Below are 114,326 nucleotides of genomic sequence, written 5' to 3' on the forward strand. Positions count from 1 at the left end.
GACGCTCAGAACACGTTCACGCAGATCTTGAGAATAGGCAACTCCCATCGCAGGTCTCCATGCCGAATCAACATGAACACTGAATCACCAAACAGGCCCTAAGAAAATCCGCGATTCCGCTAAGCGTGAAAATGCTCTAGCTGATCCGCTTTGCCCAGACCGGCAAAACTCCGGTCACCGAGTTCCTCCGCGCTCGCGCCCTCAACGCCCTGAGGATCGTCGGCCGTCATTCCGCCGGCAAGCCATTCATCACCGGCAAGCGCATGACCATCGCCGACCTGTCGATGATGGGCTATCGCTTCCACGGCGATGTACTCTCCGTGCCGCTCAATGCCTTTGCCAATATCGGATCATGGATGGAGCGGGTTGAGGCCCTGCCCGGCTGGAAACACCCTTACGAGCTGATGCCCAGCGCGCCCAAAGCCGGGTAGAGCAACGGCCGTTCAGGTGAACTCAATCCGCCCACTTCTCTGCTTCAGCTGCCGCAGACAACGTGCACGATGTCATGCCAAGCTGGTGGACTGCAGCAAGTTAGCCGCGCGCCGGCTCCATGGCGTCGAGATATTCGTCGAGGTGCTCGAGGTTTTCGAAGCGCATCCAGCCTTCGGCCGTTTCCGCCTCCACCGTGCCATCGGACAGGATGCGTGCCGGATGGCGGCGGATGATCCGCTCTTCCACCACATAGAGCTGGCCCTCTTCCATCACCTCATCCTCGGCGGCGGCTTCCTCCTCGCTGGCGGTCTCTTCCTCGGCAGGGGCCTGCTCTTTCACAACCGATTCCCCAACAACAGCCAAAGCACTCGAGTCCGGCTCCTGCGGCATGCGAATGAAGTTGGCCGGCGAGGACCGGTCGTCGAAGGACTGCTCGATCCTCTGGCGCGCCTGTTCGAGGGCCTGGATTGTGTCCCTCGTTGGGCGCGAAACCTCGTCCTCGACACTGACGGCAGCGGCGGCGGCAGAGGCCTCAGGCGATGCCGCGGTCTTGCTGCCGCGGGGGTCGAATTCGGGGATCGGCGTCTTGGCGGGGCTCACCGTTTCGGAACTGGGCGGCCGGTTGAGAGCCGCGGCCTGGCCGTCGATTACGCTGCCGAGGCCGAGCGCCAGCACGCCGCCGACCAGCAGGATAGCGGCGGTCTGGATGTCGATGCCGCCAGGGCGCACCCCCGAAGCGAAGAGGACGATGCCAAGGGCGAGGCTCGACGCGCCCAGCAGGATGCCGCAGATCCACATCAGCTTTGCCATCATACCCTCCCCGGGCTCAATCGATTCGCCCGCCGCGTAACCTTCTGCATAAACAGCGCCAGCACAGTTAATTTTTTCTCAAGCCGGGTCGTGACGCAACTATTGGCCATCCACCACGATGCGCGGCGCCGGGCGGCCCAGCTGTCCACCCTCGAGGCTTGCCCAGACCTGACGCGCCACGTTGCGGTAAAGCGCCGTGTGCAGCGCTCCGGGCTGCGTCGCCACAATGGGCTCGCCTGAGTCGGAGCGCCGCCGCACATCGGTGTCGAGCGGGATCTCGCCGAGGAAGGGCGCGCCGATGCGGCTCGCCTCCTCCTTCGCGCCGCCATGGCCGAAGATCTCATGGCGCTCGCCGCACTTGGTGCAGTTGAAATAGCTCATGTTCTCGACGATGCCGATCACCGGCACATTCACCTTGGCGAACATGTTGAGGCCCTTGCGGGCGTCTATCAGGGCCAGGTCCTGCGGGGTCGACACGATCACCGCGCCGGAGAGCGGCGTCTGCTGCGCGAGGGTAAGCTGCACGTCGCCAGTGCCGGGCGGCATGTCGATCACCATCACGTCGGCCTCGCCCCACTCCGTTTCGCGCAGCAACTGCGTCAGCGCTGACATTACCATCGGCCCCCGCCAGATCATCGGGGTGTCCTCCGGCACCAGAAAGCCGATCGACATCACCTCCACACCATAGCGCGTCATCGGCTTCATCTTCTTGCCCGCGGCCTCCGACGGCTCCGGCTTGCCGGTGAGGCCGAAAAGCTTGGGGATCGAGGGGCCATAGACGTCGGCATCGAGCACCGCCACCTTGAGGTTGAGCGACGTCAGGGCGAGTGCAAGATTGACGGCCGTCGTGGACTTGCCCACGCCGCCCTTGCCGGAGGCCACCGCAATCAGATGCTTGATGCCGGGAATCCCACTGCCGCGCTGGCCCTGCGGCTGGGGCAGGCCACCCTGCTGCGGGCCGCGCTCCGCCGTCAGCGCCACCATCGCTTTGTCGACTCCCTTGATGCCCAGCACCGCCTTCTCCACGGCGCCCCGGAGGCTCTCCATGGTCTTCGCGTGTTGCGGGCTGGTGGTGAGCGCGAACATCACCGTGCCGCCCTGGATGGCGATGCCGGACACGAGGCCTGCGGAGACGACGTTGCCACGCCCATCGGGAGCGGCGATGCGCCTCAGAACCGAGAGGACGTCGTCCTGTGTGACAGTGGCCATGTGCTTCCGAATCCCATCTGCTTCAAGATCTTCTCTCCCGGCTCATCTAGGCCGGGGCGGAGGGGGCTTCAAGCCGGTGGGCCAAGAAGCCGCGCAACGCGGGTGCGCAGTTCGGGCACGAGTTCCGCCGCGAACCACGGGTTCCGCTTCAGCCAGCCGCTGTTCCGCCACGAGGGGTGCGGCAGCGCAATGACGGGTGGCGTGAGTTTCAGTCCCGCGCGCCAGGTCTTCACGGCCGCATCCACCGAGCCGGGCCAGGCATCCCGCATGTGCCAGCGCATTGCATAAGCGCCGAGGCAGACCACCAGTTCGATCTCCGGCATCTCCGCCATCAGCGGCGCCCGCCAGGCCGGGGAGCATTCGGGCCGTGGCGGCAGATCGGATCCCTTGGCATCAAGGCCGGGAAAACAGAAGCCCATCGGCAGGATCGCCACTTGGCGCGGGTCATAGAATGTCGCCTCGGCGACCCCCAGCCACGCGCGGAGCCTCACGCCGGACGGGTCGGTGAAGGGCTTGCCCGAGGCATGCACCCTGACACCCGGGGCCTGCCCCGCAATCAGAATGCGGGCTTGCCGTCCCGGCTGCAGCACCGGCCGCGGCGCATGCGGCAGGGGCTTCGCGGCATCCGCGCAGATGCGGCAGGCATGGACCCCGGCCAGAAGCTCATCAAGGTCCATGCCGCCCTCACTCCTCTTGCTTGTTGCTTACGCCGGCCGAGACGAAGGTGGCCATGCCGTTATGCAGGTTCGCAGCGGTCTTCAAGATTCCCGCCGCCATCGCGGCGCCCGAGCCCTCGCCCAGCCGCATGCCGAGTTCGAGGATCGGCTTCAGGCCAAGCTTGTCGAGCAGCCGGCGATGTGCGGGCTCCGCCGAGAGGTGCCCCGCCACGCAATGCTCCAGCGCATCGGGCCGCATGGCGAAGAGCACGGCCGCCGCGGCGGTTGCCACATAACCGTCGAGGACAACGGGAATGCGCTGCAGCCTGGCCGCCAGCACCGCGCCAGCCATGGCGGCCAGCTCCCGCCCGCCCAACCGGCGCAGCACCTCGAGCGGGTCCTTCAGGTGCGCCCTGTGCAGCGCCACCGCGCGGCGGATTGCATCCGCCTTGCGTTCCACACCTTTCGAGTCGACACCCGTGCCGGGCCCCACCCAGTCCCGCGGCTCAGCCCCGAACAGGCCATGGCAGATCGCCGCCGCGATCGTCGTGTTGCCGATTCCCATCTCGCCAATGCAAAGGATGTCGCAACCCTCGGTTGCTTCCATGCCATAGGCCATGGTGGCGGCGCATTCCGCCTCCTCTAGGGCGGCGTCCTCCGTGATGTCGCGGGTCGGCTTCTCGAGAGCAAGTTCGAACACCTTGAGCCCGAGGTCGAAGCTCTTGCAGATCTGGTTCACGGCGGCGCCGTTGTTCTGGAAATTGGCAACCATCTGGGTTGTCACTTCCTGCGGGTAGGCAGCAACATTTTGTGCAACAACACCATGGTTTCCTGCAAAGACAGCAACCACAACACGCTCAGCTTTCGGCGGATGCTGCGCCTGCCAGGCGCAGAGCCATTCTGTCAGGTTTTCGAGCCGCCCCAGAGCGCCGGGTGGCTTCGTCAGCTGGCCCTCGCGGGCGCGACAGGCCGCCACGGCGTCTTGGTCGGGGCCGGGCAACTCCGCCACCAGCTTGCGGATGTCATCAAACGGCAACCCCGAGGCGGCATTTGTCATTTATAGAGAAGTCTCCTATTTTTTAGCGCATATCACACCAAGGTTTAGGACTGCCATAGAACATGAGCGACGGGTTCGAGCCTCGCAGCGCACACCGGGGGCGGATCCGGCCCTTCGGCTCGTTCCTGATGGCGTTGCGCTTCCTCACCCGCATGCCGGTGCCGTTTGTGAAAACGGTTGATCCACCACCGCTCAGGGATGCGATGTGGGCATTCCCCCTCGTGGGCGCGGTGGTGGGATCGATTACAGGCGTCGCCCTGGTGCTGGCCCATCTCGCCCGGCTGCCCGACCTGTTCTGCGCGCTCCTCGCGCTGGCCATCGCGGCGATGATCACCGGCGCCTTCCATGAGGATGGCCTCGCCGACGTGGCGGATGGTTTCGGCGGCGGCAATACCCGCGAGCAACGCCTTGAAATCATGAAGGATAGCCGCATCGGCACGTTCGGCACGCTGACTCTGATCATTGCCGTCATCGGGCGCGCCGCGCTGCTTGCAGCACTACTCGTGCTGAGCCCGGCCGCTATCATTCTGCTCTTGGCCGGGGCCGCCGCCTTCTCGCGCGCCCTAATGGTGGACCTCATCTGGGCCACCAGGCCTGCCCGTCACGCCGGACTTTCCGCAACGGCGGGGCAGCCTTCGCGCAATCTCACGCTGCTGGCGCTAGCGATCGGCGGCCTGGCAGCGGGGCTGACCGGCAGCTATGTGTTCTCGCTGGAGGCTGGAGTGCTGGCGCTGGTGGCGGCCGGCGTGGCGCAGGAAATGCTGCGCTCGCTGGCCATCCGCAAGATCGGCGGCCATACCGGAGACGTCTGCGGGGCGGGACAGGTGATGTCGGAAACGGCCATGCTGGCGGTTTATGCCGCCGCCGTGGCATTTCGATAAACTGCCGTTTTTGAACAAGCTTTCTCAATGGGCAGCATTATATCTAAGATGATGAACGCACCCTACCAGCCCGCCATTGAGACGCCTTGCGTCAAGATCTGCGTTGTCGATCCGGAGACGGGCCTCTGCATCGGCTGCGGCCGGACGCGGATGGAGATCGGCCGCTGGCTGGGCATGACGGCGGACGAACGGCGCCTCGTGATGGCGGAACTTCCCGAGCGGGTTCAAAGGCTTACGAAACGCAAGACGCGCCGCGGGGGGCGGGCAGGCCGGTTGCAGGCCGGTTGATCCGATCCGCAACTTCTTTCGCAGCCTTTTCAAGGACTTCGATGCCGGCGCCAGGCTTCGGCGCCTGTTCCGACAAAACGCGCCGCCACAGCCGGCCGCCGGGCATGCCGTGGAACAGCCCCAGCATATGGCGGGTGATGTTCTGCAGCCAGACGCCTTTCGCCAACTCCCTGGAAATATAGTGTTTCATCCGCTCGACAACGTCCAGCGGATCGGCGATCTCACGCACCTCCCCGAAGATGCGGCTGTCGACCCCGGACAACAGCCACGGCGTGTTGTAGGCCGCACGCCCCAGCATGACGCCGTCGACGTGTTTCAGATGCTCCAGAGCATCGTCAATGGTGTTGATTCCGCCGTTGATGACGACGTTGATCTTGGCATGCTTTTGCTTGATGCCGTAGACACGCCGGTAGTTGAGCGGCGGCACTTCGCGGTTCTCCTTCGGCGATAGTCCCTTCAACCAGGCCTTGCGCGCATGGACGATGAAGGTCGTGACGCCGGACTGCATCACCGTCTCCACAAAGTTCGTGAAATCGTCTTCCTCGTCCTGGTCATCGATGCCGATGCGGCACTTGATGGTGACGGGAACCTTCACCGCCTGCCGCATGGCGCCCAGACAGTCGCGGACCAGCGCCGGTTCGGCCATCAGGCAGGCGCCGAAACGGCCGGTCTGGACCCGGCCGGAAGGGCAGCCGACATTCAGATTGATTTCACAATAGCCATAGTCCTCGCCCCACTTCGCGGCCTCGGCCAGAAGTGTCGGATCGCTACCCCCGATCTGCAGGGCGACGGGCTGTTCCAGCGAGTCGAAACCAAGCAGGCGCCCGCGGTCGCCGTGGCGGATCGCCTGAGCGGTAACCATTTCGGTGTAAAGCAGCGCGCGCTTCGTCATCTGACGGTGGAAGACGCGGCAGTGCCGGTCTGTCCAGTCCATCATCGGGGCCACGGAGAAGGTTCTTGCGGTGTCGTTCAAGGTGGTACAACTCTGGCCGCGGGGAAGACCGCGATCGCAGGCGGCTTCTAGCGAAAACTTCGGGCCGCACCTATTGGATTCTGCCCTGGAGCATCGTGCGGGCAAGTGGAATCGCTTGCGAAGCGAAAGATGCTCCAGAGTCAAAAGCTGGCGCAACTTTACGCCCTCAAGTGCGGATGCACTTGAGGGCCCGTTGCGCTGGGCTGCGCGGCGTTTCAGGACGGGCCGGGGGTGTGGCTGGAGGCGCGGACGAGGAGCTCGACGGGGGTGCGCAGTTCGGGAGGCGGCGCCTTGCCCTCTTGCATCCAGTCAAGCACGGTGGCGGCGATGCGCACGCCGAAGGCCGCGATATCGCAGCCGACCGAGGTAAGGGCGGGGTAGGACTGGGCCGATTCCTCGATGCCGTCGAACCCGACGATGCGAAAGGCGGCGCCGACGGCCTGGCCTGCTTCGGCAAATCCCGCGATCATGCCGAGCGCCACGAGATCGTTGAAGCAGATCGCGCCATCGACATCCGGGTGTTCGCGCAGCAGGAAGCGCGCCGTCTCGCGCCCGAAGGCGCGGGTGGCGCGGCCCGGCACCAGCAGCGGCGCGTGCCCCGCGCCGGCAAGTTCGGCAATGTAACCCGCCATGCGCTCCCTGGTGACGCCGCGCTCCGCTACGCCGCCGGCGAAGGCAATGCGGCGGCAGCCCTCAGCCAAGAGATGCCGGACGGCGAGCCGCCCGCCCGCCACATAATCCGGCGCGGCGAAGGGGAAGCGGCCGGTCCTGTCATCGACCTTGCGCAGCACCTGCATGGCGGGAACGCCAGCGCGCAACAGCGCCTCGAAACAAGCGCCATCGCCGCCATAGGCGGGCGAGATGATGAGCGCCGCGACGCCGTGCTCGATCATGGCGGCGATGACCTGGGCCTGCAGCTCCGGACTTTCCGCGGTGTTGGCGACGACGGTGGCAAAGCCGCGCGCAGAGAGCGCCATCTGCACCGAGGTTGCAAATTCGGTGAAGAAGGGATTGCGCAGGTCGTTGATGACGAGGCCGATAAGCCCGGCGCTGGACGAGCGCATCATCGCGGCGGAGCGGTTATAGACATAGCCGAGCCGCGCCATGGCGGCGCGCACCCCGGCGCGTGTTTCGGCGCGCACGCTGGGGCTGTTCTGCAGAACGAGGCTCACCGTCGATTTGGAGACCCCTGCCTCGCGCGCCACGTCGATGATGGTGGGCCTGCGGTCCATGGCGGTGGGGTCAGCCGATGCCGTGAAGCGCGAGCAGGAGTTTCATCCGCTCGACCGCGAGATCGGGCTTCGTCAGCAAGCCTGCGGCATCGGCGAGGCGGAACACCGCGGCATAATGCGTGATATCGCGGCTCGACTGGAATCCGGCGGGCATGATGAAGTGCCGCTGATACCCGTTGAGCCATGACAGGAAGGCGATGCCCGCCTTGTAGAAGCGGGTGGGCGCACGGAAGATCTCGCGCGACAGGGGCACGGTGGGCGCGAGCAGCGCATGGTAGGTGGCCATATCGTTGCGGGCCAGCGCCTCCAGTGCCTGCGCGGCGGCGGGCGCAATGGCAGCGAAGATGCCGAGCAGCGCGTGGGAGTGGTGGCGGCCGTCGCCGGCGATCAGCGCCGCATAGTTGAAGTCGTCCCCCGTATAGAGCCTGACGCCGGCCGGAAGCCGCGCGCGGAAGCCTTCCTCATGCGCCTGGTCGAGCAGCGAGATCTTGATGCCGTCGACCTTCGAAGGGTTCGCGGCGATGAGCTCCAGCACGAAGTCCGAAGCGGCTTCGACGCTGGCGGAACCCCAGTAGCCATTCAAAGCCGGATCGAACATGCCGCCCAGCCAGTGCAGGATGACGGGCTCGCGCGCGCCGTCGATGAGGCGGCGGTAGACAGAGGCATAGGTTTGAGGCGGCGCGGATATTGCGGGGAAGGCGCGGCTCGCCATGAGGATGAGCTGGCCACCCGCCTTCTCGATGGCGGCGGCCTGCGTCTCATAGGCGGCGGAGATGGCCGCGGCATCGCGCAGTTCCGGCAGCGGAAGGTGATCGGTTCCGGCGCCGCAGGCGACGCGCGGCTTCATCGGGTGCGTCTTCGCTGACGCCATGGTGCGCTCGATCAGTTCCTTGGCGGTCAACCAGTCAAGGCCCATGCCGCGCTGGGCAGTATCCATCGCCTCGGCGAGGCCCAGGCCCTGGTCCCACAATCCGATACGGAAGGCGAGTGTCGCATCCCAGTCCACCGCGGGGCGCGTGTCCCACGGGTTGCGCTCGCGCAGTGGGTCAGACACGACATGGGCGGCGGCGAAGGCCGTGCGGGTGAGCGGGATCGCCGGTGCGCGCGGCGCCAAAGGCTTGCCACGCAGGCGGTAGGCTTCAAGCCTGTGGTCTTCGGTGGGAAGCGTGAGCATGGGTCAGACCCCCTGGCTGGCGCGGATCATGTCCGCGGCCTTTTCCGCAATCATGATGGTGGCGGCATTGGTGTTGGAGGACACGACTGTGGGCATGATCGAGGCATCCGCCACGCGCAGCGCCGCGATGCCGTTGAAGCGCAGCGTGGGATCGACCACCGCGGCGGGGTCAACCCCCATGCGGCAGGTGCCGGCGGGGTGATGGTCGGTCTTGGCGTGGCGGCAGGCATAGTCGAAATAATCCTGCCCGGTCTTCACCTCCGGCCCCGGCAGGCGCTCCGCCTTGACGAAGGGCTTGAGCGCGTTCTGGCGCATGATCTCCTGCGCCAGCTTGAGGCCGCGGATCGACATCTCGCGGTCATGCGGGTCGGCCCAGTAGTTGGGATCGATCAGGGGTGCGGCCAGCGGGTCGGCGGAGGCGAGCCGCACGCTGCCGCGCGAGCGCGGGCGCAGATAGGCGGAGTTGAGTGTAACGCCGCCATCCGGCATGGCGGCTACACCAGCCTCGATGCCGGAGCCCAGCCCCAAGTGCAGCTGGATGTCGGGCGAGCGGGCGTTGGAATCGGCGTACCAGAAGCCGCCGGTTTCGAAGAGGCTCGAGGCCACCGGACCCTTGCGGGTGAGCAGATACCGCAGGCCCGCCAGCGCCGACCGCATGGGCTTCGCATAACGGTCATAGGTGTGGGGGCCGGTGCATTCGGCGATGACGAAGAGGTCGATGTGGTCCTGCAGATTGGCGCCAACCGCCGGCTGGTCGAACACCACTGGCAGGCCCAGCCCGCGCAGGTGATCGGCGGGGCCGATCCCTGACAGCATCAAGAGGCGCGGGCTGCCGATGGCGCCGGAGGAGAGGATCACCTCGCGCTCCGCCCGGATGAGGCCGTCCGCCGCCGTTTCGACTCCGGCGGCCCTGCCCTTTTCCACCACGATGCGCAGCACCTGCGCTCCGGTGCGGATGGTGAGGTTGGGCAGGCTGCGCGCCGGGTTGAGATAGGCAATCGCGGCGGAGGAGCGCCGCACATTGCGCTGGGTGAGCTGGTAATAGCCAACGCCGTCCTGGCGCTCACCCGTCATGTCCATGTTGCGGGGAATGCCGAGCTCGGCGGCAGCGGCGAAATAGGCCTCGCAGATGGGAAGGGGCGCCGCCGGGCGGCTGACCCCCAGGGGACCGCCCTTGCCGTGATAGCGGTTGTCCCAGCTGTCATTATCTTCCGCCTTGCGGAAATAGGGCAGCACGTCCTCGTAAGACCAGCCGGTGCAGCCGGCCTGGCGCCATTCGTCATAGTCCAGCGCATTGCCGCGCGTGTAGATCTGGGCATTGATGGTGGAGCCGCCGCCCAGCACGCGGGCCTGGGTGTAGCGGATGACCATGTTGTTCATGTGGCGCTGCGGCACGGTGTGCCAGCCCCAGCTGCCGATGCCCTTGGTCATTTTCGCGAAGCCCGCGGGGATGTGATAGAAGGGATGCCAGTCACGCGGGCCCGCCTCGAGCAGCAGCACGCGGATGCCCTGATCCTCCGACAGGCGCGCGGCGAGGACCGAGCCTGCCGAGCCGCCCCCCACGATTACGTAATCATAATTCCCGCTCATCGAAGCCCCGTCACAAGCGCGCAAGGGACAGGCCGCCATCCACCGGGACGGCGGCGCCGTTGGCAAAAGCCATCTGGCCGGTGGCCATGGGCACGACCACCGCGCCGATGTCGGCGGGCTCGCCCCAGCGCCCCGCCGGAACGAGGCCGCCGGTGATGCGCTGGGTATAGGCCTCGCGCACGCCCGCCGTCATGTCCGTGGCGATGATTCCGGGGCGGATCTCGAAGACGCCGATGCCCTCGCCCGCCAGGCGCAGCGCGAAGAGCTGCGTCATCATCGCTGCACCCGCCTTGGAGATGCAGTATTCGGCGCGCTCCACAGAGGCCATGGCGGCGCTGACGGAGGTGATGAAGATCAGCGCACGATAGGGCCCCGGCGGCGCCTGCAGCATGCGCCGCGCCACTTGCTGGGCGAGGAAGAAGCCGCCGCGCAGGTTGATGTTCATCACATGGTCGAAATTCTCCGGCGTCAGCGCCAGCATGTCGCCGCGCAGACGTGCCGGCACGCCGGCATTTGAGACGAGCGTGGTGACGGGGCCGAGCCGCGCCGTGACGCCATCAAGCAGGGCCGGCGCCGCATCGATGTTGCGAATGTCATGGGTGAAATAGGAAGCCTGGGACCCAAGCTCCGCCAAGGCCGCGGCCACTTCGGGCGCATCGGCCCCACGTTCGGCGGCGAGCGCCACGCGGAAGCCCGCGCCAACGAGCGCACGGGCAATGCCAAGCCCGATGCCCTGCTGGCCGCCGGTGATGAGGGCAACACCGCTCATGGGGCGAACTCCCGCTCCGCGATGTGGCGGCCGGCGCGCAGGGCCAGCGCCGCGACGGTGAGCGAAGGGTTGACGGCGGCTGAGGTGGGCAGCACCGACGCATCGGTGATGAACAGGTTCGGGTGATCATGGGTGCGGCAGAAGGGATCGGCCACGCTGTGGCGCGGATCGTGCCCCATGCGCGCCGTGCCGCATTGGTGGCTGGGGGTCCGCCGGTCGAAGGCGCGGGACAGCACGAGCGGATAGCCCGCCTTGCGCAGCACGTCTTTCAGCTTCGCCACCAGCAGCTCATGCGCCTGCCAGTTGGAGCGCTTCCAGTCGAGCACGATGCGGCCATTGCGCAGGCTGACCCGGCTTTCGGGATTGGGCAGGTCTTCCGACATCGCATAGAGATCGATGGAGCGCCGCGCCAGCCAGCCCGCCAACAGGCGCGGCACGGGCGCGCCCGAGGCGAGGATCGTTCCGCTGATCTTGCCGAGGAGCTGGATATTGCCCAGGGGCTCACCGCCGGGGCCACCGGTGAAATAGAAGTCATTCACCTGCAGCGTCTTCTGGTAGACGCAATCATTACGGCGGAGGGGGTGCAGCGCCAGCACGGCGGAGCAATTATGGTTCATGAAGTTGCGGCCGAGCTGGCCAGAGCCATTGGCGAGGCCTGCAGGGTGAGACGCATCGGCCGAGGCGAGAAGCAGCACGGCTGACTGCACGGCGCCTGCCGCCAGAACGATGAACGGTGCCTCAAGGCTTTCCGCTTGGCCGTTGCGCATGATCTCCACCGCGGTGATCCGGTTGTCCTTGCCGCAGACGAGGCGTGTGGCGCGGGTGTTGGTGAAAAGCGTGACATTGGGGTGTTTCAGCGCGGTGGCCAGGGCTGCCGTTTCGGCATCGAGCTTGCCGCCGCAAGTGTCGGGGAAAGCGTCCCATGTGGTGCGGCCATGCTCGAGCCAGCGCGGCAGATCGACTGCCAGCGGCAACGACGCGGGGTGAAGCCCCGCCGCCTTGAGGCGCCGGCGCAAGCCTGCAATCGGTGGTTCGTCCGGCACTGGCGGAAAGGGATAGGAGCCGGAATGCGGCGGCTCGGTGGGGTCCTCGCCCAACTGGCCGCGCACCTGGAACAGCTCCTCCGCGCGCTGGTAGAAGGGTTCGAGATCATCGTAGGAGAGAGGCCATCCCTCCGTCATGCCGCCCATGTGGCGGATGGGGCGGAAGTCCTCCGCCCGGTAGCGGATCAGCACCGCGCCATAGAACTTGGAATTGCCGCCCACGTTATAGTAATTGCCGGGGTTGAAGGGCCGGCCATCGCCATCGAGCCACTCGTCATCCGGCCGGAAGTGACCGCGGCCGAAGATCGCCTCGTCGTCGCGGTCAGCCGCAGTGGGGCGCAGGCGATCGCCGCGCTCGAGGATGAGGATGCGCCGGCCCGTGGGCGCCAGAGCAGCGGCGAGTGTCGCCCCGCCCATGCCGGAGCCGATGACGATGACGTCGGGCAATGTCATGCCGGGATCCGGGCTTCGGTCTCCGGGTCGAAGGCGACGGCCTTGTCCATGTTGACGGCGAAGTCGAAGACCTGGCCCGGCACGACATTGGCATCCGCGCGCATGCGGGCGATCACGTCCTTGCCCGAGAGCGTCATGGTGACGAAGGTGTCGGAGCCGGCGGGCTCCGTCACCGTCACCCGGTTGCGCAGATGCTGGATGTTGCCGGACTTCCGGTCCGCCCCTTCCGGGTCGGTGATAGCTTCAGGCCTGATGCCGAGCAGCACCTTGCGGCCCATCCATTGCGCCATGCCCTGCTGGCTGAAGCGCAGCCGCTGGGAAGCGCCCTCGGCATCGGTTATCGCGGCATGGGCCGCGCCATTCTCCATCACCACCGTGGCGGGCAGGACGTTCATGGCGGGCGACCCCATGAAGGTGGCGACGAAGAGGTTGGCGGGCTGATCGTAGATTTCTTTCGGCGTGCCGAGTTGCTGCACATAGCCCTTGTACATGACGGCAATGCGTGTGGAGAGCGTCATCGCCTCGATCTGGTCATGCGTGACGTAGACGATGGTGGTCTTGAGCTTGTGGTGCAACTTCTTGATTTCGGTGCGCATGTCGACGCGCAGCTTGGCGTCGAGGTTGGACAGCGGCTCGTCGAACAGGAAGACGTCCGGATTGCGCACCAGGGCGCGGCCCATGGCGACGCGCTGGCGCTGGCCGCCCGACAGCTGGCCGGGCTTTCGCGCCAGCAGATGGTCGATCTGCAAGAGCTTCGCCACCTCGGCCAGCGCCTTATCACGCTCCGGCTTCGGCACGCCATGCATCTCGAGGCCGAAGGTGATGTTCTGCGCCACCGTCATGTTGGGGTAGAGCGCGTAGCTCTGGAACACCATGGCGATGTTGCGCTTCGAGGGATGCACGCCATTCATCTGCCGGCCGCGGATGGCGATATCGCCCGAAGTGATGGACTCGAGCCCCGCAATCATGTTGAGCAGCGTGGACTTGCCGCAGCCCGAGGGGCCGACGAGCACCAGGAACTCGCCCTCCTCCACCTCAATATCGACCTCGTGCAGCACCTCCACATTGCCATAGGTCTTGGTGACGTTGCGGATATCGAGAAAGCCCATGACTTATCCCTTCACTGAACCCGCCATGAGACCGCGCACGAAGTAGCGGCCGGCGACGATGTAGACCAAAAGCGTGGGAAGCGCCGCCAGGATGGCGCCGGCGAAATGCACGTTGTATTCCTTAACGCCGGTGGAGGACTGGACGAGATTGTTGAGCGCCACCGTCATCGGCTGGCGCGTGCCGCCGAACGAGACGCCGAACAGAAAGTCGTTCCAGATATTGGTGAACTGCCAGATCACCGACACCACGGTGATGGGCCCCGAGACCGGCAGCAGGATGCGCCAGAAGATGCGGAAGAAGCCCGCCCCGTCGATCATCGCGGCGCGCACCAGCTCGGTGGGGAAGGCGGCGTAGTAGTTGCGGTAGTAGAGCGTGGTGAAGCCCAGCCCATAGACCACGTGGACGAGGACGAGGCCCGGCACCGAACCCGCGAGGCCGAGCTTGCCCAGCACCACCGCCATGGGGATGAGCACGATCTGGAACGGGATGAAGCAGGAGAACAGCAGGAGCCCGAAGACGATGCCATCATATTTGAAGCGCCACTTGGTCAGCACATAGCCGTTGAGCGCCCCCAGAATGGTGGAGATCGCCACCGCCGGCGCCACCATGAGGATCGAGTTGATGAAATAGGGCTTGAGACCCGTTGGCTCCACCCCGATCTGGGCGGTGGACCAGGCGGAGAGCCACGGTTCGATGGTGAATGTCCGCGGCAGGGACATCATGTTGCCGCCGGTGATTTCGGGCAACGGCTTCACCGAGTTCACGGCCATGACATAGAGCGGCAGCAAATAGTAAAGCGCGAAGAGCAGCAGCACGAGATAGATGAACGCGCGCGTGACGCGGCCGGCCGAAACAGCGGTCTCCTGCGAGGCGGCGGACATCACGCCTTCTCCTTCAGCTCGGAGTAGAGATAGGGGATCATGATGGCGGCAATCGCCATGAGCATCATCACCGCCGAGGCGGCGCCGATGCCCATCTGGTTGCGGGTGAAGGTGTAGGAATACATGAAGGTGGCGGGAAGCTCGGTGGCGCGGCCGGGTCCGCCGCCGGTCAGGGCAATAACCAGGTCATAGGACTTGATGGCGAGGTGGCTGAGGATGACGAAGGCCGAGAGAAAGGCGGGCCTCAAGAGCGGGATGACGATGCGGCGGTAGAGCTGGAAGGAGGTGGCGCCGTCGATCTGCGCGGCCTTCAGGATCTCGTTATCGATGCCGCGGAGGCCCGCGAGGAACATGGCCATCACGAAGCCGCTGGTTTGCCATACGGCGGCGATAACGATGGTGTAGATTGCCATGTTGCTGTCCTTGATCCAGGTGAAGGAGAAACTCTCCCAGCCCCAGAGGCGCATGGTTTTCTCCAGCCCGATGCCGGGGTCGAGGAACCATTTCCACGCCGTGCCGGTGACGATGAAGGACAGCGCCATGGGATAAAGGTAGATCGGGCGCAGCATGCCCTCACCCCTGATTTTCTGGTCGAGGAAGATGGCCAGCATCAGCCCCACCGCGGTGCAGATGACGATGTAGCAGGAGGCGAAGATAGCGATGTTGACGAGCGCCGTGTGCCAGTGCTCCAGAGCCCAGAGCTTTCGGTAGTTCTCGAGCCCAACGAAGGTGTAGAGCGGCAGCATCTTGGAGCCGGTGAAGGACAGGACCGCCGTGAAGACGATGAAGCCGTAGACGAAGAGCAGCGTTGCCGCGAAGGACGGCGCCAGCACGAGCTTCGGCAGCCAGTCCTGAAGGCGGGTGCGGAAATCGGCGTCGGTGGCTGGGCGCATGACTCTTGATCCTCGGGCGGGACGCGGGACGGAAAGAAGCGGCGGGGCGGCGCCGTTGCCGCCCCGCCGGCGTGCTTACTTGGCGGCGGCCACCGCGCTGGCCAGCGCCTGGGCGGCTTCCGTGCCGTCCTTGTACTTGCCGTTGAAGGCGCCGGTGACAACGTCATAGACGGCGTTCTTCACGGCGGCGGGAGCGGCATGGCCATGCGCCATGGAGCCGAACAGCGTGCCGTTGGTGTTGGCTTCCGCCAGGTCCTTGATGCCCTTCTTGCCGCAATCGTCGAAGTCGGTGTCCGGCACGTCGGTGCGGGCGGGAACCGAGCCCTTGACCACGTTGAAGGCCGACTGGAACTTCGGGCTCTCGATCGAGGAGGCCATCTGCGCCTGGGCCTTCTGCTTGTCGTCGCCCTGCACGTTGAACATGGCGAACTGGTCGGAGTTGAAGGTCACCGAGCCTTGCGTGCCGGGAAAGCGGATACAGACGAAGTCCACGCCCGGCTTCTTGCCGGCTTTGAGGAACTCGCCCTTGGCCCAGTCGCCCATGATCTGCATGCCGGCCTGGCCATTGATGACCATGGCTGAAGCGAGGTTCCAGTCGCGGCCGGAGAAGTTGTCGTCGACATAGGTGCGCAGCTTCATCAGGCGGTCGAAGGCATCCGCCATCTGCTTGCCGCCCAGGGCCTCCGGATCGAGGTCGATAAAGGCCTTCTTGTAGAAGTCATTGCCTTCCGACAGCACGACGCCGTCGAAGATGGTGGCTTCCTGCCAGGGCTGGCCGCCATGCGCCAAGGGCGTGATGCCGTTGGCCTTCATCTTGTCGAGCACCACGACGAGATCGTCCCAGTTCTGCGGCGCCTTGCCGCCGGCCTTGTCGAGCGCGTCCTTGCTGATCCAGATCCAGTTGGTGGAGTGGACGTTGACGGGCGCCGCGATCCAGTGCCCGTCATACTTGGAGAAGCGCTGCAACGCGGCGGGCACCACCTTGTCCCAGCCTTCGGCGGTGGCCACGGCGTCGAGATTGCCGAGCGCCCCCTGCTGGGCCCAGTCCTGGATGTCGAAGCCCAGCATCTGCACGGCCGTGGGCGGGTTGCCTGCCGTGACGCGGGCGCGCAGCGCTGTCATTGCGGCCTCGCCGCCGCCGCCAGCCACCGGCATGTCAACCCAGCCAATACCCTTGCTCTTGAGGTCTTCCTTCAGGACGTTGAGGGCCGCGGCCTCGCCGCCCGACGTCCACCAGTGCAGAACTTCCACGTCGGCAGCCTTGGCCATGCCCGCCGAAAGGGCGGTGATGGCCACGGCCGTAAGCGCCTTTGCAACAATACCACGCATTGGATCCTCCCATGTGTTTGCGCAGAAAGTGGTTCGCCGCCCCCACGTGCCCGGCGGGGCCGGCACGTCTTCACCCGTGGTTCCCGCCTCCGCCTTGTAAGGCCTCGAACCACGGGGAATTCCAAAAGCGGTCGCCTGAATGCTTGCACAAGTTTGGCATTCACGCTCCGGAAAAATTCGGCTTGCGCTTGGCGCGGAAGGCGGCAACACCCTCCTGCTTGTCGGCGCTGGCAGCGATCATGCCGCTGGCAAGGGCCTCCACCATGGCGGGCGCATCTTCGCCCGCGGCGGCATGGATCATGTACTTGGCGACCTCGGTGGCGCGCGGCGATGTGGCGAGCAGGCGCCCGGCAAGAGCCCGCGCGGCGCTGAGCGGATCATCCGCCACTTCGGCCACGAAACCCAGCGCCAGGGCGCGCCCCGCTGTGAGCCTGCGGCCGAAAAGCGCCATCTCCTTCACCACCGGCTCCGGCAGCAGGCGCATCAGGCGCTGCGTGCCGGACCAGCCGGGAACGATGCCCACTCCGGTTTCCGGCAGCGCCAGCGTGGCATTGGGCGCCATCACCCGGATGTCGCAGGCGGTGGCAAGCTCCAGGCCGCCGCCGAAGGCATGGCCATTGAGCACGGCGATGGTGGGCTTCGAGAGCCTGGCCAGCCGGTCAAGAATGCGGTGCCCGTCGCGCACCCAGCGGCGGGCGAAATTAGCCGGCGGCAGGCCGCCCCAGGCATTGATGTCCGCCCCCGTGCAGAAGGCGCGGTTACCCTCCGCTGTGAGCAGCACGCAACGCAGCGCATCGTCCTTGTCCAGCGCATTGCAATGGGCCTCGAGGCCTGAGAGCATCTCAGGCGTCAGCGAATTGAGCTTGGCCGGATTGTCCAGCCGGAGAATGGCCAAGGGGCCTTCATGATCGAGATGAACAGCGCTCATGCGCGGCTCCCCGGCGACCAGCCCATAGGCCCTTCGGCCAGCAGGGCGCGGGGCATTTCGCGCGCGTTGGCGGCGATTCCCACGCGGCCCAGGCTCGCCGCTGCAATGTCACGTGCGGGGTCGATACCGGGCATGATCTCGACAGCCACGAGCCCTTCGGGCCGGAGCGCTATAACGCAGCGCTCGGTGACATAGAGCACCTCCTGCGCCTGCGAGCGGGCACGCGCGCCGGAGAAGGTGACGTGCTCCACCTTATCCACCATCTTGGTGAACTTGCCGGGCTTCAGCACCTTCACGCCGCCGGCACCCAGTTCGATCTCGGCGCCGGCCTCGAACCAGCCGGAGAACACGATCTTGCGGGCATGCGCCGTGATGTCAACGAAGCCGCCACAGCCGGCGGTGAGATAGGGCTTCTTGCCGAGCTTCGAGACATTGACGTTGCCCTCCACGTCGACCTCTAGGAAAGACAGGAAGGACATGTCGAAGCCGCCCCCCTGAAAGTAAGTGAACTGGTTGGGTGACGGCACATAGGCATCGGCGTTGGACGAGCAGCCGAAGGCGAAGCCGGTGAGCGGCATGCCGCCGACAGCCCCCTGCTCGATGGCCCAGGTGACGGACTGGGCGTGGCCTTCCTCAAGCAGCACGTAAGGCACCATGGCGGAGATGCCGAAGCCCAAATTCGCTGTCATGCCGTCGCGCAGCTCCATGGCGGCGCGGCGCGCGATCACCTTCTCGATGCCGTGGGGAGCGGGCGCGAAGCTCGCCCAGGGGCGCATCACCTCGCCCGAAATGGCAGGGTCATAGGGCGTTTCGGTGGTCTGCTTCTGCCCGGGGTCGAGCACCACAAGATCGACGAGGTGACCGGGGACCCGCACATTGTGCGGACGGAGCGAGCCATGGGCCGTCATGCGCTTGACCTGGGCGATGACGAGGCCGCCATGGTTACGCGTGGCGATGGCCTGTTCGAGGCCGCCCAGATAGGCGCCTTCATGCTCATAGGTGAGGTTGCCGCGCTCATCCGCCGTGGTGGCGCGCAGAATGCAGACGTCGGGCACGATATTGGGGAAGTGCAGCCAGGTCTCGCCGCCGAACTCGGCGCGCCGCACGATGGGGGCGGCTGCGCCCTTGGCGTTCATGGCGCAGCCTTCACGCATAGGGTCGACGAAGGTTTCGAGCCCGACCTTGGTGAGCACGCCGGGGCGCCGCGCGGCGGCGTCGCGGTGCATATCGAAGAGGATGCCGGAGGGTACGTTATAGGCGGGGATCGCGTCCTCGACGATCATCTTCCAGATCGCCGGCATGGGCAGGTTGGACGGGCCCGAGGGATAGGACCCGGCGATGACGCGGGCGAGCAGGCCCTCCTGCGCGATGTGGTCCATGCCCTTGACGCCATACATATCACCCGCCGCGATGGGATGGATGGTGGTGATGTTGCGCGGATGCCCGGTGTCGCGGAAGCGCTCGCCGATCGCTTGCAGCACCCGGTCCGGGCAGCCCAACGCGGAGGAGGACGAGACGGTGACCACCGCGCCATCCTTGATGCGGGCCGCGGCCTCAGGCGGCGAGACGAGCTTGCCCATCAGAAGCCCCCGTAATCGATGCGCTGGCGGGCGCCGCTGCGGGCCGCCTCGCGCACCGCAAGGGCGATGGTCAGCGACTTGACGCCATCCGCGCCATCGGCCGCAGGGCGGCCCTTGCCGGCCACCGCCGCCTCAAAATCGGCAATGCCTTGCGTGTAGAGATCGTAAGCCGGATAGGACACGCGCTCACGGCCCTCTGCGGTGACGAGTTCCACCTCGCCAACGGGCTTCTGGGTCATGATGCCCCGGCCGAAGATCGAGCCTTCGGCGCCGTGGATCTCCAGCCCGCAGCCGGCATGGCGGTGGGTGAAGCTGTCATGCGCGAAGACCTGCACGCCTGACGGGGTCGACCAAACCGACATGCAGCTATCCTCCACCCCCTGGCCGAGGCCCGACTGCGTCATCTGTGCGACGACATCAACCGGATCTTCGCCCAGATGAAAGCGCACCGTATCTGCATCATGCACGGTGATGTCCGGGATGACGCCACCGCCCGCGGCGGGATCGTTCAGCCGCCAGCCCTGAAGATGGGGCGGCAGGTAAACCGCGTGGTGCACGCGCATCGACAGCACCTTGCCCACGCGCCCATCGGCGACAAGCGCGCGGATGGCGCGGTGGCTGCCAGCGCAGCGCAGGTGATGGTTGGTGGCGAAAACCACGCCGCGGGCTTCCGCCGCGCGCACCATCCCGGATGCCTCGGCCAGGCTCATGCCCAGCGGCTTCTCGCACAGCACGTGTTTGCCGGCGGCGATGGCGCCCATGGCCTGCGGATGATGCTTCTCGTTGGTCGAGGAGATATAGACCGCGTCGATCCCCGGCGCCGCCAGGGCCGCCTCAAGACTGGTGCCCCATGACGGGATCCGGTGGCGCGCCGCAAATTCCCCAGCCCGCTCCGCCGTTCCGCTCACCACATGCGCCACGGAGCCACCGGGCTGGGCCCGCATGGCCGGGATCATGTATTCCGCCGCAATCGTACTGGCACCGACGAGCAACCAATTCACCACGGCCTCCTCTGGCGAATGATGTATCGTTCCATTGGAACGTTCCGATCAATACTGGAACGTTCCGGAGGGAGTCAATGGGCTTGTGATCTGACAGGGCTTCGTCCGTTAATGTCCGATGGCAGGGCCGGTTGTGCTTGCGCAACGGACCCTCAAGCGCCTCTGCACGTGAGGGCGGAACGCCACGCCGGCCTTTGAACCCGTGACCCGGGCGCAACCTTCGCTTGGCAAGCGATTGGATATGTTCGCACAATGCGCACCGGCGACTGGCAATGGGCAAAGACCGTCAGGCCGTGGCAGCCGCCTTCGGGCGGAAACGGTTTGCGAGGACGACCAGCAGGATGCCCGGGATGAACACCACCGTGGCGATGGCCGGATAAAGGGGCGAGGAGCCGACCGCGATGCCGGAGAAGATGAAGGTGGGGATGGTCCGCGTCGAGCCCGCGAGGCTGTAGGTGATATAGAAATTGCCCCAGCTCAGCAGGAAGGCGAAGATCGCGGCGGAGAAGATGCCGGGCCAGAGCAGCGGGATGGTCACGTGGCGGTAGACCTCCCAGGTGGAGGCGCCGCAGTCGCGCGCGGCATCCTCCAGCACGGGATCGAAATTATAGACCTGCACCGCCACGATGACCATGGCGAAGGGTGCGATGTAGACGATGTGGCCGATGATGGCGGTGACCAGCCCCGTGTTGAAGCCGAACCAGCGGCCCAAGACCGAGAACCACAGCAGCAGCACGATGCCGAGGAGGAGCTGCGGGAAGGCCAGCGGCGCCCCCGCCAGCCCCTGGAAGGCGCGCTTGCCGGTGAAGCGGTAACGCACCGCGACGATGGCCGCCATGGCGCCGATGCTGGTGGCGATGACGGTGGCAAAGGCGGCGATGATGGTGGAATTCCACAGTGCCGTGAGCGCCGGGCCGGACTTGAACAGCGCGCCATACCATTTGAGCGACACGCCATCGAAGGGCAGCGTGAGGAAGCGCCCCTCCTGGAAGGAGAAGGCGATGAGCGTGAAGATGGGGATGTAGAAGAACACCAGCACCGCGGCCATCGCGCCATAGAGGATGACGTTGGCGAGTGCGCTTTCAAAGCGGTGGTTCATTGGCCGGCCTTCCGCATGCCGGCGACACGGCTGAACAGCAGAACGACGAAGATGGCAACGGCCATCAGCACCAGCGTGAGCGCAGCCCCCAAGGGCCAGTTGACGCGCGTCTCGAAGGTCTGGCGGATCAGCTCCGCCGACATGGGCGATTTGCCGCCGCCCAGCACCTTGGGCTCGAGGAAGACGCCGACACCCAACAGGAAGATCAGCACGCTGCCGGCCCAGATGCCGGGCCGCGACAGCGGCAGCGTCACCTCCCAGAAGGCGCGGAACTTGCCCGCGCCGGCATCATAAGCCGCGAGGATGAGCGAGCGGTCGATGTTGTCGATCGAGAGGTAGATGGTGAAGATGGCGAATGGCAGGAGGTTGTAGACCATCCCTAACAGCGTGGCCCAGTCGGTGAAAAGGAAGGCCACCGTTTCCGGCGGGAAGCCCATCTGCATCAGAAGGTAATTCGCCGCGCCCTTCTTGTCGAGGAACAGCACCCAGCCGAAGGTCTTCAGCGTGGCGTCCGTGATGAAGGCGAAGGTGATGAGCACCTTGATTTCGCTGTCGAGCCGCTTGAAGCGCGTGGCCAGCCCATAGGCGATGGGGAGGGCGATGACGATGCAGACGGCGACGCAGGCCACCGCCATGACCAGCGTATGGCCGAGGATGGTCCAGTAATGCGGCTTGGAGAACACGTCCGTCCAGGTGGCGAGGTTCCAGGTCCAGTTGAGCTGGAAGTTCTGAGTCTTCTGAAAGGTGAGGACGAAGGTCATCACCAGCGGCGCCAGGAAGCAGGTTGTCTGCAGGATGACGCTCGGCAGCGCCTTCACCCAGAGCTCCGGGTCACGCCAGCTGCGGGAGACCTCCATGTCCATGGCTCACGCCTCGCCCGGCTTCAGGACCCAGATCTCCTTCTTGGACCAGCCGAGCCACACGTCCTCGCCCAGCTGCATCGGCAGGTGAGAGGCGCCCTGGATTTCGATGGCGAGTTCATGGCCTTGGCGGCTGCGCGCGCGGTACTGCACCGTTCCGCCCTTGGTGAAGACCTCGGTGACGGTGGCGGGAAGCTTGCAGTCGACGTCCGCGTCCTTGTCGCAGCGGCGGATGAGCTCGGGGCGCACATTCATCAGCGCTGCCCCCTGCCCCACATCGGCGGCAACGAGCGATGCTGGCAGGCTTGCCTGCGCATCGGCGATCTCGCTGCTGGTGTAGGTGACGCGATCGGCGTTGCGGCCGGTGACGGTGATGGGCATCAGGTTGGTTTCGCCGATGAAGCCGGCGACGAAGGGATCCGCCGGGCGGTAATAGATGTCGGCGGGCTCGCCCAGCTGCAGGATCTTTCCGGCGCGCATCACGCAGATGCGGTCGGCCAGCATCATGGCCTCTTCCAGATCATGCGTCACGTGCACGAAGGTGACGCCCACCGAGCGGTGCAGCCGCTTCAGCTCCGCCTGCAGCACCTTCTTGAGCTTCACGTCGAGGGCCGAGAGCGGCTCGTCGAGGAGGAGCAGCTTGGGCGAGGAAATCATCGAGCGGGCCAGCGCCACGCGCTGCTGCTCGCCGCCCGAGAGTGCGCGCGGATAGCGCGTCAGATATTCGGGCTTCAGCTCCATGAGGCGGATCATCTCCTCCACCTGGGTGGCGATTGCCCTGGGTTCGACCTTGCGCAGCTTCAGAGGGAAGCCGATGTTCTGGGCCACCGTCATGTGCGGGAACAGCGCCAGCTTCTGAAACACCATGGAGGTGGGGCGCAGCGCTGCGGGAACGCCCGCCATGTCCTGCCCCTCGATGCGGATCGTGCCTGAGGTCGTGTCCTCGAAGCCGGCGATTTGCTTCAAGAGTGTGGTCTTGCCGCAGCCCGAAGGGCCGACGAGCGCGATGAACTCGCCGGGCCGCACATCGAGCGACACGCCCTTCAGCGCCGGATAGGCGCCGTAGGACTTGTGGACGCCGGTGATGGAAAGGATGGGGCCGTCGGTCATTGTCTTCCGGAAAAGAGAAGGGCCGGGCATGGGGCAGCATGTCCGGCCCGTTAAGACGTCACTGCGCGGCGGCGAGTTCTTCCTGCCAGATCGCCAGCATCTCGTCGATGTTGGGCGCGATGCGATGCATCTGCGAATTATCGTAGGCGTGCCACATATAGTCCATCTGCAGGATGTCCTTCTCCTCCGGCGTGAAGACGGATTCGACGGCCTTGTTGGTGACGACGTTGCAGGTGGAATCAAGCAGCGCCAGGATATGCGCGGCATCCTTGGAGACGACGTGCTTCAGCAGATTCTGGGAGAGCTCCGGCTGGTCCGTCTCCTTCAGCACGGCGGTGGCCTCGACCCAGATGATGCCCTGCTTCAGGCCGTTCTTCGGCTCCGGCACGATGGCCATGATATTCTTGTGGCCCTGCTTGCGAACGGCCGAGGTGAGGTAGGAACCGGCCCCGATGCAGCCCAGCAGCGACCCGTCGAGCAGGCCCTTCTGCGCCTGCGTCAGGTCGCCCACCAGCGTGCGGGTGTTCTTGAACATGGCGCGCAGCACCAGGCGCACTTCGTTGAGCTGCTTCTCGTCCAGCGGCTCGTAAGGATTGATGCCGGCATGCAGCGCCATGGGCAGGATGGGCCAGTCGCCCCAGTCCATGACGCAGATCTTGTCCTTGTTGGCGGGGTCGAAGACAGCGTCATAGGTCTTCCACACTTCGGGCTTGGTCACGTCGGTGTTGATACAGGGGCCGACCCAGCCCCAGCGCGTTGCCACGCCTATGGTCTTGCCGTCGTTCATCAGGGGCTCGAAGGGCGGTTTGAACTGGTCGTAGAAGTCGGCGTAGACGTCCTTGTAGTCGTCGGGGTTGAGCTCCATGGCGAGGCCCGCGGGGCCCATGCGGGTGATCCACGGCATGTCGCTCGACACGATGTCGACTTCGCGCGAGGCGCCGGCCTGCAGCTTGGCGAAGCCGCCGGGGCTGTCGACGATCAGGTCAAAGCTGATCTCGGTGTCATTAGCCTTGTTGAAGGGATCGATGATGCGCGGGTCGTTGTAGCCTTCCCAGCACATGTAGGTCATCTGCGTGGCGGCCTGCGCCTGGCGCGCGCTCATGCGGGCGAGCACGGCGACGCCCGCGGCACCGGCCATGCCCTTCAGCAGGCGGCGGCGGTTGAGCCCTGCCTCGTCAAGGCCCATGGCCCTGATCTGGCGCTGATAGTATTGCGGCAGGTCGCTGTACCAGGTCTTCGACATGAGTGTTCCTCCGGTTATCGTGATGTGCGCCGATGCTGTGGGATTTGCGCGGCTTCGGCCATATCCCTTGGGGAATAGGGCTCCGGCGACAGGCCCAGGAAGGCGGCGAAAAGCTCCGCCTGGGTGGAAACCTTCAGCTTGCGGTAGATGTTCTTGCGGTGGATCTTCACCGTGCCCGGGCTGATCGCCAGCTGCATGGCAATCGACTCGGTCGAATGCCCGCGCAGCACCATGGTGACGATCTCGCGTTCACGTAACGTCAGGCTTTCGAAGGCGGGATGCGCGGTGCGCGGCTGCGACTGTTCCCGGCGCGCGTGCAGGTTGGACCAATGGCCCGCACAGAGGGCGCCAATGGCGGGCTCCAGCGCGCGCAGGATCTCGAGATCGGAGCGGGTGATGGGCGGGGAAGAGTCCCAGCGGCCGAAAGAGGTGACGCCGGTGAGGCCACCGCCGATATCGAAGAACACGCCGATTTCCTCGCCGATGCCGGTGCGGCCGTAATGGATGCGGAAGTATTCGCTGCGCCGGAAATGATCGGGCGCCACGTCGTGCAGCCGATAACAGCCGTCGCGGCGGCCCTCCTCGACGAGGCGGAAGAAGGGATCGAGCAGGAAGGGCCCGTCGGCATAATCCTCGGCGATGATGCGGTGGCGGGGCCCGTCCAGCGTGTCGGCCAGGGTCAGCGGGCGCGCCGTGCCGGCATAGGCGAAGACCATTACGAAGTCGAAGTCGACGAGGCGCCTCACGCTGGCCAGCAGCGCGGGAACGAAAGAGGGCGCCCGCTGGGCAGCGGCGATTTCGGCAATGGCGCGGCTCCACTGCTCGAGCAGGCGCAGCTTGGGGGCGGTGTGGGTCATCATCCTTTGGGGATATGGCCACATCCCGTGGCCGAAATCTATCCTCGCGCCCGAACCGCAATTGAGGGATGACCATGACGCAGACGATGAAGGCCGCCGTTCTCCATGAACTGAGGACGCCCCTGAAGATCGAGCAGGTGCCGGTGCCGGTGCCGGGCCATGGTGACCTGCTTATCAAGGTGACGGCCTGCGGCGTGTGCCACAGCGACCTCCATGCGGTGGATGGCGACTGGACGCCGCCGCCGGCAATCCCACTGATCCCCGGCCATGAGGTGGCGGGCAAGGTGGCGAAACTTGGCCCCGGCGTCACCGGCTTCAAGGTGGGCGACGAGGTGGGCGTGCCGTGGATGTATTCCGCCTGCGGACAGTGCGAATTCTGCCTCTCCGGCATGGAGACCATCTGCAAGTCAGCCGAGGCCACGGGCTATACCAAACCCGGTGGCTATGCGGAATATCTCGTGGCGCCGGCCGCCTATGTGGGCCGGCTCCCCGAAGGCACTGACCCCTATGGCATGGCGCCCATCCTCTGCGCCGGTGTGACCACCTATCGCGGCCTGAAGCGCACGGGGGCGCGGCCCGGCCAGTGGGTGGCCATTCTCGGCATCGGGGGCTTGGGCCATATCGCCATCCAGTATGCGCGCGCCATGGGGCTGCGCGTGGCGGCGGTGGACGTATCCAATGAGAAGCTGGAGCTGGCAAAGTCGCTCGGCGCCGAGATCGTGGTGAATGGCGCGGAGACCGATCCCGTGGCCTTCATGCAGGACAAGATCGGCGGCACGCATGCGGCGGTCGTCACCGCAGTGGCCAGCAAGGCCTTCGAGCAGGCGGTGCTGATTCTCCGTCCCGGCGGCACGGTGGCCTATATTGGCCTTCCGGGCGGCAAGTCGGACGAGATCCGCGCCTCGATCTCCGCCATCACCAACTGGGAGCTCTCGGTCAGGGGATCGAACGTCGGCACGCGGCAGGACCTCAACGAGGCCATAGCCTTCGCCGTTAACGGCCTCGTCAAGGCAACGATCCGCACAGTTGAGCTGGAGCAGATCAACGCCGTGCTCGACGAGATGCGCAAGGGCCGGATCGTCGGCCGCGTGGTGCTGAAACTCGCCTGAGCGCCTGTTCACACGCGCCACGGCGCACTGGAACCGCGCCCGCACTTGCGCCATACACGCGGGACCTTTCCGGGGTGCAGCGAATGACGCATCTGTGGGACAGGGCCGAGCAGCTACCGAACAGGGAACGCGTGGGGCTGACACCCGAAGGTGCTGCGGCCCTCGCGAAGGCGGGGATCAAGGTCACCGTCGAGGACAGCTCGGTCAGGGCCATTCCGATCGACGGCTACAAAGCCGCGGGCTGCGCAATCGCGCCTGAGAACCTCTGGCCCCAGGCGCCGGAGGATGCCATCGTTTTCGGGCTCAAGGAACTGCCGGACGACGGCACACCCCTCACCCACCGCCACATCATGTTCGGCCATGCCTACAAGGGCCAGCCGGCGGGGCAGGTGCTGCTCAAGCGCTTCACGGCGGGCGGCGGCACGCTTTATGACCTCGAATATCTGGTCGACGACACGGGGCGGCGCGTCGCCGCCTTCGGCTACTGGGCGGACTTTGCGGGCGCCGCCATTTCGCTCAAGGCTTGGGCGGCGCAGAAAAAGGGCTTCCTGTGCGGAGCGGCCGCGCGCGCCTGCGCAAGGGCGCAGGCGCGGAGGAATGGGAAGACACGGGAAGACGGCAACCCTATACTCGCCGCCGATTGACGACTTCGGGGCCGATGGCGTGCCGCACAGCAAGATGATCGATGATCTTCTCGCGCGCATGAGCCTGCGCGAGAAGGTGGGGCAATTGAATTATCCCCATGCCGGAGGCTTGCCCACAACCGGGGCGGCCCAGGGGGCGGACACCAGGACGCTGATCCTGCGCGGCGAGCTATGCGGCACGTCGGCCGGCCATGATGCCGCGGCGCGGCGGGCGCTGCAGAAGCTCGCCGTGGAACAAGGGCCGCATGGCATTCCGCTGTTCTTCGCCAGGGACTGTTTGCAGCGCTATGTGACGGGGGCGCCCATTCCGCTTGCGCAATCCTGCTCGTGGGAGCCGGAGCTGCTGCGGCGCATCGCGCAAATGACGGCGGCGGAGGCACGCGCCGATGGGGTGAACCTGAACTGGGCGCCGATGCTGGATATCAGCCATGACGCGCGCTGGGGCCGCGTGGCCGAAGGCCATGGCGAGCTGCCCTATCTCTGTTCAAGATATGCCGAGGCCGTGGTGCAGGGCTATCAGGGGTCCGATGGCGATGTGGCCAAACCCTCCCGCATGATGGCGACGCTCAAGCACTTCGCGGGCTATGGCCTGGCGCTGGCGGGGCGTGACTATGCCGCGGTGGAGGCGAGCCCGGCGGCGCTGATGCGCATCATGGAACCCTTCCGCGCCGGCATCGCGGCGGGCGCGGGCGCGGTGATGGTGGCCTTCTCGGCCTTGAACGGCATGCCGGCGACGGCGCACCGCGTGCTGCTGCACCATGTTCTGCGCGAGCGCTTCGGCTTCGAGGGGCTCGTGGTGACGGACTTCACCGCGATCGACCCCGAACTCGTCAACCACGGGATTGCGGCCAATGCGCGCGAGGCGGCCTATCTCGCCTTCACGGCGGGGGTGACGGTGGACCTCGTGTCAGGGGCCTTCCTCAATCACCTCGAAGGGCTGGTGGCGGAGGGCCGCATCACGGAGGACGAGGTGACAGCGCGCTGCCGCCTGGTGCTGGAAGCCAAGGCGCGGCTGGGATTGTTCGAGGATCCCTATCTCGGCCTCGAAGAAGGCTCGCGCCGCGTGCGCAAGCCCGCCCATGTGGCGCTGGCGCGCGAGGCGGCGGTGAAGGGCCTGGTGCTGCTGAAAAACGATGGCGTGCTGCCGCTCGCCCGCGGCGGCAGACTCGCGGTGATCGGGCCGCTGGCGGACAACCGCATCGACATGCAGGGGACATGGGCCATCGACGTCGATCCGATGAGCAACGTGACGGTGCTGGACGGCCTGCGCCAAGGCGGCGGCAATACCCACGTGCTGCACGCCAAGGGTTGCAACATCGTCGAGGATGGCAATGTGGCGGCGCGGCTCAACATCCACAACCGGCAGATGCCCTCCGCGGTCATCGACGGCCGGCCACTGGCGGAGATGATCGCCGAGGCACGCGCCGTCGCTTCAGAGGCGGACGCCATCGTGCTGTGCCTCGGCGAAGCGAAGGAACATGCGGGCGAGAGTTCGACGCGGCTCGACATTGCGCTGCCGGGCGCGCAGCAGGCGCTATTCGACGCCATGCGCGCCACGGGCAAGCCGCTGGTGGCGATCGCCATCGCAGGCCGGCCCCTGGCGTTGACGGGCATAATGGCGGCGGATGCGTTAATCTGGACCGGGCACCCCGGCGCGGAAGGCGGGCACGCCATTGCCGACGTGATCTATGGCGGCAAGGCGCCCTCTGGGCGCCTCAGCATGGCCCTGCCGCGCCATGTGGGGCAATTGCCGCTGGCCACCGAGGAATTGCCAACAGGGCGGCCCAGGGATGCGATCGGCATCGATGTCGCGGGCGACCATGAGCTGGATGAAACGGGCCGCCACGCGTTCCGCAAGTTCACCACGGCCTGCATTCTCGAAGGGCCGGCAACGCCGCTGTTCCCCGCGGGCTTCGGCCTCACCTACACGCGCTTCGATTATGGCGCGGCCACCGCCAGCGCGCGCCTGCTGAAGGGCGGGCAGGCGGTGCTGGAGGTGAGCGTGCCGGTGACCAATGCGGGTGAGCGCGAAGGCACCGAGGTGGTGCAGCTTTGGCTGCGTGACCCCGTGGCCACGATCTCGCGGCCGGTGCGCGAGCTCCGGGGCTTCGTGCGCCTCACGCTCAAACCGGGTGACACAGCGGTTGCGCGCTTCCGCCTGACGGTGGCGGACCTCTGCTATGACCGCGGCGCCTCGCTCGAGAGCATGACGCGCAGCTGGGAGCCGGGCGAGTTCATCCTGATGCTCGGCCCCAATGCGCGCGACGTGCAGCCGCTGACGGTCACATGGGACGCCTGACCCTGCTCGATAAGGTGCAGATGGAGACGCTGCGCTATTTCACCGACTTCGCCCACCCGGAAAGCGGCATGGCGCGCGAACGCTTTGGCACGCCCGGCATGCTGGACACGGTGACGACGGGCGGCACCGGCTTCGGCATCATGGCGATGATGGCGGGCGTCAGGCGACATTTTCTCGGAGCTGAACACGCCGCGGCGCAGATCACCCGCATCTGCGAGTTCCTGCTGAGCGCGCCGCGCTACCGCGGCGCCTTCGCGCATTGGATGAACGGCAATAGCGGCGCCACCGTCTCCTTTTCGCCCCAGGACGATGGCGGCGACATTGTGGAGACGGCATTCCTGGTGATGGGGCTCATCACGGCGCGGCAATATCTGGGCGGGTCCGCGCCGCGCCTGACGCGGCTGATCGACGAGCTGTGGCGCGGCGTCGACTGGGCGGGCTATTGCCCGTCGCCCGGCGCCATGATGTGGCACTGGAGCCCGCGGCACGGCTTCGGCATGGGGCTTGAACTGCGCGGCTGGCATGAGGCGCTTGTCGCCTTCGTGCTGGGCGCGGGCTCGCCCACCCACTCCATCGACCCGCGCGCCTATTGGCTGGGCTGGAAGAACAGCCCCACTTACCGCAATGGGCAGAGCTATTACCGCATATACTTGCCGCTCGGACCGGCGATGGGGGGGCCGCTGTTCTTTTCCCACTATTCCTTCCTGGGCCTCGACCCGCGCGGGCTTGAGGATGACGGCCTTTCTTTCTTCGGCCAAAACCGGGCGCAGGTGCGTATCAACCGGGCGCATTGCATGGCCAACCCGCATGGTTTCGCGGGCTATGGCAAGGATTGCTGGGGCCTCACCTCCTGCGATGGGCCGCATGGCTACGAGGCCTTCGCGCCAGCGCACGACAAGGGTGTGATTGCGCCCACGGCCGCGCTCGCCTCCATGCCCTATCTGCCGCACGCCGCGCTGGCGGCGCTCAGCCATTTCAATCGCTATCAGGATGGCGCGCTGTGGGGCGATTATGGCTTCCGCGACGCCTTCTGCCCGCAGGAGGGCTGGGTCGCGGAGAGCCACCTCGCCATCAACCAGGGGCCGATCGTGGCGATGATCGAGAATCACCGCTCGGGATTGCTGTGGCAGCTGTTCATGTCCGCGCCCGAGGTGCGTGCGGGGCTAAGCCGGCTGGGCATCCGCTACCACGGCTGGCGCGCGGCCTGAAAAAGGCGGCACGGGAACGCCCGGCTCCGAGACGATGGCGACGCTGCGCTGGTAGAGCCCGTCAGATTCGCTTCCCATGCCATTGCCGATGCCAAGCAGGCCGGCATGGGCGAGCGGACCCCTCAGCAGGGCAACGATCTTGCCCTGGGCTTCCGGGTCGATCTGCGCCAGCGCATCGTCCATCACCAGCCAGTCCGGCTTCTGCAGCATGGCGCGGGCGAAGGCGATGGATTGGCGCTCGCTGGCATTCAGCGACTGGTCCCAGCGCCCGGAGACGGAGAGTCCCGCCACCAGATGACCGAGGCCCACCGCATCGAGCGCGGCGGCCACCTCGCCCGGCGCATAATCGCCGGGCGGATGCGGATAGCAAACCGCATCGATGAGCGGACCCGGCGGCACATAGGCTTCGGTGGGCATGTAAAGCGCGCGGCCCTGGGCCGGCATAACGATGCGGCCTTCGCCAATCGCCCACAGTCCCGCGATGGCGCGGAACAGCAGCGTCTTGCCGGAGCCCGAAAGGCCATGCAGCAGCAGGCGCTCGCCGGGGCCGGCCACCACCGGGTCTTCGGCGAGGCTGACGCAGAGATAGGGCGTCATCACGCGGAGGCCGGAGAAGGCTGCACTGTTGCCCTCCTCGCGCCGCGCGATGCGCGGGGCCCCGGTCACGGCGGCATTGTCAAGCGCGGCGAGCGCGTGGTGGAAGCTGGTGACGCGGCCGAGCGTTGCCCGCCAGTTGGCGATGGCGGGGACATTGTTGACATACCAGCGCAGCGCGCTCTGCACCTGGTTGAAGGCGCCGACGATGAGCATCAACTCGCCGATGGTCATGCTTCCGGCGAAATAGAAGGGCGATGCCGCCACGATGGGCGCCACCAGCGCGAACCAGCCGAAGCCCGCCGTCACCCAGGTGAGCCCCACCGTGGCGCGGATGGCGGCGCGGATGACATCCACCACATGGCCGAAGGTGGCGCCGATACGCTGCAACTCCGCGGCCTCGCCATGGTGGATGGCGATGTTGTCCCGCGATTCGTTCACCCGCACGAGTTCGAAGCGGAACGACGCCTCGCGCGCCGAGCGTTCGGCATTGAGACCGACCAGCCGGCGGCCCACCCGCCAGCTGAGCCACGAGGCGGCCCCCGCATAGAGCAGCGCGCACCACACCATGAAGCCATGGATCTCGTAGCTGTGACCGGCGACGGGAATGCTCACCGTGCCCGACTGCCCCCACAGGACGCCGATGAAGGAGACCAGCAGCAAGGTGGACTGGAACAGGCCGATGCCCAGTGCGGCGGTGAGGTCGGCCAGATTGTCTGCATCGATCTGCATGCGCTGGTCTGGGTTTTCGCCGATCGAACCGGAGCGGGCGATGGCGTCGGCACGGCCGGGCTTCATCCACTGGCCAAGCAGCGCGCCCAACAGGCCCCGGCGCAGCGTGAGCTTCAGCGTCTGGTCGAGCCAGAGCTGCCCGACATTGAGGGCGAGCAGCACCAGGGCCAGCCCGGCGAAGACGCGCAGCTGATGCAGAAAGCCCGCAAAGTCCTTGTGGGTGAGCGAGTCGTAGAACGGCTTGTTCCAGGCGTTGAGCAGGATCTGGTACCAGGCCGTGGCGGCAATCACCGCGACGAGCGCCGCCATCAGCAGCAGGATGCGCCCGCCGCAGCGGCTGGCGCGCAGCAGCGCAACCATCCCGCCGAGCTGTCCGCCAAGGCCCTGTCCGGTTGCCGGCTCGTTCATCGGCTGAGCTTATCTCCGGGCGCCGGCGCGCGAAAGAACCCGCTCAATACATCGACTTGATGTCGGCGAGCTCGCGCGCGAGGCCCGCTTCGTCATTGGCCTCGATGAGGCGGGTAATGGCGGACAGGCGCGGGCCGATGAGCGCGCCGGTGACGGTGAAGAACTCGTCCTCGTCGATCGCCCCGGTGGGCTTGCCGTCCGCCGCGAACATCAGCGCCACGCAGGCGATGGAGAACACCGCAACATTGGTCTCGGCCTTCGCAAAGAAGCGGTTCTTCTCCGAAACCGCGCCGATGCGGGCGACCGGGCCCTGCCCGGCCAGCGCGATCAGAATACGCGCCATCATCTCGTTGTCGGAGACGGCCTCGTCGAGGCGCGGGGCGAGGCTGCGGCGGGCGGCATCCACCCGGTGCTCGAGGATGAGCCAGGGGGGCGAGGAATAGCGCCCGGCGACGTGGATGGCGGCGCGGTAAAAGTAGGCGTTGAAGGTGGGGTTGTGGGTGAGGCGGTCGCTGCGGATGTCTTTCGCCACCGCATGCATCAGCCCGGGCGTGAAGGGCGATGGCAGTTTGCGCCAGGACGGCAGGAACAGCGCGATCGAGACATTGGCGCTCCAGTTCATCAGCGCGTCCACCATGCGGGCCCCCCGCGCCACGAAGCGGGAGAGGAAGGGCACGCGGTTGGGCTCACCCTTGCCGAACCGGTCCGCATTGGCGAGGTCGCGGATGTAATACTGGGCGGCGCGCAAGCCATCGCGCACCCCTGCGGCAGCGCAGGTGGCATGGGCGGCGAGCGGAACGGTTTCGGCGCGCGAAGCGGTGGTCATGGCCCCATTTGAGCCTCAGGGAGGCCCGTCCGTCAAGTTTTCCTATTTCTTCAGGGATGCGTTGCGGATGTCGGAGAGACTGCGGGCCGGGGTGATGGCCTCCGGGTCCAGAAGGCAGTGGATGATCGCCGGTGTCCCGCTGGTGCGGGCGCGGGCCAGCGCCGGGCCGAACTCGGCGGTGGTCCGCACGGTTTCGCCATGGCCGCCATAGGCGCGGGCCAGCGCCGCGAAGTCCGGGTTCTTCAGTTCGGTGGCCGAGATGCGGTTGGGGTATTCCCGCTCCTGGTGCATGCGGATGGTGCCGTACATGCCGTTGTCGACCACCACCACGATGACGGGGAGGCCATACTGCATGAGGGTGGCGAATTCCTGGCCGTTCATCATGAAGCAGCCATCGCCGGCGAAGGCGATGACCTCGCGCCCGGGCTTCAAAGACTTGGCGGCAACCGAGGCCGGCACGCCATAGCCCATGGTGCCGGAGGTGGGTGCGAGCTGCGAGGCGAAGGCGCGGAAGGGCCAGAAGCGGTGCACCCAGGTGGCATAATTGCCTGCGCCATTGCAGTAGACGGTGTCGGCCGGCATCACCTGTTTCAGGTGTTCCATGACCTCCGCCATCTGCAGGCTGCCGGCGGTCCTGACCTTCGAGGTGTCACTCCACGCCAGGTAATCGGCATGGGCGGCCTTCGGCGCACCGGCCCAGTTCACCGCATTGGGCTTCGGCAGTTCGGCGGCGGCGGCCGTGAAGGCATGGGGTGTGGCCAGAATGCCGAGCCCTGCGCGGTAAACCTTGTTCAGTTCCTCCGCACCCGGATGAACATGGACGAGCTTCAACCCATCGCCCGGAATGTCGAGCAGCGTGTAGCTCTGCGACGGCATCTCGGAGAGCCTGCCGCCGACGAGCAGCACAAGGTCGGCATCCTTCACGCGCTGCAGCAGCTTCGGGTTGGGGCCGATGCCGAGATCGCCTGCGAAGTTCGGATGATCCGCCGGAAACAGCATCTGGCGGCGGAAGGTGACGGCGACGGGGAGATCGAAAGCCTCGGCGAAGCGCACGAGATCCTTCACCCCCTGCTCGCTCCAGCCGGAGCCGCCGGCGAGCACAATGGGGCGCTCCGCTGCGAGCAGGCGGCGCCGCAGCGCCTCCATGTCGGCGGCGCCGGGCTTCATCACAACGGGCGCGCAGGGCGGCGCGTCGGCCACCTCCACCCGGTCGGCGAGCATGTCTTCCGGCAGTGCGATCACCACGGGGCCGGGGCGGCCTTGCGTTGCCACGTGGAAGGCGCGGCTGACGATTTCGGGAATGCGTTCGGCGCGGTCGATCTCCACCACCCATTTGGCCATGGAACCGAAGACCGCCTTGCAGTCGATCTCCTGGAAGGCCTCGCGCTCCTTCATGCCGCGCGCGACTTGCCCCACGAACATGATGAGCGGGGTCGAATCCTGCGCGGCCACGTGAACGCCACAGGAGGCATTGGTGGCGCCGGGTCCGCGGGTGACCATGACGATGCCGGGCCGGCCCGTCATCTTGCCCGCGGCTTCGGCCATGTAGGCGGCCCCGCCTTCCTGGCGGCAGACAATGGTCTTGATCGCGGCGTCATGCAACGCGTCGAGCACGGCCAAGTAGCTTTCTCCCGGCACGCAGAAGACATGGGACGTGCCGTGAAGTTTCAGCTGGTCGACGAGGATCTGGCCGCCGGTTCGCTTGATCATCGATTGGTTCTCAGCAGGCGGGCGCGGGTTTCGGAAACGGCATTGGCGTGGCCGTCGAAGCCCTCGTAGCGGGCGATGACTTCGGCGTGCCTGGCGAGCTCGGGATAGCCCTTGCCGGTCACATAGGCGACGGAGGTGCGCTTCATGAAATCATGCACGGTCAAGGGCGAGCCGGTCCTGGCCCAGCCGCTGGTGGGAAGCACATGGTTGACGCCGATCACGAAGTTGCCGAGGGTCGGCGGCGTGTGGCGGCCCAAGAGGATCTCGCCGGCATTCTCCAGGCGGCCCAGATACTGGAAGGGCTCGCCGGAATGAACGCCCAGATGCTCCGGCGCATACTCGTTGCAGAAGGCGATGGCCTCCGCCTCGTCGCGGGCCAGCACGATGCCGCCCATCGGGCCGCCCAACACGGCCGAGGAATAGGACACGCGCTGTTCGCCCATCTGCTGCCAGAAGTCGGGGATGGCCTGCATCGCGTCTTCCGCCACCTTGGCGTCCCACGTCACGAGGAAGGCGGAGGAGTCGGGCCCATGCTCCGACTCGATAATGAGATCGAGCGCGGCGAGGCGGCCATCGGCGGTTTCGTCCGCCAGCACGATCAACTCGCTGGGGCCGGCCGGCGTGCCGGTGTCGATGACATGCGAGACGAGGCGCTTGGCAGCGCCCACCCAGGGGCTTCCCGGCCCCACCACCTTCGAGCACCTGGGGATCGTGGCCGTGCCATAGGCCACAGCCGCGATGCCCTGCGCGCCACCGGCCTTGAACACCTTGGAGACACCCGCCATGCGCGCGGCGACCAGCGTCGCGTCATCGATCGAACCGTCCCGTCCCGGCGGGGTGATGATGCAAATCTCCTTCACACCCGCGACAGCCGCCGGGATCGCCTCCATCAGCACCGAGGACGGAAACGCCCCCTTGCCGCGCGGCACGTAGCAGGCGACCGAGGGAATGGCGGTAGTGCGGTCGCCCGCGAAGACGCCGGGGCGGATTTCGTGGAACCACATTTCCTCTGGCTTCTGGTCCTCGTGGAATTTGCGGATGGAGCCCGCCATGAAGCCGAGGGCTTCCTTCACTTTGGGGTCCAGCGTCTTCTCTGCGCGTGCGAAATCGGCCTCCGTGGCGGCCAGCGAACCGGCCTCGACCGGCGCCTTGTCGAACTGGCGGGCAAAGCGCGCCACCGCCTTGTCGCCCTCATGGCGCACGGCGTGGATGATGGGCTTCACCTTCTCCTCGAACTCGGAGAGATCGGCCTCGGCGCGCTTCAGCAGCTGGTCACGCGCGGTGCGCGTCATCTTCGACAGGTCGTGGAAGGAGATAGCCATGCGATTATCCGAATGTCTTCAGCCAGTGGCGGGCAATGTCGATGCGGCGCGGGATCCACACCTTGTCGTGGCTCAGCACGTAGTCGATGAATTTGGCGAGGCCCAGGGCGCGGCCCGGCCTGCCGGCAAGCCGGCAATGCAGGCCCACCGACATCATTTTGGGCGAACCGCGGCGGCCTTCTTCATAAAGGCAGTCGAAGCTGTCCTTGAGATACTGGAAGAAATGCTCGCCGGTGTTGAAGCCCTGCGGGGTGGCGAAGCGCATGTCGTTGGCGTCGAGCGTGTAGGGAATGATGAGGTGCCGGCCGCCATTCGCCTTGTTCAGGAAATACGGCAGGTCGTCCGCATAATCGTCGGAGGAATAGAGGAAGCCGCCCTCCTCCATCACGAGTTTCGTCGTGTTCATCGAGCAGCGGCCAGTGTACCAGCCGAGCGGGCGCTCGCCGGTCACGTCCCGGTGCAGGCGGATCGCCCCGGCGATCTGGCGGCGCTCCTCCTCCTCCGGCATATCCTTGTGCTCGACCCATTTGAGGCCGTGGCTGGCAATCTCCCAGCCCGCCTCCTTCATGGCCTGCACCTGATCCGGCGAGCGCGCCATGGCGGTGGCGACGCCATAAATGGTGAGCGGAAGCTTGCGTTCGGTGAACATGCGCCACAGCCGCCAGAAGCCGGCGCGGGCGCCATATTCATAGATCGACTCCATGTTCCAGTGGCGCTGGCCCACCCAGGGCTGGGCGCCGACGATCTCCGACAGGAAGGCCTCGGAGGCGGCATCGCCGTGGAGAATGTTGTTCTCGCCGCCCTCTTCGTAGTTGAGCACGAACTGCACGGCGACATGGGCGGCGCCTGGCCACTTCGGGTCCGGGATGGCCCGGCCATAGCCCTTCATGTCACGCGGGTAGGAAGTGGTCATGCCCTGGCCCTCAATAGGAGACTTTCTTGTAATAGCGCCGGGTGGTCAGCGGATGGTTGCGCTTCACCTCGAGATGCGCCGACAGGCGCTCAAGGATAGTGGCAAGGATGATGGGCGAGATCAACGCACGCGTTTCCGGCGAGATGCCGGGCATCTCGTAGCGTGCGGAGTCGAGCACCGTCACCTTGCCGGTGTACTGGCGGGCAAAGGCCTCCACCCGGCCGGCAAGCGGGCGATAGGCGTCCTCGCCCTTGAGGATGACAACGCTCACGTCCGTCCCGACCAGCTCCAGCGTGCCGTGGAAGAAGTCGGCGGCATGCACGGGCCTGGTCCTGATCCACTGCATCTCCTCGAGGATGCACATGCCGTAATACCAGGCTTCGGCCCAGCAGCCGCCGGCAGCCGTGATGATGTGCCAGGGCTCGCTGCGGAAGGCCTCCGCGATGCGGAGGGCTTCCGGCTCGAACGCCTGTTTTGCGGCGAGCAGGTGCTGCGGCAGCGCGGAGAGCTCCGCCACCGTGCGCTCATAATCCGCAAACTCGCCGCGGTGCGCCATCGCCGACAGCGCGATCAGCAGCGACTGGAGATAGAAGGACTCGGAGGACGTGCCGTCCTCCGCGAAGTTGACGAAGGCGTGATCGGCCTTCCGCCCGAGCGGGGTGTCTGCGTGGCCCACCAGCGTCAGTATGGTGGCGCCCCGGTCCTTGCAATAGTCGAGGGCGGCCACCGATTCCTTCGTTGTGCCCGACAGCGACGGGATGACGATAATCGAGTCCTTGCCCAGCGCCTGGTGGCCGCCGGCGACGAGCTCCGCCGCAATGTCCATAAAGGCTGGGAAACCGGAGCGGCGCTGCAGCAACAGGGCCGCAGGCTGCATGAGGATGGCGGCGCCGCCAGTGCCGAGGAAAAAGATATTCTTGGCGCCCTTCGCCATGCACTGCCCGATGGCGGCATGGATGGGGCCAGCCAGCGCCACGGCGCTGGCCTCGATGTTCAGGAAGCGCTCGCGGTCGAAATTCAGCATCAGGTCACCACGGGATAGACTTCGAGGAGGCCGCGCCAGATCATGTGCAGCGCGACATAAAGGATGATCGCGAGACCGGCATAGGCGATCCAGCGATAGCGGTTGAGCAGCTTCGCTATGAAGGAGGCGGCAAGCCCCATCAACGCGATGGACAGAGCGAGGCCGATCACCAGCACGCCCGGGTGCTCGCGCGCGGCGCCGGCGACGGCCAGCACATTGTCGAGCGACATGGAGACATCCGCCACGATGATCTGCCAGGCGGCCTGGGCGAAACTCTTGCCGGTGGGCGCGCTGCCGATGGTCCGGTCGGCGTTCAGGTCTTCGCCGGTCACGTTCTCGACGCCCTCTTCCTCCGCCCTGCCGTTGCGCAATTCGCGCCACATCTTCCAGCACACCCAGAGGAGGAGGATGCCGCCGATCAGGATCAGCCCCAGAAGCTGCATCAGCTGCGTCGCAATGGCGGCGAACAGGATGCGCAGCGCAGTGGCCGCGAGGATGCCGACGAGGATGGCCTTGTTGCGCTGGTCCTTCGGTAGGCCCGCGGCCGCAAGGCCGATCACCACCGCGTTGTCGCCCGCCAGCACGAGGTCGATCACGATGACCTGGCCCAGCGTCCACAGCGCTTCGGGCGACAACAATGACTGCACGAATTCCGGCATCGCGAACTCCTCGCGGCTATCAGCACCAACGGGCCGGACAGCGCAAGGGTTTCCTGCGATATAGGGCCATGCCCTCAGGTGATGCGCTGGATCGAGGCCGCAATCTCCTCAGGCTCGAAAACCCGTTTCCAGCCGTCCTTCATCAGCATCGGCTTGCCGAAGGCGATGGCCTTGTTGCAGGCATCCGAGAACACGCCCGGCTGCTCCTTGAAGATCACCGCGGCCAGGATATTCATGTGACCCAGGAGGAAGTCGCGCGCCGCCTCCGCCGGAACGCCACGCGCCACCACCTCATCCATCGCTTCGCGCATCACGTCGAGGAGCGAGGCGACGACGGTTTCGGACAGGCCCGGTTCCAGCAGCGCCATCTGCTCCACCGTGACGCGGTGCGAACGCATGACGGGGGCCCAGATGGCGCGCGCCACCTCCTCGCCCAGCGCATAGTGCTCCTCCGGCCCCTGCATGAGGGCGGAGACGATGTGCTGCTTGGCCGCGACGCCACCGAAACGGTCGAGCTTCGCCTCCATCACCGTCTCGTCGTTGAAGATCGGCGGGTGGCAGGGGTGGGTGACGAAATAGGTGAGGTCCGGTCGCTCCGGCAAATGCCCGGCGAAGGGGGCCGCGGCATCCAGCACCACGACCATGGCGCCGGGCCTCAGCAGGTGATTGATGGCCTGCGCGACCTTGCCGATGTGGGTGTCCGGCACAGCGAGGATCGCCACCTGCGCATCGGCCAGAGCCACCTCTGGCGAGACGCACTGGACGCCGAAATCCTGCGCCAGCCGCGCCCTGCCCTGCTCGCTCACCTCGACATGGCGGACGGTAAAGGGCGAATCCTTGAGATTTCGCGAGAGACGGTGACCCATCTTGCCGCCAGCCCCGAAGAGTGCGATTGACGTCATGCGGAAACCTCGGATAGCGTTTATGTCTGCTTACATGCTACTGGTATGATAAGTCAATCAGTGTGACCCGGGGCCAACCGGGCCGTTTGGGAGGATGACCCCGATGGGGCTCAAGGAACTCGCGCGCGCGCCGGGGCCGAAGATCGGCAATTTCATCGTCGAGTTCGCGACACCGGGCATCGGCCACATTCTCAAGGCCGCGGGGCTGGATTTCGCCTTCTTCGACATGGAGCATTCGGGCTTCTCCTTCGAGACGCTGAAGAGTGCTGTCCGCTATTTCGAGGCGGCCCGGGTGCCGCTCGTCGTGCGCGTGCCCGCCCAGGAAAATGACATGCTGGCCCGGGCCTGCGACATGGGGGCGGAGGGGCTGATCGCACCGATGATCTCCACCGCCGCGCAGGCGCAGGCGATGGTCGACTCGGTGAAGTATTTTCCTGACGGAAAGCGCGGCGTGGGCCTGCAGATGGCGCATGACAATTATCGCGCCGCCCCAGTGGCGGACGCGCTGAAGGCCGCCAATGACCGCACCGCCGTGATCTGCCTGATCGAGACGGCGGAAGGAGCGGAGAATGCCGATGCCATTGCCAGCGTGAACGGTGTCGACGGGCTGTGGGTCGGCCACTTCGACCTCTCGGTCTCGCTCGGCATTCCCGGCGAGTTCAATCACCCCAAATTCACCGCCGCCATTGACCGCACCATCAAGGCCGCGAAGAAGCACGGCAAGTTCCTCGGCCGGCTGGTGCCGAGTGCGGACGCCGGCATCGCCGTCTACAAGGACGGCTTCGACTTCATCTGCTACTCGGGCGACATCTGGGTGCTGCGCGATGGGCTCGCGGCCGCCGCAAGGGCGATCCGCGAAGGAGCGAAGTGATGGGCCCGTTCCGCGTCGCACTCTCCGGAGATTTCAGAAAGGCGGACGGATCGCCCACCTTCCCCGACTTCGACCTCGCCCCGCTGCGCGAGGCGAAGAACGTCGAGATGATATTCCTCGACAATGCCTCGCCGATCGGCGGCGGGCAGCTTGAGGACTTCGACGCGCTGATCCTGCTCGCCCACCGCTTCGACGCGGCGAGCGTGCCCGAGTCCGGCCGCCTCGCGGTCGTGGCGCGCTTCGGGGTGGGTTATGACACGGTGGACGTGCCGGCCTGCACGGCGAACGACATCGCTCTCGTCATCACGCCTGACGGCGTCAGGCGCCCGGTGGCCGTCTCCATCATCACCTTCATCCTGGCGCTCACCGGCAAGCTGATGGTGAAGGACAGGCTTGCCCGCTCCGGGCCGCCGGGTTTCGCGGCGCGCGGCGCACACATGGGCGTCGGCCTCGTCGGCAAGGTGCTGGGCTCGCTGGGAGTGGGCAATATCGGCGCGGAAATGTTCCGGCTCGCCCGGCCCTTCGACATGAATTTCATCGCGCATGACCCCTTCGCGGACAAAAGGGTCGCCGCCGAACTCGGCATCGAGCTCGTGCCGCTCGAGGAGCTGTTCGCGCGCTCCGACATTCTCTGCGTCAACTGCCCGCTCACCCCCGAGACGCACCACATCGTCAATGCCGGGCGCCTCGCGCTGATGAAGCCCACGGCTTACCTCATCAACACCGCGCGCGGGCCAATCGTCGACCAGAAGGCGCTGACCAAGGTGCTGCAGGAGAACAGGATCGCCGGCGCCGGGCTCGACGTGTTCGAGCAGGAGCCGACGGATCCCGGCGACCCGCTGCTCAAACTCGACAACATCATCGCCGCGCCCCACGCCCTGTGCTGGACCGACCAGTGCTTCGCAGGGAACGGCGCAGCAGACATCAAGGCCGTGCTCGACGTGATGAAAGGCCAGCAGCCGCGCGGCGTGGTCAACCGGGACGTTCTGGAACGGCAGGGATTCAAGGCCAAGCTTGAAGGCTTTGCGAAGCGCTTCGGCTGAACAGGAATTCCCCGGGAAGCGGGGAAACGAATGGCTGCTCACCGCCGCCGTTCAACAATGGGAGGACGAATAATGGTTACAAGACGTGACGTGGGCAAGATCGGCTTGGCAGCCGGGCTTGCCGGCTCGACGAGCTTCGCAGCCCGTCAGGCCGCGGCAGCAGACGCGGCGCAGACCGCCGTGGACGCCGCCAAGCAATTCAGCGGCCAGACGATCTCCATCGTCTGGGAGGCGGGGCTCCAGGCCCTCGACCCGCTCAACTTCTCCGGCCCGAAGTGGAAGGAACTCACCGGCATCGACGTCAAGGTGGTCGAGGTCTCGACCGCCGAGATGTTCACCAAGATCATGCAGGATTACAAGTCGGGTGCCGGGGCCTATGACGCGCTGAACGTCATCCCGTCCTGGATGCCCGACCTCGTCAACGCCGGCGCCCTCGAAGACCTCGACCCCTATGTCGATAAGTACGGCTATCGCGAGGAACTGCAGAAGATCGCCTCGACCTACCGTGACAACCAGATGATGGTGAACGGCAAGATCTATGGCTTCCCCGACGACGGCGACGTGTTCGTGATGTATTTCCGCAAGGACATCTTCGCCGATCCGGCGGTGCAGGCCGCCTTCAAGGAAAAAACCGGCAAGGACCTGGCCGTGCCCGCCACCTGGGCCGATTTCGATGTCACCGGCGCGGCGCTCACCGAAATCCTGAAAGACAAGAACATGTATGGCGCCGGTTTCTTCCGCCAGCCGCCCTATACCATGTTCATGTTCCAGGAGCGCTTCCGCAACGAGGGCGGAAAATTCTTCGATGCCGACTCGATGAAGGCGACGATCAACTCCGACGTGGGCGTGAAGGTCTTGACCGACATGCGCGAGGAAAACAAGTGGATGCCGCCCGGCGTCGAGCAATGGGGCTTCGTCGAGAACCTCGCCGCCTTCCTGCAGGGCCAGACCGCGATGACCATCTCGTGGCCGCCCTATGGCCGCTGGGCCGCCGGATACGGCACCGACCAGGAAGTGCTGAGCTGGGTTCCGAAGTCGACGATCGCCGGCAAGGTGGGTTACGCCATGCCGCCGGGCGGACATCCGGAACTGGCCGCGGGCTTCTGTCTCTCCGTGGCGTCAACCTCGAAGAACAAGGAAGCGGCCTACCTGTTCATCCAGTGGCTGAACAGCGAAGCGACCTCGCTGCAGCGCGTGCAGCTGCCCTACGCCCTGCGTGACCCGTTCCGCGACTCGCACTTCACCTCGGCCGAATATCTTGCCAAGTGGCCGGACGCGAAGCACTACCTCGCGGCCCTCCAGGCTGGTGCAACGAACGGCTTGCTCGACCTCTCGGTGCTGCAGACCGACAAGTACGAGGAAGTGCTGCGCCAGATGATCTCCAAGCTGTGGGCAGGCGAAGACCCGAAGGCGATTGCCGACGCGGCCGCCGCCGAGTGGGACGCCATCACCGACAAGATCGGCGTCGACAAGCAGAAGGAAGTCTACAGCAGCTGGGCGTCCAAGTCCGGCGCCTATCCGAAGATGTAACGTCGCTGAGGCCTGCAACCGCTTCTCCCGTGTTTGGCGCGGGAGAGGCTGGTTGCGGGCTGATGCGCGCGCGTGACCATGTCCGCCACCGTCATCCGGCCCGACCGCAACTTCAAATACTGGATCATCGCGCCGGCGGTGTTCCTGCTGCTGGCGGTTGGGCTGTTTCCGCTGATCTATTCGCTCATCGTCTCCTTCATGCGCATTGACATGATGGACACCGACACCTCCTTCGCCGGCCTCTATAACTACAAGCAGCTGTTCAGGGACGCGCGGCTCTGGCAGTCGCTGCTGCATACTCTCATCATCACAGCCATCGCGCTGCCGCTGGAATTGATCCTCGGTCTCGCCATGGCCTATCTGTTCCTCGAAAAGATGCCGGGCCGGCAGATCTTCGTGTCGCTGCTCGTGCTGCCCACGATCATCTCGCCGATTGTCGCCGGCGCCACCTGGCGGCTCTTGCTGGACAACCAATACGGACCGATCAACCAGATCCTCGGCTGGTTCGCGGGCGAGCGCGTGAACCTGTTGTGGACCATCAGCCCCACGCTGGTCTATCCGGCCATCATCTTCTGCGAGATCTGGCAGTGGACGCCGTTCATGTTCCTCATCCTGCTGGCCGCGCTCTCCAACGTCGACAAATCCCAGACCGAGGCCGCCGAGATCGATGGCGCCTCCTTCTGGCGCAGCTTCCGCTATATCGTGCTGCCGGCCATATGGCCGGTGATGGCGATCGCCATCCTGATCCGCGGGCTCGATCTGTTCCGCATCTTCGACATCATCTGGGCGCTGACCATGGGAGGCCCCGGCACCATGACGGAGACGATCTCGGTCTACACCTACAACCAGGGCTTCAAGCAGTTCGAGACCAGCTACACCGCGGCCATCGCCTTCCTGATCATCGCCATGCTCACCATCATCGTCACCTGGGCCATCCGGCGCATGGGGCTTGCGAAATGAGCGCCACCCGCCGCAGCCCCGGCATGCGCCTGGCGTTCCGCTATCTCGCCGCGGCGCTGATCACCGTGGTGTTCGTGTTCCCGGTCTATTGGCTGTTCATCATTTCCTTCAAGACGCCGGATGAGATCTTCGCCTTTCCGCCGGTGTGGTATCCGAAATCGCTCCAGCTCGCGAACTATCACGTGCTGTTCAAGGACGGCGACGCGGCGACCGTGGGCAACAGCCTGATCCTCGCCAGCGTCTCCACCTTCTTCGCCATGATCCTCGGCACCATCGCCGCCTATAGCCTGGTGCGCTTCAAGACCGGCGGCGAGAACCTCGCGGTATGGATCATCTCGCAGCGCATGATGCCGCCGGTGGCCATCGTGTTTCCGCTGTTCCTCGCCTATGTTTTCATCGGCTGGGTCGACAGCTATGTGGGCCTCATCGTGCTCTATACGGCCTTCTCGCTGCCCTATGTCATCTGGATGATGCGCGGCTACATCGAGGACATCCCGCTGGAACTCGAGGAATCGGCGCTTGTCGATGGCTGTAGCCGCTGGGAGGTGCTGTGGAAGGTGGTGTTTCCCATGGCGCGGGCCGGGCTCTTCGCCACCGCCGTGTTCACCTTCGTGTTCGCCTGGAACGAGTTCCTGTTCGCCCTGGTGCTGACCCGCACCGAGGTGACGACCTACACCGTGCAGGTCACGCATTATTTCGGCGGTCAATCGAATTTCTGGGCCAAGATCGCCGCCATGTCGGTGCTGGGCACCATCCCCGTCTTCTTCACCGTCGCCGTCATGCAGCGCTTCCTGGTGCGCGGCATCTCCATGGGCGCAGTCAAGGGCTAGCCATGTCGGATCTCAAGATCAGCAATCTCCATAAGCACTACGGCTCCTTCCACGCCGTGAAGGGCATCGACCTCGAGGTGCCGTCGGGCGAATTCACGGTGCTGGTGGGGCCCTCGGGCTGCGGCAAGTCCACCTTGCTGCGCACCATCGCCGGTCTCGAGGACTCCAGCTCCGGAACCGTCGAAATCGCCGGGCGCGACGTCACCTGGGCGAGGCCGCGGGACCGCGACATCGCCATGGTGTTCCAGAACTACGCGCTCTACCCCTATCTCAACGTCAAGGACAACATCGCCTTCGGGCTGCGCGCCCGCAAATTCGCCGAAGCCGAGGTTGAGAAGCGGGTGTCGCGCGCCGCCGGGATGCTGGGCATCGGCCACCTGCTGAAGCGCTTCCCGCGCGAGCTTTCAGGCGGTCAACGCCAGCGCGTGGCCATCGGGCGGGCCATCGTGCGCGACGCGGTGCTCTACCTCTTCGACGAGCCGCTCTCCAATCTGGACGCCCAGCTCCGGGACGACATGCGCGTCGAGATCAAACGCCTGCACCAGGAGCTGGGCCGCACCATGGTCTATGTGACGCATGACCAGATCGAGGCCATGACGCTCGCTGACCGCATCGTGCTGCTGCGCGACGGGCTGATCGAGCAACAGGGCTCGCCGCTCGACCTGTTCGAGCGCCCGAAGACGCGCTTTGTGGCGGGCTTCCTCGGCAGCCCCAAGATGAACTTCATCCCCGCGACGGCAACCGAGACAGGTGTTGCGCTCAACGACGGCACGCGGCTGGACATGCCCGGCCGCAGCGGCATGAAGACCGGCCAAGCCGTGGTGCTGGGCCTGCGCCCGCAATATATCGCCATGGCGGGGCAGTCGCTGGCCAAGGGCCACGCCCGCGTGCCGGTCACCATCGAACTCGTGCAACCCACGGGATCGCGCGTGCAGGCCACCATGCCGCTGGGCGGCGCCTCCATCATCGCCGAACTTGCCGCCCATGACGTGTCGCGCCCCGGCGAACGAACGGAGATTGACATCGACATGACACGTGCGGTCATCATCGATCCCAAGAGCGAACAGGTGATTTGAGGAACCCCATGGCAAAGAGCACCCTCACCCGCGCAGTGAAGCTGACCGGCACCGGCGTCGCCGAAGGCAAGCGCCGCACGCTGACGGCCGGGCCGATCACCGCCATGTTCGACAATGGCGCGCTGCGCTACATCCGCTATCGGGGCTCGGAAGTGCTGCGCGGCATCGCCTATCTGGTGCGCGACAAGGATTGGGGCACCTATGCGCCTGCCATCGAGAACCTGAAGATCAGGCAGGGCAAGGATGGCTTCTCCATCGGCTATTCCGCCACCACCAAGGACAGGACCCAAGGGCTGAGTTACGTGGCGAAGATCGAGGCGAGCGCCAGGGGCACGCTGAACTTCACCGTCACCGGCACGCCCGCGACCGATTTCCTCACCAACCGCACCGGCTTCACCGTCCTGCACCCGCTGAACGGTGTCGCCGGCGAACCCGTGGAGATCGTGCACACCGACGGCAAGAAGAAGAAGGGCCGCTTCCCGAAACTGATCAGCCCCGGCCAGCCGGTCTTCGAGATCCGCTCGCTGAAACACCAGGTGGCGCCGGGCGTGACCGCGACCGTGCTGATGGAAGGCAACAAGTTCGAGATGGAGGACCACCGGAACTGGATGGACGCCTCCTACAAGACCTATGTCTGCTCGCTGCTGGACCCCTGGCCCTATACGCTGAAGAAGGGAGAGGCCTTCACCCAGTCGATCACCATGACGATTGAGGGCGAGCCCACCGCGAAGAAGGCTGCCAAGGCGGGCTCCGCCATCACCGTCGATGTGGGCGGCGTCAAGGGCATGATCCCGGCTATCGGCGTGGGCGTGCCCATGAAGGAGGCAAAGCACGCGCTGCAGAAAGTGGACTTGATCGCGGCGATGGAGCCCAATCACCTCGTCTGCCAGATCGACGGCCGCAACAGTGGCCAACGCGAGGCCGCCGCCGCCTTCCGCGAACTGCGCGAACGCACGGGTGCGCTCTCCTTCCTCGAGATCGTGCTGCCGGCGAAGAAGGCGGCGGCGGAAGAGGTTGCGGCCATCGCCAGTGAAATCCGCGCGGCGGACTACAAGCCCGACGCCATCGTCATCACCCAGATGCATGATCTCAAGTCCTTCCAGCCCAACACACCAAGGCCCTGGGGCCCGGCCTACGAGGAAATGGCCGCCGCGGTGCGCCATGAATTCCCCGGTGTCACGCTGGGCGGCGGCATGCTGTCCTTCTTCACGGAACTGAACCGCAAGCCGGTGCCCAAGGGCGTGTTCGACTTCATCACCCATACGGTGTGCCCCATCGTGCATGCGGCGGACGACATCTCGGTGATGGAGACGCTGGAGGCTGTTCCCTCGATCATCGCGTCGACGCGCAACATGATCGGCAAGGACACGCCCTACCTGCTGGGCCCCTCCTCCATTCCCTGCCGCGACAATCCTTACGGCGCGGTGGTGTCGCCCAACCCCAACAATTCCCGCGTCTGCCTCGCTGCCATGGACCCGCGCCAGCGCGGGCTCTTCGCCGCCGCATGGAACGTCGGGCTGCTTGCAGCCTTCGCCAAGGGCGGGCTCGATGCGGTGGCGCTGGGCGCCGTCACCGGGCCGCAGGGCGCAATCTACCGCAAGGCGGAGCATGCCCAGCCGTGGTTCGATGATGCGGCGGCGGAGGTTTATCCGGTCTATCACGTTCTTGCGGGTCTTGGCCCCGCCAGCGGCAACCGCCGGCTCGACGCGGTGTCGAGTGCGCCCAGCAGCATTGCCGCGCTGGCGCATCGGTCTCGCGAGGGCACGGAGCTGTGGCTCGCCAACCTCACTCCGGAGGCGCAGCCGGTGAAACTCGCAGGCCTGACAGGACCGGCCGAACTCCACCGCCTGTCGGACGGCAATTTCCGGACGCTCGCCACCACGCCCGGCTTCCTGTGGCGGGCAGGCGAGCAGGCGCGGAAACTGTCGAAGCTGGAGCTCGGCCCATACGGAGTCGTGCGCATCCGCACGGCGTGACGTCTGCCCTGCGCAAAGATCAGCTTTCCCCAGGCTGAAGCTGGGCTAGACTGTCGTCATGGACATTCTCAGCTATTTCGACTTCGAACCCGCGGGGCCCCGCCTTGAGGACCTCGAAACCCCCGTGCCCGTCATCGACATCGGCGTGGTGGAAAACAACCTGCGCCGCTGGCAGGCGCGCTGCGATGCCTTGGGGCTGGCCAACCGCCCGCATATCAAGACGCACAAGCTGGTGCCGCTTGCGAAGGCGCAGATCGGCCTCGGCGCCAAGGGCATCACGGTGCAGAAGCTGGGCGAGGCCGAGGTGATGGCCGATGCCGGCATCACCGACATGCTGCTCACCTTCAACGTGGTGGGCGAACACAAGCTCGGCCGCCTTGCCGGCCTCGCCAGGCGCACGGCCATCAAGGTGGTGGCGGACAATGCCGCGGTGCTGGACGGCCTGTCGCATGCAGCCTCGCTTGCAGGCCGCGACATCGAGGTTCTGGTCGAATGCGACACAGGGGCGGCGCGCAACGGCGTGCAGAGCCCGCAGGCCGCGATCGCCCTGGCCCAGGCCATCGACCGCACGCCGGGTCTCCGCTTCGGCGGACTGATGACGCTGCCGAAGAACGGGGCCCGCGGCCAGATGGCGGGCTTCCTCGAAACGGCGCGCGAAGGACTCACGAAATCGGGCCTCGAGGTTCCCGCCGTCTCAGCCGGGGGCTCGCCCGACATGTGGAAGGACGATGGGTTGGACCATGTGAGCGAATACCGCGCCGGCACCTATATCTACATGGACCGCATGCAGATGGCCGCCGGCTCAGCCACGCCCGGCGACTGCGCGCTCACCGTGCTCTCGACCGTGGTGAGCGTTCCGACCGGCGGCCGCGCCATGATCGATGCGGGCTCCAAGGCGCTGACCAGCGACCTCGCCGGCCTCGAAGGTTTCGGCGAGGTGCGCTCACTTTCCGGCGCGCGCGTGTACAACATGTCGGAGGAGCACGGTTTCCTCGACATTTCGATGGTCAACGACAAGCCGAAAGTGGGCGACCTCGTGCGCATCACGCCAAACCATGTGTGCCCGGTGACCAATCTGTTCGACAAGGTGGTCTTCGTGCGCGGAACCGAGGTTCTGGGCGCCGTGAAGGTGGACGCGCGTGGAACGGTGCAGTAGGCCGGCGCTAAGCTCCTAAGGCAGATTATCCCTCAGGAAGATATCGATCCTGATCCGCTCCTGGCTCTCGATCAGCGGCACGTTGTCGGCCTTGGCGATCAGCACGCGGATGGCGCTGCGCACCTCGTGGCCGGGGTCCTGGTTGATCACCGCGTCAATGGTGCCGCGGATCAGCGCCTTGCGGTTGGCGTCGCTCAGGTCGTGGCCCAGCAGCACCACGTCCCTGGCGCGGCCCGCGGCTTCGAGTGCGGAAACGACGCCGCGCGTGCCGCCGCCGACGTTGTAGATGCCGGCGAGATCGTGATGCTCGGCCAAGAGCTGCGCCGTCATCTCCTCCAGCTTGCGCCAGTCGTCGCGCGACTCGCGCACGGGGAGAACCTGCAGGTTAGGGTATTCATGGGTCAGCACCTGTTCGAAACCGAACTGGCGTTCGATGTGGTCGCGCAGCGCCAGTGAGCCGGCGATGAGGCCCACCTTGCCGGTCAGCCCCCGCAGGAAACGGCCCATCAGGCTCGCCGCGGTGCGGCCGGCCGAAGAATTGTCGATGCCGGCATAATGCATGCGCTTCGAACCCGGAACGTCGGAGACGAGCGTAACCACGGTGACACCGCGCGCGGCCAGCGCATTGATGGCCTCGCGCACCGCCGGATGATCGAGGGCTGCCACGGCCACCCCGTCATGCACGCCGCCGATCGAATCGAGGGTGGAGGCCAGGAGTTCGCCATCGAACACATCGACGCGCTTGACGGTGATCGACACGCGCTCGCCCGCCATGCGATCCGCCATGGTGCGGACTTCCTCGTTGATGCGCTCCCAGAAATCGCCGGTGCGATCGGGCAGCACGAAGCAGAAGCGGTATTCGCGCGAGCGGGCAAGGCGCGCCGCGATGCGGTCCGGCTGGTAATTGAGGTCCCGGATGGCGGTTTCGACCTTGTTGACGGTGACGTCGCGCACGCCGGGGCGGCGGTTCAGCACCCGGTCAACGGTTGCAACGCTCACACCCGCCACACGGGCCACATCCTGGATGGTCACCTTGGCCATGAGGGAGTTGATAGAGGGATGCCGGGATTTCTGCAACACACCCATCAGATTCAGGATGCGAATGCCTCTTGAACGGGCTAACCAAGCGCCATGGCAAGAACAGCGAAACTCGCCGCCGACATTGGAGGCACCTTCACCGACATCGTGCTGGAGGACGGGGCGAAGCGCTGGTCCGGCAAGGTGCTGACCACCACTCACGCGCCGGAACTGGGCGTGATCGAGGGCCTCACACTGGTGCTGGAGGATTCGGGCCTGAAGCCGCAGGACATCGGCGTCTTCATCCACGGCACCACGCTCGCCACAAATGCGCTGATCGAGCGCAAGGGGGCCAAAACCGCCTTCATCACCACCGGGGGCTTCCGCGACATCATCGAGCAGGGCTACGAGAAGCGCTTCGACCATTATGACCTGATGATCGACCGCCCGGCGCCGCTGGCGCCGCGCGCGCTGCGCTTCGAAATCACTGAGCGGCTTGCGGCCGATGGCCGCGTTCTGCTGCCGCTGGACGAAGGCGCGGTGAAGGGCCTGGCCCAGCGCATGATTGCGGAAGACGTGAAATCGGTCGCCATCGGCTTCCTCCATGCCTATGCGCATGACCGTCACGAGACGCGGGTGCGCGAGCTGCTGGCGCGGCTGCTGCCGAAGGACGTGACCATCTGCATCTCCTCCGAAGTGGCGCCCGAGATTCGCGAATACGAGCGCTTCTCGACCACGGTCGCCAATGCCTATGTGCGCCCCCTGATGGCGGGCTATCTCCATCGCCTGCGCGGCCGGCTGAAGGAGATGAGGCTCTCCGCCCCGCTGTTTCTGATGATGTCCGGTGGCGGGTTGACGACGCTGGAGACGGCGGCGCGCTTCCCCATCCGCCTCGTCGAATCTGGCCCCGCCGGCGGCGCCATCCTTGCGAGCCAGATCGCGGCGGAATGCGCGCTTCCCCATGTGCTGTCCTTCGACATGGGCGGCACCACGGCGAAGATCTGCCTGCTCACCCATGGCGAGCCGGAGCGCGCCAGGAAGTTCGAGATCGCGCGCGCCTATCGGGACATGAAGGGTTCCGGCATCCCCGTCCGCATTCCGGTGATCGAGATGGTGGAGATCGGTGCGGGGGGCGGCTCCATCGCACGCGTCGACAAGCTGTCGCGCATCACCGTGGGGCCGGACAGTGCAGGTTCGACGCCGGGCCCCGTCTGCTATGGCCGCGGCGGCACGGAACCTGCTGTAACGGACGCCAATCTGGCGCTCGGCAAGATCGACCCTGCCTATTTCGCCGGCGGCAAGATCGCGCTGGATGAAGCGGCGGCCAAGGCCGCCCTGCAGCAGAACATCGGTGCGAAGTTAGGCCTCAAGGAGTTCTGGCCCGCTGCCGGCGTCACCGAGATCGTGGAAGAGAACATGGCCAACGCGGCGCGCGTCCATGCAATCGAGCGCGGGCACGACATCGCCTCATGCACCATGATCGCCTTTGGCGGCGGCGCCCCGCTCCATGCCTGCCGCCTCGCCGAGAAAATTGGCGTCAACACGATTATTGTGCCGAGGGGTGCGGGCGTGGGCTCCGCCATCGGCTTCCTGCGCGCGCCGGTGGCCTATGAGATTACCAAGAGTGCCGTCGTCTCGCTCGAGGACTTCGAGGCCGGGCGCGTCAACCGGCTCATCGCCAGAATGACGGCGGATGCGCGTGCCGTGGTGGAACCCGCGCTGGGCAAGACCAAGCCGGCGATCCAGGCCATCGCCGACTGCCGCTATGTCGGTCAGGGCCACGAGATCCGCGTGCCGGTGCCAGTGAAGAAGCTGGCGCAGGCCGACGGCGCAAAGCTCAAGGCGGAATTCGAGCGCCTTTACGAGCAGGTCTATGGCCTGCGCATCCCCAACCAGGAGGCGGAAGCCATCACCTGGTCGGTCACGGTCTCGTCGAAGTCCGCAAAGCCGAAGCGCGCTGCGAAGGCGGCGAAGAAGGCCGCTCCCAAGCCGCGTTCGAAGCGCACGATCTATGATCCGGCACTGGGCCGCCAGGTGAGCGCCCCCGTCTACTGGCGTTTCGACATGAAGCCGGGTGCGGCCATCAAAGGCCCCGCCATAATCGCCGAGGACGAAACCTCGACGATCGTCGGCGCGAATTTCAGCGCCTCGGTCAACTCGCTTGGATACATCGTTCTGGAGCGCAGCCGATGAGCAAGGATGCACTCGCCGCCATCCGCACGCAGGTCATGTGGAACCGCTTGATCGCGGTGGTCGAGGAACAGGCGCAGTCGCTGCTGCGCACCGCCTTCGGCGCCATCACCCGCGAGGCGGGCGATCTTTCCGCCGGCGTTTATGACGTCCAGGGCAACATGATCGCGCAGGCGATGACGGGCACGCCCGGCCACGTCAACACCATGGCCACGGCGGTTGCCCACTTCTTCAAGCACTTCCCGCAATCGACGATGAAGCCCGGCGACGTCTTCATCACCAATGACCCGTGGCTCGGCACTGGGCACCTGTTCGATTACGTGATGATGACGCCGGTGTTCTTCGGGAAAACGCTCGTCGCCTTCTTCGCTTCCACCTGCCACGTCATCGACGTTGGCGGCGTCGGCATGTCGGCCAAGGCGAACTCGTCATTTGAAGAGGGAACCTTGATCCCGCATTCGCGCATCCGCAAGGAAGGCAAGGTCAACGAGGAACTGCTCTCCATCATCCTCGCCAATTCGCGCAGCCCCGTCGAGGTGCGGGGCGACATCCTCTCGCTCATCAGCGCCAATGACACCGGCGCCCGCCGCCTCGCCGGCATGATGAAGGAGTTCAGGCTCACCTCGCTTGAAGGCCTGGCCAAACACATCCTGAAGCAGTCCGAGAAGGGCGCGCGCGAGGCGATCAAGGCGCTGCCGGAAGGCGAATGGTCCTACGACATGCCGCTCGACGGCTATGAGCGCGAGCTGACGCTGAAGTCCAAGCTCATCATCAAGGGCGGCAAGATCACGGTGGACTTCTCGGGGACGTCTCCCGCCTCGCTCTTCGGCATCAATTCCCCGCGCACTTACACCCATGCCTATGCGGTGTTCGGGTTGAAGGCGGTGATTGCGCCCCATGTGCCGAACAACATCGGCTCGCTCTCCTGCTTCGACCTCGTCACCGAGCCCGGCACCATCGTCGATCCCATCCGCCCCTCGCCCGTCACCGCACGTCACGTCATCGGCCAGATGCTGGCCGACAGCGTGTTCGGTTGTCTGGCGCAGGCGTTACCCGGAACGGTGCAGGCTGAGAGCGCGGGACCCATCTGGATCCTGTCGCTTTACTCCGCCCACGGACGGGTTCCGCCCGAACAGACGGCGAAGGCCAAGCGCTTTGCCGTCATCAACATGGGTCTCGGCGGCATCGGCGGCAGGCCGGGCAAGGACGGCCTCAACACCACCGCCTTCCCGTCGGGCGTCGGCACCATTCCGATCGAGGTGACCGAGACGCAATGCCCGCTCTACTTCAAGCGCAAGCATTACCTGGCGGACTCGGGCGGTGCGGGCCAATGGCGCGGCGGCGTTTCGCAGCGGATCGAGATTGCCAACACCGAGGATGCGCCGTTTGCCATTTCGGCGGCCACCTTCGACCGCGTGATCCACCCTGCACAGGGCCGCGAAGGCGGCCAGCCCGGCTGCGCCGGCCTCGCGGCACGCGGGTCGGGTTCGAAGCTTCCCGACAAGGGCATCCACATCATCGATGCGGGTGACTCGCTGGTCCTCGAACTCCCCGGCGGCGGCGGCTTCGGCAGGCCGGACCGGCGCGACCGCGCGGCGCTGGAGGCGGACATCGCCGCCGGGCTGGTGACGCCCGAGGCGGCGCGAAAGGATTATGGCTGGGAGGGGTGAGGGCTACCGGATCCCCCTCCCCTTGTGGGGAGGGCAATGATATCAAAGTCACCGCCTCAGCACCGCCCGCACCGGGCTCGCATCCAAGTTCTCGAACTTCAGCGGCAGCGCGATCAGTTCGTAGTCCCCCGGCTCCACATGCGCGAGTGCGAGGTTTTCCAGTATCCGCATGTCGGCCTTCCGGCAGGCGTGGTGCGCCGCCAGCGTCTTGGATATCGCCGGATCGACCGACGGCGCATCGATACCCACCAGCCTCACGCCATTGGCGGCCAGCAACGCCACCGTCTCCGGCGCGAGCGCACGGAAACCGGTGGGCCAGACCTTCGGGTCAAGGCTGTCCATCAGCCGCAGCAGAATGCGCGGGGGTGCCCCCTCCAGCGCAGCCGCAATCCCGCCCGGCTCGCACAGCGGCCCAGCCCCGCGCGCGTCGATGACGCGGCAGGGGCCGATGTAAGGCTCCAGCGGCAACGCGGCGGCGGTGGCGCCATTGGCATCGTAATGCAGCGGCGCATCGGCATGGGTGCCGCAGTGGACGGAGAAGGACACGCGCGAGACATTCACCGGGCAATCCGGCCCCAGCCTGAAGGTCCAGCCTTCCTCGTAAGCCGCATCGCCGGGGAAGCCCGCCATGCCGGGCGAAAGGCCCTGCGTAATGTCGATGATCACGTCACCGCCTTCTTGGCCAGGAACTGCGGCTGGTTCCACTCAGCCTTGTCGAGGATGCGGGCCAGGATGTCGACGGCGTCCCACACCTCCGCGAAGCTCGTATAGAGCGGCGTGAAGCCGAAGCGCATCATGTCCGGCGCGCGGAAGTCGCCCACCACATTGGCCGCGATCAGCGCCTGCATCACGGCGTAGCCCTCAGGGTGATGGATGGAGACGTGGCTCCCGCGCGCGTTCATGTCACGCGGGCCTGCCACCTTCACGCCATGCGCGGAGAGGCGCTGCGCGGCCAAGTCGATGAAGGTCTTGCACAGCGCCAGCGACTTTTGCCGGAGCACGTTCATATCCACGCCGTCCCACACGTCCAATGCCGCATCGAGGGCGGCGAGCGACAGGATGGGCTGCGTGCCGCACTGGTTGCGGATGATGCCCGGCGCGGGGCGGTAGTCGGGGTCGAAGGCGAAGGGTGCCGCGTGCCCCCACCAGCCGGCCAGCGGCGGCTGCACGCGGTCCTGAAGCTCTGGCTTCACATAGAGGAAGGCGGGCGCACCCGGGCCGCCGTTCAGATACTTGTAGGTGCAGCCCAGCGCGAAATCGGCATCACATGCTGCAAGCTGCACTGGCGTCGCGCCCGCCGAATGGGCGAGATCCCAGATGGTCAGCGCGCCCTTGGCATGGGCTGTTGCAGTTACCGCCTTCATGTCGTGCAGGCGCGCGGTGCGGTAGTCGACCTCGGTGATCATGGTGAAAGCGACACTCCCGTCGATCGCGTCCATCACCTGTTCGGGGTCCACCACCTTCAGCACGTAGCCATCGTCCATCAGGTCCCGGAAGCCCTGCGCCACATAGAGGTCGGAGGGGAAATTGCCGCTGTCGGAGAGGATCACCCGGCGCGACGGGTTGAGCTTGGCGGCGGCGCCGAGCAGCTTGAACAGGTTCACCGAGATGGTGTCGCCGGCGATCACGCTGCCCGGGGCCGCGCCGATCAGCCGCGCGAGGCGGTCGCCGATCTTCTGCGGCAGGTGGAACCAGCCATGCTCGTTCCAGGACTTGATGAGGGTTTCGCCCCACTGCTTCTCCGCCACTTCCGCCACGCGGGCCGGCACGTTCTTCGGGAGGACGCCCAGCGAATTGCCGTCCAGGTAGATCATGCCCTTCGGAATGGAGAAGGCGGCGCGCTTATGCTTCAGCGGGTCTTGCGCGTCGAGGGCTTCGCAGTCGCTGCGGTTCATTTGGGTCAGGCTCCGTATCGCTTGAGATAGTCTGCGTGGACCCTATCGAAGCGGCCCAGATATTCCTTTGCATAGGCGGCATAGTCGACGCCGGGCGCGGCGAGGAAGAGCTCCGAAATCATGCCCCACACGGCTTCGCGCAGCGCACTCGCCGCCTTCATGGCATGGAAGGCGCGCCACAGGGCCTCGCTGGGCTCCGTCTCGAAATAACGCTCGAGGATCAGCGTCTCGCCCGCGGCATCGAAGGAATTGTTGGCGGCCAGGGAGGCGAGGTCGAACATGGCCGTTCCGAACGCGCCATATTCCCAGTCGATGAGCCACAGGCGCTGGCCGTCATCCATGAAATTGGTGGGCAATATGTCATGGTGGCCGAAGACGATGGGGAGCGGCGCCTGCGCCGTCTCGAGCTGGTCCACGATCTTCAGCCAGCGCGGCACCTCGCCAGCCAGGCGGTGGCCATGCTGCTGCAGCGTCGCGCCATAGTCGCGCAGGATCTGGAACACCCAGAAGACCGCCCCCTGCCCCGTGATGCGCCGCCCCATCCCGGCGTGGCAGCGCTTGAGGATATCGACGCAGGCGGCCGCATTGGCGCGCACGTCGGCTTCGGTATAGGTCCGGGCTTCGATATAGCGCAGCACCATCAGCCCTTCCCCGGAGTGGACCAGTTCCGGCGACAGCCCGGCCTCGCAGGCCGCGCGCGACGCGACGGCTTCACGTTCGCGTGACACCTGGTGGAAGGGATAGTCGCCGCCGATCCGCGCCACATAGCTGCCGGTCGAATCGGTGACCTTGAAGCTGGCGTTGCTCACGCCCCCCTTCAGCGGTGTGACGGTGACGGGACCTTTCCACAGGGAAAGCGCCCTCACCCGGGCCTCCTCCGCGCCGCCTTTCGTGCCGTTTGCCGCGTCCATGGCCGGTTTGCGCCCCTTTCCTTCGCCGCCAGCGACATTCCACCGCGCCCCGCGCCGCGTCAACGGCGCAGCGCACCATCGCCAACGGCGTCCGTGCGTCGCACACATGCCGGAGTCGCGCCGCGGTGGTTGACCTTTGGGGTCCGGCTGGCCCAAAATGCGCGTTGAAATTCCAAACGGGTGACACAATGCAATATGAAGCACCAGAAACCACCAAGGCGGCAGTCGGCCTGCTCGCCAAAGCCAAAGGGAGCGCATACGTGCTCGCGGGAGGTTCCGACCTCCTCGTGCGCATGAAGGGCGGGTTCGTCGAACCCGATCTCGTGGTCGACATCAAGCGCATCAAGCCGATGCGCGAAATCAAGAAGACCGCGTCCGGCTTTGTGATCGGCGCGGCGGTCTCCTGCGCGGAGATGAACGAGAACAAGGCCCTCGTCAAAGCCTGGCCGGGCGTGGTCGAGGCCGCGGGGCTTATCGGCTCCAAGCAGGTGCAGAGCCGCTGCACAGTCGCCGGAAATCTTTGCAACGCCTCTCCGGCGGCTGACAGCGTTCCGGCCCTCGTGGCGGCCGGCGCCAAGGCGCTGATCCAGGGTCCCAAGGGCAAGCGCAAGCTGCCGGTGGAGCAGGTTGCGGTCGGCCCCGGCAAGAACGCGCTGAAGAAGGGCGAGCTCATCGAGGCGATAGAGCTGCCGGCCCGCAAGGACCGTTCGGGCGACGCCTATCTCCGCTTCATTCCGCGCACTGAGATGGACATCGCGGTGGTGAGCGCCGGCGTCAATCTGCGGCTCGACAAGAAGGGCGTCATCACCGAGGCGCGCGTGGCGCTGGGCGCGGTCGCCCCGACCGTCGTGCTCGTTGCCGCCGCCGCCAAGGCGGTCATCGGCACCAAGCTCGACGAAGCTGCCCTCGCGAAGCTGGGCGAGGCCGCATCCGCCGCCTGCAAGCCCATCGACGACAAGCGCGGCACCATCGAGTTCCGCACCAAGGTTGCCGCCGTGCTGGCGAAGCGCGCCGCTGAGATCGCGTATAAGCGCGCAGGAGGTAAGTGATATGGCCGTTCTCGTTTCCACCGCCATCAACGGCGACACTGTCGAATTCGCCTGCGACCCGCATGAATCGCTGCTCGACGTGCTCAGGAACCGCCTTGGCCTTTCGGGCGCCAAGGAAGGCTGCGGCACGGGCGACTGCGGCGCCTGCTCTGTGCAGGTCGACGGCCGCGTCGTCTGCGCCTGCCTCATGCTCGGCGTCGAGGCCGAGGGCCGCGACATCGAGACGGTCGAGGGCATGTCCCACGGCACGGAGCTGCACCCGCTGCAGAGCAAGTTCCTCGAGCATGCCGCACTTCAGTGCGGCGTGTGCACCCCGGGTTTCCTGATGGCCGCCAAGGCCCTGCTGGAACACAACCCGGACCCCACCGAGGAAGAAATCCGCTTCGGTCTGGCCGGCAATCTCTGCCGCTGCACCGGTTATGACAAGATCGTGCGCGCCGTCCAGGACGCCGCCAAAGTTATGAGGGGTTAAGACAATGGCTTCTGAAAGCACCATGGCCCATCCCTTCGAGGATGCGCCGAACCACGTGACGCCCACCGTCATTCATGATCCGATTCTCTCCAAGACGGATTTCAGGAGCGTCGGCACCCGTCCTCTGCGCCCCGACGGCCTCGACAAGGTGACGGGCCGCGCGCGTTATGGCGCGGACTTCAACATGCCGGGCCAGCTCGTCGGCCTCGTGCTGCGTTCGCCGCACGCGCACGCCAAGATCAAGAAGATCGACACGTCCAAGGCCGAAAAGCTCCCCGGCGTGAAGGCCGTCGTCACCGCAGCCGATCTGCCGGATCACACCGGCGGCGACCAGTCGATGTATGACATCCTGGAAAACTGCATGGCGCGCGGTGTTGCGAAGTATGACGGCCACGCCGTGGCTGCCGTTGCCGCCGTCGATGCGCCCACCGCCCGCAAGGCGCTGAAGCTCATCAAGGTGGATTACGAGGTGCTGCCGCACGTCACCGACGTGGACGAGGCGGTGAAGCCCAATGCACCGCTGGTGAACCCCAGGATGCTCACTGAAGGCGTGGAGCCGAAGCCCAAGAAGGCCTCGAACATCGCCAAGCGCACCGAGTTCGGCCATGGCGACGTGGACGCGGGCTTCAAGGAGGCCGACGTGATCGTCACCCGCTCCTTCCGCACCGAGCAGACGCACCAGGGTTACATCGAGCCGCATGCCTGCGTGGCCTCCGTGTCGCCCGACGGCACGGGCGAACTCTGGGTCTGCACACAGGGGCACTTCGTCTACCGCAACCACTGCGCCATGCTCTTGGGGATGGACGTCTCCAAGCTGCGCGTCACCTCGTCGGAGATTGGCGGCGGCTTCGGGGGCAAAACGCACGTCTGGGCTGAGCCGGTGGCGCTTGCCCTGTCGCGCAAGGCCAACCGTCCGGTGAAGGTCACCATGACGCGTGAAGAGGTGTTCCGCGCCTCCGGCCCGACCTCCGCCTCGTCCATCGACGTGAAGATCGGCGCCAGGAAGGACGGCGCCATCGTGGCGGCGGATGCGACACTGCGCTTCACCTGCGGCCCCTATTACGGCATGTGGGCCGAGCTCGGCTCCATGACGGCCTTTGCCTGCTACGACCTGAAGAACGTCCGCACCGTGGGCTATGAAGTGCTGGTGAACCGCCCGAAGACGGCGGCCTATCGCGCACCGTCCGCCCCCATGGCCGCCTTCGCGGTCGAGAGCGTCATGGACGAGCTCGCCCACAAGATCGGCATGAACGCGGTGGACTTCCGCATCAAGAACGCGGCCAAACAGGGCACCCGCGCCTCCTACGGCCCGGTCTATGGTCCGATCGGCATCGGCGCCACGCTGGAAGCCGCCAAGAAGCACCCGCACATGAAGGCGCCGCTGGGCAAGAACCAGGGCCGCGGCATGGCTTGCGGCTTCTGGTTCAACTTCGGCGGCCAGACCTGCACCGACATCAACGTCGGGCCTGATGGCTCGGTGACGCTGACGGTCGGCACGGTGGACGTCGGCGGCTCGCGCGCCTCGATCGCGCTGTGCGTGGCCGAAGAGCTGGGCGTTCCTTACGAGCAGGTGAAGTGCATCGTCGCCGACACCGGCACGCTCGGCCACAACGACATGACCGACGGCAGCCGCGGCACCTTCTCTTCCTCGATGGCCGGCATCTTCGCCGCCCGCAACGCCATCACGGTGCTGCGCGAGCGCGCCGCCAGGATGTGGGAAATCCCGGTCGAGCACGTGACGTGGGAAGACGGCCACGCCAAGGCCGTGGGCGAGAAGTACGGCAACCTCGCTCCGCTCTCCCTCAAGGAGATTGCGGCGGCGGCCGGCAACACCGGCGGGCCGATTGCGGGCCACTCCGAGATCGTCGCCGACGGTGCTGGCGTCTCCTTCGCCACGCACATCGCCGATGTCGAGGTCGATCCCGAAACCGGCCGCTCGAAGATCGTGCGCTACACGGTCATCCAGGATGCCGGCAAGGCGGTGCACCCGGCCTATGTCGAAGGCCAGTACCAGGGCGGCGCGGCGCAGGGCATCGGCTGGGCGCTGAACGAGGAGTATATCTACGGCAAGGACGGGCGCCTGCAGAACCCGGGCTTCCTCGACTACCGCATTCCGGTGTGCTCTGACTTGCCGATGATCGATACGCAGATCCTCGAGATCCCCAACCCCAACCACCCCTATGGCGTGCGCGGCGTTGGCGAAACCTCGATCGTCCCGCCGCTCGCCGCCATCGCCAATGCCATGTCGAACGCCTTCGGCGTCCGCATGACGCATGTTCCCATGTCGCCCCCGCGCGTCCTCAAGGCGCTCGAGGCGGCCAAGAAGGCCTGATTTGGCCGAAATACACCTCTGGGGGGCGCTCCGTCCGGCAGCGGGCGGAGCGTCCACCGTTTCTGTGGATGCCAAGACCATCCGCGAGCTGTTCCGCAAGCTCGAGGAAACCTATCCCGGCATGGCCCCCCACATCGCCCGCGGCGTGGCCGTCTCCATCGACGGCCGCATCTATCGTGACGATTGGGGGCGGGACTTGCCGGAGGGGTCGGAGATCTATCTGTTGCCGCGGATACAGGGCGGGTGATCGCGATATCTAAATTCTGAACTCAATACATAGAACGATTGGGATCGGTAGATATGTGGCTTACCCGCTCAGAATGAGCTGAGCGGTGTTCGCCCCCTCAATCTACGTCACCACAGCGAAAGCTGGTGCCCAGCTGCACGTGGGTGCGGCACAGCGCCTCCCCCTTGCCGTCATCCCGGCGAAGGCCGGGATCCAGCTTTCCACAGGTTCCAGCGCCCGAAGCTGGACCCCGGCCTTCGCCGGGGTGACGGACAATGGAGGTGAGTTCCGCTTCGCCTGGCCAGCGAATTTGTCCGGAAATGGCAACCCCCACGGTTTGAATCCCGCTAGCGTCCTCGCGCTGTACCCCCTGGAGATCCACATGCGAAAGCTCGCCCTTGCCGCCCTCACCCTGGGCGGCCTCGCCACGTCTGCCATTGCCGAAACCGCCCTCGAACGCCTCGACCACGGCGTCCACGTGGTCAAGGAATGCGCTGGCGACATCCGGCAGTTCTGCAAGGACGTGAAGCCCGGGGCTGGACGCATCAAGGCCTGCGTGGCGGGCCACCTGGCGGAGCTCTCCGCCCCCTGCATCAGCGCCATCGCCAATCCGCCGCCCGCGGTGCAGACGGATGGCGCCAATACCGTCTCGAAGCGCATCGACATGCGCCAGATGCGCTACATCGAGATGTTCCTCGCCTCGCTTGATCCGAAGACCGGCAACATCCTGGCCGAGTGCTATGGCACCTACGCCGACCCCGAGATTCCCGCCAACATGGACTCGGCCCCCCAGGCCAAGGTGGAGGCGCTGAACATGAAGGAGATCGCCAAGGAATACGGCGTTCTCGCCGCCTCGCTCAACGGCCCCAAGCTGTCGATCGCCGACTGGTGGGAGATCGACGTCGGCCAAGCGCGGCAGTTCGGCGAGCTCACCATTCCCTGGACCGCCCAGCTCAATCTCGGCAAGCAGGTCGACGTCAACAAGGTGACGCCCTATGAGCCGCAGACCATCGCCCGCAAGAGTGCGGTGAACTGGAACAAGGGCAGCAAGGTCATGGTGCTCGACGACCCTGAGGGCAATGTCTGGATCATGAAGGGCTACCAGCTCGGCCTCACCCCGCGGCAGAGCTATGCCGACTTCATGGCCGAGGGTCCCTCCGTCTTCAAGAAGCTCCCGCCCGGTTGGAAGGCCCGCATCGCGACGCTGGCGCAGGACAATCTCGAAATCCCGCAGAACGGTGTCGCCACCATCCTCTCGGACGAGTTCTTCAACGTCTATGACAAGACCGGCCCGGGGATGAGCAACTCCAAGCCGTGAGGCGACTTGCACGCGGGTTCTGAGCAGCGCTCGCCCACACCCGTCGCGCCGTCATCCCTCCCTTAAGCTCCGTCACCCCAGCGAAAGCTGGGGCCCAGCTTTTCTTGCATGTGTCACAGCGCCACGCCTCTTGCCATCATGCCGGCGAAGGCCGGGGGCCCGCTTTCGTACCGATTGGAAGAGCCCCACTCGGTTGACGTATCAGACTACTGCACGAGTCCCCTGCGCGCCGCCTCTGCGTAACGGCGCAAGCGCGGGTCAAGCCCCGGCCGCTGCCGCTGCGCATCGTCAATGATCTTCTGAACTTCTGCCGGATGATAAGGGGCCATGTGCCCCAGCCCATGCAGCGCGCTCTCCACGCAGGCGATGTGGTCCGAGCGGCACGCTTCGCTCAGCACCGCCAGCACGGCATCGCGGGTGGCTGCGGCCTCCTCCTCCGCCATGCCGCGGACATAGCTCAACGGTGTCGCGTCCCACAGCATGTAGCAGACCTCGTTCAGCGCGTTCCCGCCCCGCTCACTGAGGTGCAGCAGCACGGCCGCACAGTGAGGCGCGAAAAGATCGGCGTAGAGTCCGCCCATGGCGCGCAGGGCCGCGCAGCGCGCCTCCAACGGCGCCGCGTCGTGGCGCAGGGCAAACACCGTGTCGCCCTCCTCCGGATAAAACAGCCGCCGCAGTCCGCGCGCGATGTGCGGAACCGGCAGTCCCGCGACATCCTGCCGGAGATGGGTAAAAACAAATTGGTAAAGTGCCACGACGTCGGCGGGTCTTTCCGACGTCATTCCGGCGAACGGATCTGGCTCGTCCAGAACATCCCAAGGCAGCTCTTCCCGCGCGAACACATAGGCCAGGAACTCCCGGTAGCGCGGGGGCTCAGGCAAAGCTTTTGGTCGCCGACGGGCCATTCCTGCGGCATAGAATGCAGCACACCGGAACGCAATCCCAGACTGGTGCTGAGCGTCGTCCATATCGATTACAGGGACACCGACCTCCTCTCCGATTGGCATCCCCACTCTGCCCGTTATCCCAGCGAAAGCTGGGCCCCAGCTTTCGCCGGGGTGACGGCACCAGAAGAGGATGCCTCCACGCCCCTCCCCTACAGTTGCACCACCCACGCGCGATGCTAGCATTCCCCCACACGGGGGGGCCTACACATGGACGTGATGCAGCGCATCGAACTGGGCGAGCTGGCGACCGTGCTCATCGGCCTCGTCGCCCTCTTCGCCGGGCGCTTTGTGCGCCAGTCGGTGCCGCTGCTCTCGCGCCTCGACATGCCCAACGCCGTGGTCGGCGCCCTGATCGTGGCGGTGATCATCCTCGTCCTGCAGATCACCGTCCATGTCGACATCGCCTTCGGCCAGCGCACGCGCGATGCGCTGCTGCTCGTCTTCTTCACCTCCATCGGGCTCTCCGCCAAGCTCTCGACGCTGAGGAGCGGCGGCAAGCCGCTCATCATCCTCTGCGCCGTCACCGTGCTGGCGCTGGTGGCGCAGAACGCCTCGGGCGCGCTGCTCGCCGCCCTCTGGGGCGCGCATCCGGCCTACGGCATCCTGGCGGGATCGCTGTCCTTTGTCGGCGGCCCCGGCACTGCCATGGCCTGGGCGCGCGAGCTCGATGCACAGGGCCTTCCCAATGCCCATGTGGTGGCGATCGGCGCGGCGACTCTCGCCACCATCGCAGGCGCACTCGTTTCCGGTCCCGTCACAGGCTGGATCATCCGGCGCCACAAGCTGCATGGCGGCGGCAAGCCGGATGACGTCAGCTTCGCGCCCCCCGCCGTCGAAACGCCGAAGCCCGGGGGCAACCGCACCGACACGCTGCTCGCCAACGTCTTCCTCGTGCTTCTCGCCGTCAGCATGGGTGAGCAGGTCAACGCCTATGCCGCGCAGGCCGGGCTGCTGCTGCCGGGCTTCCTCTCCGCCATGATCGCCGGCGTCATCATCACCAACGTGGCGGATGCGTTAAGCTACAAGCTCGACTTCGCCCCCATCGAGCAGGGTGGCGCTTTGGCGCTGCAGCTGTTCCTCGTCATGGCGCTGATGTCCACGCCCTTGATCTCGGTCGCCGCCATCCTCGTGCCGCTGATGTTGAATGTGGTGATTCAGCTGATCGTCACGGTGTCGATCGCCTATTTCATCCTTTTCTGCCTGCTGGGCCGCGACTATGACGCGGCGGTGGCCTCCGGCGGCTTCCTCGGCTTCGGGCTCGCCTCCATGCCTGTCGCCATGGCGACCATGGACGAGGTGGGCCGCCGTTATGGCCCCTCGCCCAAGGCTTTCCTGCTCATCACCATGGCGGGGTCCTTCTTCGTCGACCTCGCCAATGCCTTTGTCGCCAAGAGCTTCCTGGCGCTGCCGTGGTTCGCGATCCCCTGATCGGTAACGGATTCGATTACGATTGAAATCCGCACCCAAAACCCCGATATGCGGGGTTCCGGAGCAGACCCGCTCCCCAACAGGATCACCGCCACCTTCTGGCGTGCCGGACAAAACCCGATGAACCTCAAGGGCTTCCACCACCTCACCGCCGTCACCGCCGATGCGCCGGGCAACCACAGGTTCTACACCGCCACGCTGGGCCTCAGGCTCGTCAAGAAGACGGTGAACCAGGACGACACCTCGGCCTATCACCTGTTCTATGCCGATGGCGTGGGCTCGCCGGGCACCGACATCACCTTCTTCGATTGGCCGGTAGGCAAGGAGCGCCGCGGCACGCATTCCGTCACCCGCACCGGCTTCCGTGTCGCCTCCGAGGACGCGCTCAACTATTGGCAGCATCGCTTGCGCATGAACGGCGTGCAGCAGAACAAGATCGCCGATGTGGCCGGCCGCCCCACGCTCGCCTTCGAGGACCATGAGGGCCAGCGCCTGTCCTTCACGGTGGACGCCGAAGGCGAAGCCCATGCCTGGGACAAGAGCCCCGTTCCGGCCGAGCACCAGATCCGGGGCTTGGGCCCCATCACCATGAGCGTCCCCGACATCCGCCACACCGACGTGGTGCTGACCAAGCTCATGAACATGACGCCGGCCGGCAGCTTCGCCGGCACACATGTCTACAAGATGGGCGCCCACGGTGCCGTCGGCGAACTGCATGTCACCGTCGATCCAACCTTGCCGCCCGCCCAGCAGGGCGCCGGTGCGGTTCACCACGTCGCCTTCAACATTCCTTACGCCGACTATGAAGCCTGGGCAGACCGCCTGCGCTCCATGAAGGTTCCGAACTCCGGCCCGGTGGACCGCTTCTGGTTCAAGAGCCTGTATTTCCGCGAGCCCAATGGCATTCTCTTCGAACTCGCAACCGACGCGCCGGGCTTCGCCACCGACGAGCCGATGGACAAGCTCGGCGCCACCCTGTCGCTCCCGCCCTTCCTGGAAGGAAGGCGCGAGCAGATCGAGGCAGGGTTGAAGAAGCTGTAGCAGCAGCAGCAGCAGTAGCAACATAAAATGGTCCTCCGAACCTTTCCCCTCCCCACAAGCGGGAGAGAAAACGCACAAAGCGTTCACCCGGGTTCAAAACGCAAAAAGGCCAGCGTCCGCCGGCCTTTCCCATACTCACACCTTCCGAGTATGCGCCCTTGTAGCACATCGAGCGCGCGCTGTCAAGGACTAATTTCCACTACTAGGAACGCCTCGCGCGAAGGGCTTCACCCCTCCACCGCGCCCCACTCCGCCGCATCCTCGTCATAAGTGTGCAACTCGCCAAGCGGGATGTCGAACCACACGCCGTGCAGCGAGATCTCGCGCTTGTTCTCCTTCATTCGGATCCACGGGAAGGTGCGGAGGTTCGCCAGCGAGTGCTCGATCGAGGCGCGTTCGATGTGGCGTTCGTGGGTTTCGGCATTGACTCCCAGTTCGCGCGGCACGATGCGCGTCACGTCCTTGATGGCGCGCATCCAGGAGCCGATGAAGTCCGTGTGTGTCAAGGGCGAGGACTCCTGGACCGCGGCGCGGATGCCCCCGCAGCGCCCGTGCCCCATCACCACGATGTGCTTCACGCCGATCGACATCACGGCGAACTCGAGCGCCGCCGAGGTCGCATGGTGGCCGCCGTCCGGCGTATAGGGCGGGACGAGATTGGCGACGTTCCTGACCACGAACATCTCGCCCGGCCCGGCATCGAAGATCGTCTCGGGCGCCGTACGCGAGTCGCAGCAGGCGATGATCATCACCTTGGGCTTCTGCGAACCCTCGCCGAGGCGATGGTAGCTTTCGGACTCGGAGGCATAGCGGCCGGAGCGGAAGCTGGCATAGCCGTCGAGCAAGGCGGCCGGGAGACGCATTGCCCTACTCCACCACGCGGACAGCGCCCTTGGCGGCGCGCCACAGTCCGCGGGCGCCGGCCATGTTGCGGCCAGGGGTGGTGGTGCGGGAACGGTACTGGGGCATGGGTGGAACCTCGGTGTCGCACGAAGATGGACCCGATTGCCCCATGGGGCGCCGGGAATCAAGCCCGGCCCCGGAAGGCCGTCCTGGGGGCCATTCATCGCCCGCGGATGGGGCCGGCCGCCAGCATGAGGGGCTGCGGCAATCCTGGGCTTCAACAAGCCGGATGTTTTCAGCTATTGTATTCGCAGAAACAAGAGACGTTATGCATGGTGAAGGAACACTCCCGCGAGATCGAATGGCCGACAGTTGCGCTGATCGCAGCTGATTATATGGTGCTGGCTCTCATCGTGTGGTTCCACGCCAGCCTGCCCTGGTGGATCATCATGCCCGCCGGCGCCTATTGCGCGGCGCTCCACGCCTCGCTGCAGCACGAGGTGCTGCACGGCCACCCCACCGGAAACCGGCTGCTCAATGAGGCGATGATCTTTCCGACGCCCACCTTCTGGCTCCCCTACCTGCGCTACAAGCAGACGCATCTCCAGCACCACAACGACCAGCACCTCACCGATCCGCGGCTCGACCCCGAGTCCTACTATTTGCTGCCCGAGGACTGGGCCCAGGTGCAGGGCGTCCGCCGCGTGCTTTACGAGATCAACAACACGCTGGCCGGCCGCATGCTGATCGGCCCGGCGATCTCCATCATCCGCTTCTGGTCGTCCGAATTCCGCGACATGCTGGCGGGGAACGCCAAGACCATCCGCGCCTGGGCCTGGTTCGCGCCGTCCTGCGCCATTACGCTGTGGTATGTGGTCCACGTCTGCGGCATGCCCTTCTGGCAGTATTGCCTCTTGATCGCCTATCCCGGCATCTCGCTCGCCCTGGTGCGCTCCTACTGCGAGCACCAGGCGGCGGAGAGCGTCGAACACCGGACCATCATCGTCGAGGCCTCGCCCTTCTGGTCGCTCCTCTTCCTCAACAACAACCTTCACGTGGCGCATCACACGGCGCCGGCACTCGCCTGGTACAAGATCCCGGCCTTCTACCGCGCCGAGCGCGAGCGGCTGATCGCAAAGAACAACGGCTACACGATGAATGGCTATGGCGAGATTTTCGCGCGGTTTTTCCTGAAGGCGAAGGAGCCGGTTCCTTACCCCAACACGGACTGGCTCAGAACGCCGTGATGGGCTAATCCCATCCCCGGAACCAGCCAATCGGGGGCCTGACACGTGACCAACCGCATCGAGATCGCAGGCCTGAAAGTGGCCGGCGAGCTCTTCACCTTCATCGGTAACGAGGCGCTGCCGGGCACCGGGATTTCGGAAGCGGATTTCTGGCAGCGCTTCGCCGATATCGTGCGGGACCTCACGCCCCGCAACCGCGCGCTGCTCGCGCGCCGCGACGAGCTGCAGGAAAAGCTCGACGACTGGTACCGGACCAACGGCGCCCCCACCGACATGGCCGCCTACAAGGAATTCCTGCGTCACATCGGCTATCTCGTCCCCGAGGGCCCCGACTTCAAGGTGACGACCAAGCACGTCGATCCCGAGATCGCCCAGGTCGCCGGCCCGCAGCTGGTGGTGCCGGTGATGAACGCCCGCTATGCCTTGAACGCCGCCAATGCCCGCTGGGGCTCGCTCTATGATGCGCTTTATGGCACCGACGCGATCCCGGAGCAGGACGGCGCGGAGAAGGGCAAGGCCTATAACCCGGTGCGCGGCGATCGCGTCATCGGCTGGGCGCGGAGCTTCCTCGACCAGTCCGCGCCGCTCGGCAAGGCCAAGGCCAGGTGGGCCGATGTCACCCGCGTCTTCATCGAGGGCGGCGCGCTGATGACCGACCTCGGCGGCCTGCGTGCCCCGTCGCATTTCAAGGGCTGGCGCGGGCCGAAGGATAACCCTTCCGCGGTGCTGCTCGCCACCCACGGCCTTCACATCGAGATCGCCTTCGACCGCTCGCACCCGATCGGCAAGACCGACAAGGCCGGGATTTCAGACATCATTCTCGAATCGGCACTCACCACCATCATGGACTGCGAGGACTCGGTTGCTGCCGTCGATGCCGCCGACAAGGTGCAGGTCTATCGCAACTGGCTGGGCCTGATGAAGGGCAACCTCGCGGAGGAAATCGAGAAGAATGGCAAGACCATCACCCGCCGCCTGAACCCGGACCGCACTTACGAAGCGCCGAATGGCGGCACGGTGACGCTGCCCGGCCGCTCGCTGATGCTGGTGCGCAATGTCGGCCACCTGATGACCAACCCCGCGATTCTGATGGAGGACGGCCGCGAGGCGCCGGAAGGCATCATGGACGCGATGATGACAGCGCTGATCGCCATTCACGACATCAAGGGCCAGCGCATGAATTCGCGCGCGGGCTCGATCTACATCGTGAAACCCAAGATGCACGGGCCGGACGAGGTGGCCTTCGCGGTGGAACTGTTCCGCCGCGTCGAGCAGGCGCTGGGGCTTCCCCTCAACACCATGAAGATCGGCATCATGGACGAGGAGCGGCGCACCACCATCAACCTCAAGGAGTGCATCCGCCAGGCCAAGGACCGGATCGTCTTCATCAATACAGGCTTCCTCGACCGCACCGGCGACGAGATGCACACGTCAATGGAAGCGGGCCCGATGATCCGCAAGGGCGACATGAAGCAGGCGCCCTGGATCAAGGCCTATGAGGACTGGAACGTCGATACGGGGCTCCTCTGCGGCCTTCCCGGCCATGCCCAGATCGGCAAGGGCATGTGGGCGATCCCCGATCACATGGCGATCATGCTGTCGATGAAGCTGGCCCACCCGCAAGCGGGCGCCAATACCGCCTGGGTACCGTCTCCCACCGCCGCGACGCTGCACGCCACGCATTACCACAAGGTGAACGTGAAGCAGGTTCAGGAGAAGCTGAAGAGCCGCCAGCGCGCCAGCCTCGACGACATCCTCTCCGTGCCCGTGGCGGTGCGCCCCAACTGGACGGCGGAGGAGATCCAGAAGGAGCTCGACAACAATGCGCAAGGGATCCTGGGCTATGTGGTGCGCTGGGTCGACCAGGGGGTGGGTTGTTCAAAGGTCCCGGACATCGACAATGTGGGCCTGATGGAAGACCGCGCCACGCTGCGCATCTCGTCGCAGCACATCGCCAACTGGCTGCGCCACGGCGTCGTGACCGAGGCGCAGGTGATGGAGACGATGAAGCGCATGGCGGCGGTGGTGGACAGGCAGAATGCGGCCGACCCGGCCTATCGTCCGATGGCGGATGATTTCCGTCGATCCATCGCCTTCCAGGCGGCGTGTGACCTTGTGTTCAAGGGGCGGGAGCAGCCGAACGGATACACCGAACCGCTGCTGCACATGCACCGGCTGGCGGTGAAGGCGCGGGGCTGACGTTTTGTCTTCTCCCGCTGCGCGGGAGAGGACGAAACGGTCACTCCCCGTAAGGCACCCAGATGTTCTTCACCTGAACCGCGCGGCGGAGATATTCGCTCCCCTGCCCTTGCGTGCGGGACAGCCAGTCGCGCGGCTTGGCCGACGCCCATGTCGCCTTGAGATTCCCGGCACTCGCGGCTTCCACTGCCTTCACGCCCGGCCCGAAATACCAGAGTGCTGCCACCTCATCATGCTCGGCCAGGGTCTTGGCCAGCTCGTCGCGCTCGCCGGTGACGATGTTCACCACACCGCCCGGCATATCCGAGGTGTCGAAGACCTGGTAGAGATCGGTCGCGGCAAGAGGTGCGCGCGGCGACGGCACGGCCACCACGCGATTGCCCATGGCGATGGCGGGCATCATCAGGGAGATGAAGCCGAGAAGCGGCATCCCGTCCGGGCAGACCACGCCCATCACGCCCCACGGCTCGTTCATGGCAAGCGTCACGTGGCGGGACTTGGTGGCGTGCACGCGGCCATCATATTTGTCGGCCTGCGCGGCGTACCAGAAGATGCGGGCGAGAGCCTCCTCCACCTCGGCCCTCGCATCCCTGGCGCTGGAACCCATCTGGCGCAGGCGGGCAGCGAATTCCCCGGCGCGGGCCGAGAGGTTCTCCGCGATGTAATAGAGCACCTGCGCGCGGTTGTGGGCCATGGCGGAGGACCAGCCGCTGGCCTTGACCGCCGCTTCCACGGCGTTGCGGATGTCCTTGCGGTTGCCGAGGCCCGCCTGGCCAATGGCCTTGGCCCTGGATCCGTACACGGAATAGCTGTAGCCCGAATCCGGACGCGCCTGCTTGCCGCCGATATAGAGCTTCGCCGTGCGGTCGATGGGCGCGGCATCCACGCTCTCGGGGGGCAAGGCGCGGAGCGGGGCGGCTTTGGCCTGTGTTGAAGGCTTCAGTGCGGCCTCCCATGCCGGCACCAGATATTCGTACATGCCTTCGCGGCCGCCTTCGCGGCCGAAGCCCGATTCTTTGTAGCCGCCGAAACCGGCGGCGGCATCGAAGAGGTTGGTTGAATTGATCCACACCACGCCGGCTTTCACCCGCGCGGCGGTGTCCAGCGCCAGGTTGATGTTCTCTGACCACACGGTGGCCGCAAGGCCATAGCGCGTGTGGTTGGCGATCTGCACCGCCTCTTCCGGCGTGCGGAATGTCATCACCGCGGCAACCGGGCCGAAGATCTCGACGTCCATCACAGTGGAGGATGGTTCCACATCGGTGAAGATCGCCGGGGCGAACCAGTTGCCAGTGCCAGGCAACTCGCAAGGCGCCTGCAGCAGCGTGCCGCCTTCGGACTTGCCCTTCTCCACGAGCCCGGTGATCCGCTGAAGCTGGATGGGATCGACAATGGCGCCCATGTCGATGGACTTGTCCAGCGGATCGCCCACGCGCAGGCTCTGCATGCGGCGGAGCAGCTTGTTGAGGAATCGCGGCGCGACGCCTTCCTGAACCAGGATGCGCGAGCCTGCGCAGCAGACCTGGCCCTGGTTAAACCAGATGGCATCGACCACGCCTTCCACCGCCGCATCGAGATCCGCGTCCTCGTGCACGATGAAGGGAGACTTTCCGCCCAGTTCGAGCGAGAGTTTCTTGCCCGAGCCGGCCGTCGCCTTGCGGATGAGGCGGCCCACATCGGTGGAACCGGTGAAGGCGATCTTGTCGATGCCCTTGTGATCGACGATGGCCGCGCCCGCCGCGCCATCGCCGGTGACGATGTTGACGACACCCGGCGGCAAGCCCGCCTCGCGGCAGATTTCGGCGAAGGCGAGTGCGGTCAGAGGCGTGAACTCGGCGGGCTTCAGCACCACAGTGTTACCCGCCGCCAGCGCCGGCGCGATCTTCCAGGCCAGCATGAGCAGCGGGAAGTTCCACGGAATGATCTGGCCGCAGACGCCGGCCGGCTGGTAGCCCGGGAATTCATCGGCGATCAGCTCCGCCCATCCGGCGTGATGGTAGAAGTGGCGCGCCACCAGCGGGATGTCGATGTCACGGGACTCGCGGATGGGCTTGCCATTGTCCATCGTCTCCAGCACCGAGAGAAAGCGCTCGCGCTTCTGGATGATGCGGGCGATGGCATAGAGGTGCTTGGCGCGCCCGTGTCCGGAGAGTTTCGACCATGCGCCGAAGGCCCTTCGTGCGGCCTTCACTGCGGCATCGACGTCTGCCGCGGAGCCCTGGCTGACGCGGGCAAGCGTCTGCCCATTCGCGGGGTTGGCGACATCGAAGGTCTTGCCCGGCCGGGTGAAGGCGCCGTCGATGAAATGGCCGAAGCCCTCCGCATGCTCCTTCAGCCACTCCACCGCATGGGCGTTGCTCTCAGGCGCCGTGCCATAGTCCATCGCGCCGATAATGTCGCTGACGCTGGGCATGATGATCTCAGGCAAGGGGCTGATGGGTGGCTGCGGCGTAGCGCCCGGTGACGTGATGTTCAAGCTGGCGTTCGATGTCGCCCAGCATCGAGGAGGCGCCGATGCGGAACAGGTCCGGCTCCAGCCAGCGGCGGCCGAGCTCCTCCTTCATCAGGATCAGCCAGTTTATCGCGTCCTTCGCGGTCTTAATGCCGCCCGCAGGCTTGAAGCCGATCTGGAAGCCGGTGAGCCCGCCATAATCCCTCAGTGCACGGACCATAGTGAGGCCGGCGGGCAGCGTGGCGTTGACGTCTTCCTTGCCGGTGGAAGTCTTGATGAAGTCGGCGCCGGCCTGCATGGCCACCATCGAGGCCTTGTAGACATTGCGCAGCGTCTTCAAGTCGCCCGTGGCGAGGATGGCCTTCATGCGCGCGCCGCCACAGGCCTCGCGCATGGCGGCGACCTCATCGTAGAGTGCGGCCCAGTCCTGCAGCAGCACCTGCGCACGGTGGATGACGATATCGATCTCCCGTGCGCCCTGGTCCACCGCATAGCGGATCTCCGCGAGACGCTGCGGCAGCGGCGTGAGGCCCGCCGGAAAGCCTGTCGCCACCGAGGCGACGGGAATGCCGGACCCCTCCAGCGCCTTCACGGCAGGCGGCACCATGGCGGGATAAACGCAGACGGCGCCGACGGCGGGCATCTCGGCCAGGCCCAGCGCCGTGACGATGCCGTCGCGCAGCGGCCGCTTCGCCTTCGCGCAGAGGCGGTGCACGCGGCCCGGCGTGTCGTCACCGGCGAGTGTCGTCAGGTCGATGCATTGCAGCGCCTTCACCAGCCAGGCAGCCTGGTAATTCTTCTTCACCGAGCGGCGCGCGGGGAGGCTCGCCGCACGGCGCTCGGCGGCGGAGAGGTTCACCTTCACGTCCTCGAACCAGCCGGGGGTCAAGGCCTTTCCCGGATTGCGCGCGACGGGCGCGAAACGGGCGGCGGCGGCGATGGGGCAAAGTTCGTTCATAACGCAGACTCCTGTGCGGGCCGGGCCCGAGGCGCTCTGGCGGACTTTTAGAGCATCTTGCGGCCGGTTCCAACGTCACGCCAACGCGACCGTCACCCCGGCGAGCGCAGCACCCCGGACGGTTGGGACAACGGATCTAGGGGTGAGTGATGTAAAGGGGAGTGTCCTCGAACCGCTCCTCCTCCAGGTTGTTCCCCGGCCCCTTGCGGTCGATGATGAGAAAGCGGCTGCCGGCATCGAGCGCCAGCAGCGGGTGGTGCCAGACATTGCGGGCGTAGTTCACGCCCTGCCGGCCTGAGCAGGCGAAGGCGCGATAGCTGGCGAAATCATGGGCGTCCTCCGCCACCAGCACGAGCCACGGCCGGTCCTGCAGCGGCACAAAGGCCTGGCTGCCAAGCGGATGGCGCTCCATAAGCTTGACCTCGATCGGCGCCGGCCGCGGCCGGCCGAGAAACAGGCTGACATTCGCCGTGCCGCCTTCCGCGCCCACGTCGACGAAGGCCAGATCGTTGAAGCGCTCGGTGAAGCCCTGGTTGATGGTGAAATGGGCGGAGCCCTCCATCCCGATCACATCGCCGAACGGGCGGAAGGCGTCGCGCGTCAGCGGTTCGGGGCGCACCATCCGCATCATGCGATCCTGCAGGCGATGATGCCCAGCGTGCCATAGTCGACGGTCACTTCATCGCCCGGCGCCACGGCCATCGGCACGATGCAGGTGCCCGTGGTGACGAACTGCCCCGCTTTCACGCCCCCGCAATAGGTGGCGGCCTCGTTGACGAACCAGGTGAGCGCCCGGCGCGGATCGCCCAGCACCGCCTTGCCCGCGCCCTCCGCCCTCACTGCGCCGTTGAGCAGACCCTTCACCGCATGTGCCGAGAGATCGAGATCGCGCCATGGCCTGTTCACCGCGGGCCCCAGCACCAGCCACGAGGCGCAGGCCGTGTCGGCGATGAGCTGGGCCACGCCCACCTTGGTGAAGTCGGTGTAGCGGCTGTCCGGAATCTCGATCGACAGATGCAGCGAACCCACCGCATCCAGCGCCTCTTCCTGTGCATAGGGCACGGGACGCGGGGGCATGTCCTTCACGAAGCCGAAGGCGAATTCGGCCTCCGCCACGCGCATGATGTTGCCGCCCAGCGTGACGGACGATCCGTCAGGCAGCAGCCGGCTCTTCAGGATGCGGCCGATGATCGGGCCATCGACATTGATGTGCTTCTGCCCGGCCTCGCTGGTGGCGGCGATTTTCCAGCCAGCCACGGCGCTGCCGCTGCGCGCGGCCACCGCGGCGGCGGCGTCATAGCCTTCGGCGCGCGTTCCGGGCCGCATCTCGCTGGGCAGTTCGGCGATGCGTGCCGTCGCCGCCCAGTTCTTCAGCAGCAGGTCCGCCGCGGCGGCGAAATCAATCATCGGCAGTCTCCCGGTTTCTTGACGATCCCGGCAAAGCGCGGATGGCTGCGCAGCACGTCGAGATCGCTGTCATGCAGCATGTATTCCTGCAAGGAGCGCAGGGTGGCGGACTGCCGCTCCATCAGCTCGGCCAGCGTGCCCGTCTCGTCGCGCTCCATCAGGCGGGAGCAGGCGGCGATATCGGCCGAAAGAATGGTCATGAGGCGCCGTTCCACGGGGCTGCTCCACAGGACTTCGCTGATTGCCTTCAGGTTAGGGTGAAGGCCCGGTCTTCGCAATTCGATTTCGCGTGCCCGATCGGGCCTTGCTCGGAGCCCGTTCTTGACAGGGCCGGAGACGGGTCACACTATCCGCCCACTCAGGCGAGCTACCGAACAGGCAAGGAAACTCAGGCGTGTACGCCCGGCCGAAAACCATCGAGGAAGCAACGCGCGCCATGGCCACGGAAGGAGCATTGGCGGTCAGCGGCGGCACCGACGTCTACCCCGCTCATGTGGGAAAGCCCCTGGCCCGTCCGCTGGTCGATCTGTCGCGCGTCGCGGGCCTGCGGGGCATCACCCAAACGGGTGACGGCTACCGCTTCGGCGCGGCATCGACCTGGACCGACATTCTGCAGGCCCCACTGCCCCGGGCCTTCAATGGCCTCAAGGCCGCGGCGCGCGAGGTGGGGTCGGTGCAGATCCAGAACCGCGGCACCATCGCGGGCAATCTTTGCAACGCGTCGCCCGCCGCCGATGGCGTGCCGCCGCTGCTGAGCCTCGATGCCAGGGTGGAGATCGCATCGGCAACGGGACGGCGCGTGATGCCGCTCTCCGCCTTCATCACCGGCTATCGCCGCACGGCACTGGCGCCGGGCGAGATCGTCACGGCCGTGCTCGTGCCCAAGCCCGCGCCTGCCGCACGCTCCGCCTTCGTGAAGCTCGGCGCGCGGCGCTATCTCGTGATCTCCATCCTCATGGCGGCAGCGCTGGTGGAAAAGGACGCGCAGGGCCGCATCGCGCGCGCCGCCGTGGCCGTCGGCGCCGCATCGCCCGTGGCGCAGCGGCTGCCGGCGCTCGAGGCGGATCTGATCGGCTGCGGCGGCAGGCCATCCGCCCTTGTGACGCCGCGCCACCTCGAAGTCCTCTCGCCCATCGACGATGTGCGGGCTACGGCGGCCTACCGCCAGGAGGCCGCACTCTCCGCCGTGGGCGAGGCGCTGGACCTCGCGGCGGGACAAACGTGATTTCCTTCGAGCTGAACGGCACGGCGGTCCGCTGCGATGCCGCGCCCGCCACGCGCTTGAGCGAGGTGTTGCGCAACCGCCTTGGCCACAAGGGCACCAAGAGCGGCTGCGACGCGGGCGACTGCGGCGCTTGCACGGTGTTGATCGATGGCGAGGCCGCCTGCGCCTGCCTTGTGCCCGCGGCGCAGGCCGACGGCGCGCGCATCGCCACGGTCGAAGGCCTCGATGCCTCGCCGAAGGGCCAGCTGCTGCAACGCGCCTTCCTGGCGCGCGGCGCGGCCCAATGCGGCATCTGCACGCCAGGCATGCTGATGGCCGCCGTGGCCCTGCTGGACCGCAAAGCCGCACCGGCGCGCGAGGAGATCGCGGAAGCGCTGGGCGGCGTACTGTGCCGCTGCACAGGCTATGCAAAGATTATCGACGCGGTGGAGGACGCCGCACGGGAAGCCATCCATGCAGAACCCATGCCGGAGCAGGGCCGGGCCGTGGGCGCGCGCATCGCGAGGCTCGACGGTGCGCCGAAAATCGCCGGCACCGAGCTCTATGGCGCGGATGCCATTCCGGACGATGCGCTGTGGGTCAGGGCCATCCGCTCGCCCCACCACCGCGCCGGTTTCCGCTTCGGCGACATCGGCCGGTTCATTGCGGCACACCCCGGAATTGTCCGTATACTGACGGCGAAGGATGTGCCCGGCCGCAACATCTTCGGCGTCATCCCGCCCTTCGCCGACCAGCCAGTCTTCGCGGAGGATGAGGCGCGCTTCCGCGGCGAGGCGGTCGCGGCCGTGGTGGGCGAGCGCCATGCCATCGATACGCTCGATCTTTCGGCCTTCCCCGTGACCTGGGAGCAGCGCCCCAGCGTTCTCACCATCGCGGCGGCGCTCGATCCGGCAGCGCCGCAGCTTCAGCGGAAGCGTCCCGGCAACATCCTGGTGCGCGGCCATGTGGAGACGGGCGACGTCGAAGCCGCGCTGCGCGAGGCCGCCGTCACCGTCGAAGGCAGCTTCGAAACCGCCTTTGTCGAGCATGCCTATATCGAACCCGAGGCCGGCTGGGCGCGGCGCGCCGGTGACCGCATCGAGATCACCGCCTCGACTCAGGCGCCCTACATGGACCGTGACGATACGGCGGCCATCATGGGGCTTCCCCCGGAGTCGGTCCGCATCATCCCGTCAGCCTGCGGCGGCGGCTTCGGCTCGAAGCTCGATCTGTCGGTGCAGCCCTATGTGGCGCTTGCGGCGTGGCTCACCGGCAGGCCGGCGGCGATGGTCTACACCAGGCCTGAGTCGCTGCAGTCCACCACCAAGCGCCACCCCGCCATCATGCGCTCAAAAATGGCGGCGTCGCGGGACGGCAAGCTGCTTGCCATGGATTTCGAGGGCGACTTCAACACCGGGGCTTACGCCTCCTGGGGACCGACGGTGGCGAACCGCGTGCCGGTGCATGCCTCCGGCCCCTATGCCGTGCCCAACTACCGCGCCAATACCCGCGCCGTGCTCACCAATTGCGTGCCCGCCGGCGCTTTCCGCGGCTTCGGCGTGCCGCAGACCGTGGTGGCGCAGGAGCAAATGCTGGACATGCTGGCGGCGAAGCTGGGGATGGATGCGCTCGATTTCCGCATCCGCAACGCGCTGACCGACACGGCGCCGACGGTGACAGGCCAGGTGATGGGCGATGGCGTCGGCATCCGCGACTGCCTCGAAGCGCTGAAGCCGCACTGGGCCGCACTGCGCCGCGCGGCAGAAGAGTTCAACCGCACGAGTGCGCGTCTGAAACGCGGCGCCGGCGTCGCCGGCATGTTCTATGGCTGCGGCAACACCTCGCTGCCCAATCCCTCCACCATCCGCTTCGGCCTCAAGCCCGATGGCCGTCTGTCGCTGCACCAGGGTGCAGTCGACATCGGACAGGGCGCCAATACGGTGATCGCCCAGATTGCGGCGGATGCCGTTGGCTTGCCGCTGGCCCTCGTCGATCTTGTCCCGGCCGACACCGACCTGACGCCCGACTGCGGCAAGACCTCCGCCTCGCGCCAGACCTTCGTCACCGGCACGGCGGCGGAGCGCGCCGGGCGCAGTCTGCGCCAGCGGCTCTTGCGGCTCGCCAACGCGGGCGAGGACGCCACGCTGTCGCTCGACGGCGGCACGCTCGTGGTGCGCGAGGATACCGCCGTCCGCGCCATCGATCTCGCCGCCCTGCCGCGCGGCGCGCATGGCTATGTTCAGTGCGCGGAGGAAACATTCGATCCGCCCACGTCGCCGCTCGATGCCAGCGGGCAGGGCAAACCCTATGCCGTCTATGGCTTTGGCGCGCACCTGGCGGAGGTCGAGGTCGACACGCGGCTCGGCCTGGTGAAGGTGCTGCGCGTCGTGGCGGCGCATGACGTGGGCCGCGCCATCAACCCCATCCTCGTCGAGGGCCAGATCGAGGGAGGGGTGGCGCAAGGCATCGGCATGGCGCTGATGGAGGAGTTCACCCCTGGCCGCGGCGAAAACCTGCACGACTACCTGATCCCGACGGCCGGCGACGTGCCGCCCATCGAGTCGATCCTCGTCGAGCGCGCGTCATCGGCGGGTCCCTTCGGCGCCAAGGGCATCGGCGAACAGGCGCTGATCCCCACCGCGCCCGCCATCCTCAACGCCATCCACCATGCCACGGGCGCGCGAATCACGCGGATTCCGGCCACACCCGGCCGCGTGCTCGCGGCCCTCAAGACGCGCCGTCCATGACCCGCCAGCAGGCACGCGTGCTGCCGGATGGCCGCAGGCTGCACCTCAACGATGGCCCCATTGATCTTGTCATCGGCGCCGAGGGCGGGGCGGCAGAGGTGGCCGGCGCCTATGCAGCGGCCCAGGCCCGCTTTGCCACGGTGCTTGACGAGCTTTGCGCCGAACTGCTGTTGCTGCGCCGGGAGGTGGGGCAGCAGCCCCTGGGCAGCGTGGCTCGCCGCATGTGGCGGGCGACCTTGCCGCTGGCCCGCCATGGCTTCATCACGCCCATGGCGGCGGTGGCGGGCAGCGTGGCGGAGGAGGTTCTGCAGGCGATGTCCGATGCAGCGCCGCTTGCCCGCGCCTTCGTCAACAACGGCGGCGACATCGCGCTGCATCTCGCCGAAGGCCAATCCTATGAGGCCGGGCTCGTCGACAGGCCGGACCGGCCGTCTCTGTTTTCCACCGCCCGCGTCACCTTCGGAGACAGGGTGCGCGGCATCGCCACCAGCGGCTGGCGCGGGCGCTCCTTCTCGCTCGGCATTGCCGATGCGGTCACCGTGCTGGCGGCGCGCGCGTCCGAGGCCGATGCGGCAGCGACCCTCATCGCCAATGCCGTCGATTTGCCCGGCCATGCCGCCGTGACCCGCGTGCCCGCCGCCGATTTGCAGCCGGACAGCGACCTGGGAAACCGCCCCGTCACCCGTGCCGTGGGGCCGCTCGCCCAGGAGGAAATTGCCGCCGCCCTGCAGGCTGGTGTAGCCTGTGCCCAAACGATGCGGGCCGGGGGGCGGATCATCGCCGCGGCGCTGCATCTCGCGGGGCAAACTCGCACGCTTGGGAGGATCGATGCCAGAAGTGAAAGTCAGGAAGTTCCTCGTCTCCGTCGAGGAGATCTTCCATGAGGGCGGCCCCGCCGCTGCCGTGCCGCCGAAGCGCGGGCTGATCCTCGCCGTGATCGAGAACCCCTATGCGGGCAGATACCACGAGAACATCCTGCCCTTCATGGAAGACCTGAAGCCCCTGGGCCTCAAGATGGCGCGGGGCCTCGTCGATGCGCTGGGCGGCGACCCCAAGGCCATCGAAGCCTATGGTAAGGGCGCCATCGCCGGCGAGGCGGGCGAGCTGGAGCATGCCGCTCTCTGGCATGCGCCCGGTGGCTATTCGATGCGCGAGGTGCTGGGTGGCGCCAAGGCCATCGTGCCATCCGCCAAGAAGGTAGGGGGGCCCGGCACCCGGCTGGACGTTCCCGTCACCCACATCAACGCCTCCTATGTTCGCAGCCATTTCGACTCGGTGGAAGCCGGCATCGCCGATGCGCCGCGCGCCAACGAGCTGGTGCTGGTGCTGGCGATGACCACGGGACCGCGCGTCCACGCCCGGGCGGGCGGACTGGCCGCGGCCGACGTCAAGGGCGAGGATGGACTGCGATGAAGGCGAAGATCCGCAAGATCGTCACCGTGGTGGACGAGACGCTGACCGAGCAGGACCGGCAGGTGACACCCCCCACCCGCCGGGCGGCCGCCATTGCCGTCATCGCCAACCCCTTCGCCGGCCGCTACCAGGACGACCTGAGCGAGCTCATCGACATCGGCGAAGAGCTGGGACAACTTTTGGCAGAGCGCGCGGTTGCCGCTCTTGGCATCAACGGCAGCAAAGCCGAAAGCTACGGCAAGGCAGCAGCCGTGGGCGAAAATGGCGAGCTGGAACATGCTGCCGCCATCCTCCACCCCAAGCTCGGCGCGCCCTTCCGCAAGGTGCTCGGCAAGGGGGCAGCCCTTATCCCGTCCTCCAAGAAACGCGGCGGCATGGGCGCCGTGCTCGACATTCCGCTGGGGCACAAGGATGCGGCCTTCGTCAGGAGCCATTTCGACGGCATGGAGGTGCGAGTGACGGATGCGCCGCGCGCCAACGAGATTGTGGTGGCCGTCGCTGTGACCACCGGCGGCCGCCCGCTGCCCCGCGTCGGCGGGCTCAAGGCCTCCGAAATCAAGGGAGAGGATGGCCTGCGCTGATCAGGCTGCCGTCTTGAGGCTTCGGCGGCCAGCCACCAGGTTCTCGAACATGGCGCGGCTCACCCGTTCGGTGCGCTTCAGCTGCAGGCGGGACTGAGCCTTGATCCGGCTGTAAGCGCCGGGACCCATGGCCTGGTCCAGCCACTCGAGATACTGCGGGATCCGCGCCCAGCGGTCGATCAGCGCCGGGGTCAGTTCGCCATGGAACTGGGTGGCCACGATCTCGCGCCCGATGGACATGATCTGCACCGGGCTGACGGCGGATGAGGCCAGCACTTCGGCGCCCTCCGGCAGTTTAGTCACTTCGGCATGGTGCCACTGCATCATCTTGAAGGAGGAGGGAAGCCCACGGGTCAACGGGTGGGCAAGGCCGAGCGCGTTGAGCTCCACCTTGCCGAAACCCACTTCCGCCTCGCGCGCCAGCCCCACCTCGCCGCCCAGCGCAACCGCCAGCAGCTGCAAGCCGAGGCAGACACCCATATAGGGGCGGTTGCGCTGGAAGGTCCATTCGCGAATGGCGGCGATCTCGGGCTCAAGCCAAGGATGGGCGTCCGTCTCCCACACGTCCATGGCGCCGCCCATGACCAGCAGAAAATCATAAGGGGCGAGCGGCGGAATCGCCTCGCCCCTGTGCAGCATGACAACATCGAGCTCCGCGCCCCGTTCGGCGAGGAAGCGGCCGAACAGGCCGGGCGGTTCGTCATCCATGTGTTGGAAGGCAAGAGCGCGGCGGATCACGGGGCAAAGTCCTTTGGAAGGGCAGTGGAGTTTGAAGGCGCGCACATAAGCAATCCTGCGCGAATGACAAGTGCTTTCTTTCCCATGGTTGCCTTAACAGGGAATTGCGACGATGGTGTTGCAAGCATGACACGCCTGCGCCTGATCCTGTCCGCCCTGCTGCCCTTCGCCATCGGCTATTTCATGTCCTACCTGCTCCGGGCCGTGAACGCCGTGGTGGCGCCGGACCTGGTGAAGGACCTGAACCTCTCCCCCGGCCAGCTGGGCTTCTTGACCGCCGCCTATCTTGGCGCCTTCGCGCTGTTCCAGCTGCCATTGGGTGTGCTCCTGGACCGCTACGGGCCGCGCAAGGTGCAGACCGCCCTGCTGACGGTGGCGGCGGCGGGCTGCGTGGGCTTTGCCTTCGCACCCAATTTCGCTGTCCTCTTCATCGCCCGTGCCGTGGTTGGCCTCGGCTTTTCCGCGGGGCTGATGGCCAGCTACAAGTCTACGGCCATGTGGGTGCCGGTGGAGCGGCGGTCGCTGGCCAACACCGCCGTCATGTCACTGGGCGCGCTGGGCATGGTGGTGGCGAGCGAGCCCACCGAGTATCTCGTCGGCCTGATCGGCTGGCGCGGCGCCTTCGGGGTTTTCGCGGGCGCGATTCTGGTTTCAGCCATTCTCGTCTTCGCCGCGGCGCCCAGGGCCGACACCTTCGTCGAGCCCTCGCCGCTCCGCCGCCAGTTCGACCAGATGCTGAGCATCCTCAGGACGCCGGTGTTCTGGCGGCTGGCACCCCTGCTCGGCATGACGTCCGGCGTGCAGATCGGCATCTCCACCCTGTGGACGGGCCCATGGTTCCGCGACGTGATGGGCCTGTCGCGGGAGGAGGTGGCCCGCCACCTGCTCTGGCTCGCCGTCGCCTTCATGGTGGGCATCCTGTCGGTGGGCGTCATCGCCGACCGGCTGGGCCGGCGCGGCATCTCGCCCATGCAGGTGATGCTGGGCGCACACTTGTTCTATTTCGCCGCGCAGATCGTCATCGTGCTGCGCATCGCCTCACTGGCCTTGCCGGCGTGGCTGGTGGTGGGGGCGTTGGGGCAGGTGGCGGTGCTGGCCTATCCGTGGTTTGAGGCGCATCTCGGGCGCGACGTGGCAGGCCGCGCAAATGCCGCCATCAACTTCACGCTCTTCGTCTGCGCCTTCGCCTCGCAATACTTGGTGGGCTTCATCATCGGGCTTTTCCCGGCGAGTGCGTCGGGATACAGCCCGGAGGGCTACAGCTGGGCCATCGGCATTTTCCTCGTGGCCCAGTTCGTGGCCTATGGCTGGTATCTCGCGGCTTCGCCGCACAAGGAGCGAAGCGCATGATCAATCCCATCATCGCCGAAGCCACCCGCGGTGACATTGTGGAAAGCCGCCACCGCGGCGCCTATGCGGTGGTGGACGGGACGGGCCATGTGGTGGCGGCGGAAGGCGGCATCGCCGCCGCCGTCTATCCGCGTTCCGCGATCAAGGCCTTCCAGTGTCTCCCGGTGATCGAGAGCGGTGCTGCCGGCCATTTCGGCTTTGCAGACGAGGAAATCGCGCTGTGCTGCTCGTCCCACAATGGCGAGCCGGAGCATGTGCGCGTGGCCCGCGCCATGCTGGCCAAGGGCGGCAATGCCGAGAGCCTTTATGAATGCGGCGCCCACTGGCCCTATTTCGAGGCGGCGCGCTTCGACCTGATCCGCCGTGGCGAGCCTTGCGCCGCCGTCCACAACAATTGTTCCGGCAAGCATGCCGGCATGCTGGCGCTCGCCCGCCAGCTCGGCGCCGACCCGCAGGGCTATGTGAAGCTCGACCATCCGGTGCAGCAGGCCATCGCCCGGCGCATCGGCGAACTCTGCGAAGTCGACCTCTCGCAGCAGCCCGTCGGCGTGGATGGCTGCTCGGTGCCGACCTGGGCCATTCCGCTGAAGAACCTCGCGCTCGGCTTTGCCCGCTTTTCCGATCCGGCGAACAAGGCGGCCCGCCGCATCATCGATGCGGTGCGCAAGCATCCCTTCATGGTGGCGGGCACCGGCGACTTCGACACGCTGATCATGGAGGCCGTGCCGCGCCTCTTCATCAAGACCGGGGCCGAGGGCGTCTATTGCGCCGCGATTCCACACGCGGGACTGGGCATCGCGCTGAAGATCGACGACGGCGCCGCGCGGGCCGCAGAAGTGGCCATCGCGGCGGTGCTCTCCGCTCTCGACGTGTGGACCCCCGGGGAGAAGGCCACTCTGGAGCGCTTCCGCCACCACGACCTCGCCAACTGGCGCAAGATCGAGGTGGGCGAGGTGCGGGGCTTGCGGCTGTAACGCGCCCGTCACATCGTCGCGCAATGGTCGAATGATCAGTCAGGAGATCCGCATGCGACAGATGCTTCTCGCCACGGCCATTCTTGCTGCGCTGGCCGGCTCGGCCCAGGCCACCGACCTCACCATCATGAGCTTCAATGTCTGGGGCGGCGGCGGCAATGCAAAGAAACCGGTGGACGAAACCGTTGCCGTCATCAAGGCGGTGAACGCCGACATCATCGGCATCCAGGAAACCCGCCTCGAGAGCGACCCCTGCACCGCCGATTCCTGCCCGCCGGTAGGCGGCAGCGTGGCGCCCAAGATGGCTGCGGCGCTGGGCTACTATTACTATGACCAGACCAAGCAGAACGACGCGCTCTGGTCCAACGCCATCCTCAGCCGCTATCCCATCGGCAAGGCCACACCAAATGACACCGGTGTCGAGATCATTGTCGACGGCCGCAAGGTGCACGCCTTCAACATCCATCTCGATGACTCGCCCTACCAACCCTACCAGCTGCTCGGCATCGAATATGGCAACGCGCCCTTCCTGAAGACGGCGGAAGAGGCGGTGAAGGCCGCGGCGGCAACCCGCGGCCCCGCACTCAAGCTGCTGTTCGACGACATGGCCGCAGCGGGCGAGGCGGACGCCGCCTTCGTGTTCGGTGACTTCAACGAACCCTCGCACCGCGACTGGACGGAATCGGCCGTTAAGGCCGGCAACCAGCCGATGGTGGTGCCGTTCCCCACGGTAAAGGCAATAGAAGATAAGGGCTTCGTCGACACCTTCCGCGCCGTCTATCCCGATGCCGGCCTGAAGCCCGGCATGACCTGGACGCCCACCACGGAAGCCACCGCCAAGGATGACCACCACGACCGCATTGACTTCGCACTGGCCCGCGCGAAAGACCTTCAGGTTCTCTCCGCGGGCATCGTCGGCGAGAAGGCGCCGGAGGCTGACATCGTGGTCACGCCCTGGCCCAGCGACCACCGCGCGACGATGGCGAAGGTGAAGTTCTGAGAGTCAAACGCGCTGAGCAATTCTTAAACCTCTCATCATCGCCGGGCATGTCCCGACGATCTTTTTGGCGGCCGTGAAAAAGATGCCTGGGACAAGCCCGGGCATGATGAGGCGCGGGGAGAAAGTGTAGAGGCTACTCCGCCGCCCTCTGCGCGTAACCCAATTTCTGGTTCAGCCTGTCGAGCAGCGCCAGTGCGGCATCCGGGATCACCGTCCCCGGCGGGAACACCGCCGCCGCGCCCATGTCGATGAGCGTCTGCACGTCCTCCGGCGGGATGACGCCGCCGACAACGATCATGATGTCGGAGCGGCCGGCCTTGTCGAGCGCGGCTTTGAGCAGCGGGACAAGAGTCAAATGCCCGGCGGTGAGTGTCGAGACGCCGACGGCATGGGCCTTCTCCTCCACCGCCTGCTTCGCCACCTCTTCCGGTGTGGCAAACAGCGGGCCGATCACCACGTCGAAGCCCATGTCGGAGAAGGCCGAGGCGATCACCTTCTGGCCGCGGTCATGCCCATCCTGGCCGACCTTGGCGACGAGGAGTTTCGGGGCGCGGCCATCCGATTCCTTGAAAGCCATGACGGCTCGCTTTGCCTGATCGATCTTGTGCGTGTCGCGCGGGGTTGCGGCATAGACACCCGTCACCGCGCGGATCGCCGGTGTGTGGCGGTTGAACACCTTCTCCAGCGCCAGCGAGATTTCGCCCACTGTCGCCTTGGCGCGTGCGGCATCGACGGCGGCGGCGAGCAGGTTGCCCTGGCCCGTCTTCGCCACGTCAGTGAGCTTCGCCAGCGCGCCTTGCGTCTCCGCCCCGTTGCGCTCGGCCTTGAGCCGCTGCAGCTTCTCGATTTGAGCAGCGCGCACGGCGGAATTGTCGACCTTCAGGATGTCGATCCTGGCATCGCCCGCAACCTGATACTTGTTGACGCCGATCACCGCCTGCTCGCCCGTGTCGATGCGGGCCTGGGTGCGCGCGGCCGCCTCCTCGATGCGCGACTTGGGGATGCCGGCCTCGATGGCCTTGGCCATGCCGCCCATGGCCTCGATCTCCTCGATGTGGGCCCAGGCTTTGGCAGCCAGATCGGCGGTCAGCCGCTCGATGAAATAGCTCCCGCCCCAGGGGTCGATCGCATTGCAGGCGCCCGCCTCCTGCTGCAGGAAGAGCTGCGTATTGCGCGCGATGCGGGCCGAGAAATCGGTGGGAAGCGCCAGCGCCTCGTCCAGCGAATTGGTGTGCAGCGACTGGGTTCCGCCTTGCGTTGCCGCCATCGCCTCGATGCAGGTGCGCGTCACATTGTTGAACACGTCCTGCGCGGCGAGGCTCCAGCCGCTCGTCTGGCAATGGGTGCGCAAGGCCAGCGAGCGCTCGTCCCGGGGGTCGAAGCGCCCAATCAGCCTGGCCCAGATCATGCGGGCGGCGCGCATCTTGGCCACCTCCATGAAGAAGTTCATGCCGATGGCCCAGAAGAAGGAAAGCCGCGGCGCGAACGTATCGATGGCAAGGCCCGCCGCGACGCCTGCGCGCGCATATTCGAGGCCATCCGCCAGCGTATAGGCGAGCTCGAGATCCGCCGTGGCGCCGGCTTCCTGCATGTGGTAGCCGGAAATCGAGATCGAGTTGAACTTCGGCATCCGCCCGGAGGTGTAGCGGAAGATGTCGGATACGATCCTCATCGACGCCTGCGGCGGATAGATGAAGGTGTTGCGGACCATGAACTCTTTCAGGATGTCGTTCTGGATGGTCCCCGCGAGCTTCTCCGGCGGCACGCCCTGCTCCTCGCCCGCCACGATGTAGAGCGCCATGACCGGCAGCACCGCGCCGTTCATGGTCATCGACACCGTCATCCGGTCGAGCGGAATGCCGTCGAACAATGTCCGCATGTCATAGATCGAATCGATCGCCACACCCGCCATGCCGACGTCGCCCGCCACGCGCGGATGGTCCGAATCATAGCCGCGGTGGGTTGCAAGGTCGAAGGCGATGGAGAGGCCCATCTGCCCCGCCGCCAGGTTGCGGCGGTAGAAGGCGTTGGACTCCTCCGCCGTGGAGAAGCCGGCATATTGCCGGATCGTCCAGGGCTGCGCCGTGTACATGGTGGGATAGGGCCCGCGCAGAAACGGCGCAGTACCCGGCCATGCGCCGAGAAAGCCGATGCCCGCCATGTCATCGGGCCCATAGGCGCACTTCACATGCAGCCCTTCCGGCGTCAGCCAGTCATGGCCTGAACATCCGTCCACGGAGGATGGTTCGAAGGCAATCCGCGAGAAATCGGGAATGCGGCTCATCACAGGGCCTCCGTTTCGGGGGCATATTCTTGGCTTAGCGGATAGGCCGTGGTGCCGATCAGCGGCAGGCCCTGGGCCGAAGCGGGGTCAGGCGCCGGCCAGTCGCCTGCTTCGGCATTCTGGAACACGGCCCACGCCTTCTCGCACAATCCCTGCGTATAGGTCTCGATATAGCCCGCGCCGGAGGCGGGGTCGGCGACGCGCCAGAGATTGGCTTCCTCGGCCAGCACCGTCTGCACATTGCGCGCCACGCGGCGGGCGAAGGCGTTGGGCAGGCCCTGCGCCAGCGAGAAGGGCAGCACCGAGATCGAATCCGCCCCGCCCAGGCCAGCGCCGAACACGGCGGCCGTGGCGCGCAGGATATTCGTGTGCGGGTCCTTCACCGCCATCATCCGCCAGGAGGTTTCGGCATGAAGCCTGAGCGGCGCATCGGGAAGGCCACAGGCCTGCAGCACCCGCCGCCAAATCAGGCGCATGGCGCGGAACTTGGCAAGCGTGGCGAACATGTCCTGGCTCGCGGCCAGCGTCACGCCCACGGCGCGCGACAGGTGCACATCGTTCAAGCCGTCGATCCCGCGCATCGCCGCCACGGCTGACGCCAGCGTGGCGCCAAGCTCTTGCGCCTCCGTGGCGCCCCGCTCATGCCATGCGCGTCCGTCGGCCTCCATATAGGGCCCGGCATATCCGAGCCGCGCCAATTCCGCCGCATCGGCGGGAGACGCGAGTGCGAAAGATATGTCGAGCCGCTCGGGGTCGATCGGCTGCGTGGCGATGAGATCGGCCAGCGCCATCGAGGCGCCGCCTTCGATGCGCAGTGCGATGGCATGAAGGTGCACGCCCTGCAGCACGCGGGCGAGCCGCGCGGGATCGATGCCGTAGCCGCGTGCGGTCGCGGCATCCTTCGTCACCAGCACCAGGCCGGTGGCGCCATTGGCGAGATCGTCGAGGGCCTGCTCGTTGGCGCGGGATGCATCCGGGTGGTCGGCGCGCTGGAATACCGTCCACGGCGCCTGCCGGGCCCGTGCCGCGCGCGGGGCAGCGATCTGGCCATAGACCGGCTCCAGCCGGATGCCGTCAGCGGAGGTGTGGACCAGCTTTTCCTCGAAACTGGCGCCCTTCAGCACCGCTTCGACGCGCTTCATCCATTCGGCCCGGTTTACCGCCGGGAACTTGTCGGCCAGCGTCAGATCACTCATCGTTTGCAAGTCTGTTTCTCATGCAGATTGTCTAAAGCATGATCCGCAAAAGTGGAACCCGCCTTCGCGATAAGATCATGCTCAAGCTCTTGATCTGGCTCCTGCAATGGCAAGCCGCAAACCGCCCTGTCTAATCCGCGAGACCGGAAACGACCGCCACGCCATCCGCCAACCGGTCGGAGGGATGGAGGATGACAACGTCATCCGCCGCAAGACCCTTGTTTACGCCGGCGAATGCCGCATTGCGGCGGCCCAGTTCCACCAGGCGCAACTCCGCCCGGCCGTTCGCCACCACATAGACCGCCCAGTCGCCCCCCTGCCGGAACAGTGCGGCGATGGGAACGGCGACCAGCTGTTTGCCCTCCCACACGGTGATCCGCGCCACCACGCGGAAGCCGTCGCCAAGCGTAGCCTCGCGCGCGCCTTCGGCGAGGTCGAGGATGACCGGCACCCGCTGCTCCTCGATCCCGAGCGCGGAGACCTTGGTGATCGCGGAGGGCTCGACGCGCCGCACCGTGGCGGGAAGCGGCGGCCCGCCCCAGTTGTCGATGACGGCCGGCGCCCCCGGCCTGATCTCCACCACATCGCGCGAGAGCACCTCGGCCATGATCTCGATATCGGCGGGATCTCCGATCTCCATCAGCGGCGTTCCGGCCTGCACCACCTGCTCGCTTTCCGTCAGAACGCGCAGGATGCGGCCGGTCGCCGGGGCCTTGATGTCGGTGCAGCAGGGTCCTTCGCTGGCCTCGTTCTCGATGAGCGCCGCCTCGGCGCGCTGCAGTTCCTTCTCGCGCACGGAGAGCGAGGCGCGGGCGCTGTCGAGGGCGGCGGCGGCGGTCGCCACGTCGAGCTGCGCCTTGTCGAGCGCGCGTTCCGAAATCGTGCCCTGGCGCCACAGGCGCTCGGCGCGCTCGAGCTCGGTTCTGCTGAAGGTCAGCTGCGCCTCCGCCTGCTTCACCTCCGCCGCGGCAAGCCCCACGCTGGCGCGGGCCGAGGCGGCGGCGGCCTCCGCCACGCGCTTCAGCCTGGCATCGAGAAGGCCCGGCGCCACGGGGCGGATCGATACCACCACCGTCTCGTTCTTCACCACCGCGTCGCCGGCATGAAGGCCGATGCGCAAGACTTGCCCGTTGATCGGGGCCGACACGGAGAAGACCTCGCGGATGCGGCTCTTTCCCTCTTCCTCGACAGTGACGCTGAGATCGCGTTTTCCGATCACCGCCGTCTCGACGTGAAGCGGCCGCGGCCAGAAGGCCCAGGCGAGGCCCGCCAGGACGGCGAGGAGAAGTGCCAGTGTGATCAGGCGCCGGAGCATGTCATTCCCTTGTCTTCAATACTTCGATCATGTCCAGCCTGTCGATGCGCCGCCGGACCACCAGGCCGGAGACCGCCGCCGCCGCGAACACCACGAGGCTCGCCCAGGCGAAGACCTCGCGGTTGACCACCAGCGGCACGCGGTAAAGCTCGGTGCGGAAGCCTTCCGCCATCATCAGCGCGAAGCTGTAACCCAGGAGCCAGCCCAGCGGCTGCGCCAGGATCGCCACCACGGCAAGTTCGCCCATGAGCAGGCCCGAGACCTCGGCCTTGGTGAAGCCCAGCACCCGCAGGCTCGCCATCTCGCGCCCCTGTTCCGAAAGCGAGATGCGCGCGAAGTTGTAGACGACGCCGAAGGCGATGATCCCGGCGAACGCCGCGTAGACGGAGATCATGATGGTCACATTCTGCGCGAGCGTCTCGCGGAATTTCTCGAGCGCGGCGTATTGGAGCGCGATGAAGCTCGCGGCAGGGGTCTCCTTCAGCACGGAGAAGAGCTGGTCCCGTGCCTCCATGTCGAGGCCCAGATAGACGCCGGATATCGCGGCGCCTTCCATCAGCATGCGGTTCATCGCGTCGAGGTTCATGTAGGCGGTGAGCCCGATGAAGCCGGTGATGATCGCAGACACCGGCTGCATTACCGTCTGCCGCCGCCCTTCGAGGATCTCGACCTCGATCTCATCGCCGATCCCGGCCCTGAGAAGCCTCGCCAGCGCATCCGAGATCACCAGGCCCTCGCTCGGCAGAACCACGGGCTTGAGGCTGCCGTCCAGCACGCGCGAGAGCGAGGCTTCCCTGGACTTGCCGACGAGCGAGACGCGCCGCTCCGCCGGTCCGTGGCGGAGTTTGACGGGGAGCGCGCGGAAGGGCTCGGCCTCCATCACCGCGGGAAGCCTGCGGGCCTCGTAGAGCGCACTCATCGGCCGCAGCGAGGTGAAGGTGATCGCCGCGTCCTGCCGGTCGCTCAGGCGGAAGGTCGCGTCGATCATGAGGTTGATGGAGCCGAAAGTCCAGAGCGAGCCCACGAGGATCGCCACCGCCAGGGCCATGCCGAAAATGCCGCTCAGGGTGCGGAGCGGCCAGTGCGTCAGGTGCCGGATAACGATGACGCTCGACTGGCGCACGTAGCGCGAAAGCTCGACGCGCCCGCCCAGCACCTTGCGGTAGCGCTGGGGCGCGGGCGGCGACATGGCAACCGCGGGCGAGAGCCACGCCACCTCACGCACCGCCTTCACCGCGCCCAGCAGGGCCGCCGCATAGGTTGCACCCGCGGCGATGCCATAGACCGCCGGGTTGCGGCTGAAGACGAGAAAGGGAAAGCTGAAGAACTGCGCATAAAGCGTCGTCATCCCGGCGCCGAGCCAGGTGCCCGCCACCACGCCGATCGCGATTCCCAGAACGGCGATCAGCGTCACGAAGCCGGCATAGTGCCTGACCACCGCAAGGGAGGAATAGCCCATGGCCTTGAGCAGGCCGATCCGCTCGCGCTCCAGCGCAATGAGCCGGGTCAGCGTCATGTTGACGAGGAAGGCCGAGACGACCAGGAAGATCGGCGGCAATATCCGGCTCATGGCGCGCAATTGCTGCAGCTCCGCATCGAGGAAGGCATGCGAGGTCTGGTCCTTTCGCGGATAGGCGCCAAGCCCGCCATAGCGGTCGAGCAGCCGGTCGAGCGCGGCGATCACCTTGTCCGGGTTGCTGCCCCTGACCAGCCGGAGCGAGACCGAATTGAACGCCCCTTCGAGGTCATAAGCGGCGGACATCTCGCGTTCGGGAAGATACAGGATGCCGTAGCGCCGCTCGTCGGGCATCAGCGCGCCGGGCCCCAGCGCATAGACGAATTCGGGCGACAGGGCCGTGCCGCTGATCCGCAATTCGCGCTGCCTGCCATTGATCAGCACACGGATGGTGCTGCCTTCCCTGAGGCCGTGGGCGCGCGCGAAGCCGGCGCTGGCCAGCGCCTCGCCGCCGCTATCGGCGCTGGGCATCCGGCCGGAGCGCAGGTAGACGCGGTTCAGGACCTGTTCCCCATGGTCGGGAACCGAGACCAGCAGCACTGAGGCTGGCTCCGCCATGCCGGGAAGATCGGCAAGCGCGATTTTCTCGATCCGCGTCTCGGCCGCCGCGACGCCATCGATGGCCGCGATCTCGGGCTGCAGCGCCTTGGGCGCGCGCGTCAGGCCGGCGAAGACATCGGCGAAGCGGTTCGCCTCGTAGTAGCGCTCGCGCGTGGTGGCGAGCGAATCATGCGCCCCGGCGCCCAGGATCAGCGTCGCCACGCCCGCCGCCATGACCAGCGCGATGGCCAGCGCCTGGGGCCACAGCCTGCGCAAGTCGCGCAGCAGCTTGATGTCCAGGACGCGGATCACCAGCTCACTTCCGAGGGTTTCTTGCGCACGGCATTGATCTGTTCGGAGGCGATGGCGCCATTGGCGAAATTCACCACCCGGCCGGCGATCGCCGCAATCGCCGCATTATGCGTGATGACCAGCGTGGTCGCTTTCGTTTCGGCTGCAACCGCGGCCAGCGCTTCCAGCACCTTGATGCCGGTCTTCGAATCGAGCGCTCCGGTGGGCTCGTCGCAGAGCAGAACGTCAGGCCGCTTGGCGATGGCGCGCGCGATCGCCACGCGCTGCTGTTCGCCGCCGGAAAGCTGCGCCGGAAAATGGTCCATGCGGGCGGACAGGCCGACGAGGGCCAGGGCCTCCTCAGGCTGCATCGGGTTCCGCGCGATTTCGGTCACGAGCTTCACGTTCTCGCGCGCCGTGAGGCTCGGCACGAGATTATAAAACTGGAAGATGAAGCCCACATGGTCGCGCCGGTAGCGGGTCAGCGCCGCCTCGCTCTGGCGCGTCAGCGCGTGATCGCGGAACCACGCATCGCCGCCCGTCGCGCTGTCGAGCCCGCCGATGATGTTGAGGAAGGTCGACTTGCCCGAGCCCGAGGGCCCCAGGATGACGATGAACTCGCCAGGCCATGCCTCGAAATCCACCCCCCTCAGCGCCTGCACCTCCACCTCGCCCGTGCGGTAGGTCTTGCACAGTCCCCGGACGCGGAAGACGGGCTGGTCCATGCTCACCTGTAAACATACCCCGAAAGACCGGGGATCGAGCCCGCCACGTCCTTGACGAGCGGGGCGCCCGCCTTCTCCTTGGCATAGTCCAGCGCCGTGGTGTTCAGCGCCTTGATCTGGTCCATCGACAGCCCCGCCGCGGTAAGCTTCGAGATGGCGGCAAGGGGGCCGCCCATCATGCCACCCGCCAGCATGCCGAGAAGCCCGCCGCCGCCCCAGCCTGCCCCGTCGCCGCCCTGTTCGCGGGCCAGTTCCGCGGCGCCCGGCAGCTTGTCGAAGAGGTCCCGGACCTTGTTCTGGTTGCCCTGCGTCTGGATCAGGTTCAGCATGATGCCCAGCGCCTTGGCGGCCCTGTCCTCGGGAAGGCCGGTGGCGGCGGCGATGCGCCCGATCAGATCTTGCATTCGCGAACTCCTCTTCACGCATTGCGCTACGGGCTTCCATATAGAATAAACAACGCAGCGAAGCGATTATATCCGGGGACGCCGCAGAATGTCAGAGCCTTCGATCTTCATCGGACAAAGCGGCAAGCGCGAGGAACTGTTCCTCGGCATGGCCAACCGCCACGGCCTCGTCACCGGCGCCACCGGCACCGGCAAGACGGTGACGCTGCAGATCATGGCGGAGGGTTTCTGCAACGCGGGCGTGCCGGTTTTCGCGGCGGATGTGAAGGGCGATCTGTCCGGCATCGCCATGGCGGGCGAGCCGCGGGAGCCGCTCATCGAGCGCGCCAAATCCATGGGCTTCGACGATTATGGCTTCGAGGCGGCGCCCGCGATCTTCTGGGACCTGTTCGGCGAGCAGGGCCACCCGGTCCGCACCACCATCACCGAGATGGGTCCCTTGATGCTGTCGCGCCTCATGGGCCTGTCGGAGGCGCAGGAGGGCGCTCTCAACATCGCCTTCAAACTCGCCGACAAGGAAGGCTTGGCCCTTCTCGACCTGAAAGACCTCCGGGCGCTGTTGAAAGAGCTTGGCGGGTGGGGCAAGGAGCTCACGACCGAATACGGCAACCTCGCCGCCCCGACGATCGGCGCCATCCAGCGCCGCCTCGTGGTGCTGGAGGAGCAGGGCGGCAATAATTTCTTCGGCGAGCCCGCCCTCGACATCAGGGACTTCATGCGCACCACGCTGAACGGCAAGGGCTACATGAACGTGCTGGCTGCCGGCAAACTCATCAACTCGCCGCAGCTCTACGCCACTTTCCTGCTGTGGATGATGTCCGAACTCTTCGAGCAGATGCCCGAAGTGGGCGATCCCGAAAAACCCAAGCTCGTTTTCTTCTTCGACGAGGCGCATCTCTTGTTCTCCGAAGCGCCGCCGGGGCTTGTTCAGAAGATCGAGCAGACGGTGAAGCTCATCCGCTCCAAGGGCATCGGGATCTATTTCGTGACGCAGAACCCGCTCGACATTCCGGAGTCCGTGCTGGCCCAGATGGGCAACCGCATCCAGCATGCGCTGCGCGCCTATACGCCGCGCGAGCAGAAGGCGGTCGCCACCGCCGCCTCGACCTTCCGGCCCAACCCGGCCTTCAAGACGGAAGAGGCCATCACCCAGCTCGGCAAGGGGGAGGCGCTGGTCTCGGTGCTCGATCCCAAGGGCGTTCCCACCATGGTGGAGCGCACCATGATCCGCCCGCCGTCCTCGCGCATGGGCCCGATCACGCCCGAAGAGCGCCAGAAGATCGTCAGGAACACGCCGGTCTACGGCAATTACGAACAGGCCGAGGACCGCGAGTCGGCCTATGAGATCCTGGAGAAGCGCGCGAAGGAACGCGCCGCCGCGGCCGAGAAGGCAAAGGCGGAAAGAGAGGCCGAAAAACAGGCGAAATCCGGGTCCCGAGCCCCCTCGCGCGAAACCGCCACCGACCGTTTCGTCAAGAACATGGCCAGCACCGCGGGCCGCCAGATCGGCAACATGCTGATCCGCGGGATTTTGGGCGGCCTTACGCGAAGATAGACTCATTTGGCCTCACCCCGGTCTCGCGCCGGGATAACGGCTCGCGGGCGCCCCTCAAAGGCTGGCGCAACGTACCGCCCTCAGTTGTGTCAGATGATCTCATCCTCGTCGGCAAGCGCAGCCGCCGTCTTGCCCTGTTCCTTGATGGTGGCGAGCGGCTTCGCCTTGGCGATGTGGAACACCGCATCGCCGCGGTTGACGATCGGCAGGTTGGTGCGGCCCACGATGATGCCGTCCTCGTCCGACACCAGCGGCAGGGAGGATGTGCCGAGCGGGTCCGCCACCACGCCTACCACCTCGCGCTGTCCCACCCGGTCGCCGATGCGGCGCGTGGTGTGGAGGATGCCGCTTTCGGGCGCCCTGACCCAGGCGCTCGAGTCGGAGAATACCGGCGCGGGCGCAAGCGTCACCGGCACCGGGCCGATCATGCCGAGATGCGCCATCACGCGGAGCGTGCCCTTGACCGCTGCATCGATCGCCATTTCGTCGAAGCGCAGCGCCTCGCCGCCCTCATAGAGCAGTACCTTCACCCCCGCTTCGCCCGCCGCAAGCCGCAGCGATTTTTCGCGCAGCCGCGAGAGCAGGATGACGGGCGGCGCGAAGGCCTCGGCGAGGGCGAGAAGTTCCGGTTCCTCCGGCGCCAGCCTGATCTGCGGCAAATTCGTGCGGTGCAGCGCTGCGGTGTGGAAGTCGATGCCATAGCCGCTGCGCAGCACCACCTCGCGGAAGAAGATGTCCGCCACCTGGCTGGCAAGCGAGCCGCGGTCGGAGCCGGGAAAGCTGCGGTTCAGGTCGCGCCGGTCCGGCATGTAGCGCGTGTGGTTGAGAAAGCCGAAGCTATTGACGATGGGCACCGCCAGCAGCGTGCCCTTGAGCTTCAGCAACGCCGGATGGGTGAGGATGCGGCGGATGATCTCCACCCCCTGGATCTCGTCGCCATGGATGGCGCCCGAGAGGAAGATCACGGGCCCATCCTCCTCGCCGCGCGCCACATGCACGGGCAGGGCCACATGGGTGTGGTTGGAGAGCATGCTGACGGGCAAATCGACCGTGGCGCGCTGGCCCGGCTGCACGTCCGCCTCGCCCAGCGTGAACACGCTCATCCCTTGCCCTTGGTCCTGGTGCGGCCGGGCCTGGCGTGCCGCTCGATGAACTTGATGATCGCCTGCGCCACGTCGACGCCCGTCGCCTTCTCGATTCCCTCGAGGCCGGGCGAGGAATTGACCTCCATCACCACCGGCCCATGGTCGGAGCGCAGCATGTCGACGCCCGCCACATTGAGCCCCATGGAGCGCGCCGCCTTCAGCGCCGTCGCCTTCTCGAGCGGCGTCAGCTCGATCGTCCGTGCCGAGCCGCCGCGGTGCAGGTTGGAGCGGAAGTCGTCCTTGGCGCCCTTGCGCTCCATGGCGGCGAGCAATGTACGGCCGACCACGAAGGCGCGGATGTCGCGGCCCTCCGCCTCCTTGATGAACTCCTGCACCAGGATCGCCACATCCGCTCCGTGAAAGGCCTCGATCACCGACTTGGCGGATTTGTGCGTCTCGCTCAGAACCACGCCGATCCCTTGCGTGCCTTCGAGCAGCTTGATCACCACAGGCGCCCCGCCGACGATGCCGAGGAGATCGTCCGTGCGTTTCGAATCATGCGCGAAAGCGGTGACGGGAAGGCCCACCCCGTCGCGCGCCAGCAATTGCAGCGAGCGCAGCTTGTCGCGCGAGCGGCCGATCGCCACCGATTCATTGACCGGATAGACGCCCATCATCTCGAATTGGCGGAGCACCGCCATGCCGTAGAAGGTGTGCGATGCGCCGATCCGCGGGATCACCGCGTCGAAGCCTTCGAGCTTCTCGCCCAGATAGCGCAGTTCCGGCTTCTTGGAGGTGATGTTCATGTAGCATTTGAGATAGTCTATGGGCGCCATCTGGTGCCCGCGCTTCTCCGCCGTCTCGATCAGGCGCTGGTGCGAATAGAGCTTGGGGTTCCTGGTGAGCAGCGCAATCTTCATGGCGTCTTGCGTTTCCGGGGCGAGAGGATGTTGGTCTTGGCCGGGTGGACGAGGAAGTCAGGCCCCAGGCAGCCGCGGCCGATGAGCATGGCGACATCCATGTCGGTGCGGTCAGTCAGCGTCACGTCGATCTTCAGAGTGACCTTGCCGATCTTCACGTCGGTCTCGACCACGGCGCGGGTTTCGATCTGGCCGTTGGAGCTTTTCACTCGCTTCATGCCCTTGAGCGGCAGGCGGCAGTGGTGGTTCCGCTTCGGCAGCGGCAGCACGAAGTTCACGTGATGGTCGTCGCGCTCGATGTTGGTGGCGTGAAGGGCCGCCGAGCGCGCCCCGGTGTCGATCTTGGCGGAGAAGGCGCCCACGCCAAGCTGCGGCAGGCTTACCTTCTCGCGCCAGCCGATAATCACCGGCTGGTCATCCCTCGGCTGTTTCGGTCGGGTCGCCCGCATAACCAGTAACTTAGGCCGGGCGCGCGGCCCTAGTCGAGCTTGATCGTTTCGGCGATCGCGATACCGAATCCGGAGAGGCCCACATAGTGCCGGTTGGAGGAGGAGACGAGGCGGATGGAGCTGACGTTGAGGTCGCGCAAGATCTGTGCGCCAAGCCCTACGTCCCGCCACGACTGCTGGCGCTGGGCGGCGCTGCCGGTCTTCTCCGCAACCGAGAGTTGGCCTGCCGGAACGCCGGCGGCCCCTTCCTGCAGGTAGACGAGAATGCCCGCACCCTCGCGCTTGAACACCTCGAACACCTTGCCCAGCGTGCTGCGCGTGCCGAACACGTCCTCCAGCACGTTCTCGCGGTGAAGCCGCACGGGCACCGCCTTGGCTGCTGACACGTCGCCGAAGACCAGCGCCAGCTGTTCCACCTGGTCGAAGGGCGTGACGAAGGAATAGCCCCGGGCCTTGCCGATCGCCGTTTCGACATCGAACTGGGCGGTCTGCTCGACCAGGCGCTCGCGGCGCTGGCGATAGGCGATGAGGTCCGCGACCGAGATGATCTTGAAGCCATGCTCGCGCGCGAAGGCTATCACCTGCTGCCCGCGTTTTACCGAGCCGTCATCATTGACGAGCTCGCAGATGACGCCCGCGGGGTGGAGGCCGGCGAGCTTCACGAGGTCCACGGCCGCTTCCGTGTGGCCCGAGCGCATCAGCACGCCGCCTGACTTGGCGACCAGCGGGAAGATGTGGCCGGGGCGCACGAAATCATCCGCCACCACATTGCGGTTGGCCAGCGCATGGCAGGTCGCCGCACGCTCCCTGGCCGAAATGCCGGTGGTGAGGCCTTCCTTGTAGTCGATCGTCACGGTGAAGGCGGTGCCCATGGGCGCGTCGTTCAGCGCCACCATGGGGTCGAGCTTCAGGCGCTTGGCGTCTTCCGCAGTGATCGGCGTGCACACGATGCCGGAGGTGTGGCGCACCATGAAGGCCATCTGCTCGGCTGTGATCTTGGCGGCCGCCGCGATCAGGTCGCCCTCGTTTTCGCGGTCGTCGTCGTCGACCACCACCACCATCTCGCCGGCGGCAACGGCCTTGATCGCATCCTCGACGGGGTCGAGCTTCTGCTGGTTCGGCATGGTCTGGTCTCCAAAATCGGTGGGGCGCACCTTGTTGCCCGTGGCGGCGGCAATCTTGTTGGCGAGATCGAGCGAGGGCTGCGCCCCCGCCACCAGCTGCGAAACCCGGCCCTGGGTGACCCCCAGCCGGCGCGCCAGTTCGGATTGTGATGTGCTGCTATTAGCGAGCCACTCGGAAAGTTTCATGAGAGGACTATTAGCATTGCTAATAGTCCAGTGCAAAGCCTCGATAAAGGTTATTCACCCCAGGTGCGTTCCAGCGCCCGCATCCAGTTCTCCGAACACAGCTTGCGGCTGAGGTCTTCGCCATAACCGTGCGCCGCCATGGCTTCGACCAGCCGGGGCAGGCCGGTCACGTCGCCGATCTGGGAGGGGATTCGGGCGCCGTCGAAGTCGGAGCCCAGCCCCACATGGTCCTCGCCGGCGTGCTTCATCAGGTGATCGAGGTGGCGGAGCATGGTGTCCAGCCCGTTCTCGCTCTGCCAGCGGCCGTCGGCGCGCAGGAAGCCATTGGCGAAATTGAGGCCCACCATGCCGCCGGTCTGGCCGATGATATTGAGCTGGTCGTCGGTCAAGTTGCGCGAGGAGGCACAGAGCGCATGCGCGTTGGAATGGGTGGCGACCAGCGGCGCGGTGGAATGGCGCGCCACGTCCCAGAAGCCCTTTTCGTTGAGGTGCGAGAGGTCGACCATAATCCTGAGCTCATTGCAGCGGCGCACCAGCGCCTTGCCCGCCTCGCTGAGGCCGCCGCCGGTATCGGGCGAGGACGGGAAGCGGAAGGGCACGCCTTGGCCGAAGGCATTGTCGCGGCTCCACACGAGGCCCAGCGAGCGCAGGCCTGCCTTGTGCAGCACGTCGAGCGACTTGAGCTCGGGGTCGATCGCCTCCGCGCCCTCGATATGGAAAATTGCGGCGATCTGGCCCTGGGCCACGGCGTCGCGAATCTCCGCTGCCGTCCGGCACACCTTGAAGCGGCCTTCCGAACGTTCCTCGATGCGGAACAGGATCGAGGCCATGCCGATGGTGGCGTTGAGTGCGCCCACCTGGCCCACCTGGTCGGCGGGGGGCGGGTTCATGTCCTCGTCGTCGTCGAGGTCGGCATCCGCCGGGCTTGGCGCGAAGATGGCGAAGAAGCCGCCCTGGAAACCGCCCTTGATCATGCGCGGCAGGTCGAGGTGGCCGCCGGTGTCACCGTTCAGGAAATCGGCAACCGGGTCACCGGACTTCTTGCTCCACAGGCGGAGCAGCACGTCGTTATGGCCATCGAACACGGGAACCAAGTTCACCATCCTTTCCAGCGAAAACGGCCGGGCTTGGCCCGGCCGCTCTGTCGTTCCGGACTCGCCTGAGCTTACGCCTTCGAGAACATCTCGTCGACATAGTCCCAGTTGACCAGGTTGTCGACGAAGGCTTCGAGATATTTCGGGCGCAGGTTGCGGTAGTCGATGTAATAGCTGTGCTCCCACACGTCGCAACCGAGGATGGGGGAGGCGCCGTGCATCAGCGGATTTTCGCCGTTTGGCGTCTTCATGATGACGAGCTTGCCGTCCTTCTTGGCGATCCAGGCCCAGCCGGAGCCGAACTGCGTGACGCCGGCCTGGATGAAGTCGGTGCGCATCTTGTCATAGCCGCCGAGGTCCGCGTCGATCGCCGCCTGCAGCTTGGCCGGAATTTTCTTGCCGCCGCCATTGGGCTTCATCCAGTTCCAGAAATGGACGTGGTTGTAGTGCTGGCCGACGTTGTTGATGAGGGGCGCGTTCTTTTCGGCGAAGGCGATCTTGCAGATCTCCTCGACGGACTTCGAGGCCAGCGGGCTGTCCTTCAGCGCGTTGTTTCCGTTGGTCACGTAAGCCATATGGTGCTTGTCGTGATGATACTCCAGCGTCTCCTTGGACATGTAGGCGCCAAGCGCGTCATAGGCATAGGGCAGGGCGGGCAGTTCGAGAGCCATTGTCGTTCCTCCTTGAAAGCTGTCGGCACTATCTAGTCCGTGCCGCTCGAACGCGCAAGGAAGCCCGCCAGGATCCAGGGGTGAGGTGAATTCATGCCGAGACCGCGGCATCGGGAGCGCCGGTCTTGGCGGCAATCTCTTCTTGGGTGGCGTCGAAACTGGTCTTCGGCCCGGCGAGGCCTGTGCGGGCGGTCTTGGGTGGTTGACCGGTTGCGCCAGCGGCGGACCGCGGTCTCGCCGGCACTGCGTTCGCGGCCAGTTCGGCTGCCGGAGCGGCGCCCGCATGGACATCGGGCATCGTGCGGGCAAGTGGAATCGCGTGCGAAGCGAAAGAGGCTCTACAAGAAGCCGGGGTGCCGCTTTCTCACCGCACATGCTGACCCAAAGCGGGGTCGAGGCTTTCGCCGGGATGACGGCATTGAAGGTGGGATTCACGCCTCTCATGCACCTTGCGGCCCCTTACATAGGTGGCCTCCACCGCGCGGTCGTCGCCGAGAATCATCAGCGAGAACAGCACATCCTCAAGTGACGTCGAGAGTTCCTGGCGGCTGGCCAGAACCGGTGTCGCCTTGGGGTCCAGGACCACGATGTCGGCGAACTTGCCGTGCTCCAACGCGCCCGTCTCATGCGCAATCTTCAATCGCTCCGCGTTGCCGCGCGTGGCCATGGCGAAGAGCTCGTGCGCCGAGGGCTTGTAGCCGGCCAGCATCTGCACCTTGTAGGCCTCGCCCAGTGTGGCCAGCATGGAATAGCTGGTGCCGCCGCCGACGTCGGTGGCCACACCCAAATGCACGGGCCTGCTCTTCTCCCGCAGCCGGGGCATGGACATGAGGCCCGAGCCGAGAAAGGTGTTGGAGGTGGGGCAATGCACCACCGTGGACCCTGACTCCGAGAGCCGCGCGCGTTCGCGTCCGGAGAGGTGGATGCCATGGGCGAAGAGGCTGCGGCCGCTCAAGAGGCCGAAGTGGTCATAGACGTCGGTATAGTCCTTCGACCAGGGGAACAGCTCCTTCACGAAGGCGATCTCGCGCGGGCTTTCGGAGAGATGCGTCTGCATCAGCGCGCCGGGAAGCGAGGAGAGCAATTCGCCGGAGACCTTGAGCTGCGCGTCCGATGATGTGGGCGCGAAGCGCGGCGTCACCGCATAGCGCAGCCGTCCCTTGCCGTGCCACTTTTCATAGAGCTCGACGGTTTCACGGGCGCCCGTCTCTGGCGTGTCCTCAACGGCGGGGATTGCGTTCCTGTCCATCATGGTCTTGCCGGTGACGAGCGCCATGCCATGCGCATCCGCCGCGGAAAAGAGCGCATCGGCACAGATCTTGTGCACCGAGCAGAAGGCGAGTGCGGATGTCGTGCCGTGCTGGAACAGGCGGGAGAGGAAGACTTGCGCCGCGGCACGAGCATAGCCGGAATCGGCGTAGCGGCTCTCCTCCGGGAAGGTGAAGCGTGTGAGCCAGTCGAGCAGGTCCTTTCCAGGTGCCGCCAGCATGCGGTATTGCGGGAAGTGGATGTGGGCATCGATGAAGCCCGGCATGACGAGCTTGTCGCCGTAGTCATCGACCTCCGCCTGGGCGAAGCCCTGCGGGAGCAGCGCCTGTGGACCGGCCCACAGGATGACACCGTCATCACCGATGGCAATGGCGCCCGTGCTTTCGTGCACCGCCTTGCCGTACTCGGCGAAGCTCAGCGTCTGGCCTTTGATGACCCGTGTCATGGCGACACCCTGTCCTCGATGCGAAAGCGGAAGATGCGGCAGACTTGGCTCAGCGCCGTTTCGAATTCGGCATCACGGTCGTTGCCGACGCGCGCCGCGAAGCTGTCGAGGATCATGTGCTTGGTGGCGCCCTTCACCGCGAAGATAAAGGGGAAGCCGAAGCGCTCCCGGTAGCGCGTGTTGAGGTCCGTGAAGCGGGCGAATTCATCCGCGGTCAGCGTGTTGAGGCCAGCACCCGCCTGTTCCTTCGTCGAGTCATCGGTGAGCTTGGCCCGGCCGGCGAGGTCCGGATGGGCGCGGACGAGGGCCAGCTGCGCGTCACGGTTGGCGGCTCGGATGGCGGCCTCAAAATGCTTCACCAGCGTCTCGCGGCTGGCAAAGGGGCGGAAGGCATCGGCCTCGCGCGCCACCCAGGGGGAGTGCTCGGCCACGTCGCCGAATGCCTCGATGAAGGCCTTTGGGCTTATGGCGTTGACTTGCGTGATGCTCATCATTGCCTGGCGATCCATGTTCCGAGCTTGGCGCGCTCCTCGTCCAGCATGCCGGTTCGGTTGCCGAGCGGCATGGCCTTGTTGGCGATAGACTGCACCCAAACCTGCGCCGAATAGCGCTTCAGCTGTTCCAGCGTCTCAAGATGAACGCCCTTGGGCGCCACCTTGATGGTCGCATCGGCCGGATATTCCGCATGGCAGGCCGCACAGCGCGTCTGCACGATATGGAGCGCCTCGGCATCGGTCACCTCGCCGGGGAAGAGCACGAGCTTCGAGGGCTGCGTGATCATGAGGCCCATGGCCAGCGCCGCGCCGATCAGGGGCAGCATCCAGGCCAGGTCGGCGTGGCGGTCGCCCACCTCGGTACGCACCAGGAAGTGGCGGGCGAGTCCGCCGGCGAGGATGATGAGCCCCGCCAGCATCCAGGCATGCGGGCTGTCGGTGATCATCGGGAAATGGTTCGACACCATCATCGCCAGCACGGGGAGTGTCAGATAGGTGTTGTGCAGCGAGCGCTGCTTGCCTTGTGAGCCGAGCCGCGGGTCCGGCTTCTCTCCCTTCAGCAGCGCCGCCGTGATCTTGCGCTGGTTGGGGATGATCACCATGAAGACATTGGCCGCCATCAGCGTGCCGATCAGCGCGCCGATGTGGATGAAGGCGCCGCGGCCGGAGAACACATGCGTATAGCCCCAGGCGAAGGCCAGCAGCATGGCGAAGAGCACGATGGCGAGAAGCCCCGTGCTGCGGCCGATGGGCGACTTGCAGAGCGCGGTGTAGAGCACCCAGCCGAGTGCAAGGCTCGCGATCGAGATGCCGATGGCCTGAAGCTGGGTGAGCGGCATGATGTTGGGGTCGATCAGGTAGCTGTCCGCCTGCAGGTAATAGAGCACGACCAGCAGCAGGAAGCCGGTGACCCAGGTGAGATAGGCCTCCCACTTGAACCAGATGAGGTCCTTGGGCAGCGTCTCGGGCGCCGTCAGATATTTCCGCACATGGTAGAAGCCGCCGCCATGCACCTCCCAGGCCTCGCCACCTACACCGGCGGGCATGCCCGGCTCCTTGCGGAGCGAGAAGTCGAGCGCCACGAAATAGAAGGAGGTGCCGATCCAGGCGATGCCGGCGATCATATGACCCCAGCGGATGAACAGGTTGGCCCAGTCGAGCGAGAACAGCGGCGAGGAGGAGAGCAGCCACGCACCGCCAAGCGACACGAAGATGACCGGCAGCGTCCAGGCGGTCCTGGAGAGCGGGTCACCCACCTCGTGCCGCACGAGGAAGTGGCGCAGCGCCGCGCCGCCGATAAAGATCAGGCCCACCAGCAGCCAGGCATGCGGCGCATCGGTGAGCATGGCGAAATGGTTCGACACCATCATCAGCAGCACGGGCAGCGTCAGGTAAGTGTTATGCAGAGAGCGCTGTTTGCCGATGGCGCCCAGCCGCGGATCGGGAGTCTCGCCACGGATCAGCGCCGCCGTGATCTTGCGCTGGTTGGGAATGATCACCATGAAGACGTTGGCCGCCATGATGGTGCCGGTGATGACGCCGGCATGGATGAAGGCGCCGCGGCCCGAGAAGAGATGCGTGAAGATGAAGGCGAAGCCGAGGATCAGCGCGAAGACGCAGGCTGCGAGCAGGCCCGTCTTCTGGCCGATGGGCGAACGGCACAGCCCGTCATAGATGGCCCAGCCGGCAACAATGGAAATGAGCGAAATGACAATCGCCTGCCATGGTGCGAGCTCGGCGATGGCGGGATCGATGAGATTGGCGCTGGCGTTGAAGTAATACACCACCGCCAGCAGGAAGAAGCCGGTGACCCAGGTGAGATAGGCCTCCCACTTGAACCAGGTGAGATGCTCGGGGAGCGTCGCGGGTGCGGAGAGATATTTCTGGACGTGGTAGAAGCCGCCGCCATGCACCTCCCATGCCTCGCCGCGCACGCCTTGCGGGAGGTCCGGACGTGTTTTCAGCGAAAAGTCCAGCGCCACGAAATAGAAGGACGTGCCGATCCACGCGATGCCGGCGATCATGTGCCCCCAGCGGATCGCGAAGTTCAGCCAGTCGGCGATGAAAGGCTCCAATTCCACGGCTCCTCATGAATGCGCCTGCCGGGGATTGCTCCCGCGGCAGGCGCTGGTTGTCGAACCTGACGCTTACTGCGGCAGCTTGTCGTCGATGCCCTTGATGTAATAGTTCATGCCGAGCAGCTCGCCATCGGGCAGCGGCTTGCCGGCCTCCCCGACCGTCGTGCCGTCCTGCTTGGTGATCGGGCCGGTGAAGGGATGGAATTCGCCGGACTTGATCTTGGCGACCGTGTCCTCGGCCATCTTCTTCACGTCGTCGGGCATGTTGGTGAAGGGCGAAAGGACAACCATTCCGTCCTTCATGCCACCCCAGGTGTCATCCGGCTTCCAGGTGCCGTCGAGAACGGCCTGGACGCGCGCGATGTAATAGGGGTCCCAGTCATCCGTGTTGGAGGTGAGTTGGGCCTTGGGCGCGAACTTGATCATGTCGGAGGACTGGCCAAAGCCGAGCTTGCCGGCCTTTTCGGCCTCCTGCAAGGGCGCCGTCGAATCCGTGTGCTGGACGAGAATGTCCGCACCCTGGCCCAGGAGCACCTTGGCGGCATCCGCCTCCTTGCCCGGATCATACCAGGAGTTGACCCAGACGATCTTGACCTTGAAGTCAGGGTTCACCGACTGGGCGCCGAGCATAAAGGAATTGATGCCCATGACGACTTCCGGGATCGGGAAGGACACGATGTAACCCGCAGTACCCGTCTTCGACATCTTGGCGGCGATCTGGCCCATCACGTAGCGGCCCTCATAGAAGCGCGCATTGTAGATACCGACGTTGTCGGCCTTCTTGTAACCCGTTGCGTGCTCGAACTTGATGTCCGGATACTTGGCAGCGACCTTGATGGTCGGGTCCATGAAGCCGAAGGAAGTGGTGAAAATGATCTTGCAGCCCTCGCGCGCCAGGCGCTCGATGGCGCGCTCGGCATCCGGGCCTTCGGCCACGTTCTCGAGGAACACGGTCTCGACCTTGTCGCCCAGCGCCTTATCGACGGCCTTGCGGCCGACGTCGTGCTGGTAGGAATAGCCGAAGTCACCCACGGGACCCACATAGACCCAGCAGGCCTTCAGCTTGTCAGCCGCTTGCGCGGCGGTCGCCGGGACGCCAAGCGCCAGGACCGCCGCCATCGCCATCCATTTCTTCATTCTCGTTTGCTCCTTGTTCAAAATCCGTTTCCCTGCAGCCGTCTTATTCATCACTTCGAGGCCGGCTGCAGGCCGTGACGAAGCTTCTTCAAGGCCTAGCGGTCAGGCACGAAAGGCTGACCGAGGCAAGCCGGTGTATTGGCCCGCATGAGGGCCCGGTTGCCCGAGATCACGACCAGCACCAGGATGGTCACGATATAGGGCAAAGCGGAGAGTAGCTGGGACGGGATGCCGATGCCATATGCCTGGAGCGAAAATCCCATCACCGTGATTGTCCCGAAGAGATAGGCCCCCGCCACGATGCGCCAGGGCAGCCAGGAGGAGAAGACAACCAGCGCCAGGGCGATCCAGCCGCGGCCCGCCGTCATGTTCTCCACCCATTGCGGCGTATAGGCGAGCGAAAGATAGCCGCCCGCGAGCCCCGAACAGGCGCCGCCGAACATAACACAGAGGTAGCGGACGCCGACCACCGAATAGCCCAGCGCATGGGCCGACTGTTGGCTATCGCCCACCGCGCGGATGATGAGTCCGGCTTTGGTGCGGAACAGGACATAGGACACCGCCGCCACGATGATGAGCGAGAGATAGACCAGGAAGTCCTGTCCGAACAGAATTGGGCCGATGAGGGGAACCTCGGAAAGGCCAGGGATGTGCAGCCGCTCGAGGTGGATGCCGGGCTGGCCCACGAAGCTTTCACCCATCAGCCCGGCGGCGCCGAGCCCGAGCAGCGTGAGCGCAAGGCCTGTCGCCACCTGGTTCGAGACCATGGTGAGGGTGAGAAAGCCGAAGAGCAGGGACAGCACCGCACCGGCGGCCAGAGCGGCGAACACGCCAACGTAAGGATTGCCCGTCATCAGGGCGGCGCCGAAGCCCGAGACGGCGCCCACCGCCATCATGCCCTCGACGCCGAGGTTGAGTACGCCAGAGCGCTCCACCACCAGCTCGCCGATGGCGGCGAGCAGCAGCGGGGTGGACGCCGTGATGATGGTGAGGATGACAGAGAGAAGCTGGTCGTTCATGCCTTCGCCTCCGCCGGCCCCGGCGTGCGCCCAATAATTTTCAGGCGATAGAGAATGAGCGAGTCGCAGGCAAGGATGTAGAACAGCAAGACGCCCTGGAAGACGCGCGCCGTCTTGTCGGAGATGCCGAGCGCGACTTGAGCGGATTCGCCCCCGAGATAGCTGATGGCCAGCGCGAAGGCTGCAACCAGTGCGCCGATGGGATTGAGGCGGCCGAGGAAGGCGACGATGATTGCGGTGAAGCCATAGCTTGGCGAAATGCCTGGCTGCAGCTGGCCTACCGTGCTCATCACCTCGCAGATGCCGGCAAGCCCTGCGAGGCCACCCGAGAGCAGAAAGCAGAACCACACGGTCTTCTCGCGGGAGAAGCCGGCGAAGCGGCCGGCGCGCGGGGCGATGCCTTGCACGCGCAGTTCATAGCCCTTCAGCGTGCGGCCCATCATGAAGGCAAGCGCCACCACCGCGGCCACGGCGAAGATGGCGCCGAGATTGATGTAGATGGGGCCGACGGACGGCGGCAGCAGCTGGAACTGCGGCAGCAACTGCCAGTCCGAGAAGGCGATGGTCTTGGGAAAATTGTAGCCCTTGGGATCGCGCCACGGACCACGCACCAGCCAGTCGAGCGCCAGCTGGATGACATAGACCAGCATCAGGCTCGTGAGGATCTCGTTAGTGCCGAAGCGGTTCTTGAGAAAGGCCGGGATCGCCGCCCAGGCCATGCCGCCGATGACGCCCAGCGACAGCATGAGCGCCAGCGTGGGCGGCGACTGGAATTCGGGGAAGAACACCGGGATGGCGGAGCCCACGATAGCGCCTGCGGTGAGCTGGCCCTCGGCCCCGATGTTCCAGACATTCGCCATGTAGGAGACAGCGAGACCCGCCCCGATCATGGCAAGCGGCGCGGCCTTGACGATCAGCTGCTCGATAGACCACGAGGTGGTGAGCGGTTCGACGAAGAACACGTAGAGCGCGGAGAAGGGGTTCAGGCCGCGCAGCGCGAAGATGATGCCGCCGGTGATCAACGTGAGCGCAATGGCGATGACGGGCGACAGGATCGCCATGCGCCCGGAGGCCTCTGCCCGCTTCTCAAGCACGAGCCGCATGGGCCATCTCCTTGCGTTCATGCGCTCCGGCCATCAGGAGTCCGATTTTTTCCGGCGTGAGATCGGAGGCAGGATAGGCCTCGGAGAGCTGGCCGCGCGAGATGACGGCGATGCGGTCGGCGATCTCGAAGATCTCGTCAAGGTCCTGGCTGATGACCAGCACGGCGGAGCCCTGCCGCGCAAGGTCCACGATGGCCTGGCGGATGGTGGCGGAGGCCCCGGCATCGACACCCCAGGTGGGCTGGTTGATGACCAGCACGCCGGGCCTGCGGTCCAACTCGCGGCCCACCACGAATTTCTGCAGGTTGCCGCCCGACAGCGAACGCGCTTCCGGGTCTGGCTTGCCCTTGCGGACGTCGTAGTCCTTGATGACGCGCTGGCTGACGCCCGAGGCGCCGCCGCTGCTGACCATGCCGGATTTCACCAGCGCCCCGTCGGAGGAATGCCTGGTGAGCACGACGTTCTGCGAGAGGGTGAAGGCCGGCACCGCGCCATGGCCCAGCCGCTCCTCCGGCACGAAGGCGGCGCCGGCATTGCGCCGTGCGTTGACACCGTCATGGCCCATCGGCTTGCCGTCGATCAGCAGCATCGCGGCTTGGGCCAGCGAGCGCTCGCCCGACACCGCATCGAAAAGTTCCGACTGGCCGTTACCCGCGACGCCCGCGATGGCCACCACTTCGCCCGCCTTCACGTCGAGCGAGACGTTCCTGAGTTCCACCGCGAAAGGCCCATCGGCAGAGAGCCTGAGGCGATCGAGCTTGAGGCGCGTGGCGCCGCGCTGGTCCTCCCGCGCGCTCTTCACCACATGAATGTCGCCGCCGACCATGAGCTTGGCGAGGCTCGCTGCCGTCTCCCGCGTCGGGTCGACATTGGCGACCACCTTGCCATGGCGCAGGATGGTGGCGTTGTGGCAGAGCCGCTTCACCTCCTCGAGGCGGTGGCTGATATAGATCACCGCGCAGCCCTCGCTGGCGAGGCGCGCCAGCGTGATGAAGAGCTGGTCGGCTTCCTGCGGGGTCAGCACGGCAGTGGGCTCGTCCATGATGAGCAGCTTCGGCTCCTGCAGCAGGCAGCGCACGATCTCGATCCGCTGGCGCTCGCCTACCGAGAGGTCGGCGACCACGGCGGTGGGCTCCAGCGGCAGGCCATAGTCGCGGGACACGCGCGCGATGCGCCCGGAGAGCTTCTTCATGTCGAAGGCACCGGGCATGGCGAGGGCGATGTTCTCAGCGACTGTCAGCGCCTCGAACAGCGAGAAGTGCTGGAACACCATGCCGATGCCGAGCTTCCGCGCCGCGGCGGGGCTGGGGATGGTCACCGCCTTGCCCATCCAGCGGAACTCGCCGGAGGTGGGCTGGAGGGCGCCATAGATCATTTTCACCAGGGTGGACTTGCCCGCCCCGTTCTCGCCGAGGAAGGCATGGATCTCGCCGGGCTTCACCTTCAGAGTCACGCCGTCATTGGCCTTCAGGGTTCCGAAGACCTTGGTGACGTGGAGTGCCTCGAGCAGGTAGTCCATTGATCAACCCGCGTTCCTTGCCGGCAGAATGCCGTGGGTTGCAGAGGCTGACAATGCCTCATCGAGGGTTATAAGCTGTGCGGCAACGGCCACGGCGATGGCGGCGGGAAGCTTGGACCGGATGCCGCCGATGCCGATGGGGCAGATCATCGCGGCGACCCGTGATTTATCCACGCCCGCCTGCGTCAGCCGCCGCTCGAAGCGCGCCCGCTTGGTGGCGCTGCCGATGACGCCAACACGGGCGATCGCCATGTTCCGGAGCGCGGCATCCGCGATTTGCAGGTCGAGCGCATGGGAATGGCTCATGATGAAGGCGAGCGCGCCCTCGGGTGCGGCGGCCACCGCCTCCAGCGGGTCGCCGGAAAAGCACGTCACGTTCTGCGGCATGGCGCCGGGGAAGGCCTCCGGACGCGGATCAACCCAGGTGACGTCGAATGGCAGCGAGGCCAATGACAGGATCAGTGCGCGGCCGACATGGCCGGCGCCGAAAACCAGCACAGCGCGGCGGCGCTCGCCGAAGATTTCCGTGACGCCCGGCAGGCGATTGTTGAGGGTGAAGGAGCCTTCCGCCTCGCGCGCTGCCAGGGTGCGGGCCTCCGGCAGCGCGGCGGCATCGAAGCTCTCGATCGCCAGCGTCACCCGCCCGCCGCAGCACTGGCCGAGGTCGGGACCCAGCGACAGGGTGAGCATCTTCACCTGGCGCGGGCTCCCAAGCAGGCGTTGCGCCTGGGCCAGCGCCTTCCACTCCAGCGTGCCGCCGCCGATGGTGCCGTGGAAACCATGGGCGGTGACCACCATGCGGGCCCCCTCCTCCCGCGGCACGGAGCCTTCGGCCCGCGTGACGGAGACGAGAGCGCAGGTGCCCTCCGTCTCCAGCAGCCGTGCGATCAGGCTCCAGACCTTCATGTGCGCATGCCCTTCACCGCGCGGAGGATGGCCTCCGGCGTTGCCGGCGCGTCGAGCTGCGGGATCACACCCGGCTTCAGGCTCGCCACCGCGTCGAAGATCGCCGTCCAGACGGAAATGCCCAGCATCAGCGGCGGTTCACCGACCGCCTTGGAGCGATAGATCGTGTCTTCCTTGTTGCCCTTGGATTCGAAGAGCTTGACGCGGAAATCGGCGGGAACATCCGAGGCGCAGGGGATCTTGTAGGTGGACGGCGCATGGGTGCGCAGACGCCCCTGCGCATCGAAGACCAGTTCCTCGGTGGTGAGCCAGCCCATGCCCTGCACGAAGCCGCCCTCCACCTGGCCGATGTCGAGGCCGGGGTTCAGCGAGCGGCCGGCATCGTGGAGGATGTCGACGCGCTCGACCGCCATCTCGCCGGTCAGCGTGTCGATGGTGACTTCCGAGCAGGCGGCGCCATAGGCGAAATAGAAGAAGGGACGGCCCTTGGCCTTGGACCGGTCCCAGCTGATCTTGGGCGTGGCGTAGTAACCCGTCGAGGACAGCGAGATGCGGGCGACATGCGCCTGCCGGGCAAGTTCACCGAAGGGCATGGCGCGGTTGCCGATGAGCACGCGGCCATCCTCGAAGCGGATGCGACTCTTCGGCGCCTTCCACTGCTTGGCCGCAAAATCGATGAGGCGGTTCTTGATGGTGGAGGCCGCAGCCTTGGCCGCCATGCCATTCAAGTCAGCACCTGACGAAGCCGCGGTGGCCGAGGTGTTGGGCACCTTGCCTGTCGTCGTCGCGGTGATGCGCACGTTAGAGGCGGCGATGCCGAACTCCTCCGCCACCACCTGCGCCACCTTGGTGTAGAGGCCCTGCCCCATCTCCGTGCCGCCATGGTTCAGGTGCACCGAGCCATCGGTGTAGACATGCACCAGCGCACCCGCCTGGTTGAGGTGGGTGAGGGTGAAGGAGATGCCGAACTTGACGGGGGTGAGCGAGAGGCCCTTCTTCAGCACCGGGCTCTTCGCGTTGAAGGCAGCGATGGCCTTGCGGCGGGCGCGGTAGCTGGAGGATTTCTCGAGCTGGGCGATGATGCCGGGCGCGATGTTATCCTCAACCCTCATGCCATAGGGCGTGACGCTGCCCTTCACGCCATAGAGATTGGCCTTGCGCACGTCAAGCGGGTCCTGGCCGGTCCGGATGGCGATCGCCTCCATCAGACGCTCGGCAAACAGCATGCCCTGCGGGCCGCCGAAGCCCCTGAAGGCGGTGTTGGATACGGTGTCGGTGCGCAAGCGTCGCGTGGCGATGCGGGCGGCGGGGAAGAAGTACGCGTTGTCCGCGTGGAACATGGTGCGGTCGCAGATGGCGTTCGAAAGATCCGCAGAATAGCCGCAGCGCGCGAGGAAATCGACGTCGACCGCCGTGACGCGGCCCTTCGCATCGAAGCCCGCGCGGTAATCGACACGGAAGTCATGGCGCTTGCCCGTCAGCATCATGTCCTCGTCACGGTCGAGACGGCACTTGGCGGGCCTCCCCGTCAGGCGCGCGGCCAGGGCCGAGAGGCAGGCCCATTGCGCCGCCTGGCTTTCCTTGCCGCCGAAGGCGCCGCCCATGCGGCGGCATTCGACCGTCACCAGCGCAGCCGGAATGTGCAGCATATGGGCGACGAGGTGCTGGACCTCTGAAGGGTGCTGCGTGGAGCAATGCACGGTCACCGCGCCATGCTCCTCCGGCACGGCGAGGCTCACCTGGCCTTCGAGATAGAAATGCTCCTGCCCGCCGATGCGGAAGCTTTCGGAGATGCTGTGCTTGGCGGCGGCGATGGCCTTCGACGGATCGCGGCGCAGGAACTGGTAGGGTTCGCCCACGTCATTCGTCTTCGCCGCCAGCGCATCCTCGACGGTGACGGCGGGGGTTTCCGCCGCGATCTCGATCTTGGCAAGCCTGGCGGCACGGCGTGCGGCCTCGCGCGTGCCGGCGATGACGGCGAAGATCACCTGGCCGTGGAACATGATGCGGCCATCAGCGAGGATCGGGTCGCCGCCAAAGACAGGCGCGCAGTCGTTGAGACCGGGCACGTCCCTGGCGGTGAGAACGGCGATCACGCCCGGAGCGGATTGCACCGCGGAGAGGTCGAGCGCCTTGATGTTGCCCAGCGCGCCATCCTTGGCGAAGCCGGGATAGACGTGGAGGAGGCCCTCGGGCTCGCGCATGTCGTCGATGTAGGCGGCGGAGCCCTGCACATGCAGCGCCGCGCTGTCATGGGCCATCGTGTGGCCCACCGTCTTGGTCACGATGCTGCGGCGGGCCACGGCCATCACGCCACTGCCTTGCGATGGGCCAGCACGCGTGTGCCGGCGGCGCCGGCCAGCTCCATCAGCGCCTTCCTGAGCAGGCCTTGCGCCACCTCGATGCGATAGGCGGCCGAGGCGCGCATGTCGGAGATCGGCTGGAAGTCATTCGCCAGCGCCGCGATGGCGGCGTCCCACGTGGCGGACTGGTCCAGGAAGACGCCCTGCAATGCGGCTTCCGTCAGCGCGCCCCGCTTCGGCGTTGCCGCCATGCCGCCGAAGGCTATTCGGGCGGATAAGATGGTGCGGCCATCCAGCGTGAATTTGAAACCGGCCATGACGGCGGAGATATCCTGGTCGAAACGCTTGGAAATCTTGTAGGCGCGGAAGGCCTCGTTAGCTTTCAGCTTCGGCACGTCGATGCGCCAGACGAGTTCGCCGGGCTTCCGGTCTTGGCGGCCATAGGCGATGAAGAAGTCTTCGAGCGCCATTGACCGTTCGGAGTCACCATGGCGCAGCGTGAGGGTGGCGCCGAGCGCGATCAGCATCGGCGGCGTGTCGCCGATGGGCGAGCCATTGGCGATGTTGCCGCCCACGGTCCCCGAGGCGCGCACCTGGGCGGAACCGAGGCGGCGCAGCACTTCGGCAACATCGGCGTCGATGGACGAGAGTGCAGCTGTTGCTTCCGCATAGGTCGCCGCCGCGCCAAGTGTGACGCGGTCATTGCCGGACTCGACGGCGTGCAGGTCCTTCACGCCGCCGGTGAGGATGATCTTCGGCAGCACGCGCATCTGCTTGGTGATCCACAGGCCGACGTCAGTGGCGCCGGAGACGATGGTGGCGTCCGGGTTCCCGGCTGCGAGCCTCGCGAGCGTTGCGGCCTGCGCGGGCCGTGCGATGAAGCCTTCGGCCGAGCCCACGAAAACATCCTTGCCGTCTTCCAGCCCGGCAAGCTGGCGCATCGCCTCCTTCGCGCCCTTGGCCCAGCGATCCGCGGCCTTGCCGGTGCAGCAGGCCTGCGCGGCCTCGATGATCGGGCGATAACCGGTGCAACGGCAAAGGTTGCCGGCGATGTGCGTGGTAATCTCGTCGCGCGTCGGGGCGCCGCCCTGCTGGTAGAGCGTGAAGAGCGACATGACGAAGCCCGGCGTGCAGAAGCCGCATTGCGAGCCATGCGTGTCGACCAGCGCCTGCTGCACCGGGTGCAGCGTGCCTGCGTCGGCGAGGTCGTCGACCGTCACCAGCTCCTTGCCGTCGAGCTGGCCCACGAGAAGGATGCAGGCGTTGACCGGTTCGTAGACGAGCTTGCCGTTCTTGAGTGAGCCCAGCGCCACGGTGCAGGCGCCGCAGTCGCCCTCGTTGCAGCCTTCCTTGGCGCCGCGCGACCCCTCCTCGAGCCGCAGATAGTCGAGCACCGTGCGCATGGGCGGAACGTGGGTAAGTTCCACGATCTGGCCGTTGCGCAGGAAGCGGATGGAGGCACGGGTGGTCACGAAGGGTCAGCTCCCTCTGTAGGTCGAATAGCCATAGGGCGAGAGCAGCAACGGCACGTGATAATGCGCCGCTGCATCGGCGATTCCGAAGCGGATGGGGATCACGTCCAGAAAGGCGGGTTCCGGCAGCTTCGTTCCCAGGCCGCGGAGATAGGCCCCCGCATGGAAGCGCAACTCATATTGCCCGGCGGCGAAACCGGCCCCTTCCAGGATCGGGCCATCGGCGCGGCCATCGGCATTGGCGTGTATGGTCTTGAGCGGTGTGGGCTCGCCGAGCCGGTAGAGCTCGATTTTCAGGCCGGCCGCAGGCTTGCCCGAGGCAGTGTCCAATACATGCGTCGTCAGGCGGCCCATGGTCGCTCTGCTC

Annotated in this window: 100 protein-coding genes; 35 read left to right on the forward strand and 65 right to left on the reverse strand. The window is 66.1% G+C overall.

All coding sequences use genetic code 11. The features are described from left to right. Nucleotides 1-263: 263 nt before the first annotated feature. Nucleotides 264-431: a hypothetical protein gene (locus IOC82_RS14345; RefSeq protein WP_290546889.1), complete on the forward strand. Its 168-nt coding sequence runs from the start codon at nt 264-266 to the stop codon at nt 429-431. Nucleotides 432-531: 100 nt separating this feature from the next. Here IOC82_RS14345 and IOC82_RS14350 read toward each other — a convergent pair whose 3' ends face one another. From IOC82_RS14350 to cobT, 4 genes are all read right to left on the reverse strand, one after another. Continuing rightward, entirely contained in the window at nt 532-1,242 is a 711-nt protein-coding gene (locus IOC82_RS14350; protein ID WP_290546890.1) for a hypothetical protein, read from the reverse strand. Between the two features lie 99 nt (nt 1,243-1,341). Next, the gene (locus tag IOC82_RS14355; RefSeq protein ID WP_290546891.1) at nt 1,342-2,451 is read right to left on the reverse strand and encodes an Mrp/NBP35 family ATP-binding protein; all 1,110 of its coding nucleotides are present in this window, start codon (nt 2,449-2,451) and stop codon (nt 1,342-1,344) included. Nucleotides 2,452-2,519: 68 nt separating this feature from the next. Continuing rightward, entirely contained in the window at nt 2,520-3,128 is a 609-nt protein-coding gene (locus tag IOC82_RS14360) for a uracil-DNA glycosylase family protein (protein ID WP_290546892.1), read from the reverse strand. A gap of 7 nt (nt 3,129-3,135) precedes the next feature. Further along, nucleotides 3,136-4,164, reverse strand: coding sequence for a nicotinate-nucleotide--dimethylbenzimidazole phosphoribosyltransferase (gene cobT, locus IOC82_RS14365; protein ID WP_290546893.1), 1,029 nt, complete (start codon nt 4,162-4,164; stop codon nt 3,136-3,138). 128 nt (nt 4,165-4,292) lie between these two features. Between cobT and cobS the strand changes: the two genes are divergently transcribed. Continuing rightward, on the forward strand, nt 4,293-5,045 hold the full coding sequence (cobS, locus tag IOC82_RS14370) for an adenosylcobinamide-GDP ribazoletransferase (RefSeq protein WP_290547008.1): 753 nt from the start codon (nt 4,293-4,295) through the stop codon (nt 5,043-5,045). Nucleotides 5,046-5,093: 48 nt separating this feature from the next. After that, complete coding sequence (locus IOC82_RS14375) at nt 5,094-5,333, forward strand: DUF1289 domain-containing protein (RefSeq protein ID WP_290546894.1); 240 nt, start codon at nt 5,094-5,096, stop codon at nt 5,331-5,333. Here IOC82_RS14375 and dusA read toward each other — a convergent pair. The 18 genes from dusA to IOC82_RS14465 form a co-directional block, all read right to left on the reverse strand. Continuing rightward, nucleotides 5,278-6,306: a tRNA dihydrouridine(20/20a) synthase DusA gene (dusA, locus tag IOC82_RS14380; RefSeq protein WP_290546895.1), complete on the reverse strand. Its 1,029-nt coding sequence runs from the start codon at nt 6,304-6,306 to the stop codon at nt 5,278-5,280. The two genes, IOC82_RS14375 and dusA, sit on opposite strands and share 56 nt — an antisense overlap. A gap of 215 nt (nt 6,307-6,521) precedes the next feature. Next, a complete protein-coding gene (locus IOC82_RS14385; protein WP_290546896.1) occupies nt 6,522-7,538 on the reverse strand; it encodes a LacI family DNA-binding transcriptional regulator in 1,017 nt (338 codons plus the stop codon). A 10-nt stretch (nt 7,539-7,548) separates the two neighbouring features. Beyond that, nucleotides 7,549-8,712, reverse strand: a complete 1,164-nt coding sequence (locus tag IOC82_RS14390; protein ID WP_290546897.1) for a dihydrodipicolinate synthase family protein — start codon at nt 8,710-8,712, stop codon at nt 7,549-7,551. Between the two features lie 3 nt (nt 8,713-8,715). After that, the gene (locus tag IOC82_RS14395) at nt 8,716-10,302 is read right to left on the reverse strand and encodes an FAD-dependent oxidoreductase (protein ID WP_290546898.1); all 1,587 of its coding nucleotides are present in this window, start codon (nt 10,300-10,302) and stop codon (nt 8,716-8,718) included. Between the two features lie 10 nt (nt 10,303-10,312). After that, the gene (locus tag IOC82_RS14400; protein WP_290546899.1) at nt 10,313-11,071 is read right to left on the reverse strand and encodes a 3-ketoacyl-ACP reductase; all 759 of its coding nucleotides are present in this window, start codon (nt 11,069-11,071) and stop codon (nt 10,313-10,315) included. Next, entirely contained in the window at nt 11,068-12,567 is a 1,500-nt protein-coding gene (locus IOC82_RS14405; RefSeq protein WP_290546900.1) for a GMC family oxidoreductase, read from the reverse strand. Before IOC82_RS14405 ends, IOC82_RS14400 begins: the two co-directional genes overlap by 4 nt. Further along, on the reverse strand, nt 12,564-13,676 hold the full coding sequence (gene ugpC, locus IOC82_RS14410; protein ID WP_290546901.1) for a sn-glycerol-3-phosphate ABC transporter ATP-binding protein UgpC: 1,113 nt from the start codon (nt 13,674-13,676) through the stop codon (nt 12,564-12,566). The genes IOC82_RS14405 and ugpC overlap by 4 nt, the downstream gene beginning before the upstream one ends. Nucleotides 13,677-13,679: 3 nt before the next feature. Then, nucleotides 13,680-14,558: a carbohydrate ABC transporter permease gene (locus IOC82_RS14415; RefSeq protein WP_290546902.1), complete on the reverse strand. Its 879-nt coding sequence runs from the start codon at nt 14,556-14,558 to the stop codon at nt 13,680-13,682. Next, nucleotides 14,558-15,451, reverse strand: coding sequence for a carbohydrate ABC transporter permease (locus IOC82_RS14420; RefSeq protein ID WP_290546903.1), 894 nt, complete (start codon nt 15,449-15,451; stop codon nt 14,558-14,560). The genes IOC82_RS14415 and IOC82_RS14420 overlap by 1 nt, the downstream gene beginning before the upstream one ends. Nucleotides 15,452-15,526: 75 nt before the next feature. Continuing rightward, a complete protein-coding gene (locus IOC82_RS14425) occupies nt 15,527-16,720 on the reverse strand; it encodes an ABC transporter substrate-binding protein (protein ID WP_290547009.1) in 1,194 nt (397 codons plus the stop codon). A gap of 220 nt (nt 16,721-16,940) precedes the next feature. Beyond that, nucleotides 16,941-17,708: an enoyl-CoA hydratase/isomerase family protein gene (locus tag IOC82_RS14430; RefSeq protein WP_290546904.1), complete on the reverse strand. Its 768-nt coding sequence runs from the start codon at nt 17,706-17,708 to the stop codon at nt 16,941-16,943. Continuing rightward, a complete protein-coding gene (locus tag IOC82_RS14435; RefSeq protein WP_290546905.1) occupies nt 17,705-19,288 on the reverse strand; it encodes an acyl CoA:acetate/3-ketoacid CoA transferase in 1,584 nt (527 codons plus the stop codon). The genes IOC82_RS14430 and IOC82_RS14435 overlap by 4 nt, the downstream gene beginning before the upstream one ends. After that, nucleotides 19,288-20,289, reverse strand: a complete 1,002-nt coding sequence (locus tag IOC82_RS14440) for a Gfo/Idh/MocA family oxidoreductase (RefSeq protein ID WP_290546906.1) — start codon at nt 20,287-20,289, stop codon at nt 19,288-19,290. Before IOC82_RS14440 ends, IOC82_RS14435 begins: the two co-directional genes overlap by 1 nt. 286 nt (nt 20,290-20,575) lie before the next feature. Further along, nucleotides 20,576-21,388, reverse strand: coding sequence for an ABC transporter permease (locus tag IOC82_RS14445; protein ID WP_290546907.1), 813 nt, complete (start codon nt 21,386-21,388; stop codon nt 20,576-20,578). Beyond that, a complete protein-coding gene (locus IOC82_RS14450; protein WP_290546908.1) occupies nt 21,385-22,251 on the reverse strand; it encodes an ABC transporter permease in 867 nt (288 codons plus the stop codon). Before IOC82_RS14450 ends, IOC82_RS14445 begins: the two co-directional genes overlap by 4 nt. A gap of 3 nt (nt 22,252-22,254) precedes the next feature. Then, nucleotides 22,255-23,358 (reverse strand): ABC transporter ATP-binding protein, encoded by a 1,104-nt coding sequence (locus IOC82_RS14455; protein WP_290546909.1) that lies wholly within the window; start codon nt 23,356-23,358, stop codon nt 22,255-22,257. A gap of 58 nt (nt 23,359-23,416) precedes the next feature. Then, complete coding sequence (locus tag IOC82_RS14460) at nt 23,417-24,601, reverse strand: PotD/PotF family extracellular solute-binding protein (protein ID WP_290546910.1); 1,185 nt, start codon at nt 24,599-24,601, stop codon at nt 23,417-23,419. A 14-nt stretch (nt 24,602-24,615) separates the two neighbouring features. Continuing rightward, the gene (locus IOC82_RS14465) at nt 24,616-25,458 is read right to left on the reverse strand and encodes a helix-turn-helix transcriptional regulator (RefSeq protein ID WP_290546911.1); all 843 of its coding nucleotides are present in this window, start codon (nt 25,456-25,458) and stop codon (nt 24,616-24,618) included. Nucleotides 25,459-25,532: 74 nt separating this feature from the next. On the opposite strand from IOC82_RS14465, the gene adhP reads away from it, so the two are divergent. The 4 genes from adhP (at nt 25,533) to IOC82_RS14485 (ending at nt 30,718) form a co-directional block, all read left to right on the forward strand. Beyond that, nucleotides 25,533-26,567, forward strand: a complete 1,035-nt coding sequence (adhP, locus tag IOC82_RS14470; protein ID WP_290546912.1) for an alcohol dehydrogenase AdhP — start codon at nt 25,533-25,535, stop codon at nt 26,565-26,567. 83 nt (nt 26,568-26,650) lie between these two features. Continuing rightward, nucleotides 26,651-27,211: a hypothetical protein gene (locus IOC82_RS14475; protein ID WP_290546913.1), complete on the forward strand. Its 561-nt coding sequence runs from the start codon at nt 26,651-26,653 to the stop codon at nt 27,209-27,211. Beyond that, a complete protein-coding gene (locus tag IOC82_RS14480) occupies nt 27,165-29,510 on the forward strand; it encodes a glycoside hydrolase family 3 N-terminal domain-containing protein (RefSeq protein WP_290546914.1) in 2,346 nt (781 codons plus the stop codon). Before IOC82_RS14475 ends, IOC82_RS14480 begins: the two co-directional genes overlap by 47 nt. Beyond that, nucleotides 29,498-30,718 (forward strand): glucoamylase family protein, encoded by a 1,221-nt coding sequence (locus IOC82_RS14485; RefSeq protein ID WP_290546915.1) that lies wholly within the window; start codon nt 29,498-29,500, stop codon nt 30,716-30,718. The genes IOC82_RS14480 and IOC82_RS14485 overlap by 13 nt, the downstream gene beginning before the upstream one ends. On the opposite strand, the gene IOC82_RS14490 is transcribed toward IOC82_RS14485, so the two are convergent. From IOC82_RS14490 to IOC82_RS14525, 8 genes are all read right to left on the reverse strand, one after another. Continuing rightward, nucleotides 30,674-32,452 (reverse strand): ABC transporter ATP-binding protein/permease, encoded by a 1,779-nt coding sequence (locus IOC82_RS14490; RefSeq protein WP_290546916.1) that lies wholly within the window; start codon nt 32,450-32,452, stop codon nt 30,674-30,676. The genes IOC82_RS14485 and IOC82_RS14490 overlap by 45 nt on opposite strands. A gap of 43 nt (nt 32,453-32,495) precedes the next feature. Continuing rightward, the gene (locus IOC82_RS14495; protein ID WP_290546917.1) at nt 32,496-33,278 is read right to left on the reverse strand and encodes a hypothetical protein; all 783 of its coding nucleotides are present in this window, start codon (nt 33,276-33,278) and stop codon (nt 32,496-32,498) included. A gap of 42 nt (nt 33,279-33,320) precedes the next feature. Next, nucleotides 33,321-34,988: a thiamine pyrophosphate-binding protein gene (locus IOC82_RS14500; RefSeq protein WP_290546918.1), complete on the reverse strand. Its 1,668-nt coding sequence runs from the start codon at nt 34,986-34,988 to the stop codon at nt 33,321-33,323. Beyond that, a complete protein-coding gene (gene hisD, locus IOC82_RS14505) occupies nt 34,985-36,310 on the reverse strand; it encodes a histidinol dehydrogenase (protein ID WP_290546919.1) in 1,326 nt (441 codons plus the stop codon). The genes IOC82_RS14500 and hisD overlap by 4 nt, the downstream gene beginning before the upstream one ends. Before the next feature lie 4 nt (nt 36,311-36,314). Beyond that, nucleotides 36,315-37,223, reverse strand: coding sequence for an allantoinase PuuE (gene puuE, locus IOC82_RS14510; protein ID WP_290546920.1), 909 nt, complete (start codon nt 37,221-37,223; stop codon nt 36,315-36,317). A 10-nt stretch (nt 37,224-37,233) separates the two neighbouring features. Then, entirely contained in the window at nt 37,234-38,247 is a 1,014-nt protein-coding gene (locus IOC82_RS14515) for an SIS domain-containing protein (RefSeq protein WP_290546921.1), read from the reverse strand. Continuing rightward, complete coding sequence (locus IOC82_RS14520; RefSeq protein WP_290546922.1) at nt 38,247-38,906, reverse strand: TerC family protein; 660 nt, start codon at nt 38,904-38,906, stop codon at nt 38,247-38,249. The genes IOC82_RS14515 and IOC82_RS14520 overlap by 1 nt, the downstream gene beginning before the upstream one ends. A 74-nt stretch (nt 38,907-38,980) precedes the next feature. Next, complete coding sequence (locus IOC82_RS14525; protein ID WP_290546923.1) at nt 38,981-39,808, reverse strand: phosphogluconate dehydrogenase C-terminal domain-containing protein; 828 nt, start codon at nt 39,806-39,808, stop codon at nt 38,981-38,983. Nucleotides 39,809-39,911: 103 nt separating this feature from the next. Here IOC82_RS14525 and IOC82_RS14530 point away from each other — a divergent pair, with 103 nt between their 5' ends. The 8 genes from IOC82_RS14530 to IOC82_RS14565 all read left to right on the forward strand — a co-directional run bounded on the left by IOC82_RS14530 (nt 39,912) and on the right by IOC82_RS14565 (nt 49,250). After that, nucleotides 39,912-40,679: an aldolase/citrate lyase family protein gene (locus tag IOC82_RS14530; RefSeq protein WP_290546924.1), complete on the forward strand. Its 768-nt coding sequence runs from the start codon at nt 39,912-39,914 to the stop codon at nt 40,677-40,679. Then, entirely contained in the window at nt 40,679-41,722 is a 1,044-nt protein-coding gene (locus IOC82_RS14535; protein ID WP_290546925.1) for an NAD(P)-dependent oxidoreductase, read from the forward strand. Before IOC82_RS14530 ends, IOC82_RS14535 begins: the two co-directional genes overlap by 1 nt. Before the next feature lie 72 nt (nt 41,723-41,794). After that, the gene (locus IOC82_RS14540) at nt 41,795-43,252 is read left to right on the forward strand and encodes a sugar ABC transporter substrate-binding protein (protein ID WP_290546926.1); all 1,458 of its coding nucleotides are present in this window, start codon (nt 41,795-41,797) and stop codon (nt 43,250-43,252) included. A gap of 78 nt (nt 43,253-43,330) precedes the next feature. Then, complete coding sequence (locus IOC82_RS14545) at nt 43,331-44,212, forward strand: carbohydrate ABC transporter permease (protein ID WP_290547010.1); 882 nt, start codon at nt 43,331-43,333, stop codon at nt 44,210-44,212. Next, nucleotides 44,209-45,042, forward strand: coding sequence for a carbohydrate ABC transporter permease (locus IOC82_RS14550; RefSeq protein WP_290546927.1), 834 nt, complete (start codon nt 44,209-44,211; stop codon nt 45,040-45,042). The genes IOC82_RS14545 and IOC82_RS14550 overlap by 4 nt, the downstream gene beginning before the upstream one ends. Nucleotides 45,043-45,044: 2 nt before the next feature. Further along, the gene (locus tag IOC82_RS14555; RefSeq protein WP_290546928.1) at nt 45,045-46,118 is read left to right on the forward strand and encodes an ABC transporter ATP-binding protein; all 1,074 of its coding nucleotides are present in this window, start codon (nt 45,045-45,047) and stop codon (nt 46,116-46,118) included. An 8-nt stretch (nt 46,119-46,126) separates the two neighbouring features. Next, on the forward strand, nt 46,127-48,094 hold the full coding sequence (locus IOC82_RS14560) for a hypothetical protein (protein WP_290546929.1): 1,968 nt from the start codon (nt 46,127-46,129) through the stop codon (nt 48,092-48,094). A 58-nt stretch (nt 48,095-48,152) separates the two neighbouring features. Further along, on the forward strand, nt 48,153-49,250 hold the full coding sequence (locus IOC82_RS14565; protein WP_290546930.1) for an alanine racemase: 1,098 nt from the start codon (nt 48,153-48,155) through the stop codon (nt 49,248-49,250). Nucleotides 49,251-49,265: 15 nt separating this feature from the next. Here the strand turns inward: IOC82_RS14565 and IOC82_RS14570 are convergent, their stop codons facing one another. Next, a complete protein-coding gene (locus IOC82_RS14570; protein ID WP_290546931.1) occupies nt 49,266-50,291 on the reverse strand; it encodes a LacI family DNA-binding transcriptional regulator in 1,026 nt (341 codons plus the stop codon). A gap of 90 nt (nt 50,292-50,381) precedes the next feature. On the opposite strand from IOC82_RS14570, the gene IOC82_RS14575 reads away from it, so the two are divergent. Then, nucleotides 50,382-52,460, forward strand: a complete 2,079-nt coding sequence (locus tag IOC82_RS14575) for a hydantoinase/oxoprolinase family protein (RefSeq protein ID WP_290546932.1) — start codon at nt 50,382-50,384, stop codon at nt 52,458-52,460. Continuing rightward, nucleotides 52,457-54,127, forward strand: coding sequence for a hydantoinase B/oxoprolinase family protein (locus IOC82_RS14580; RefSeq protein WP_290546933.1), 1,671 nt, complete (start codon nt 52,457-52,459; stop codon nt 54,125-54,127). Before IOC82_RS14575 ends, IOC82_RS14580 begins: the two co-directional genes overlap by 4 nt. A gap of 48 nt (nt 54,128-54,175) precedes the next feature. Here the strand turns inward: IOC82_RS14580 and kynB are convergent, their stop codons facing one another. From kynB to IOC82_RS14595, 3 genes are read right to left on the reverse strand one after another with little or no spacing between them, the layout of a single operon-like run. Further along, nucleotides 54,176-54,793 carry an arylformamidase gene (gene kynB, locus IOC82_RS14585; RefSeq protein WP_290546934.1) on the reverse strand — a complete coding sequence of 206 codons (618 nt, stop codon included), beginning with the start codon at nt 54,791-54,793 and terminating at the stop codon, nt 54,176-54,178. Then, complete coding sequence (kynU, locus tag IOC82_RS14590) at nt 54,790-56,022, reverse strand: kynureninase (protein ID WP_290546935.1); 1,233 nt, start codon at nt 56,020-56,022, stop codon at nt 54,790-54,792. The genes kynB and kynU overlap by 4 nt, the downstream gene beginning before the upstream one ends. A 5-nt stretch (nt 56,023-56,027) precedes the next feature. Further along, nucleotides 56,028-56,888 (reverse strand): choline/ethanolamine kinase family protein, encoded by an 861-nt coding sequence (locus tag IOC82_RS14595; protein ID WP_290546936.1) that lies wholly within the window; start codon nt 56,886-56,888, stop codon nt 56,028-56,030. A gap of 233 nt (nt 56,889-57,121) precedes the next feature. On the opposite strand from IOC82_RS14595, the gene IOC82_RS14600 reads away from it, so the two are divergent. The 5 genes from IOC82_RS14600 to IOC82_RS14620 all read left to right on the forward strand — a co-directional run bounded on the left by IOC82_RS14600 (nt 57,122) and on the right by IOC82_RS14620 (nt 62,330). Beyond that, nucleotides 57,122-57,982, forward strand: a complete 861-nt coding sequence (locus IOC82_RS14600) for a xanthine dehydrogenase family protein subunit M (protein WP_290546937.1) — start codon at nt 57,122-57,124, stop codon at nt 57,980-57,982. Between the two features lies 1 nt (nt 57,983). Then, nucleotides 57,984-58,454 carry a (2Fe-2S)-binding protein gene (locus tag IOC82_RS14605; RefSeq protein WP_290546938.1) on the forward strand — a complete coding sequence of 157 codons (471 nt, stop codon included), beginning with the start codon at nt 57,984-57,986 and terminating at the stop codon, nt 58,452-58,454. Nucleotides 58,455-58,458: 4 nt separating this feature from the next. Then, nucleotides 58,459-60,786, forward strand: a complete 2,328-nt coding sequence (locus IOC82_RS14610; protein WP_290546939.1) for a xanthine dehydrogenase family protein molybdopterin-binding subunit — start codon at nt 58,459-58,461, stop codon at nt 60,784-60,786. A gap of 1 nt (nt 60,787) precedes the next feature. Continuing rightward, nucleotides 60,788-61,033, forward strand: a complete 246-nt coding sequence (locus IOC82_RS14615; protein ID WP_290546940.1) for a MoaD/ThiS family protein — start codon at nt 60,788-60,790, stop codon at nt 61,031-61,033. Nucleotides 61,034-61,394: 361 nt separating this feature from the next. Beyond that, nucleotides 61,395-62,330 (forward strand): hypothetical protein, encoded by a 936-nt coding sequence (locus IOC82_RS14620; protein WP_290546941.1) that lies wholly within the window; start codon nt 61,395-61,397, stop codon nt 62,328-62,330. Nucleotides 62,331-62,536: 206 nt separating this feature from the next. Here the strand turns inward: IOC82_RS14620 and IOC82_RS14625 are convergent, their stop codons facing one another. After that, nucleotides 62,537-63,211 carry a hypothetical protein gene (locus tag IOC82_RS14625; protein WP_290546942.1) on the reverse strand — a complete coding sequence of 225 codons (675 nt, stop codon included), beginning with the start codon at nt 63,209-63,211 and terminating at the stop codon, nt 62,537-62,539. A gap of 282 nt (nt 63,212-63,493) precedes the next feature. Between IOC82_RS14625 and IOC82_RS14630 the strand changes: the two genes are divergently transcribed. Together IOC82_RS14630 and IOC82_RS14635 are read left to right on the forward strand one after the other, a co-directional pair. Beyond that, the gene (locus tag IOC82_RS14630) at nt 63,494-64,705 is read left to right on the forward strand and encodes a sodium/glutamate symporter (protein ID WP_290546943.1); all 1,212 of its coding nucleotides are present in this window, start codon (nt 63,494-63,496) and stop codon (nt 64,703-64,705) included. A 120-nt stretch (nt 64,706-64,825) separates the two neighbouring features. After that, entirely contained in the window at nt 64,826-65,746 is a 921-nt protein-coding gene (locus IOC82_RS14635; RefSeq protein ID WP_290547011.1) for a ring-cleaving dioxygenase, read from the forward strand. 227 nt (nt 65,747-65,973) lie between these two features. Here IOC82_RS14635 and IOC82_RS14640 read toward each other — a convergent pair whose 3' ends face one another. Then, complete coding sequence (locus IOC82_RS14640) at nt 65,974-66,609, reverse strand: carbonic anhydrase (protein WP_290546944.1); 636 nt, start codon at nt 66,607-66,609, stop codon at nt 65,974-65,976. 312 nt (nt 66,610-66,921) lie between these two features. On the opposite strand from IOC82_RS14640, the gene IOC82_RS14645 reads away from it, so the two are divergent. Together IOC82_RS14645 and IOC82_RS14650 are read left to right on the forward strand one after the other, a co-directional pair. Beyond that, a complete protein-coding gene (locus IOC82_RS14645) occupies nt 66,922-67,836 on the forward strand; it encodes a fatty acid desaturase (RefSeq protein ID WP_290546945.1) in 915 nt (304 codons plus the stop codon). Between the two features lie 45 nt (nt 67,837-67,881). Continuing rightward, nucleotides 67,882-70,035, forward strand: coding sequence for a malate synthase G (locus IOC82_RS14650; protein ID WP_290546946.1), 2,154 nt, complete (start codon nt 67,882-67,884; stop codon nt 70,033-70,035). 40 nt (nt 70,036-70,075) lie between these two features. On the opposite strand, the gene IOC82_RS14655 is transcribed toward IOC82_RS14650, so the two are convergent. From IOC82_RS14655 to IOC82_RS14675, 5 genes are all read right to left on the reverse strand, one after another. Then, on the reverse strand, nt 70,076-72,448 hold the full coding sequence (locus tag IOC82_RS14655) for an aldehyde dehydrogenase family protein (RefSeq protein WP_290546947.1): 2,373 nt from the start codon (nt 72,446-72,448) through the stop codon (nt 70,076-70,078). Nucleotides 72,449-72,455: 7 nt separating this feature from the next. Further along, on the reverse strand, nt 72,456-73,445 hold the full coding sequence (gene deoC / locus IOC82_RS14660) for a deoxyribose-phosphate aldolase (RefSeq protein ID WP_290546948.1): 990 nt from the start codon (nt 73,443-73,445) through the stop codon (nt 72,456-72,458). Nucleotides 73,446-73,581: 136 nt separating this feature from the next. Then, the gene (locus tag IOC82_RS14665) at nt 73,582-74,076 is read right to left on the reverse strand and encodes an ureidoglycolate lyase (protein ID WP_290546949.1); all 495 of its coding nucleotides are present in this window, start codon (nt 74,074-74,076) and stop codon (nt 73,582-73,584) included. Continuing rightward, nucleotides 74,073-74,852 carry a fumarylacetoacetate hydrolase family protein gene (locus tag IOC82_RS14670; RefSeq protein WP_290546950.1) on the reverse strand — a complete coding sequence of 260 codons (780 nt, stop codon included), beginning with the start codon at nt 74,850-74,852 and terminating at the stop codon, nt 74,073-74,075. The genes IOC82_RS14665 and IOC82_RS14670 overlap by 4 nt, the downstream gene beginning before the upstream one ends. Further along, complete coding sequence (locus tag IOC82_RS14675) at nt 74,849-75,052, reverse strand: hypothetical protein (protein ID WP_290546951.1); 204 nt, start codon at nt 75,050-75,052, stop codon at nt 74,849-74,851. Before IOC82_RS14675 ends, IOC82_RS14670 begins: the two co-directional genes overlap by 4 nt. 194 nt (nt 75,053-75,246) lie before the next feature. Between IOC82_RS14675 and IOC82_RS14680 the strand changes: the two genes are divergently transcribed. From IOC82_RS14680 to IOC82_RS14700, 5 genes are read left to right on the forward strand one after another with little or no spacing between them, the layout of a single operon-like run. Further along, the gene (locus tag IOC82_RS14680) at nt 75,247-76,077 is read left to right on the forward strand and encodes an FAD binding domain-containing protein (RefSeq protein WP_290546952.1); all 831 of its coding nucleotides are present in this window, start codon (nt 75,247-75,249) and stop codon (nt 76,075-76,077) included. Next, nucleotides 76,074-78,803, forward strand: coding sequence for a molybdopterin cofactor-binding domain-containing protein (locus IOC82_RS14685; protein WP_290546953.1), 2,730 nt, complete (start codon nt 76,074-76,076; stop codon nt 78,801-78,803). The genes IOC82_RS14680 and IOC82_RS14685 overlap by 4 nt, the downstream gene beginning before the upstream one ends. Beyond that, the gene (locus tag IOC82_RS14690) at nt 78,800-79,687 is read left to right on the forward strand and encodes a UPF0280 family protein (RefSeq protein ID WP_290546954.1); all 888 of its coding nucleotides are present in this window, start codon (nt 78,800-78,802) and stop codon (nt 79,685-79,687) included. Before IOC82_RS14685 ends, IOC82_RS14690 begins: the two co-directional genes overlap by 4 nt. After that, nucleotides 79,632-80,216 (forward strand): amino acid synthesis family protein, encoded by a 585-nt coding sequence (locus IOC82_RS14695; RefSeq protein WP_290546955.1) that lies wholly within the window; start codon nt 79,632-79,634, stop codon nt 80,214-80,216. The genes IOC82_RS14690 and IOC82_RS14695 overlap by 56 nt, the downstream gene beginning before the upstream one ends. Beyond that, the gene (locus IOC82_RS14700; protein WP_290546956.1) at nt 80,213-80,797 is read left to right on the forward strand and encodes an amino acid synthesis family protein; all 585 of its coding nucleotides are present in this window, start codon (nt 80,213-80,215) and stop codon (nt 80,795-80,797) included. Before IOC82_RS14695 ends, IOC82_RS14700 begins: the two co-directional genes overlap by 4 nt. Here the strand turns inward: IOC82_RS14700 and IOC82_RS14705 are convergent, their stop codons facing one another. Beyond that, complete coding sequence (locus tag IOC82_RS14705; protein WP_290546957.1) at nt 80,798-81,535, reverse strand: type 1 glutamine amidotransferase; 738 nt, start codon at nt 81,533-81,535, stop codon at nt 80,798-80,800. Nucleotides 81,536-81,661: 126 nt separating this feature from the next. Here IOC82_RS14705 and IOC82_RS14710 point away from each other — a divergent pair, with 126 nt between their 5' ends. Genes IOC82_RS14710 through IOC82_RS14720 form a run of 3 tightly spaced genes read left to right on the forward strand, consistent with a single transcriptional unit; the run spans nt 81,662 to nt 84,859 of the window. Beyond that, complete coding sequence (locus IOC82_RS14710) at nt 81,662-82,885, forward strand: nitrate/nitrite transporter (RefSeq protein WP_290546958.1); 1,224 nt, start codon at nt 81,662-81,664, stop codon at nt 82,883-82,885. Continuing rightward, nucleotides 82,882-83,859, forward strand: coding sequence for an asparaginase (locus IOC82_RS14715; RefSeq protein ID WP_290546959.1), 978 nt, complete (start codon nt 82,882-82,884; stop codon nt 83,857-83,859). The genes IOC82_RS14710 and IOC82_RS14715 overlap by 4 nt, the downstream gene beginning before the upstream one ends. 52 nt (nt 83,860-83,911) lie before the next feature. Next, on the forward strand, nt 83,912-84,859 hold the full coding sequence (locus tag IOC82_RS14720; protein WP_290546960.1) for an endonuclease/exonuclease/phosphatase family protein: 948 nt from the start codon (nt 83,912-83,914) through the stop codon (nt 84,857-84,859). A gap of 133 nt (nt 84,860-84,992) precedes the next feature. Here IOC82_RS14720 and scpA read toward each other — a convergent pair whose 3' ends face one another. The 6 genes from scpA to IOC82_RS14750 form a co-directional block, all read right to left on the reverse strand. Continuing rightward, complete coding sequence (gene scpA, locus IOC82_RS14725) at nt 84,993-87,143, reverse strand: methylmalonyl-CoA mutase (protein ID WP_290546961.1); 2,151 nt, start codon at nt 87,141-87,143, stop codon at nt 84,993-84,995. Then, the gene (locus IOC82_RS14730; protein ID WP_290546962.1) at nt 87,143-88,339 is read right to left on the reverse strand and encodes a methylmalonyl-CoA mutase family protein; all 1,197 of its coding nucleotides are present in this window, start codon (nt 88,337-88,339) and stop codon (nt 87,143-87,145) included. Before IOC82_RS14730 ends, scpA begins: the two co-directional genes overlap by 1 nt. 130 nt (nt 88,340-88,469) lie before the next feature. After that, nucleotides 88,470-89,654 (reverse strand): efflux RND transporter periplasmic adaptor subunit, encoded by a 1,185-nt coding sequence (locus tag IOC82_RS14735; RefSeq protein ID WP_290546963.1) that lies wholly within the window; start codon nt 89,652-89,654, stop codon nt 88,470-88,472. 1 nt (nt 89,655) lies between these two features. Next, on the reverse strand, nt 89,656-92,022 hold the full coding sequence (locus IOC82_RS14740) for an FtsX-like permease family protein (RefSeq protein WP_366935687.1): 2,367 nt from the start codon (nt 92,020-92,022) through the stop codon (nt 89,656-89,658). Next, complete coding sequence (locus tag IOC82_RS14745) at nt 92,019-92,726, reverse strand: ABC transporter ATP-binding protein (RefSeq protein ID WP_290546964.1); 708 nt, start codon at nt 92,724-92,726, stop codon at nt 92,019-92,021. Before IOC82_RS14745 ends, IOC82_RS14740 begins: the two co-directional genes overlap by 4 nt. A gap of 2 nt (nt 92,727-92,728) precedes the next feature. Further along, nucleotides 92,729-93,130, reverse strand: coding sequence for a DUF2267 domain-containing protein (locus IOC82_RS14750; RefSeq protein ID WP_290546965.1), 402 nt, complete (start codon nt 93,128-93,130; stop codon nt 92,729-92,731). Between the two features lie 88 nt (nt 93,131-93,218). On the opposite strand from IOC82_RS14750, the gene IOC82_RS14755 reads away from it, so the two are divergent. After that, entirely contained in the window at nt 93,219-94,685 is a 1,467-nt protein-coding gene (locus tag IOC82_RS14755; RefSeq protein ID WP_290546966.1) for a helicase HerA-like domain-containing protein, read from the forward strand. A gap of 89 nt (nt 94,686-94,774) precedes the next feature. On the opposite strand, the gene IOC82_RS14760 is transcribed toward IOC82_RS14755, so the two are convergent. From IOC82_RS14760 to uraH, 17 genes are all read right to left on the reverse strand, one after another. Further along, nucleotides 94,775-95,788, reverse strand: coding sequence for a succinylglutamate desuccinylase/aspartoacylase family protein (locus IOC82_RS14760; protein ID WP_290546967.1), 1,014 nt, complete (start codon nt 95,786-95,788; stop codon nt 94,775-94,777). Continuing rightward, nucleotides 95,785-96,690 (reverse strand): 30S ribosomal protein S6--L-glutamate ligase, encoded by a 906-nt coding sequence (gene rimK / locus IOC82_RS14765; protein ID WP_290546968.1) that lies wholly within the window; start codon nt 96,688-96,690, stop codon nt 95,785-95,787. Before rimK ends, IOC82_RS14760 begins: the two co-directional genes overlap by 4 nt. Further along, nucleotides 96,687-97,097 (reverse strand): RimK/LysX family protein, encoded by a 411-nt coding sequence (locus IOC82_RS14770; RefSeq protein ID WP_290546969.1) that lies wholly within the window; start codon nt 97,095-97,097, stop codon nt 96,687-96,689. Before IOC82_RS14770 ends, rimK begins: the two co-directional genes overlap by 4 nt. A gap of 71 nt (nt 97,098-97,168) precedes the next feature. After that, nucleotides 97,169-98,449: a 3,4-dihydroxy-2-butanone-4-phosphate synthase gene (ribB, locus tag IOC82_RS14775; RefSeq protein ID WP_290546970.1), complete on the reverse strand. Its 1,281-nt coding sequence runs from the start codon at nt 98,447-98,449 to the stop codon at nt 97,169-97,171. Between the two features lie 50 nt (nt 98,450-98,499). After that, entirely contained in the window at nt 98,500-99,552 is a 1,053-nt protein-coding gene (locus tag IOC82_RS14780) for a dipeptidase (RefSeq protein WP_290546971.1), read from the reverse strand. A 62-nt stretch (nt 99,553-99,614) separates the two neighbouring features. Then, entirely contained in the window at nt 99,615-100,214 is a 600-nt protein-coding gene (locus tag IOC82_RS14785; protein WP_290546972.1) for a superoxide dismutase, read from the reverse strand. A 364-nt stretch (nt 100,215-100,578) separates the two neighbouring features. Beyond that, the gene (gene guaD / locus IOC82_RS14790; protein WP_290546973.1) at nt 100,579-101,928 is read right to left on the reverse strand and encodes a guanine deaminase; all 1,350 of its coding nucleotides are present in this window, start codon (nt 101,926-101,928) and stop codon (nt 100,579-100,581) included. Then, nucleotides 101,925-102,422: a 2-oxo-4-hydroxy-4-carboxy-5-ureidoimidazoline decarboxylase gene (uraD, locus tag IOC82_RS14795; RefSeq protein WP_290546974.1), complete on the reverse strand. Its 498-nt coding sequence runs from the start codon at nt 102,420-102,422 to the stop codon at nt 101,925-101,927. Before uraD ends, guaD begins: the two co-directional genes overlap by 4 nt. After that, nucleotides 102,419-104,503, reverse strand: a complete 2,085-nt coding sequence (locus IOC82_RS14800) for a urate hydroxylase PuuD (RefSeq protein ID WP_290546975.1) — start codon at nt 104,501-104,503, stop codon at nt 102,419-102,421. The genes uraD and IOC82_RS14800 overlap by 4 nt, the downstream gene beginning before the upstream one ends. Before the next feature lie 66 nt (nt 104,504-104,569). After that, nucleotides 104,570-105,637, reverse strand: a complete 1,068-nt coding sequence (locus IOC82_RS14805) for a BMP family ABC transporter substrate-binding protein (protein ID WP_290546976.1) — start codon at nt 105,635-105,637, stop codon at nt 104,570-104,572. Nucleotides 105,638-105,732: 95 nt separating this feature from the next. Beyond that, complete coding sequence (locus IOC82_RS14810) at nt 105,733-106,656, reverse strand: ABC transporter permease (protein WP_290546977.1); 924 nt, start codon at nt 106,654-106,656, stop codon at nt 105,733-105,735. Beyond that, entirely contained in the window at nt 106,653-107,759 is a 1,107-nt protein-coding gene (locus IOC82_RS14815; protein WP_290546978.1) for an ABC transporter permease, read from the reverse strand. The genes IOC82_RS14810 and IOC82_RS14815 overlap by 4 nt, the downstream gene beginning before the upstream one ends. Beyond that, nucleotides 107,743-109,278: an ABC transporter ATP-binding protein gene (locus tag IOC82_RS14820; protein ID WP_290546979.1), complete on the reverse strand. Its 1,536-nt coding sequence runs from the start codon at nt 109,276-109,278 to the stop codon at nt 107,743-107,745. The genes IOC82_RS14815 and IOC82_RS14820 overlap by 17 nt, the downstream gene beginning before the upstream one ends. A 3-nt stretch (nt 109,279-109,281) precedes the next feature. After that, nucleotides 109,282-110,184 carry a xanthine dehydrogenase accessory protein XdhC gene (xdhC, locus tag IOC82_RS14825; protein ID WP_290546980.1) on the reverse strand — a complete coding sequence of 301 codons (903 nt, stop codon included), beginning with the start codon at nt 110,182-110,184 and terminating at the stop codon, nt 109,282-109,284. Further along, complete coding sequence (xdhB, locus tag IOC82_RS14830) at nt 110,181-112,493, reverse strand: xanthine dehydrogenase molybdopterin binding subunit (protein ID WP_290546981.1); 2,313 nt, start codon at nt 112,491-112,493, stop codon at nt 110,181-110,183. The genes xdhC and xdhB overlap by 4 nt, the downstream gene beginning before the upstream one ends. Continuing rightward, nucleotides 112,493-113,959: a xanthine dehydrogenase small subunit gene (gene xdhA / locus IOC82_RS14835; RefSeq protein ID WP_290546982.1), complete on the reverse strand. Its 1,467-nt coding sequence runs from the start codon at nt 113,957-113,959 to the stop codon at nt 112,493-112,495. Before xdhA ends, xdhB begins: the two co-directional genes overlap by 1 nt. A 6-nt stretch (nt 113,960-113,965) precedes the next feature. After that, the gene (gene uraH, locus IOC82_RS14840; protein WP_290546983.1) at nt 113,966-114,313 is read right to left on the reverse strand and encodes a hydroxyisourate hydrolase; all 348 of its coding nucleotides are present in this window, start codon (nt 114,311-114,313) and stop codon (nt 113,966-113,968) included. Nucleotides 114,314-114,326: the final 13 nt, after the last annotated feature.

The organism is Aestuariivirga sp., from assembly GCF_020252395.1.
Lineage (GTDB): Bacteria > Pseudomonadota > Alphaproteobacteria > Rhizobiales > Aestuariivirgaceae > Aestuariivirga.

What these genes read in the sequence shown, in the direction of transcription:
- IOC82_RS14345 (WP_290546889.1), top strand. Translation starts at nt 264, where the DNA reads ATGACCATCGCCGACCTGTCGATGATGGGCTATCGCTTCCACGGCGAT.
- IOC82_RS14350 (WP_290546890.1), bottom strand. Translation starts at nt 1,242, where the DNA reads ATGGCAAAGCTGATGTGGATCTGCGGCATCCTGCTGGGCGCGTCGAGC.
- IOC82_RS14355 (WP_290546891.1), bottom strand. Translation starts at nt 2,451, where the DNA reads ATGGCCACTGTCACACAGGACGACGTCCTCTCGGTTCTGAGGCGCATC.
- IOC82_RS14360 (WP_290546892.1), bottom strand. Translation starts at nt 3,128, where the DNA reads ATGGACCTTGATGAGCTTCTGGCCGGGGTCCATGCCTGCCGCATCTGC.
- cobT (WP_290546893.1), bottom strand. Translation starts at nt 4,164, where the DNA reads ATGACAAATGCCGCCTCGGGGTTGCCGTTTGATGACATCCGCAAGCTG.
- cobS (WP_290547008.1), top strand. Translation starts at nt 4,293, where the DNA reads ATGGCGTTGCGCTTCCTCACCCGCATGCCGGTGCCGTTTGTGAAAACG.
- IOC82_RS14375 (WP_290546894.1), top strand. Translation starts at nt 5,094, where the DNA reads ATGATGAACGCACCCTACCAGCCCGCCATTGAGACGCCTTGCGTCAAG.
- IOC82_RS14385 (WP_290546896.1), bottom strand. Translation starts at nt 7,538, where the DNA reads ATGGACCGCAGGCCCACCATCATCGACGTGGCGCGCGAGGCAGGGGTC.
- IOC82_RS14390 (WP_290546897.1), bottom strand. Translation starts at nt 8,712, where the DNA reads ATGCTCACGCTTCCCACCGAAGACCACAGGCTTGAAGCCTACCGCCTG.
- IOC82_RS14395 (WP_290546898.1), bottom strand. Translation starts at nt 10,302, where the DNA reads ATGAGCGGGAATTATGATTACGTAATCGTGGGGGGCGGCTCGGCAGGC.
- IOC82_RS14400 (WP_290546899.1), bottom strand. Translation starts at nt 11,071, where the DNA reads ATGAGCGGTGTTGCCCTCATCACCGGCGGCCAGCAGGGCATCGGGCTT.
- IOC82_RS14405 (WP_290546900.1), bottom strand. Translation starts at nt 12,567, where the DNA reads ATGACATTGCCCGACGTCATCGTCATCGGCTCCGGCATGGGCGGGGCG.
- ugpC (WP_290546901.1), bottom strand. Translation starts at nt 13,676, where the DNA reads ATGGGCTTTCTCGATATCCGCAACGTCACCAAGACCTATGGCAATGTG.
- IOC82_RS14415 (WP_290546902.1), bottom strand. Translation starts at nt 14,558, where the DNA reads ATGTCCGCCGCCTCGCAGGAGACCGCTGTTTCGGCCGGCCGCGTCACG.
- IOC82_RS14420 (WP_290546903.1), bottom strand. Translation starts at nt 15,451, where the DNA reads ATGCGCCCAGCCACCGACGCCGATTTCCGCACCCGCCTTCAGGACTGG.
- IOC82_RS14425 (WP_290547009.1), bottom strand. Translation starts at nt 16,720, where the DNA reads ATGGCCAAGGCTGCCGACGTGGAAGTTCTGCACTGGTGGACGTCGGGC.
- IOC82_RS14430 (WP_290546904.1), bottom strand. Translation starts at nt 17,708, where the DNA reads ATGAGCGCTGTTCATCTCGATCATGAAGGCCCCTTGGCCATTCTCCGG.
- IOC82_RS14435 (WP_290546905.1), bottom strand. Translation starts at nt 19,288, where the DNA reads ATGGGCAAGCTCGTCTCGCCGCCTGAGGCCGCGGCCCGCATCAAGGAT.
- IOC82_RS14445 (WP_290546907.1), bottom strand. Translation starts at nt 21,388, where the DNA reads ATGAACCACCGCTTTGAAAGCGCACTCGCCAACGTCATCCTCTATGGC.
- IOC82_RS14450 (WP_290546908.1), bottom strand. Translation starts at nt 22,251, where the DNA reads ATGGACATGGAGGTCTCCCGCAGCTGGCGTGACCCGGAGCTCTGGGTG.
- IOC82_RS14455 (WP_290546909.1), bottom strand. Translation starts at nt 23,358, where the DNA reads ATGACCGACGGCCCCATCCTTTCCATCACCGGCGTCCACAAGTCCTAC.
- IOC82_RS14460 (WP_290546910.1), bottom strand. Translation starts at nt 24,601, where the DNA reads ATGTCGAAGACCTGGTACAGCGACCTGCCGCAATACTATCAGCGCCAG.
- IOC82_RS14465 (WP_290546911.1), bottom strand. Translation starts at nt 25,458, where the DNA reads ATGACCCACACCGCCCCCAAGCTGCGCCTGCTCGAGCAGTGGAGCCGC.
- adhP (WP_290546912.1), top strand. Translation starts at nt 25,533, where the DNA reads ATGACGCAGACGATGAAGGCCGCCGTTCTCCATGAACTGAGGACGCCC.
- IOC82_RS14475 (WP_290546913.1), top strand. Translation starts at nt 26,651, where the DNA reads ATGACGCATCTGTGGGACAGGGCCGAGCAGCTACCGAACAGGGAACGC.
- IOC82_RS14480 (WP_290546914.1), top strand. Translation starts at nt 27,165, where the DNA reads ATGGGAAGACACGGGAAGACGGCAACCCTATACTCGCCGCCGATTGAC.
- IOC82_RS14485 (WP_290546915.1), top strand. Translation starts at nt 29,498, where the DNA reads ATGGGACGCCTGACCCTGCTCGATAAGGTGCAGATGGAGACGCTGCGC.
- IOC82_RS14490 (WP_290546916.1), bottom strand. Translation starts at nt 32,452, where the DNA reads ATGAACGAGCCGGCAACCGGACAGGGCCTTGGCGGACAGCTCGGCGGG.
- IOC82_RS14495 (WP_290546917.1), bottom strand. Translation starts at nt 33,278, where the DNA reads ATGACCACCGCTTCGCGCGCCGAAACCGTTCCGCTCGCCGCCCATGCC.
- IOC82_RS14500 (WP_290546918.1), bottom strand. Translation starts at nt 34,988, where the DNA reads ATGATCAAGCGAACCGGCGGCCAGATCCTCGTCGACCAGCTGAAACTT.
- hisD (WP_290546919.1), bottom strand. Translation starts at nt 36,310, where the DNA reads ATGGCTATCTCCTTCCACGACCTGTCGAAGATGACGCGCACCGCGCGT.
- puuE (WP_290546920.1), bottom strand. Translation starts at nt 37,223, where the DNA reads ATGACCACTTCCTACCCGCGTGACATGAAGGGCTATGGCCGGGCCATC.
- IOC82_RS14515 (WP_290546921.1), bottom strand. Translation starts at nt 38,247, where the DNA reads ATGCTGAATTTCGACCGCGAGCGCTTCCTGAACATCGAGGCCAGCGCC.
- IOC82_RS14520 (WP_290546922.1), bottom strand. Translation starts at nt 38,906, where the DNA reads ATGCCGGAATTCGTGCAGTCATTGTTGTCGCCCGAAGCGCTGTGGACG.
- IOC82_RS14525 (WP_290546923.1), bottom strand. Translation starts at nt 39,808, where the DNA reads ATGACGTCAATCGCACTCTTCGGGGCTGGCGGCAAGATGGGTCACCGT.
- IOC82_RS14530 (WP_290546924.1), top strand. Translation starts at nt 39,912, where the DNA reads ATGGGGCTCAAGGAACTCGCGCGCGCGCCGGGGCCGAAGATCGGCAAT.
- IOC82_RS14535 (WP_290546925.1), top strand. Translation starts at nt 40,679, where the DNA reads ATGGGCCCGTTCCGCGTCGCACTCTCCGGAGATTTCAGAAAGGCGGAC.
- IOC82_RS14540 (WP_290546926.1), top strand. Translation starts at nt 41,795, where the DNA reads ATGGTTACAAGACGTGACGTGGGCAAGATCGGCTTGGCAGCCGGGCTT.
- IOC82_RS14545 (WP_290547010.1), top strand. Translation starts at nt 43,331, where the DNA reads ATGTCCGCCACCGTCATCCGGCCCGACCGCAACTTCAAATACTGGATC.
- IOC82_RS14550 (WP_290546927.1), top strand. Translation starts at nt 44,209, where the DNA reads ATGAGCGCCACCCGCCGCAGCCCCGGCATGCGCCTGGCGTTCCGCTAT.
- IOC82_RS14555 (WP_290546928.1), top strand. Translation starts at nt 45,045, where the DNA reads ATGTCGGATCTCAAGATCAGCAATCTCCATAAGCACTACGGCTCCTTC.
- IOC82_RS14560 (WP_290546929.1), top strand. Translation starts at nt 46,127, where the DNA reads ATGGCAAAGAGCACCCTCACCCGCGCAGTGAAGCTGACCGGCACCGGC.
- IOC82_RS14565 (WP_290546930.1), top strand. Translation starts at nt 48,153, where the DNA reads ATGGACATTCTCAGCTATTTCGACTTCGAACCCGCGGGGCCCCGCCTT.
- IOC82_RS14570 (WP_290546931.1), bottom strand. Translation starts at nt 50,291, where the DNA reads ATGGCCAAGGTGACCATCCAGGATGTGGCCCGTGTGGCGGGTGTGAGC.
- IOC82_RS14575 (WP_290546932.1), top strand. Translation starts at nt 50,382, where the DNA reads ATGGCAAGAACAGCGAAACTCGCCGCCGACATTGGAGGCACCTTCACC.
- IOC82_RS14580 (WP_290546933.1), top strand. Translation starts at nt 52,457, where the DNA reads ATGAGCAAGGATGCACTCGCCGCCATCCGCACGCAGGTCATGTGGAAC.
- kynU (WP_290546935.1), bottom strand. Translation starts at nt 56,022, where the DNA reads ATGAACCGCAGCGACTGCGAAGCCCTCGACGCGCAAGACCCGCTGAAG.
- IOC82_RS14600 (WP_290546937.1), top strand. Translation starts at nt 57,122, where the DNA reads ATGCAATATGAAGCACCAGAAACCACCAAGGCGGCAGTCGGCCTGCTC.
- IOC82_RS14605 (WP_290546938.1), top strand. Translation starts at nt 57,984, where the DNA reads ATGGCCGTTCTCGTTTCCACCGCCATCAACGGCGACACTGTCGAATTC.
- IOC82_RS14610 (WP_290546939.1), top strand. Translation starts at nt 58,459, where the DNA reads ATGGCTTCTGAAAGCACCATGGCCCATCCCTTCGAGGATGCGCCGAAC.
- IOC82_RS14620 (WP_290546941.1), top strand. Translation starts at nt 61,395, where the DNA reads ATGCGAAAGCTCGCCCTTGCCGCCCTCACCCTGGGCGGCCTCGCCACG.
- IOC82_RS14630 (WP_290546943.1), top strand. Translation starts at nt 63,494, where the DNA reads ATGCAGCGCATCGAACTGGGCGAGCTGGCGACCGTGCTCATCGGCCTC.
- IOC82_RS14635 (WP_290547011.1), top strand. Translation starts at nt 64,826, where the DNA reads ATGAACCTCAAGGGCTTCCACCACCTCACCGCCGTCACCGCCGATGCG.
- IOC82_RS14640 (WP_290546944.1), bottom strand. Translation starts at nt 66,609, where the DNA reads ATGCGTCTCCCGGCCGCCTTGCTCGACGGCTATGCCAGCTTCCGCTCC.
- IOC82_RS14645 (WP_290546945.1), top strand. Translation starts at nt 66,922, where the DNA reads ATGGTGAAGGAACACTCCCGCGAGATCGAATGGCCGACAGTTGCGCTG.
- IOC82_RS14655 (WP_290546947.1), bottom strand. Translation starts at nt 72,448, where the DNA reads ATGCCCAGCGTCAGCGACATTATCGGCGCGATGGACTATGGCACGGCG.
- deoC (WP_290546948.1), bottom strand. Translation starts at nt 73,445, where the DNA reads ATGAACGAACTTTGCCCCATCGCCGCCGCCGCCCGTTTCGCGCCCGTC.
- IOC82_RS14665 (WP_290546949.1), bottom strand. Translation starts at nt 74,076, where the DNA reads ATGATGCGGATGGTGCGCCCCGAACCGCTGACGCGCGACGCCTTCCGC.
- IOC82_RS14670 (WP_290546950.1), bottom strand. Translation starts at nt 74,852, where the DNA reads ATGATTGATTTCGCCGCCGCGGCGGACCTGCTGCTGAAGAACTGGGCG.
- IOC82_RS14675 (WP_290546951.1), bottom strand. Translation starts at nt 75,052, where the DNA reads ATGACCATTCTTTCGGCCGATATCGCCGCCTGCTCCCGCCTGATGGAG.
- IOC82_RS14690 (WP_290546954.1), top strand. Translation starts at nt 78,800, where the DNA reads ATGACCCGCCAGCAGGCACGCGTGCTGCCGGATGGCCGCAGGCTGCAC.
- IOC82_RS14695 (WP_290546955.1), top strand. Translation starts at nt 79,632, where the DNA reads ATGCCAGAAGTGAAAGTCAGGAAGTTCCTCGTCTCCGTCGAGGAGATC.
- IOC82_RS14700 (WP_290546956.1), top strand. Translation starts at nt 80,213, where the DNA reads ATGAAGGCGAAGATCCGCAAGATCGTCACCGTGGTGGACGAGACGCTG.
- IOC82_RS14710 (WP_290546958.1), top strand. Translation starts at nt 81,662, where the DNA reads ATGACACGCCTGCGCCTGATCCTGTCCGCCCTGCTGCCCTTCGCCATC.
- IOC82_RS14715 (WP_290546959.1), top strand. Translation starts at nt 82,882, where the DNA reads ATGATCAATCCCATCATCGCCGAAGCCACCCGCGGTGACATTGTGGAA.
- IOC82_RS14720 (WP_290546960.1), top strand. Translation starts at nt 83,912, where the DNA reads ATGCGACAGATGCTTCTCGCCACGGCCATTCTTGCTGCGCTGGCCGGC.
- scpA (WP_290546961.1), bottom strand. Translation starts at nt 87,143, where the DNA reads ATGAGCCGCATTCCCGATTTCTCGCGGATTGCCTTCGAACCATCCTCC.
- IOC82_RS14730 (WP_290546962.1), bottom strand. Translation starts at nt 88,339, where the DNA reads ATGAGTGATCTGACGCTGGCCGACAAGTTCCCGGCGGTAAACCGGGCC.
- IOC82_RS14735 (WP_290546963.1), bottom strand. Translation starts at nt 89,654, where the DNA reads ATGCTCCGGCGCCTGATCACACTGGCACTTCTCCTCGCCGTCCTGGCG.
- IOC82_RS14745 (WP_290546964.1), bottom strand. Translation starts at nt 92,726, where the DNA reads ATGGACCAGCCCGTCTTCCGCGTCCGGGGACTGTGCAAGACCTACCGC.
- IOC82_RS14750 (WP_290546965.1), bottom strand. Translation starts at nt 93,130, where the DNA reads ATGCAAGATCTGATCGGGCGCATCGCCGCCGCCACCGGCCTTCCCGAG.
- IOC82_RS14755 (WP_290546966.1), top strand. Translation starts at nt 93,219, where the DNA reads ATGTCAGAGCCTTCGATCTTCATCGGACAAAGCGGCAAGCGCGAGGAA.
- IOC82_RS14760 (WP_290546967.1), bottom strand. Translation starts at nt 95,788, where the DNA reads ATGAGCGTGTTCACGCTGGGCGAGGCGGACGTGCAGCCGGGCCAGCGC.
- rimK (WP_290546968.1), bottom strand. Translation starts at nt 96,690, where the DNA reads ATGAAGATTGCGCTGCTCACCAGGAACCCCAAGCTCTATTCGCACCAG.
- ribB (WP_290546970.1), bottom strand. Translation starts at nt 98,449, where the DNA reads ATGAAACTTTCCGAGTGGCTCGCTAATAGCAGCACATCACAATCCGAA.
- IOC82_RS14780 (WP_290546971.1), bottom strand. Translation starts at nt 99,552, where the DNA reads ATGGTGAACTTGGTTCCCGTGTTCGATGGCCATAACGACGTGCTGCTC.
- IOC82_RS14785 (WP_290546972.1), bottom strand. Translation starts at nt 100,214, where the DNA reads ATGGCTCTCGAACTGCCCGCCCTGCCCTATGCCTATGACGCGCTTGGC.
- guaD (WP_290546973.1), bottom strand. Translation starts at nt 101,928, where the DNA reads ATGACACGGGTCATCAAAGGCCAGACGCTGAGCTTCGCCGAGTACGGC.
- uraD (WP_290546974.1), bottom strand. Translation starts at nt 102,422, where the DNA reads ATGATGAGCATCACGCAAGTCAACGCCATAAGCCCAAAGGCCTTCATC.
- IOC82_RS14805 (WP_290546976.1), bottom strand. Translation starts at nt 105,637, where the DNA reads ATGAAGAAATGGATGGCGATGGCGGCGGTCCTGGCGCTTGGCGTCCCG.
- IOC82_RS14810 (WP_290546977.1), bottom strand. Translation starts at nt 106,656, where the DNA reads ATGAACGACCAGCTTCTCTCTGTCATCCTCACCATCATCACGGCGTCC.
- IOC82_RS14815 (WP_290546978.1), bottom strand. Translation starts at nt 107,759, where the DNA reads ATGCGGCTCGTGCTTGAGAAGCGGGCAGAGGCCTCCGGGCGCATGGCG.
- IOC82_RS14820 (WP_290546979.1), bottom strand. Translation starts at nt 109,278, where the DNA reads ATGGACTACCTGCTCGAGGCACTCCACGTCACCAAGGTCTTCGGAACC.
- xdhC (WP_290546980.1), bottom strand. Translation starts at nt 110,184, where the DNA reads ATGAAGGTCTGGAGCCTGATCGCACGGCTGCTGGAGACGGAGGGCACC.
- xdhB (WP_290546981.1), bottom strand. Translation starts at nt 112,493, where the DNA reads ATGGCCGTGGCCCGCCGCAGCATCGTGACCAAGACGGTGGGCCACACG.
- uraH (WP_290546983.1), bottom strand. Translation starts at nt 114,313, where the DNA reads ATGGGCCGCCTGACGACGCATGTATTGGACACTGCCTCGGGCAAGCCT.